At 58.0% G+C, this 115,343-nt stretch carries 107 protein-coding genes, 1 tRNA gene and 1 other RNA gene (1 of these 109 running past the window's edge); 52 read left to right on the forward strand and 57 right to left on the reverse strand.

Translation table 11 applies throughout. The annotated features are described in order from the left end of the window. Positions 1-266 precede the first annotated feature (266 nt). The 7 genes from B2A78_RS09755 to B2A78_RS09785 all read right to left on the reverse strand — a co-directional run bounded on the left by B2A78_RS09755 (position 267) and on the right by B2A78_RS09785 (position 10,101). Positions 267-512, reverse strand: a complete 246-nt coding sequence (locus B2A78_RS09755) for a formate dehydrogenase subunit delta (protein WP_077729810.1) — start codon at positions 510-512, stop codon at positions 267-269. 44 nt (positions 513-556) lie between these two features. Further along, positions 557-1,387, reverse strand: a complete 831-nt coding sequence (gene fdhD, locus B2A78_RS09760) for a formate dehydrogenase accessory sulfurtransferase FdhD (protein WP_077729811.1) — start codon at positions 1,385-1,387, stop codon at positions 557-559. A 9-nt stretch (positions 1,388-1,396) separates the two neighbouring features. Further along, positions 1,397-4,243, reverse strand: coding sequence for a formate dehydrogenase subunit alpha (gene fdhF, locus B2A78_RS09765; RefSeq protein ID WP_077729812.1), 2,847 nt, complete (start codon positions 4,241-4,243; stop codon positions 1,397-1,399). A 72-nt stretch (positions 4,244-4,315) separates the two neighbouring features. Then, positions 4,316-5,866 carry an NADH-quinone oxidoreductase subunit NuoF gene (locus tag B2A78_RS09770; protein ID WP_077729813.1) on the reverse strand — a complete coding sequence of 517 codons (1,551 nt, stop codon included), beginning with the start codon at positions 5,864-5,866 and terminating at the stop codon, positions 4,316-4,318. Next, entirely contained in the window at positions 5,863-6,342 is a 480-nt protein-coding gene (locus tag B2A78_RS09775; RefSeq protein WP_077729814.1) for a formate dehydrogenase subunit gamma, read from the reverse strand. Before B2A78_RS09775 ends, B2A78_RS09770 begins: the two co-directional genes overlap by 4 nt. A gap of 537 nt (positions 6,343-6,879) precedes the next feature. After that, positions 6,880-7,155 (reverse strand): hypothetical protein, encoded by a 276-nt coding sequence (locus tag B2A78_RS09780; RefSeq protein ID WP_077729815.1) that lies wholly within the window; start codon positions 7,153-7,155, stop codon positions 6,880-6,882. Positions 7,156-8,673: 1,518 nt separating this feature from the next. Then, positions 8,674-10,101 carry a hypothetical protein gene (locus B2A78_RS09785; protein WP_077729816.1) on the reverse strand — a complete coding sequence of 476 codons (1,428 nt, stop codon included), beginning with the start codon at positions 10,099-10,101 and terminating at the stop codon, positions 8,674-8,676. Positions 10,102-10,400: 299 nt separating this feature from the next. Here B2A78_RS09785 and trmB point away from each other — a divergent pair, with 299 nt between their 5' ends. Beyond that, positions 10,401-11,018, forward strand: a complete 618-nt coding sequence (gene trmB, locus B2A78_RS09790; RefSeq protein WP_240502469.1) for a tRNA (guanosine(46)-N7)-methyltransferase TrmB — start codon at positions 10,401-10,403, stop codon at positions 11,016-11,018. Here trmB and B2A78_RS09795 read toward each other — a convergent pair. The 5 genes from B2A78_RS09795 to B2A78_RS09815 all read right to left on the reverse strand — a co-directional run bounded on the left by B2A78_RS09795 (position 11,015) and on the right by B2A78_RS09815 (position 15,601). After that, on the reverse strand, positions 11,015-13,000 hold the full coding sequence (locus B2A78_RS09795) for a dynamin family protein (protein WP_077729818.1): 1,986 nt from the start codon (positions 12,998-13,000) through the stop codon (positions 11,015-11,017). The two genes, trmB and B2A78_RS09795, sit on opposite strands and share 4 nt — an antisense overlap. A gap of 82 nt (positions 13,001-13,082) precedes the next feature. Beyond that, positions 13,083-13,382 carry a DUF167 family protein gene (locus B2A78_RS09800; protein WP_077729819.1) on the reverse strand — a complete coding sequence of 100 codons (300 nt, stop codon included), beginning with the start codon at positions 13,380-13,382 and terminating at the stop codon, positions 13,083-13,085. Between the two features lies 1 nt (position 13,383). Next, the gene (locus B2A78_RS09805; protein WP_077729820.1) at positions 13,384-13,959 is read right to left on the reverse strand and encodes a YggT family protein; all 576 of its coding nucleotides are present in this window, start codon (positions 13,957-13,959) and stop codon (positions 13,384-13,386) included. A 2-nt stretch (positions 13,960-13,961) separates the two neighbouring features. Further along, a complete protein-coding gene (gene proC, locus B2A78_RS09810; protein ID WP_077729821.1) occupies positions 13,962-14,786 on the reverse strand; it encodes a pyrroline-5-carboxylate reductase in 825 nt (274 codons plus the stop codon). 89 nt (positions 14,787-14,875) lie between these two features. After that, complete coding sequence (locus tag B2A78_RS09815) at positions 14,876-15,601, reverse strand: YggS family pyridoxal phosphate-dependent enzyme (RefSeq protein ID WP_077729822.1); 726 nt, start codon at positions 15,599-15,601, stop codon at positions 14,876-14,878. 88 nt (positions 15,602-15,689) lie between these two features. Between B2A78_RS09815 and B2A78_RS09820 the strand changes: the two genes are divergently transcribed. Both B2A78_RS09820 and B2A78_RS09825 read left to right on the forward strand, forming a co-directional pair. Further along, positions 15,690-16,724: a type IV pilus twitching motility protein PilT gene (locus B2A78_RS09820; RefSeq protein ID WP_077729823.1), complete on the forward strand. Its 1,035-nt coding sequence runs from the start codon at positions 15,690-15,692 to the stop codon at positions 16,722-16,724. Positions 16,725-16,741: 17 nt separating this feature from the next. Then, entirely contained in the window at positions 16,742-17,863 is a 1,122-nt protein-coding gene (locus B2A78_RS09825) for a PilT/PilU family type 4a pilus ATPase (protein WP_077729824.1), read from the forward strand. A gap of 80 nt (positions 17,864-17,943) precedes the next feature. Here the strand turns inward: B2A78_RS09825 and miaA are convergent, their stop codons facing one another. Next, positions 17,944-18,852 (reverse strand): tRNA (adenosine(37)-N6)-dimethylallyltransferase MiaA, encoded by a 909-nt coding sequence (gene miaA, locus B2A78_RS09830; protein WP_240502473.1) that lies wholly within the window; start codon positions 18,850-18,852, stop codon positions 17,944-17,946. Between the two features lie 26 nt (positions 18,853-18,878). Then, positions 18,879-20,666 (reverse strand): DNA mismatch repair endonuclease MutL, encoded by a 1,788-nt coding sequence (gene mutL / locus B2A78_RS09835; protein ID WP_077729826.1) that lies wholly within the window; start codon positions 20,664-20,666, stop codon positions 18,879-18,881. On the opposite strand from mutL, the gene B2A78_RS26025 reads away from it, so the two are divergent. Continuing rightward, positions 20,659-20,829: a hypothetical protein gene (locus B2A78_RS26025; RefSeq protein ID WP_168175385.1), complete on the forward strand. Its 171-nt coding sequence runs from the start codon at positions 20,659-20,661 to the stop codon at positions 20,827-20,829. The genes mutL and B2A78_RS26025 overlap by 8 nt on opposite strands. Here the strand turns inward: B2A78_RS26025 and B2A78_RS09840 are convergent. The 3 genes from B2A78_RS09840 to B2A78_RS09850 all read right to left on the reverse strand — a co-directional run bounded on the left by B2A78_RS09840 (position 20,816) and on the right by B2A78_RS09850 (position 24,158). Beyond that, a complete protein-coding gene (locus B2A78_RS09840) occupies positions 20,816-22,147 on the reverse strand; it encodes an N-acetylmuramoyl-L-alanine amidase (protein ID WP_077729941.1) in 1,332 nt (443 codons plus the stop codon). The genes B2A78_RS26025 and B2A78_RS09840 overlap by 14 nt on opposite strands. A 71-nt stretch (positions 22,148-22,218) precedes the next feature. Next, positions 22,219-22,674 carry a tRNA (adenosine(37)-N6)-threonylcarbamoyltransferase complex ATPase subunit type 1 TsaE gene (gene tsaE / locus B2A78_RS09845; protein WP_077729827.1) on the reverse strand — a complete coding sequence of 152 codons (456 nt, stop codon included), beginning with the start codon at positions 22,672-22,674 and terminating at the stop codon, positions 22,219-22,221. Continuing rightward, entirely contained in the window at positions 22,671-24,158 is a 1,488-nt protein-coding gene (locus B2A78_RS09850; protein WP_077729828.1) for a bifunctional ADP-dependent NAD(P)H-hydrate dehydratase/NAD(P)H-hydrate epimerase, read from the reverse strand. The genes tsaE and B2A78_RS09850 overlap by 4 nt, the downstream gene beginning before the upstream one ends. 77 nt (positions 24,159-24,235) lie before the next feature. Between B2A78_RS09850 and queG the strand changes: the two genes are divergently transcribed. Then, on the forward strand, positions 24,236-25,345 hold the full coding sequence (gene queG, locus B2A78_RS09855; protein WP_077729829.1) for a tRNA epoxyqueuosine(34) reductase QueG: 1,110 nt from the start codon (positions 24,236-24,238) through the stop codon (positions 25,343-25,345). A gap of 146 nt (positions 25,346-25,491) precedes the next feature. Here queG and B2A78_RS09860 read toward each other — a convergent pair whose 3' ends face one another. After that, positions 25,492-26,433: a hypothetical protein gene (locus B2A78_RS09860; protein ID WP_077729830.1), complete on the reverse strand. Its 942-nt coding sequence runs from the start codon at positions 26,431-26,433 to the stop codon at positions 25,492-25,494. A 203-nt stretch (positions 26,434-26,636) separates the two neighbouring features. Here B2A78_RS09860 and B2A78_RS09865 point away from each other — a divergent pair, with 203 nt between their 5' ends. The 10 genes from B2A78_RS09865 (at position 26,637) to B2A78_RS09910 (ending at position 38,443) form a co-directional block, all read left to right on the forward strand. Further along, on the forward strand, positions 26,637-27,023 hold the full coding sequence (locus tag B2A78_RS09865) for a hypothetical protein (RefSeq protein ID WP_077729831.1): 387 nt from the start codon (positions 26,637-26,639) through the stop codon (positions 27,021-27,023). A gap of 120 nt (positions 27,024-27,143) precedes the next feature. Then, a complete protein-coding gene (locus tag B2A78_RS09870) occupies positions 27,144-27,785 on the forward strand; it encodes a DUF2760 domain-containing protein (protein ID WP_077729832.1) in 642 nt (213 codons plus the stop codon). Continuing rightward, a complete protein-coding gene (locus tag B2A78_RS09875; protein ID WP_077729833.1) occupies positions 27,782-29,770 on the forward strand; it encodes an Hsp70 family protein in 1,989 nt (662 codons plus the stop codon). Before B2A78_RS09870 ends, B2A78_RS09875 begins: the two co-directional genes overlap by 4 nt. A 44-nt stretch (positions 29,771-29,814) precedes the next feature. After that, positions 29,815-32,607, forward strand: coding sequence for an Hsp70 family protein (locus B2A78_RS09880; protein ID WP_077729834.1), 2,793 nt, complete (start codon positions 29,815-29,817; stop codon positions 32,605-32,607). A 189-nt stretch (positions 32,608-32,796) separates the two neighbouring features. Next, entirely contained in the window at positions 32,797-33,261 is a 465-nt protein-coding gene (locus tag B2A78_RS09885) for a hypothetical protein (RefSeq protein ID WP_086135050.1), read from the forward strand. A 143-nt stretch (positions 33,262-33,404) separates the two neighbouring features. Beyond that, positions 33,405-33,701, forward strand: a complete 297-nt coding sequence (locus B2A78_RS09890) for a PepSY domain-containing protein (RefSeq protein ID WP_133718289.1) — start codon at positions 33,405-33,407, stop codon at positions 33,699-33,701. 115 nt (positions 33,702-33,816) lie between these two features. After that, the gene (locus tag B2A78_RS09895; RefSeq protein ID WP_077729836.1) at positions 33,817-34,500 is read left to right on the forward strand and encodes a response regulator transcription factor; all 684 of its coding nucleotides are present in this window, start codon (positions 33,817-33,819) and stop codon (positions 34,498-34,500) included. Then, positions 34,497-35,867 carry an ATP-binding protein gene (locus B2A78_RS09900; protein ID WP_077729837.1) on the forward strand — a complete coding sequence of 457 codons (1,371 nt, stop codon included), beginning with the start codon at positions 34,497-34,499 and terminating at the stop codon, positions 35,865-35,867. The genes B2A78_RS09895 and B2A78_RS09900 overlap by 4 nt, the downstream gene beginning before the upstream one ends. 192 nt (positions 35,868-36,059) lie before the next feature. Beyond that, a complete protein-coding gene (locus B2A78_RS09905) occupies positions 36,060-37,277 on the forward strand; it encodes a toxic anion resistance protein (RefSeq protein WP_077729943.1) in 1,218 nt (405 codons plus the stop codon). Positions 37,278-38,242: 965 nt separating this feature from the next. After that, entirely contained in the window at positions 38,243-38,443 is a 201-nt protein-coding gene (locus B2A78_RS09910) for a hypothetical protein (protein ID WP_077729838.1), read from the forward strand. On the opposite strand, the gene B2A78_RS09915 is transcribed toward B2A78_RS09910, so the two are convergent. Further along, on the reverse strand, positions 38,409-39,524 hold the full coding sequence (locus B2A78_RS09915; protein WP_077729839.1) for a glycerophosphodiester phosphodiesterase: 1,116 nt from the start codon (positions 39,522-39,524) through the stop codon (positions 38,409-38,411). The two genes, B2A78_RS09910 and B2A78_RS09915, sit on opposite strands and share 35 nt — an antisense overlap. Positions 39,525-39,576: 52 nt before the next feature. Further along, positions 39,577-40,908, reverse strand: a complete 1,332-nt coding sequence (locus B2A78_RS09920; RefSeq protein WP_168175386.1) for a SpoIIE family protein phosphatase — start codon at positions 40,906-40,908, stop codon at positions 39,577-39,579. 240 nt (positions 40,909-41,148) lie between these two features. Between B2A78_RS09920 and B2A78_RS09925 the strand changes: the two genes are divergently transcribed. The 13 genes from B2A78_RS09925 (at position 41,149) to B2A78_RS09985 (ending at position 53,068) form a co-directional block, all read left to right on the forward strand. After that, positions 41,149-42,144, forward strand: coding sequence for a PspC domain-containing protein (locus B2A78_RS09925; RefSeq protein ID WP_168175387.1), 996 nt, complete (start codon positions 41,149-41,151; stop codon positions 42,142-42,144). Positions 42,145-42,348: 204 nt separating this feature from the next. Further along, positions 42,349-43,605: a serine hydroxymethyltransferase gene (glyA, locus tag B2A78_RS09930; protein WP_077729841.1), complete on the forward strand. Its 1,257-nt coding sequence runs from the start codon at positions 42,349-42,351 to the stop codon at positions 43,603-43,605. A gap of 67 nt (positions 43,606-43,672) precedes the next feature. Beyond that, positions 43,673-44,182, forward strand: coding sequence for a transcriptional regulator NrdR (gene nrdR / locus B2A78_RS09935; RefSeq protein ID WP_077729842.1), 510 nt, complete (start codon positions 43,673-43,675; stop codon positions 44,180-44,182). 4 nt (positions 44,183-44,186) lie between these two features. Then, positions 44,187-45,299, forward strand: coding sequence for a bifunctional diaminohydroxyphosphoribosylaminopyrimidine deaminase/5-amino-6-(5-phosphoribosylamino)uracil reductase RibD (ribD, locus tag B2A78_RS09940; protein WP_077729843.1), 1,113 nt, complete (start codon positions 44,187-44,189; stop codon positions 45,297-45,299). A 29-nt stretch (positions 45,300-45,328) separates the two neighbouring features. Beyond that, positions 45,329-45,985 (forward strand): riboflavin synthase, encoded by a 657-nt coding sequence (locus tag B2A78_RS09945; RefSeq protein WP_077729945.1) that lies wholly within the window; start codon positions 45,329-45,331, stop codon positions 45,983-45,985. A gap of 2 nt (positions 45,986-45,987) precedes the next feature. Continuing rightward, positions 45,988-47,091, forward strand: a complete 1,104-nt coding sequence (gene ribBA, locus B2A78_RS09950) for a bifunctional 3,4-dihydroxy-2-butanone-4-phosphate synthase/GTP cyclohydrolase II (protein ID WP_205780727.1) — start codon at positions 45,988-45,990, stop codon at positions 47,089-47,091. A gap of 19 nt (positions 47,092-47,110) precedes the next feature. Continuing rightward, entirely contained in the window at positions 47,111-47,590 is a 480-nt protein-coding gene (gene ribE, locus B2A78_RS09955) for a 6,7-dimethyl-8-ribityllumazine synthase (RefSeq protein ID WP_077729844.1), read from the forward strand. A 14-nt stretch (positions 47,591-47,604) separates the two neighbouring features. After that, entirely contained in the window at positions 47,605-48,183 is a 579-nt protein-coding gene (nusB, locus tag B2A78_RS09960; protein ID WP_240502474.1) for a transcription antitermination factor NusB, read from the forward strand. A 36-nt stretch (positions 48,184-48,219) separates the two neighbouring features. After that, positions 48,220-49,182, forward strand: a complete 963-nt coding sequence (thiL, locus tag B2A78_RS09965) for a thiamine-phosphate kinase (protein WP_077729846.1) — start codon at positions 48,220-48,222, stop codon at positions 49,180-49,182. After that, entirely contained in the window at positions 49,175-49,687 is a 513-nt protein-coding gene (locus B2A78_RS09970) for a phosphatidylglycerophosphatase A (RefSeq protein ID WP_240502470.1), read from the forward strand. Before thiL ends, B2A78_RS09970 begins: the two co-directional genes overlap by 8 nt. 83 nt (positions 49,688-49,770) lie before the next feature. After that, positions 49,771-49,847: transfer RNA gene (locus tag B2A78_RS09975), tRNA-Met, on the forward strand. Between the two features lie 276 nt (positions 49,848-50,123). Next, on the forward strand, positions 50,124-52,235 hold the full coding sequence (locus B2A78_RS09980) for an EAL domain-containing protein (protein ID WP_077729847.1): 2,112 nt from the start codon (positions 50,124-50,126) through the stop codon (positions 52,233-52,235). A gap of 209 nt (positions 52,236-52,444) precedes the next feature. Further along, entirely contained in the window at positions 52,445-53,068 is a 624-nt protein-coding gene (locus B2A78_RS09985; RefSeq protein ID WP_205780728.1) for a urate hydroxylase PuuD, read from the forward strand. Between the two features lie 105 nt (positions 53,069-53,173). Here the strand turns inward: B2A78_RS09985 and B2A78_RS09990 are convergent, their stop codons facing one another. From B2A78_RS09990 to B2A78_RS10010, 5 genes are all read right to left on the reverse strand, one after another. After that, entirely contained in the window at positions 53,174-53,473 is a 300-nt protein-coding gene (locus tag B2A78_RS09990; RefSeq protein WP_077729848.1) for a hypothetical protein, read from the reverse strand. A 176-nt stretch (positions 53,474-53,649) separates the two neighbouring features. Then, positions 53,650-54,411 (reverse strand): slipin family protein, encoded by a 762-nt coding sequence (locus B2A78_RS09995; RefSeq protein WP_077729849.1) that lies wholly within the window; start codon positions 54,409-54,411, stop codon positions 53,650-53,652. Next, on the reverse strand, positions 54,408-55,799 hold the full coding sequence (locus B2A78_RS10000; protein WP_077729850.1) for a nodulation protein NfeD: 1,392 nt from the start codon (positions 55,797-55,799) through the stop codon (positions 54,408-54,410). The genes B2A78_RS09995 and B2A78_RS10000 overlap by 4 nt, the downstream gene beginning before the upstream one ends. 333 nt (positions 55,800-56,132) lie before the next feature. Next, entirely contained in the window at positions 56,133-56,780 is a 648-nt protein-coding gene (locus B2A78_RS10005) for a carbonic anhydrase (RefSeq protein WP_077729851.1), read from the reverse strand. A 128-nt stretch (positions 56,781-56,908) separates the two neighbouring features. Next, complete coding sequence (locus tag B2A78_RS10010) at positions 56,909-58,291, reverse strand: OpgC domain-containing protein (RefSeq protein ID WP_077729852.1); 1,383 nt, start codon at positions 58,289-58,291, stop codon at positions 56,909-56,911. Positions 58,292-58,436: 145 nt separating this feature from the next. Here B2A78_RS10010 and B2A78_RS10015 point away from each other — a divergent pair, with 145 nt between their 5' ends. Together B2A78_RS10015 and B2A78_RS10020 are read left to right on the forward strand one after the other, a co-directional pair. Continuing rightward, on the forward strand, positions 58,437-59,108 hold the full coding sequence (locus B2A78_RS10015) for a response regulator (protein ID WP_077729853.1): 672 nt from the start codon (positions 58,437-58,439) through the stop codon (positions 59,106-59,108). Further along, a complete protein-coding gene (locus B2A78_RS10020; protein WP_077729854.1) occupies positions 59,101-60,486 on the forward strand; it encodes a sensor histidine kinase in 1,386 nt (461 codons plus the stop codon). The genes B2A78_RS10015 and B2A78_RS10020 overlap by 8 nt, the downstream gene beginning before the upstream one ends. A gap of 50 nt (positions 60,487-60,536) precedes the next feature. On the opposite strand, the gene B2A78_RS10025 is transcribed toward B2A78_RS10020, so the two are convergent. Beyond that, on the reverse strand, positions 60,537-61,541 hold the full coding sequence (locus B2A78_RS10025) for a cation transporter (protein ID WP_077729855.1): 1,005 nt from the start codon (positions 61,539-61,541) through the stop codon (positions 60,537-60,539). 328 nt (positions 61,542-61,869) lie between these two features. On the opposite strand from B2A78_RS10025, the gene B2A78_RS10030 reads away from it, so the two are divergent. Together B2A78_RS10030 and B2A78_RS10035 are read left to right on the forward strand one after the other, a co-directional pair. Continuing rightward, entirely contained in the window at positions 61,870-62,238 is a 369-nt protein-coding gene (locus B2A78_RS10030) for a hypothetical protein (RefSeq protein ID WP_077729856.1), read from the forward strand. Between the two features lie 215 nt (positions 62,239-62,453). Then, positions 62,454-62,780, forward strand: a complete 327-nt coding sequence (locus B2A78_RS10035) for a BON domain-containing protein (RefSeq protein WP_077729857.1) — start codon at positions 62,454-62,456, stop codon at positions 62,778-62,780. A gap of 156 nt (positions 62,781-62,936) precedes the next feature. On the opposite strand, the gene B2A78_RS10040 is transcribed toward B2A78_RS10035, so the two are convergent. Next, a complete protein-coding gene (locus B2A78_RS10040; RefSeq protein ID WP_133718271.1) occupies positions 62,937-63,308 on the reverse strand; it encodes a hypothetical protein in 372 nt (123 codons plus the stop codon). Between the two features lie 420 nt (positions 63,309-63,728). On the opposite strand from B2A78_RS10040, the gene B2A78_RS10045 reads away from it, so the two are divergent. Continuing rightward, complete coding sequence (locus B2A78_RS10045; RefSeq protein WP_077729859.1) at positions 63,729-65,684, forward strand: serine/threonine protein kinase; 1,956 nt, start codon at positions 63,729-63,731, stop codon at positions 65,682-65,684. Positions 65,685-65,724: 40 nt separating this feature from the next. Here the strand turns inward: B2A78_RS10045 and B2A78_RS10050 are convergent, their stop codons facing one another. Next, positions 65,725-66,105 (reverse strand): hypothetical protein, encoded by a 381-nt coding sequence (locus tag B2A78_RS10050; protein ID WP_077729860.1) that lies wholly within the window; start codon positions 66,103-66,105, stop codon positions 65,725-65,727. 227 nt (positions 66,106-66,332) lie between these two features. Further along, positions 66,333-66,524 carry a hypothetical protein gene (locus tag B2A78_RS10055; RefSeq protein WP_139841135.1) on the reverse strand — a complete coding sequence of 64 codons (192 nt, stop codon included), beginning with the start codon at positions 66,522-66,524 and terminating at the stop codon, positions 66,333-66,335. Positions 66,525-66,642: 118 nt separating this feature from the next. Here B2A78_RS10055 and B2A78_RS10060 point away from each other — a divergent pair, with 118 nt between their 5' ends. Continuing rightward, positions 66,643-68,148: a phenylacetate--CoA ligase family protein gene (locus B2A78_RS10060; RefSeq protein ID WP_205780729.1), complete on the forward strand. Its 1,506-nt coding sequence runs from the start codon at positions 66,643-66,645 to the stop codon at positions 68,146-68,148. Positions 68,149-68,505: 357 nt separating this feature from the next. On the opposite strand, the gene B2A78_RS10065 is transcribed toward B2A78_RS10060, so the two are convergent. Together B2A78_RS10065 and B2A78_RS10070 are read right to left on the reverse strand one after the other, a co-directional pair. Then, complete coding sequence (locus B2A78_RS10065) at positions 68,506-69,768, reverse strand: ribonucleotide-diphosphate reductase subunit beta (RefSeq protein ID WP_077729862.1); 1,263 nt, start codon at positions 69,766-69,768, stop codon at positions 68,506-68,508. 177 nt (positions 69,769-69,945) lie between these two features. Further along, a complete protein-coding gene (locus tag B2A78_RS10070) occupies positions 69,946-70,167 on the reverse strand; it encodes a hypothetical protein (RefSeq protein ID WP_077729863.1) in 222 nt (73 codons plus the stop codon). Positions 70,168-70,382: 215 nt separating this feature from the next. Here B2A78_RS10070 and B2A78_RS10075 point away from each other — a divergent pair, with 215 nt between their 5' ends. Beyond that, a complete protein-coding gene (locus tag B2A78_RS10075; protein ID WP_077729864.1) occupies positions 70,383-70,703 on the forward strand; it encodes a PilZ domain-containing protein in 321 nt (106 codons plus the stop codon). 129 nt (positions 70,704-70,832) lie between these two features. On the opposite strand, the gene B2A78_RS10080 is transcribed toward B2A78_RS10075, so the two are convergent. Then, the gene (locus B2A78_RS10080) at positions 70,833-71,285 is read right to left on the reverse strand and encodes a hypothetical protein (protein ID WP_077729865.1); all 453 of its coding nucleotides are present in this window, start codon (positions 71,283-71,285) and stop codon (positions 70,833-70,835) included. 122 nt (positions 71,286-71,407) lie between these two features. On the opposite strand from B2A78_RS10080, the gene B2A78_RS10085 reads away from it, so the two are divergent. After that, positions 71,408-72,187 carry a ceramidase domain-containing protein gene (locus B2A78_RS10085; protein ID WP_077729866.1) on the forward strand — a complete coding sequence of 260 codons (780 nt, stop codon included), beginning with the start codon at positions 71,408-71,410 and terminating at the stop codon, positions 72,185-72,187. A gap of 99 nt (positions 72,188-72,286) precedes the next feature. Here the strand turns inward: B2A78_RS10085 and mgtE are convergent, their stop codons facing one another. The 3 genes from mgtE to B2A78_RS10105 form a co-directional block, all read right to left on the reverse strand. Further along, positions 72,287-73,573: a magnesium transporter gene (gene mgtE, locus B2A78_RS10090; protein ID WP_077729867.1), complete on the reverse strand. Its 1,287-nt coding sequence runs from the start codon at positions 73,571-73,573 to the stop codon at positions 72,287-72,289. A gap of 593 nt (positions 73,574-74,166) precedes the next feature. Next, positions 74,167-75,528, reverse strand: coding sequence for an ATP-binding protein (locus tag B2A78_RS10095; RefSeq protein ID WP_077729868.1), 1,362 nt, complete (start codon positions 75,526-75,528; stop codon positions 74,167-74,169). Positions 75,529-75,973: 445 nt separating this feature from the next. Continuing rightward, on the reverse strand, positions 75,974-78,895 hold the full coding sequence (locus tag B2A78_RS10105; protein WP_077729869.1) for a ribonucleoside-diphosphate reductase subunit alpha: 2,922 nt from the start codon (positions 78,893-78,895) through the stop codon (positions 75,974-75,976). A gap of 250 nt (positions 78,896-79,145) precedes the next feature. On the opposite strand from B2A78_RS10105, the gene B2A78_RS10110 reads away from it, so the two are divergent. Further along, positions 79,146-80,288: an AI-2E family transporter gene (locus tag B2A78_RS10110; protein ID WP_077729870.1), complete on the forward strand. Its 1,143-nt coding sequence runs from the start codon at positions 79,146-79,148 to the stop codon at positions 80,286-80,288. A gap of 411 nt (positions 80,289-80,699) precedes the next feature. On the opposite strand, the gene rlmE is transcribed toward B2A78_RS10110, so the two are convergent. Then, complete coding sequence (rlmE, locus tag B2A78_RS10115; protein ID WP_240502477.1) at positions 80,700-81,323, reverse strand: 23S rRNA (uridine(2552)-2'-O)-methyltransferase RlmE; 624 nt, start codon at positions 81,321-81,323, stop codon at positions 80,700-80,702. Between the two features lie 45 nt (positions 81,324-81,368). On the opposite strand from rlmE, the gene yhbY reads away from it, so the two are divergent. After that, a complete protein-coding gene (gene yhbY / locus B2A78_RS10120; protein ID WP_240502471.1) occupies positions 81,369-81,641 on the forward strand; it encodes a ribosome assembly RNA-binding protein YhbY in 273 nt (90 codons plus the stop codon). On the opposite strand, the gene greA is transcribed toward yhbY, so the two are convergent. From greA to B2A78_RS10155, 7 genes are all read right to left on the reverse strand, one after another. Continuing rightward, positions 81,642-82,118: a transcription elongation factor GreA gene (greA, locus tag B2A78_RS10125; protein WP_077729873.1), complete on the reverse strand. Its 477-nt coding sequence runs from the start codon at positions 82,116-82,118 to the stop codon at positions 81,642-81,644. 19 nt (positions 82,119-82,137) lie between these two features. Next, positions 82,138-85,362: a carbamoyl-phosphate synthase large subunit gene (gene carB / locus B2A78_RS10130; protein ID WP_077729874.1), complete on the reverse strand. Its 3,225-nt coding sequence runs from the start codon at positions 85,360-85,362 to the stop codon at positions 82,138-82,140. 60 nt (positions 85,363-85,422) lie between these two features. Beyond that, positions 85,423-86,583 (reverse strand): glutamine-hydrolyzing carbamoyl-phosphate synthase small subunit, encoded by a 1,161-nt coding sequence (gene carA / locus B2A78_RS10135; protein WP_077729875.1) that lies wholly within the window; start codon positions 86,581-86,583, stop codon positions 85,423-85,425. A gap of 163 nt (positions 86,584-86,746) precedes the next feature. Further along, on the reverse strand, positions 86,747-86,983 hold the full coding sequence (locus tag B2A78_RS10140; RefSeq protein WP_077729876.1) for a CDGSH iron-sulfur domain-containing protein: 237 nt from the start codon (positions 86,981-86,983) through the stop codon (positions 86,747-86,749). Between the two features lie 188 nt (positions 86,984-87,171). Then, on the reverse strand, positions 87,172-88,242 hold the full coding sequence (locus B2A78_RS10145) for a homoserine O-succinyltransferase (protein WP_077729877.1): 1,071 nt from the start codon (positions 88,240-88,242) through the stop codon (positions 87,172-87,174). A 33-nt stretch (positions 88,243-88,275) separates the two neighbouring features. Further along, positions 88,276-89,115 (reverse strand): ATPase, encoded by an 840-nt coding sequence (locus B2A78_RS10150; protein ID WP_077729878.1) that lies wholly within the window; start codon positions 89,113-89,115, stop codon positions 88,276-88,278. Positions 89,116-89,146: 31 nt separating this feature from the next. Then, complete coding sequence (locus B2A78_RS10155) at positions 89,147-89,542, reverse strand: group II truncated hemoglobin (RefSeq protein ID WP_077729879.1); 396 nt, start codon at positions 89,540-89,542, stop codon at positions 89,147-89,149. Between the two features lie 377 nt (positions 89,543-89,919). On the opposite strand from B2A78_RS10155, the gene B2A78_RS10160 reads away from it, so the two are divergent. Beyond that, positions 89,920-90,585, forward strand: coding sequence for a helix-turn-helix domain-containing protein (locus B2A78_RS10160; RefSeq protein ID WP_240502472.1), 666 nt, complete (start codon positions 89,920-89,922; stop codon positions 90,583-90,585). A gap of 184 nt (positions 90,586-90,769) precedes the next feature. Here B2A78_RS10160 and B2A78_RS10165 read toward each other — a convergent pair whose 3' ends face one another. The 4 genes from B2A78_RS10165 to smpB form a co-directional block, all read right to left on the reverse strand. Beyond that, a complete protein-coding gene (locus B2A78_RS10165; protein WP_077729881.1) occupies positions 90,770-91,216 on the reverse strand; it encodes a plastocyanin/azurin family copper-binding protein in 447 nt (148 codons plus the stop codon). Positions 91,217-91,419: 203 nt separating this feature from the next. Beyond that, positions 91,420-92,505, reverse strand: coding sequence for an AI-2E family transporter (locus B2A78_RS10170; protein WP_077729882.1), 1,086 nt, complete (start codon positions 92,503-92,505; stop codon positions 91,420-91,422). Positions 92,506-92,552: 47 nt separating this feature from the next. After that, positions 92,553-93,806: a D-alanyl-D-alanine carboxypeptidase gene (locus tag B2A78_RS10175; RefSeq protein ID WP_077729883.1), complete on the reverse strand. Its 1,254-nt coding sequence runs from the start codon at positions 93,804-93,806 to the stop codon at positions 92,553-92,555. Positions 93,807-93,922: 116 nt separating this feature from the next. Further along, positions 93,923-94,402, reverse strand: coding sequence for an SsrA-binding protein SmpB (gene smpB / locus B2A78_RS10180; protein ID WP_077729884.1), 480 nt, complete (start codon positions 94,400-94,402; stop codon positions 93,923-93,925). 107 nt (positions 94,403-94,509) lie between these two features. On the opposite strand from smpB, the gene B2A78_RS10185 reads away from it, so the two are divergent. After that, complete coding sequence (locus B2A78_RS10185; RefSeq protein WP_077729885.1) at positions 94,510-95,862, forward strand: sodium-dependent transporter; 1,353 nt, start codon at positions 94,510-94,512, stop codon at positions 95,860-95,862. Positions 95,863-95,893: 31 nt separating this feature from the next. Beyond that, positions 95,894-96,163: an RnfH family protein gene (locus B2A78_RS10190; RefSeq protein WP_077729886.1), complete on the forward strand. Its 270-nt coding sequence runs from the start codon at positions 95,894-95,896 to the stop codon at positions 96,161-96,163. A gap of 29 nt (positions 96,164-96,192) precedes the next feature. On the opposite strand, the gene bamE is transcribed toward B2A78_RS10190, so the two are convergent. Further along, a complete protein-coding gene (gene bamE, locus B2A78_RS10195; protein WP_077729950.1) occupies positions 96,193-96,645 on the reverse strand; it encodes an outer membrane protein assembly factor BamE in 453 nt (150 codons plus the stop codon). Between the two features lie 78 nt (positions 96,646-96,723). Here bamE and fur point away from each other — a divergent pair, with 78 nt between their 5' ends. The 3 genes from fur (at position 96,724) to lolD (ending at position 99,182) form a co-directional block, all read left to right on the forward strand. Further along, positions 96,724-97,155 (forward strand): ferric iron uptake transcriptional regulator, encoded by a 432-nt coding sequence (gene fur / locus B2A78_RS10200; RefSeq protein ID WP_077729887.1) that lies wholly within the window; start codon positions 96,724-96,726, stop codon positions 97,153-97,155. 64 nt (positions 97,156-97,219) lie between these two features. Then, complete coding sequence (locus B2A78_RS10205) at positions 97,220-98,467, forward strand: lipoprotein-releasing ABC transporter permease subunit (RefSeq protein WP_077729888.1); 1,248 nt, start codon at positions 97,220-97,222, stop codon at positions 98,465-98,467. Then, positions 98,460-99,182 (forward strand): lipoprotein-releasing ABC transporter ATP-binding protein LolD, encoded by a 723-nt coding sequence (gene lolD, locus B2A78_RS10210; RefSeq protein ID WP_077729889.1) that lies wholly within the window; start codon positions 98,460-98,462, stop codon positions 99,180-99,182. Before B2A78_RS10205 ends, lolD begins: the two co-directional genes overlap by 8 nt. On the opposite strand, the gene B2A78_RS10215 is transcribed toward lolD, so the two are convergent. Then, on the reverse strand, positions 99,179-99,820 hold the full coding sequence (locus B2A78_RS10215; protein ID WP_077729890.1) for a DUF2062 domain-containing protein: 642 nt from the start codon (positions 99,818-99,820) through the stop codon (positions 99,179-99,181). The genes lolD and B2A78_RS10215 overlap by 4 nt on opposite strands. Before the next feature lie 75 nt (positions 99,821-99,895). On the opposite strand from B2A78_RS10215, the gene B2A78_RS10220 reads away from it, so the two are divergent. Next, positions 99,896-102,292: a DNA internalization-related competence protein ComEC/Rec2 gene (locus tag B2A78_RS10220; RefSeq protein ID WP_143735138.1), complete on the forward strand. Its 2,397-nt coding sequence runs from the start codon at positions 99,896-99,898 to the stop codon at positions 102,290-102,292. Here the strand turns inward: B2A78_RS10220 and cysN are convergent. Beyond that, the gene (cysN, locus tag B2A78_RS10225) at positions 102,260-103,912 is read right to left on the reverse strand and encodes a sulfate adenylyltransferase subunit CysN (RefSeq protein WP_077729891.1); all 1,653 of its coding nucleotides are present in this window, start codon (positions 103,910-103,912) and stop codon (positions 102,260-102,262) included. The genes B2A78_RS10220 and cysN overlap by 33 nt on opposite strands. 77 nt (positions 103,913-103,989) lie before the next feature. After that, the gene (cysD, locus tag B2A78_RS10230) at positions 103,990-104,898 is read right to left on the reverse strand and encodes a sulfate adenylyltransferase subunit CysD (protein ID WP_077729892.1); all 909 of its coding nucleotides are present in this window, start codon (positions 104,896-104,898) and stop codon (positions 103,990-103,992) included. A gap of 177 nt (positions 104,899-105,075) precedes the next feature. Here cysD and B2A78_RS10235 point away from each other — a divergent pair, with 177 nt between their 5' ends. From B2A78_RS10235 to B2A78_RS10255, 5 genes are all read left to right on the forward strand, one after another. Beyond that, positions 105,076-106,185 carry a multicopper oxidase domain-containing protein gene (locus B2A78_RS10235; protein ID WP_077729952.1) on the forward strand — a complete coding sequence of 370 codons (1,110 nt, stop codon included), beginning with the start codon at positions 105,076-105,078 and terminating at the stop codon, positions 106,183-106,185. A gap of 129 nt (positions 106,186-106,314) precedes the next feature. After that, a complete protein-coding gene (locus B2A78_RS10240) occupies positions 106,315-106,785 on the forward strand; it encodes a hypothetical protein (RefSeq protein WP_077729893.1) in 471 nt (156 codons plus the stop codon). Positions 106,786-107,075: 290 nt separating this feature from the next. Next, positions 107,076-107,434: a transfer-messenger RNA gene (gene ssrA / locus B2A78_RS10245) on the forward strand. A 365-nt stretch (positions 107,435-107,799) separates the two neighbouring features. After that, positions 107,800-108,396 (forward strand): DUF6088 family protein, encoded by a 597-nt coding sequence (locus B2A78_RS10250; RefSeq protein WP_077729894.1) that lies wholly within the window; start codon positions 107,800-107,802, stop codon positions 108,394-108,396. Continuing rightward, on the forward strand, positions 108,389-109,408 hold the full coding sequence (locus B2A78_RS10255) for a nucleotidyl transferase AbiEii/AbiGii toxin family protein (protein ID WP_077729895.1): 1,020 nt from the start codon (positions 108,389-108,391) through the stop codon (positions 109,406-109,408). The genes B2A78_RS10250 and B2A78_RS10255 overlap by 8 nt, the downstream gene beginning before the upstream one ends. Positions 109,409-109,410: 2 nt before the next feature. On the opposite strand, the gene B2A78_RS10260 is transcribed toward B2A78_RS10255, so the two are convergent. Genes B2A78_RS10260 through B2A78_RS10270 form a run of 3 tightly spaced genes read right to left on the reverse strand, consistent with a single transcriptional unit; the run spans position 109,411 to position 111,700 of the window. Beyond that, complete coding sequence (locus tag B2A78_RS10260) at positions 109,411-109,851, reverse strand: LacI family transcriptional regulator (protein WP_077729896.1); 441 nt, start codon at positions 109,849-109,851, stop codon at positions 109,411-109,413. Then, positions 109,848-111,203: a recombinase family protein gene (locus tag B2A78_RS10265; RefSeq protein WP_077729897.1), complete on the reverse strand. Its 1,356-nt coding sequence runs from the start codon at positions 111,201-111,203 to the stop codon at positions 109,848-109,850. The genes B2A78_RS10260 and B2A78_RS10265 overlap by 4 nt, the downstream gene beginning before the upstream one ends. Continuing rightward, a complete protein-coding gene (locus tag B2A78_RS10270) occupies positions 111,200-111,700 on the reverse strand; it encodes a DUF2924 domain-containing protein (RefSeq protein WP_077729898.1) in 501 nt (166 codons plus the stop codon). The genes B2A78_RS10265 and B2A78_RS10270 overlap by 4 nt, the downstream gene beginning before the upstream one ends. Before the next feature lie 35 nt (positions 111,701-111,735). Between B2A78_RS10270 and B2A78_RS26295 the strand changes: the two genes are divergently transcribed. After that, positions 111,736-111,897: a hypothetical protein gene (locus B2A78_RS26295; RefSeq protein WP_205780730.1), complete on the forward strand. Its 162-nt coding sequence runs from the start codon at positions 111,736-111,738 to the stop codon at positions 111,895-111,897. A gap of 143 nt (positions 111,898-112,040) precedes the next feature. Here B2A78_RS26295 and B2A78_RS10280 read toward each other — a convergent pair whose 3' ends face one another. The 3 genes from B2A78_RS10280 to B2A78_RS10290 are packed head-to-tail and all read right to left on the reverse strand — an operon-like array spanning position 112,041 to position 114,489. Then, a complete protein-coding gene (locus B2A78_RS10280; protein ID WP_077729900.1) occupies positions 112,041-113,255 on the reverse strand; it encodes a hypothetical protein in 1,215 nt (404 codons plus the stop codon). A gap of 17 nt (positions 113,256-113,272) precedes the next feature. Further along, on the reverse strand, positions 113,273-114,184 hold the full coding sequence (locus tag B2A78_RS10285; protein WP_077729901.1) for an ImmA/IrrE family metallo-endopeptidase: 912 nt from the start codon (positions 114,182-114,184) through the stop codon (positions 113,273-113,275). Beyond that, positions 114,181-114,489, reverse strand: a complete 309-nt coding sequence (locus B2A78_RS10290) for a helix-turn-helix transcriptional regulator (RefSeq protein ID WP_205780731.1) — start codon at positions 114,487-114,489, stop codon at positions 114,181-114,183. The genes B2A78_RS10285 and B2A78_RS10290 overlap by 4 nt, the downstream gene beginning before the upstream one ends. 198 nt (positions 114,490-114,687) lie before the next feature. On the opposite strand from B2A78_RS10290, the gene B2A78_RS10295 reads away from it, so the two are divergent. Next, positions 114,688-115,343, forward strand: partial view of a hypothetical protein gene (locus B2A78_RS10295; protein WP_143735139.1) — the 5' portion only. Its footprint extends 568 nt past the window's final position; the window shows 656 of its 1,224 coding nt (coding positions 1-656); the start codon lies at positions 114,688-114,690; its stop codon lies beyond the right edge, outside the window.

The raw sequence follows: 115,343 nt of genomic DNA on the forward strand, positions 1-115,343 counted from the left end.
AAGGGCTTTGTCGGAAGGGCAGCTCTGGCGCTCCCAGAGATGCCGTTTGCGATTGGAAGGGACCGACTAAAGGTCCGTTTGCGATTGGAAGGGTCGCGACTAAAGCGACCGTTTGCGATTGGGAAGGGATTGCCGACCTACGTTCTTCCCGCCCCACACGAATCCGTACACCGGGATGAAAAACGCTCTAAGCGTGTAAACCGGCTTGGACGGCGGCCCGAAATGCCAGAAAAGCATTTACAGGCCTGATTAACAATCGGCTAGCTTCAGCCGTCGCCGGATTCCTTCAGCGATACGGTTTCATCCGCCAGTTCGGCGACAGCTGCTCGCGGCAATTCACTCAGACCGATCCCGCCTTCCCGATGGTGAGCGATGATGGCCTTACGCATTCTAGGGTCCCAGAATCTCCGGATGTGATCGGCGATGCCATGTATCGCAACGGATCGGTCCGGCTCGGCATTAAAAAAATTGCCGATGTCATTGGCCATTTTTACCAGATTTTCGATATTCATGATCTTCTTGTTTGAGAGGTTGAAGGCTTGGCGGCGTTAAGCGCTCAGGCCTTGCTGTGCAGCAGGCGTTGCGGATTTGCGTAAACCACATGCTTGTCGCCACGGGCAAATCCGACCAGCGTGACCCCCGCATCTTCGGCCAAGCGCACCGCGAGTCCGGTAGGCGCTGAGATCGCGGCCAGAAAACCGATGCCGACGGACGCGCATTTCTGCACCATCTCATAACTGGCCCGGCTGGTTACCACCACGAAGCCACTGCCGAAATCGACACCTTGCCGCGCCAGCGCGCCGATAAGCTTGTCCAGCGCATTATGTCGGCCGATATCCTCGCGAACCCACTGTATGCCTTGTCCCGGCACGGCCCAAGCCGCCGCGTGTACCGCCCCGGTGATACGGTTTAACCTTTGATGCTCCGAGAGTTCGGCGAGCACCCGAATCAATTCCGGCGCCGACACTTGCACACCCTGCCCTACCGGACCCGGCCGGCGCATGGCCTGTTGGAGCGTGCGCGCACCGCAAAGCCCGCAGCCGGTCCGTCCGGCGAGATTGCGCCCTTTCTCCGCGGCACCCGCGCAACGCGCCTCCGGAATGCGTAGGCGCACCTCGATTCCCTCGGAACGCTGGTAAACCTTTATCGACTCCACCTCGCCCGGCGACGCGACGATAGCCTCAGTAAGGCTGAACCCCAGAGCGAAATCCTCCAGATCCAAAGGCGTCGCCAGCATGACGGCATGCGATTCGCCGTTATACATCAAGGCAATCGGAGCTTCCTCGGCGATACAGTCGTCCTGATTGGCATGTTTATCGCCATGCCAGCGCTCAACCGGACTGACTCGATAACTGGGCCACCCCAATTCGGAGGCGAGAACGGCCATCTCGCAGTCTCAACCGGTGGCCGATGTACGTTGCTCGAGCAACGCCAACTGTTCCTCCGAGAACTCCTGGTACCGGCGCTGCCATTCCGAGGGGCCGGAAACTTTGGTGACTTGCACCGCCGTCACCTTGTACTCAGGGCAATTGGTCGCCCAGTCGGAATTGTCTGTAGTAATGACATTGGCGCCCGATTCCGGAAAGTGGAAAGTGGTATACACTACGCCCGGCTGCACCCGTTCGGTGAGGGTGGCTCTCAGTACGGTTTCGCCCGAACGGCTCTTGATGCCTACCCAGTCGCCGTCCTTGATACCGCGTTGTTCCGCATCGTGCGGATGGATTTCCAGACGATCCTCCGAATGCCAGACCGAATTCATGGTGCGGCGGGTCTGCGCACCCACGTTATATTGGGACAGGATGCGGCCGGTAGTAAGGATCAGCGGATAACGGCTGCTGGTCCGTTCCTGGGTCGGCACGTATTCCGTCAGCATGAAGCGTCCTTTGCCGCGCACGAACTGGTCAATGTGCATGGTCGGCGTACCGATCGGTGCTTTCTCGTTGCACGGCCATTGCACGCTGCCCAGTTCGTCGAGCTTGGCGAAGCTGACGCCCGTGAAAGTCGGCACCAGCCGCGCGATCTCGTCCATAATCTCGGACGGGTGCGAATAGTTCATGGGGTAACCCAAGGCATTCGACAGCAACTGGGTTACTTCCCAGTCCTCGTAGCCGGCCAAAGGCGGCATGACTTTCCTGACTGGGGAAATACGCCGTTCGGCATTGGTGAAAGTGCCGTTCTTTTCCAGGAACGACGCGCCCGGCAGAAACACGTGGGCGAACTTCGCAGTTTCGTTCAAGAATAAGTCCTGCACCACCACGCATTCCATGGCCCGGAGGGCGGCATGGACATGCTGGGTATCCGGATCGGACTGCGCGATATCTTCACCCTCGCAATACAGCCCCTTGAAGCTTCCGTCCAGCGCGGCGCCGAACATATTGGGGATGCGCAAGCCCGGCTCGGATTCCAGGGTTACGCCCCACGCCGATTCGAACTGGGCGCGGGTTTCGAAATCGGAAACGTGGCGATAGCCGGGGAATTCGTGCGGGAACGAACCCATGTCGCAGGAACCCTGCACGTTGTTCTGGCCGCGCAAGGGGTTCACGCCCACGCCTTCCCGTCCGATATTGCCGGTCGCCATGGCCAAATTGGCGATGCCGATCACTGTGGTGGAACCCTGGCTGTGTTCGGTAACGCCGAGGCCGTAGTAAATCGCGGCATTGCCGCCGGTGGCGTAGAGCCTCGCCGCGGCGCGCACCGTCGCTGGCGGAACGCCGGTCACCGATTCGCTCGCTTCAGGCGAGTTGCGCTCTTCGCTGACGAAGGACTTCCACTTCTCGTAAGAGGCCGTTTCGCAGCGCTCCAGTGCGAAAGCGTCGTTTGAAAGGCCTTCAGTAACAATCACGTGGGCCAAGGCGTTGATCAGCGCCACATTGGTACCGGGGCGCAGTTTCAGATGGTAATCGGCCTTCACATGCGCGGATCTCACCAGATCGATGTCGCGCGGGTCCGCCACGATCAGCTTGGCGCCTTCGCGGATACGGCGCTTCATCATCGAGCCGAACACCGGATGGCCATCGGTGGGATTGGCGCCTATCACCATGATGACGTCGGCCTTCATGACCGAATCGAAAGTCTGGGTCCCGGCCGACTCGCCCAAGGTCTGCTTGAGGCCATAGCCGGTGGGCGAGTGGCAGACCCGGGCGCAGGTGTCGACGTTATTGTTGCCGAAAGCCGCGCGCACCAGCTTCTGCACCAGGTAGGTCTCCTCATTGGTGCAACGGCTGGAAGTCAAGGCGCCCACGGAATAGCGACCGTACTGGGCCTGAATACGCTTGAACTCGGATGCGGCATAGTTTATCGCTTCTTCCCAGGATACGACCTGCCATGGATCGTTGATGCTTTTCCGAATCATGGGCGTCGTAATGCGATCCTTGTGGGTCGCATAGCCGAAGGCGAAACGTCCCTTGACGCAGGAATGGCCGTGATTGGCGTGACCATCCTGGTTGGGCACCATGCGCACCACCTCGGCTCCCTTCATTTCCGCCTTGAACGAGCAACCCACGCCGCAATAGGCGCAGGTGGTGACAATGCTGTGTTCCGGCTGGCCCTTCTCGATTACGGACTTTTCCATCAGCGTCGCAGTCGGACACGCCTGTACACAGGCCCCGCAAGAAACGCATTCGGACTCCATGAAGGCCTGGTTCTGCCCGGGCGAAACCTTGGAGTCGAAGCCCCGGCCGTCCAGGGTCAAGGCGAAGGTACCCTGCACTTCTTCGCAGGCACGCACGCAACGGGAGCAGACGATGCACTTGGCCGGATCGAAGGCAAAATAGGGGTTGCTGGTGTCCTTTTCGGCCTTCAGATGGTTCTCGCCCTCGTAGCCATAACGCACTTCCCTGAGGCCCACCGCGCCGGCCATATCCTGCAATTCGCAATTGCCATTGGCGGAGCAGGTGAGGCAATCCAGCGGATGGTCCGAAATGTACAGCTCCATCACCCCGCGGCGGACTTTGGCCAATCGCTCGTTCTGGGTGCAGACCTTCATGCCTTCCGCCACCGGCGTGGTGCAGGACGCGGGCAGCCCTCGTCCGCCCTCGATTTGCACCAGGCATAAGCGGCAGGAACCGAAAGGTTCCAGGCTATCCGTGGCGCACAGTTTCGGGATCTGGATGCCGATGCTGGCCGCCGCTCTGAGAACCGATGTGCCCTCGGGCACGGTCACGCTGAAGCCGTCAATTTCCAAGGTGACCAGCTTGTCGGATTGGCTTGGGGGGGTGCCGAAGTCGTTATCACGTAGTGCCATGGGATGACTCCTGAGTCGTAAGATGCGCAATGCGCACCGCAAAGCATTCGGGGCGGGCGACGCACCCTATTTCTAAGCAGCTTTGTCTGCCGTGGAAATGCCGAAATCCTCGGGAAAATGGTTGAGAGCGCTCAACACCGGGTACGGCGTCATGCCGCCCAACGCACAAAGCGATCCATTGAGGAGGGTATCGGAAAGATCCCGGAGGAGCGCTAGGTTTTTCTCCCGGTCTACGCCTTCAATGATCTTGTCGATTACTTCTATGCCGCGAGTCGACCCGATTCGGCAGGGCGTACACTTGCCGCAGGACTCGATCGCGCAGAATTCCATGCCGTAGCGGGCCATCTTGGCCATGTCGACGGTGTCGTCGAAGGCCACCACGCCGCCGTGGCCGAGCACCGCCCAAATGGCGGAAAACGCTTCGTAGTCCAGCGGCGTATCGAACTGGGATTCCGGCAGGTACGCGCCCAAAGGCCCGCCGACCTGTACCGCGCGAATCGGCCTTCCGGTGGCGGAACCGCCGCCATAGTCGTAAAGGATTTCCCGTAAGGTGATACCGAAAGCCTTCTCGATCAACCCCGGATGCTTGATGTTGCCCGCCAATTGAATCGGCAGCGTGCCGCGCGAGCGGCCCATGCCGAAATCACGGTAGTATTCGCCGCCCTTGTCGAGAATGATCGGCACCGAAGCCAGCGAAATGACGTTGTTGATGACGGTCGGCCGTCCGAACAGCCCTTCGATGGCCGGCAGCGGCGGCTTGAAGCGGACCAGTCCCCGCTTGCCTTCGAGGCTCTCGAGAAGCGAGGTTTCCTCGCCGCACACATATGCTCCGGCGCCCAAACGAACTTCCAGATCGAAGCTCTTGCCGCTGCCCAGAATGTCTTTTCCGAGGTAACCGGACCGATACGCAGTGTCGATGGCCTCGTTCAGCGCACGATGGGCATGGGGATATTCGACGCGCAGATAAATGTAACCCTGGGTTGCACCCACCGCGAGCCCGGCGATGGTCATGCCCTCGATCAGAACTAACGGGTCCCCTTCCATGATCATGCGGTCGGAGAAAGTGCCCGAGTCGCCCTCGTCGGCGTTGCAGACGATGTATTTTATGTCCGATGCCGTATTCAACACCGTGCGCCATTTGATGCCGGTCGGAAAAGCCGCACCGCCGCGTCCGCGTAGCCCCGAGGTGGTGACCTCGTCAACGATGGCAGAGGGCTCCATGTCCAAAGCGCGGCGTAGGCCGCGAAAGCCCTGATGACCCAGATAGTCGTCCAGGCTGACCGGATCGGTGATCCCGACGCGGGCAAAGGTCAGCCTTTCCTGATTCTTGAAATAAGGAATGGCATCGGTCGGCCCAAGGCAAAGGGAATGCGAACCGCCCTGAAGAAAACCCGCCTCGAATAAGGAAGGCACGTCGCCGATACGCACGGGCCCATAGGCTATCCGGCCTTCCTCGGTAGCCACTTCTACCAGGGGCTCCAGCCAATACATGCCACGGGAGCCGTTACGAACCAAATCGATAGCGATATTTCGTTTGGCCGCTTCGGCCCGAATGGCGGCGGCGACCTGCTCGGCGCCGAGGGAAAGCGCGCTGGAGTCTCGAGAAACGTAAACGGTCGTCATTGCGCATCAACCTGCATATTTTCAATAATCTCGTCGAACGTCTCGGACGTCACGCGTCCGTATACGTCTTTATCGATCATGATCGATGGCGAACACGCGCAGTTGCCGAGACAATATACGGGCTCCAGGCTGAAAGCCCCGTCGCCGGTCGTTTCGTGGTAATCGATATTCAGCCGCTGCTTGGCATGAGTTTCCAGTGCCTCGGAACCCATCGCTTGGCAGGATTCGGCCCGGCACAGATAGATGGTGCGCTTGCCCGGCGGCGTGCTACGGAAATAGTGGTAAAAGCTGATGACGCCGTGCACTTCGGCGCGCGAAAGGTTCAGTTCCCCTGCGATCAGCGGGATGCTGTCCGGTGGCACATACCCTAATGCGTCTTGAATGCCGTGCAGAATCGGCAACAATGCACCAGGTTTATCCTTATCACAGCGGATAATTTCCTGCACGTGTTCCCGATCCCATTCGTGTTCTGTCATTTGCCCCTCGCTCAACTACCTCTAAGAATGGGTGGAAATCGCACAAACTTCGATAATCGCCATTCCCTCTCACTACTTAGAAAGTAAAGTAATTTATGCATCTATATGCACATTTTAAAGGCTCGTTGTCGCTTTGCAATATCTTTCTTGACTAAATTGCTAAGCTTTTCAGCAAAGCAACAACCTCGTTGGCGGTCATGAAACGCGATCAGGACAGAGGAAGGCGTTTGGATTAAGGTCGCGGGTACTCACCCGAGCGCTGTTCGTATCGGAACGCGCAGTGCAGCCCGAGTAATATGGCTACATGGAGAAGGCGCGGTATCGGTGAGACCGATTCGACCGATGCAGTCGAGTTGCGGCTTAGTATTGAATTACGATTACTACCCCTGGTGACACGGACATCGAAATTAAGCCGATTATGACCTTGGTCTTTTACCGACCGGTTCGGCACAAAGCGAGGTTCCGCGAGTGTGGAGGATCTGATTGAAACAAGACGGCCGGGGTCCAGGTGCCCCGGCCGTCTTATCGCCCCGAAGCTCAGCGCTTCTTGCTTACTTTCTCGTTATACGCGGTGATTTCCTCGGCATCGAGCTTGTCATCCTTGTTCGTGTCAGCCATGTTGAATATCTCCTCCGGGACCCCATTGGCCAGGGCGTCTTTCTTGGTTAGCGATCTCTCAGTTGACTGTTCCTCGGGCTGGGGAGTGGTGGCGCCGGGCACCGCGGGGTCGCCCGCGTCGCGGAACGCGTAGGCCGTACCGAAGGATAGCGAAACAACAGCGGCCAGAAGGCTCAACGTAGATTTTGTAGCCATGGATACACTCCTTTTGATGGTTAGAGGCAGTATGGTCGGAGCCACAACGACACCTCCAAGCAAGACCAGGGCCAATGCAACAACTTTATGATTATTGGAAATAATATGGCGAACTTCGGATATTCTTCACGAAAACCGTCGTTCTGCGACTACAGTCACAGAGCGATTGTGGATGGACACAAGATTCAACTCGGGTGCCTGTGGGAACAATGAAAGCGGGCGCGTCGAAAGGCCTTCAAAAGGCCGGGGGATTGTAAAAAAGCCGCCGGAAACGAGGGGAGCCGCCTCATAAAGCCTCCTCTGTACCAGGTGTCGAACATCGCAGAACTACGTCCGACTCTTGGCCCAGTTGGAACTGGGAGTTATGCTCGAAAGTTGACGGGCCGGCAAAATTTGACCATTACTCGGAACTGGTCGAGCGCACAAAATCGGCCCTGCGCCCCCGCGCGAGGGGAATACCTGTTGCCAATTCTCCGCTGCCGTTGGGAACCGGGGTTCCTAAAAGTATGACTACGCAATCGGCATGGAACGACCGGTTTCCCCCATTGCCGATGGATTTCCCTCGGCTGCGGCTTGAGCACCGGTTGGCGGTTCGCGCTGAAACCGCCCCCCCGACAGCGGACGTCGTGCAGTGGCGTCATTTCCACAAACGAGGCGCCTCCATCCACCACCGGCCCCACAGCTAAAGTCTCTGGTGATCAGCGGCAGTTCTTTTCGATCAACGCCGCGGTAACTCGGGTCTCGCACCCGTACCTTGCATTTATGGATTTCCTATCCATGTCGGCCATGCCCTCCCAATTAGATCTGGCATAGGTTTTGCTGGTTATCGCTTAGGCCAAGTCGACAAGCCTAAATTCTCTACCCTCGATAACTTTGGGAGACACTTATGAAAGTACGGCAACTACTTAGGACAGCACACCCTATTTTCTTGGCTCTACCCTTGTTGCTGATGGGATGCGAGCGATCCGAGCAACAACCCAGCATGCCGCCAAAGGAGTTAACCGCTCCGACTCCGGCCCCAGATTCCGATCTGCCTAAACCGAACCAAACGGAAGTGGTGCCCGTCACGCCGCCCCCATCGCCAGAAAGCAATACGACACCTTAAACGAGAAGCTTTCTCGTCCGCTCACTGGAAACAATGCGAACAAGCCCGGATGATTGCGAGCAGGAAACGGTCGACGACTGCTCGCAATCGTTCGGATACTTACAAGCGACCGTAGCGATTCAGCCTGCCGCCGGCGGGGGAATTCAAACGCTTCCGCCCCAGTGGCGCTATGCCACCGCTACCGCTCACTGAAGGCTTCTCATCCACAGGCGCACGTTATCCACAGATGTGCCTTTCGTGACAGAACGTTGGAATTAGCACCGGACGCGCAAAAAGCGACGTGGCCATCAACGATTGCTGCATCTCAAACGTCCATCCCGGACCATTTTACCACTGCAAGATGAGCTGTTCGGTAGACTGCATGCGAATAGTAGAACTGAGGCTGCTTTCAGTTGGCTGTCGGACACAAACACTTATTCCAGGTTTACGTCCGGAATCACACAACTGACCCGACCGACGCTGTCATTCGCAAGTCCCGCAGGAATTTGCAAAAAGGTTCGAGTCGTGTTCGGTTCGATCGTTCCCGATAATACGGCTTTTAGAGGCTCCAAAAGCTCCAGATCCTTGGAATACTGAAGACAAACCACTTCGATTCCGCTGATTCGCCGTTCACTGCCGTTCTTGATAGAAAAATCGAACAACATCGTTTTGTCTGCTGGATCTAAAGTCCAGCTAAAATCCGTCAGCTCGATCGCGCGTAGGATTTCGTATTTCGCACGCGTGTCGGAACCGGTCGGGGGCTGCACGGATTCTTCCTTGGTGAGTTCGGGCGATGAACCATCCGGCGGCGTGATCCCTTCGCCGATGCTAGTCGACGTACTCTCCCGAAGCAGGGCTTTTTCATCCAAGCTCGCCGATTCGGTCTGCCGGCGAGCTTCGTCTTGCGCGACACGTCCGTGCCGATGCTCGGCAAACCGTGTACCCAGCTGCCAAGCCGCGGTCGCAAGCAATATGGTCAGGAGCAAAGAAGCAAGCACGTGAGCGTAACGGCGGAACCATGGCTTTTGAGACCCACCCTCACGGCACTCCGCCGGCGCGGTAGCCGTTTCCTCCTCATATTCGGTTTCGCCGCGCTTCTTTGGGCTTGGGCTTATCGGGCCAGCCCCGTAACCGACCGCATCCCAAATCGCCTTTTCCTCGGGCACAATTCTGCCGGCGAACGGCGGCTTCAACTCCTTCGCACGGGCTGACGTGCCGCGCGCGTCACTTTTACTTTTGTGTTCGTTCAAAGCATGCCGAAATGCGAGGCATGCTTCGCCAAGGTGTCTCAGAACGTCTTTGATGAATTTTTCGTACAATACTAGGCGCACTTTTTGATGAATCGGAACCTCGATCCGATCGAGAACCGCTGACAACGCATCCAATATCGCGACGGGGCTCCAGGGTGTGGCCGGTAATGAATCAAGCGCTCGGCCGACTACCTCGGCATAAGTTTCATCGAGACGACGAATACTTTGACCGTGTTGGAGTTCGACGTCCCGAACCCTGCGGGCCAGATGCTCGTCCACCGCAAATGTCCGCCGATAGCCTGGTATTTGGCCGGTCTGCCATGCACGGTCACCGGCGTCCGCGCTAGAGTTCTGCTTGCCGGCATCCTGTTGATCCGAAAAACGCGCAAACGAACCCAGCAATTCCTGGCTAAGACTTTCCGAAACGACCTCTTGATCAAGGTGAAGAGTTGTCCACACGTCGGCAAGATGATCCTGTAATGTCGAATCGAAGCTTTCGATGTTTTGAACAGCCGTCGCTAGATTCAAATCGTCCAACATGTAGCGAAAGCGATCTTGAATGACGCCTACGAATGTCGACCGATAAAGTTCGATTAATACCGGAAAATCCATCGTATTTTTTGGTCCGTCAAGCATGGATACCATTTTATAATTCTCACCTATTTATGCGGCGGAACAGGAGCATGAGTCGAGGCCGGCTCCGCTAAAATAGTCGGTCGAGTTCTTCCATCTTTTCGGTTCCGCACTTCCGAACAAATTCGAAATCAGGCATCCTGCCCATGAACGACAGCCTAAACGCGTCCGTTAATTCCGGCTCGAACAACTCGGTCCAAGACAGTGATTCGCACCACCGTTCCATCCGCAGCTTCACTCTCCGCCAAGGTCGATTCACCGTAGCGCAACGGAGAGCCATGGAGGCTCTTTGGCCCATCTATGGACTAAATGTCGCCGATACGCCCCCCGATTTCGAGGCGATTTTCGGCCGGGGCGCGCCTCTGGTCGTCGAAATCGGCTTCGGTAACGGCGAAACTCTGGCACAACTCGCCGGCAACCAGCCGCAGACCAACTTCATAGGCGTAGAAGTCCACCGACCTGGCGTCGCGCAGTTGCTGGCGCGCCTAAACGAACGCGAACTAAATAATGTGCGTATTTTTTGCGCCGACGCTGTCGACATCCTGACAAATCAGATCGCTGACGGAAGCCTTTCGGGCGTGAACTTGTTTTTCCCGGATCCGTGGCCCAAAAAGCGCCACCACAAGCGCCGACTGGTCAACCCGGAATTTATCAGCCTCGTAGCGCGGAAGCTCAAGTACGGTGGCTATTTTCATGCCGCCACGGACTGGGAAGATTATGCTCAGCACATGCTGGACGTGCTCGAACATTGCGATCGTCTTGAAAACACCGCAGGCGGGAGCAAGTTTTCCCCTCGCCCGACGCACAGAGCGTTGACCAAATTCGAACGCCGCGGACAAGAGCTCGGACACGGCGTATGGGATTTGATTTTTATCCGGCGAGCAGACGATCTTTAGCCGGCCACTGCTTCCGCGGGTTGGAACGGCTCTTCCTCCGCCTCGACCTCTGGCTGTACGTCATCCAGCTGCATCGCTTGCCGTATGGCCAGGAGTTCATCGTATTGCCGACGGAGCGGCTCCAAAGCCTGGGTGAGCGCGGCGATCTCCTGATCCAAGGAGTGACTGGATTCGTTGATCTTGCGCAATACGTCCAGCTTGCTTTCGATTACGCGTTTATGATCCCGAATTTGATGGATAAGCGGCGTAAGGGCCATGCCGGACCAACCCACCGCATCCTTGTGTGCGTGCAGAAAAAGCTCTCGGGCGCGGGCGACAACCGTTGTATAAAGCTTTACCACAACCATGCTCTGCTCCATCAAGGTTGACGAAGCACTGTCTCTGAAAGCCTCCCCTTCCTTGAATACCCGCTCCAGTTCGGCCTGATATTTCTTGAGCGAGAGCGACGGCGCCTTGAGATCGGCAAAGCCATATTCCTCCTGGAATTTTCCGTATATCCCTTTCACCAGTTTTCGACTTTCCTCAGAGATCGACACGGCTTTGACAAGCACGCCGTTCAACTCCTCGAGCACTCCCGCCATGACCGATTTCATCCCGATCGTCGTCAGACTTCCGGCCATCTGCCGCCGAGTTCGCTTGATAATCTCATCGATGCTTTCCGGCGCCAGGGACTCGACCAAAGCCTTGGCCTGCACCGCGAACACCCGTCGGCTCGCCTGAAATTGGTTTACGCTGGCCAAATAAGCATTTTGCTGGTCTCGGGTCTCGGTCATCAGCTGCTTGATCTTGTCCCGATTATTGACATCGACATTGCGGAGATCGTTGATCTGGCGCTCGGCATCCGCTATATGGGCCTGCAGTACACCGGTCGATTCGGTAACCAAATGGCCGATCCTCTCGGTGACCGACGTCATCAGCAGATTCTGCCTCTCCTTTACCACTTTTTCGGCCAAGAAACTCTCAAAAAGATGGAGACGGCTTTTTTCCAGGAGTTCTTGGTCGCCCTTCACTTTGGCAAGCAAAGCCTGTTTGGCGGTCAAGGGAAAAATCGAGCTCGCGTCGACTTCCAAAGTTCTGGCAACTGAGTCGATTTGGGCGCGAATCGATTTCTCGATGACGTCGTCTCCGTGCAAATCCCCCCACATCGAATCGATCTTGTTCATGACCACCGCCAGACCGCTTCTTTTCTGCTGGCCCTGGCGGGAACCCCGAACATGGTTGCACCACATATCCAGATCGCTCTTGGTAACCCCGGTATCCGCTGCAAGTACGAAGATAACCGCTTGAGCGCTGGGCAGCATGTGCAAGGTCAACTCGGGTTCCGCCCCGAGTGCGTTGAGACCGGGTGTGTCCAGAATGGTAAGGCCTTCCTTTAAGAGGTAATGCGGAAAACTGATCAATGCGTGACGCCAGCACGGAATCTCGACGGTCTCCGGCGCCACCACCTGTCCCGGATGAAGATCTTCGTTGTACAGACCGAGCTGCTTCGCTTCTTCGAGCGGCACACGCTTGGTTGCGGTCAGCTCTTGAAATGCTTCCTGCATTTGCACCGGCGAGGTGCAATCCAATTCGATCTGCATCCAACTCTGCGGGTGTCGCTTGTATTCGCTGAGCGATGCCTGGTTCAGACGGCTCTCGATCGCCAAGAGTCGGATATAGGCACCGCCTTCGGGGTCGTAAAAGATCTCCGTCGGACACATGGTTGTTCTTCCGGGAGATGATGGCAAAAGCCGAACACCGGTATCCGAGAAAAACAAAGCGTTAATGAGCTCGGTCTTGCCTCGCGAAAATTCGGCGGCGAAGGCAAGCACAATACGATCCGCGCGCAAGCTGTCGAGCATGCCCAGAAGAGTTTCATTTACGGCATCGCTGTTCAATTCATGCTGATCAAGCCAGGAACGATATCGCTCAACCGCCTGGCTCAGTTGCTCACGCCACTGGCCGTAGCCTCGCAGCTTGTCTTCTAAATGAATGATGCTCATCTCCGACTCTCGACCCGATCGTCTAGTGGAATAAAGTGCAATTCTGGGGACAGTTGGGATGAAGTTTAGACCAATTCAAAATTCAGTCCATTTTCGAGAGCTCTGCCCACCATGCCGGCCAGCGTTTTGGAGAGCAGATTTTGAACCGCTTATCCCGGCCGGTTTCACCGGCCAGCAAAACCACATCGCGTTTGGCGACGCCGAAAACGTCTGCCAGGAAGTCGATTAGATAACGGTTTGCTTTGCCGTCGACAGGCGGCGCTTTGATGCGGATCTTGAGCCGATCGCCATGCAAACCCGCAATCTCGTCCTTACCGGCGCGAGGTTGTACGTGGACGTTCAGCACCAGTGCCTGGCCGTCCCAGGTATACCAATCGCTCAAGTCAGTTCAGCAGATTCGTGAGTTGCTGCAGCGGGGGCAGCACAAGCATTTTGGCGAGTTGTATGCCGATCAAGGGGATCAACGGCGAGAGATCGATACCCCCTATCGGCGGCAAAAGCCGACGGCTGAAGCGAAGCAGCGGCTCGGTAAGGCTGTAAAGGAGGGAAACCGCGGGGTTATAGCTCCCTGGACTGACCCAACTCAGGACCGCACGGATGATGATGGCGAAAAAATAGACATTGAACAGCAAATCCAAGAGCTGCACGACAGCCCACAGACTCAATGCCGCAAATGTGATCCGCGTATCCTGAAGCACGAATATCAGATAGCCGCTCAGCATTTGCAGCCCCAGCATCAAGACGAGCGAAGCCGTGTCGACGCGGCCGACGGACGGAATAAAGCGGCGGAACATGCGAAGCGGCGGGTGCGTGATCTTGATCAAGAACTGGGAAATCGGATTGTAGTAATCCGCATCGACCCACTGAAACAAGAACCGCAGCAGTATCGCGAATATATAAAGGCTGAAGAGCGTATCGATCAGAAAAACAGCGGGATTCACCAGAAAATCCGGAGACATCGTCAACCTCCCAGTTGCTTGGACAATTCTGCCGCCCGCGCATTTGCCGCCTTCATGGCGTCAAGCACGAGGCTACGAAGGCTTCCGCACTCGAATATCTCTATTGCCTTTTCCGTAGTACCGCCGGGCGAGGTAACCCTTCTTCTCAATTCCGCCGGACCGTCTTCGGATTCTATGGCGATGCGCGCCGCACCAAGCGCCGTCTGCTGGGTAAGAAGCCGCGCCGTAGCTTTGTCCATTCCCATTTCGGTCGCCGCATCCTCCATGGCCTCCATGAACAGAAAAAAGTAAGCGGGTCCGCTTCCGGAAAGCGCCGTCACCAAATCCAGGAGCTCTTCCTTTTCTACCCACACTGCGATGCCGACGGCACGGACTATCGCTTCCGCCACACTTCTATGTTCGGCGCTCGCTCGATCGTTCGCGTGCAATGCGGTAGCCCCCGTTTTCACGAGCGCCGGAGTATTGGGCATACAGCGCACGATGCTCGCGCCGCCACCCAGCCAGTGGTCCAGGGCGGCCTCGCGAACACCCGCGGCGATGCTGATCATCAGGGGGCCGCGTTGCCGCACGGGGCCGGCAATTTCTCGAGCCACCTGTTCAAGAATCTGCGGTTTAACGGCCAGCAACACGGTCTGGGAGCGCTCGACCAAGGATTTGTTATCTTCGAACGTATGGACGCCGAAACGGCTGGCCAAATCCTTCAGCTTCGCGGTGTCGACGTCCGACACGAAAATATTGTCCGCCGGATAGCCATCCGAAACGAGACCGCCGATCAGGCTGCTCGCCATATTTCCGGCGCCGATAAACCCTAAAGTTTGCTTTTTCATTTGAAATCATCTCCGAACCAACGGACGTATTCTAACCGAGACACGGCCCCAAAAACGTCCCGTTCGCCGTATAAGCCGACAAGTGTCCCTCAGCCGTCCGAAACGCTCCCGGCATCGAGCACGGCCATGTCACGGCCTGGCCTCGGCCCGAACAGCGCCGTGCCGATACGTACCATGGTCGAACCTTCCATGACCGCCGCTTCGAGGTCGTCGGACATCCCCATGGACAGCGTATCGAGCCCAAGGTGGCCCAAGCGTTCCGCGGCTTGCCGCAAGCTCCGGAACGATGCGCGCTGAAGGTCGATCGTGTCCGTCGGGGCCGGAATGGCCATAAGCCCGCGGACGCGAAGCCTAGGCAGTTCCGCGATCGCTTCGACCAACCCGTCGAGCTCCTCCGGGGCAACGCCCGATTTCGTCGCTTCTCCGCTGACGTTGACTTGAATGCAGATGTTGAGCGGCGGCAGCTCTTCGGGACGCTGATCGCTCAGGCGCTCCGCGATCTTGAAACGGTCGACGCTATGTACCCAGGAAAAACGAGCCGCGATCGACCTGGTTTTGTTGGATTGAATGGGTCCGATGAAATGCCAGCCGATATCGTAATGCGCCAACTTATCTTGCTTGGCCAGAGCCTCTTGAACGTAGTTCTCCCCGAACTCCCGCTGACCGCAGTAATAAGCGGCGGCAATCGCCTCTGCAGGCTGAGTCTTGCTTACGGCGATCAGCCGAACCGAACCCCGGCATCGACCGGCTGCCGTCTCCGCGAGTCGAATTCGCTCGCGTACGGCGTCCAGGCGCTGTTGTATTTGACTCCTCATGTTGCTGATACGTTTGTCTATACTTGCCCGGAGGGTAAGGGTATCTACCGACCAACGCTTACACAAGAGCCATTACAGAAGAGAATCCATGGATATCGCCGAACTGCTCGCTTTCTCCGTCAAGAACAATGCATCCGACCTGCATTTGTCCGCCGGACTTCCGCCGATGATCCGCGTGGATGGCGACATACGCCGCATCAATGTGCCGGCGCTCGACCACAAAGAGGTGCACGCGCTGATCTACGACATCATGAACGACAAGCAGCGGCGCGATTACGAGGAGTTTCTGGAGACCGACTTTTCGTTCGAGCTCCCCGGCGTCGCGCGATTTCGTGTCAACTCGTTCAACCAGGACCGGGGCGCGGCGGCGGTATTTCGAACCATTCCGTCCAAGGTTTTGACATTGGAGGAACTGGGTTGCCCCAAATTTTTCCAGGACGTCACCATGCACCCTCGCGGCCTGATCGTGGTCACCGGGCCCACCGGCTCGGGCAAATCGACCACCCTCGCCGCGATGATCGACCACATCAACTCGAACCAGTACTCTCATATCCTGACGATTGAAGACCCCATCGAGTTCGTGCACTCCAGCAAAAAATCGTTGATCAACCAACGCGAAGTTCACCGGGATACTTTGGGTTTCAACGAAGCCTTGCGCTCGGCTCTGCGCGAAGACCCCGACGTGATTCTGGTCGGCGAAATGCGCGACCTGGAAACCATCCGCCTCGCGTTGACCGCCGCCGAAACCGGTCACTTGGTTTTCGGTACCCTGCACACCAACTCGGCTGCCAAGACCATAGACCGCGTCATCGACGTTTTCCCGGCCGCCGAAAAAGGCATTATTCGGTCGATGCTGTCCGAATCCCTGCAGGCCGTGATCTCCCAGACTCTGCTCAAGAAAAATGGCGGCGGACGCACGGCGGCCTGGGAGATCATGGTGGGCACGCCGGCGATCCGCAACCTCATCCGCGAAGACAAGGTCGCACAGATGTACTCGGCCATCCAGACCGGTCGCAAGGACGGCATGCAAACGCTCGACCAGCACTTGCAGGAACTGGTCGAAAAAGGCGTCGTGGCGCGTGCCGCCGCTCGGGTCAGAGCCGTCAATAAAGCCGCATTCTAAAGCCGGAGAACAAGCTCGTGGACTTCGAATCCTTGCTCATGCTGATGACGCAGAAAAAAGCGTCCGACCTCTTCATCACCACCAATAAAGAACCGTGCATGAAGATCGACGGCGTCATTCAGCCGATATCGAACGCCAAGCTGAGCAAAGAGCAGGCGCGGCAGATCGTTATCGGGATCATGAACCAACGCCAGCGCGACGAATTCGAGAATACCAAGGAGTGCAATTTCGCGATTTCAGCGCCCGGCCTAGGTCGCTTCCGCGTCAGCGCCTTCATTCAAAGAGACACCGCCGGAATGGTGTTACGGCGGATCGAAACGAACATTCCGACGGTCGATGATCTGAATCTGCCGCCGATCCTCAATGAATTATCGATGACCAAACGCGGCTTGATCCTGTTCGTCGGTGCGACCGGAACGGGAAAATCCACATCGCTGGCGGCCATCATCAAACATCGGAACGAGCATTCGAGCGGGCATATCATCACGATCGAAGACCCGCTGGAATATGTGCATCCGCATGCCGGCTGCATCGTCACCCAGCGCGAGGTCGGGATCGATACCGAATCCTACGAGGTGGCGCTCAAGAATACGCTGCGGCAGGCACCCGACGTTATTCTGATCGGGGAAATCCGGACCCGCGAGACGATGCAGCATGCCATCACCTTTGCCGAGACGGGCCATCTCTGCCTTAGCACGCTGCACGCCAACAACGCCAATCAGGCGTTGGACCGAATCCTTCACTTTTTTCCTGAAGAGATGCACCCGCAGCTATTCATGGATCTATCCCTCAACCTCCGGGGCATCATCGCTCAACAGCTCATTCGCAGGGCCGATGGCAAGGGACGATATCCGGCGGTGGAAATTCTCTTGAACACCCCGCTCGCTTCAGATCTCATCCGAAAAGGCGAGGTACATAAGCTGAAGGAACTGATGAAACATTCACGGGAACAGGGTATGCAAACCTTCGATCAAGCCTTGTACGATCTGTACAAGGCCGGAAAGATCACGTACGAGGATGCCCTACATGCCGCGGATTCGAAAAACGAAGTCAGACTGATGATCAAGCTGGGCGAGGAAGGCAACCTCGAGAAATATGCGGGCCGGAATGACACCATGTCCATCGCGGACGACAATTGACCTCCTCGTAAAAACTCCACGCCCTTTACCTGCGTTCTGATCAGTACGCGAGACGGATGCGACGCTCGTCCTTCCCCGCTCTACCGCTTCAGGCGGGCCGTCACGTCTCGCAATACGGACTCCACCAACCTCTCGTCCTCGCTGGCATACCGTAGCGCATCCCTCTCACGCCTCAGCCAGGTGAACTGCCGCTTGGCGAATTGGCGGGTGGCGATGATACCGCGCTCGATCATGGTACCGCGGTCGTATTCGCCCTCGAGATAAGCCCAGACCTGTCGATAGCCGACGGCGCGAATGGAGGGCAGATCGGCGTGGAGATCGTCCCGTTCGTGCAAGGCGCGGACTTCGTCGATAAATCCGCCTTCGATCATGGTCAAGAAGCGCTGGCGAATCCGTTCATGCAGGGCCTCGCGGCTTGCCGGTGCGACGATGAGTTTGATCAGATCGAACGGCAAAGGCGGCGATCGGGTCTCGGCGCACAGCACGGACAGCGGAACCCCGGTCGCGTGGTATACCTCCAGGGCCCGCTGGATGCGCTGGGGATCGTTGGGATGAATGCGAAGCGCAGCTTCCGGGTCGATTCGACCGAGTTCCTCGTGCAGTTTCGCCCAGCCGACCCTCGCCGCTTCCTCGTCGATCTGCCGCCGAATCTCGGGATCGGCAGCGGGCAGACTCGAAAGCCCGTAAAACAAGGCGTTGAAGTACAGCATCGTGCCGCCGGCGAGAATCGGCAGCTTGCCGCGGCTTATTATGTCCTGCATCGCCGCGAGCGCCTCGTCCCGAAAACGCCCGGTGGAATAGGATTCGGCTGGATCAAGAATGTCGATCAGATGGTGCGGAATGCCTGCCCTTTCCTCCAAGCTCGGCTTGGCGGTGCCGATGTCCATGCCCCGGTAAACCAGTGCGGAATCGACGCTGATCACTTCTCCGTCCAGCGTCTTGGCCAATTCGATGGCCAGCCGCGTTTTGCCTGAGGCGGTCGGCCCCATCAGGGCGATAGCGGGTGGTAATTCAGTCACTGGCCGCGCATGAACAAGCGGTTCAGATCCTTGAGGCTTAGCTCGACCCAGGTCGGGCGCCCGTGGTTGCACTGGCCGCTGCGCTCCGTCGCTTCCATGTCGCGGAGCAGCGTGTTCATTTCCGGCACGGTCAGCTTGCGGTTGGCCCTGATCGATCCGTGGCAGGCCATGGTCGCCAGAACCTCGTTCATGGACTGCTCGATCCGGACGCTCCGTCCATGCTGGTTGAGATCGGCCAACACATCGCGCACCAGGCGCTCGCCATCCGCATCCGCCAGCAAGGCCGGCACCGCTCGCAACATGAGCGTATCCGGGCCGCTTCGGCGAAGTTCGATGCCCAGGGTTTCGAATACAGCGGACGCCTCCTCCGCCAAGTCGGCTTCGGCTGCGGTAACCTGAATTCGGATAGGCAGCAGCAAGGGCTGCATCGGAACCGATCCCGCGCAGACCTGCTCCTTCAGCTTTTCATAGGTGATGCGTTCGTGGGCGGCGTGAGCGTCCACCACGATCAGCCCGTTGCGGCTCTCGGCCAGAATGAAAGCGCCATGAAGATGCGCCACCGCAAAACCGAGTGGCGGAGTCGTTTGCTCATCTGGCTCCGGTTCCTGCGGCGCTTCCGGCTTAGGAGCCGGAGCGGAATAAAGATCGGCATAACTTTGAATCGCCTCGGCCACTTGCAACGGCAGCGTAGCTTGGCGGTGCGGTTTAGAAAACTCGGGTGCCGAAACTGCACGCGCCGGCCTGTCTTCCGGATGGGGCACCGCCTCGGCCTCGACAGCCCGCGGCTTGATCTCGGCCAAAGCCCGGTGCAACGCGCGAAACAGAAAATCGTGCACCGTCCGGGAATCGCGGAAACGCACTTCGAGTTTGGCGGGATGAGCATTGACATCGACCAACGTCGGGTCCAGCTCCAGATACAGCACGTACACCGGCTGGCGCCCGTGGTAAAGCACGTCCTGATAAGCTTGCTTCACGGCATAGCTCACCAGCTTGTCCCGGACCAAACGCCCGTTGACGTAGAAGAACTGCATGTCGGCCTGGCTGCGGGAGAACGTCGGAAACCCCACCCACCCGGAAAGCCTGAGACCCGCCGCCGAAAACTCCACCGCCAGCGCGTTTTCCAGAAACGCCTCACCGAGCACCAAGGCCAGGCGTCGCTCGATTTCGGCCTGGGTTTCCGCCGGCCGCAAGCTCAATACCGTCCGCTCGTCGTGCTTCAAGGAAAATCCCACTTCAAACCGGCTCAGCGCCATACGCTTGATCAGTGTTTCGATATGGGAGAACTCGGTCTTTTCCGACCGGAGAAACTTCCGGCGCGCCGGCGTGTTGTAGAAGAGATCGCGAACCTCCACCGTCGTGCCTTCGGGATGGGCCGCCGGCTGCACGTCGAAATCGGTTTCCGTCCCGTCCGCGGTGACACGCCAGGCGCAACGCTCGCCGCGTATCCGCGAGGTCAGCGTCAAGCGCGCCACCGAACTGATGCTGGGCAAAGCTTCGCCCCGGAATCCCATGCTGGAGACCCGCTCCAGATCCTCCAGACTGGCGATTTTGCTGGTGGCGTGCCTGGACAGGGCGAGCGGCAATTCCTCTCTATCGATGCCGCAGCCGTCGTCGCGGATGCGCATCATGCGCAATCCGCCCTGTTCCACGTCGATGGCTACCGAGCGCGCGGCGGCGTCAAAGGCATTTTCGACCAATTCTTTCACCACCGAGGCGGGGCGCTCGACCACCTCCCCGGCGGCGATTTGGTTTATGAGTTGCGGAGGGAGAATGCGGATGGGCATGGCAGATGGAATCGGCGATCGAGAAAACGGTTTGGCGGTTAGACAGAACCGCGGGAGCAAGGATTCAATACCTTGCTATTCTCGGGAAAATACAGAAATTATGAAAGACGGGGATAAAGGTGCTTTTGCCGACCTTCGGCGCAAGCGTTCTATTTTCGAATGACCGGCTTCTTGCCGTCGGATTCGGCCACGCTCTCCAGAGCATCGGCCATGCGCAGATCGACCGGAACCATCGGCCGAATTTCGGCGAAATAATTGCGGATGCCGTCGAATATGGCGCGAGCCACCTGATCCTGATGGCTCGAATTGCGCAGATTACGCTCTTCGTCCGGATTGGATATGAACGCCGTCTCCACCAGTATCGAGGGAACGTCCGGCGACTTGAGCACCGCAAAACCGGCTTTTTGCACGTCTCGGTGATGTAGATGGAAATCCTTTCTTAGCTCTCCCAATACCTTTGCGGCCGCGCGGTTGCTGGCGTCTAGCGTGGCGGTTTGCGACAGATCGAGCAGCACCGAGGCCAGCAATTTGTCTTTTCCCCCGAGCTGAACGCCGCCCACCAAAGCGGCGTTTTCCCGGTCCGCCAGCCAGCGCGCCGCTTCGCTGGAAGCGCCGTGATCCGACAGAATGAATACGGAAGACCCCTTTACGTCATTGGCGACGTAGGCGTCCGCGTGCAGGGAAATAAACAAATCCGCCTTCGCCTTGCGGGCGAGTTCCGCCCGTTCGCGCAAATCGACGAACTGATCGCTCTTGCGCACCATGACCGCCCGCATGCCCGGTTCGGCTCGGATCAGCCGTTCGAGCTTGCGGGCGATAGCCAGCACCACGTCTTTTTCATAGGTTCCGTTGGGACCAATCGCCCCGGTATCTTTGCCGCCGTGGCCGGCGTCGATGACGATCACCCGCTCCTTGGCCAGCGCCGGCTTCAGGAAACGGACCGGCCTCGCTTCGCCCGGCGAGCTTCCGGCCTTGGCCGCGACCGGCTTGGGAGCCGCTTTCGGCGCCGCAGCAATCTTAGTCGGTTTTGCCGATTTGACCGGCTCCTTGGAAGCCGCCTTGTCTCCCGCCGGTGCGGCCGAAACCGGGGGCGTCAGTTCGAGCACCAGGCGCGAGCTTCCCTTGAGACGGGTGACGTAAGACTTGTATCCGGCCGGGCGTTTAAGATCGAGCAAAATCCTGGGGCTGTCCTTGGCCTTGCCCGAAACCGGAATGAGCTTCGCGATCAGGGGATGGGACGCCGGGGGTTGTCCGAGTTTTCCGGACAGGGAAATATTTTCGAAGTCGATTTGCAGCTGATTCGGCTTGCTTCCGCGGGAGATTCGGTATTTGGGCGGCGCCGAGAAATCGAAAACCAGCCGTGAACTCTGCGCGGCGGACTCAAGCTTCACCGAGTTCATCTGCACGGGCGCGCCGAAAACCAGCGGCGCGTAGCCGCAAAACGTGAACACCAGCCATGTGATTAGAGTTTTTTTTTCCATGAACGAAGCCGCCATGCGTGAAAGCCCCCGGAAAACATAGTCCGAGCTGCGGAAAACCGCAAGGAAATAGGCTACTCGGCTTGCAGCCTGGCCAATACGGCTACACCGGAGTCGGTGCCGGCCGTTATCTCCGCGATGCGCCCCGTACCCGATATTTCCAGGCGGATCTCGAGATCCGCCTCGGGCAATAGCCCCGCGCCGCGCTCCGGCCATTCGATGAAGCAAACCGCGTTCGGCCGTAGATAGTCCCGGAACCCCATCCACTCCAACTCTTCCGGATCGTTCAGCCGGTACAAATCGAAATGGTAAACGATCCGCTCCTCGATCGGGTATTCTTCGACCAGCGTGAAAGTCGGGCTTTTCACCGGCCCCGAAAAGCCAGCTGCCCGGAGCCAGCCGCGCACGAAGGTGGTTTTGCCGGCGCCGAGGTTTCCGAGCAGGAAGACGAGCCCGTTCGACGACATGGCTCGATAGACGCGCTCGGCGAATGCGAGCGTTTCCGCCTCGTCCCTAAGAGTCACTTTCATAAATTGACGAGCCGGCGCAAAGGATCCATCAAATCGCAGGCCAAGAGTCCCCTTTCGCCGGCCTTCGCCGCCTCGTCGCCCGCCGCGGCATGCAATTGCACGCCCAAGGCCGCCGCCCCGAAAAGATCCAGACGTTGCGCCAGCAATCCCGCGATAACGCCGGTCAGCACGTCGCCCATGCCGCCGCTGGCCATGCCGGGATTGCCGGCGGTACAGACATAGGGCAATCCGTCCGGACCGCAGACCAGGCTGCCGGAACCTTTCAATACGGCTACGCCGCCGAACTTCGCCTGAAGGTCCCGAACGGCGCTGAATCGATCTTTCTGTATGTCCGCGGAAGACGAGTCGAGCAGCCGCGCCGCTTCCCCCGGATGGGGCGTGATGGTCCAGTTGTCCCGTTTGCGGGGGCTTTCCGCCAGAAGATTGAGCGCGTCGGCATCCGCCACGACCGGCAAATCGGTTTCCAACACCGTGCCGAGCAGCGCCTTCGCCCATTCCGAACGGCCCAGGCCAGGCCCGATAGCAACGACCGTGGCCCGCTCCAAGGGTATCCGCAAGTCCTCGGTGGTTTCGACGCCGTGGCACATCAGCTCCGGCCGGGTCAGGTTGAGCGAGTCGGCATGGGACTTCCGCGTGGCGATGCTAATCAACCCCGCTCCAACCCGAGCCGCGGCCTCGGCGGCCATGCGGGCGGCACCGCTGTAACCGCAATCGCCGCCGACCACCAGCACGTGGCCGAAATGGCCCTTATGGGCATAACGCGGACGCGCCGGCAAGCCGCGTTCCCACGGCGGCAGCAGCATGGCCGAAGGTTCGACGGAATATCGCACTTCCGGCGGTGTGCCCAGATCGGCAAAGACGATCTCGCCTGTGTATTCCGGACCTTCGCCGGTAAAGAGCCCCTGCTTGAGACCGATGAACGTCACGGTCAAATCGGCCTTGACGGCAACGCCCAGAGCGGAACCGGTATCGGCATGAAGCCCGGACGGAATATCCAGCGCCATCACCCGACCGGAGAACCGGTTGACGGCCCTGATCACGTCCGCGTAAAGTCCGTCGACCTTCCGATCCAACCCGGTGCCCAAAAGTCCGTCGACCAGCACTTCCGCACCCTCGAAATCGGCCGGGATAAAATCCAATATTTCGCCGCCCGTCGCTCGATAATCCTGGTAAGCCGCCAGGGCATCCCCCTTGAGATTCGCGGGCGGCGAAACCGGATAAACCCGCACGTCCATCCCCGCCTCGTGCGCCAAGCGGGCGACCACATAAGCGTCTCCCCCGTTGTTGCCGCCGCCGCAAATCGCCGACAGCGTGCGCGCTCCCGGCCAGCGTTCGTGCAAAGCGGCAAAGGCCGATGCGCCGGCGCGGCGCATCAACTCGATGCCGGGAATGCCCACCGTTTCGATGGCATAACGGTCCATGGCGCGCACGTCCTCCGCGCGATAAAGATCCTTCGGGAAACTTCGGCTGTATCGTTCGCTCATAACCCAGTAAGCTGTACCCAAACTACGCTCGTTCCGTTTACATTCTGGCTCAAACTCCGCACCGCCTCCACACTTCTGTGACTTCGTCCGCTCGCGATTACTCCGCTCTCGCCGCCAAAATCAAGACCTGGGGCAAAGAACTCGGCTTTCAGCAGGTCGGAATAGCCGATACCGACCTTTCTGCGGCCGAACAGCAGCTTCAAGAATGGATAGACGAGGGATTCCACGGAGAAATGGACTACATGGCGCGGCATGGCACCAAGCGCAGCCGTCCGGAAGAGCTGGTTCCCGGTACGCTCCGGCTCATCAGCGTACGCATGGATTATCTCCCGGAGAATCGAACCACGGTTAGGGAGCGGCTGGACGACCAGACCGCCGCGTTCATCTCCCGCTACGCCCTCGGCCGCGATTACCACAAGGTGCTCCGCAAGCGCTTACAGCAATTGGCCGAGCGCATCGCAGTCGAAATCGGCCCCTTCGGTTATAGGGTCTTCGTCGACAGCGCGCCGGTGCTGGAAAAGGCGCTCGCCGCCAAAGCCGGGCTCGGCTGGATCGGCAAGCACACCAATTTGATCAACCGCAAAGCAGGCTCGATGTTCTTCCTGGGGGAGATTTACACCGATCTCCCCTTGCCCATCGATGCCGAAACGACCAATCACTGCGGGAGCTGCACCGCCTGCATGGAGGTCTGCCCCACCCAAGCGATCGTTGCGCCTTATCGCCTTGACGCCCGGCGCTGCATCTCCTATCTGACCATCGAGTTGCGCGGACCGATTCCCGAAGAATTTCGCACCGCCATCGGCAACCGCATCTACGGCTGTGACGACTGCCAGCTCGTATGCCCGTGGAACCGCTATGCGCGGCTGACCGAGGAAGCGGATTTCATGCCGCGCCACGGTCTCGATACCGCCGGGCTGATCGACCTTTTCCGCTGGGATGAAGCGACGTTTCTACATAAGACCGAAGGCTCTGCCATACGCCGCATCGGTTACGAACGCTGGATCAGGAATATCGCCGTGGCCTTGGGTAACGCTGAAACGTCTACTAAAATCGTCGACGCGTTACGAGCGCGGATAGACGACCCGTTGCCTTTGATCAGGGAGCACGTGCGCTGGGCGCTTGCACGGCACTGCTCCAACGAGCGACAGCCGCACCGTGCGGGAGCCCAAGCGTCTTCTACGTCCTAAAGAAGCTCTGATTAAGAGCGTATCCCAGTAGGCCGTTCGCCCTGAGCCCTTCGACTCGGCTCAGGACAGGCTTGTCGAACGCTCTCCTGAGCCTGCCCTGAGCCTGTCGAAGGGGCATGAACGGAATCCACTTGCTCAGAGCTTCCTTAACGCCGCGTTTTCTTAGTGGCGGGAGCCGATGCTTTGACAAAGGCGGGACCCTTGATGCGAAGCTGGTCGGACAATTGCTTCAGAGTATCGTTGAGCGCGGCGCGGGTCGCCTGACCCAGGGCGCTCGCTGCAAACGCGGATTCCCCGCCCCCGACGCCGAACAAAGAGAAACCGCTGGTGGCGGATTCGGAGGTGAAGGAGCCGTGGGAAGTAATCGTTCCCACCATGCGGCCGCTGCTAGGCTCGACCACTTGCAGGTCCATGCCCACCGCCCCGGTTCGCCGGGCCTTGGTGTTTTCCCAAGTCGGATTGGCGGCAGATACGGCAGCACCGGCGATGCCCGCGGCGGGTGTCCCCGAAACGGCGCCCGCGATGCCGAGCACTGTTCCTGCCCAGCCGAGCGATCCACCTTTGCGCTCGTCGTTGGCTTCGGCAACCTCGTTGAATTCCGTGATCGTACCCTTGATCACGAACGGCCCGACCTCGCCGGGATTCAGCAGCTTTGCGGGATTGCTTTCGTTCTTGCGGTAATGTTCGTAGTCGACGACCACGATGTTCCCTACGTTGCCGAGGGCACTGATTAATTGCGCGGCGACGCCTTGCCCGACGCGATCGCTCATACCTTGATGGTCGGGCGTGTAAGCCCCCGGTGCCGTAGGTGCGGCCCCTCCGAGAATACCCCAGCCGAAGGGTCCCCAGCCGTAGCGGGCCCCGGTCGGAGCCTGTGTCACGCCGCCCCCCGAACCGGTTCCGACACTCAAAGGCTCCACCGTGACGACGTACATGGGTTGAGAACCGTCGAACGGAATCCGCACCACTTCCACCTGCGTCGAAACCGGCGCCACGTGCGTGGCCTGCACCGACGATTTATCCACCGTCGCCGCGCAGCTCACGAGAAATGGAACCGCTGCCCCCACTAACCAAGACTTTAGTTTCATTATTCTTCTCCGGTTATTTTCGTTTGTTGTCGTCCCACGCCGAAAGTCCGGCGTAAACCCACGCCGTTGAAGGTTAGCACACTGCACTACCGCGTCCCAAAGCTGCCGCGCCAAGCCGATGCGGCGGATTCGGCGTTCCGCCCTCCCTCGACATAGCGTAAAATCCGGTGCATTCGTCTCCAACTCGTAAGGAGTTAACGCCCATGAACTTTTTTTTTCGCGTGCTGCTCGCCGCAATCGCTTTGTCCGCCCTGCAAACCGTCCGGGCGGAAGACGAATGGCAGGGCACCACCCTTTCGGACCAGACTCTGGAGAAAGTCAACCTGGCTTTAGTCGCATACCAGACCTGCGTCAACAGCGAAACCCGTGCGCGGGTCGGCGAGCAGGCGGATTCGCGTGCACTCACCGATCGCGTTTTGAAAACGTGCGAAGAGAAGCTGTCGAAGGTCAAGGCGGCGTTCGATAGCGAAAAAGTACCCGGCACGATCTCCGAACGATATATGCGCAGCCGCCGTACTCAGGCCGCACGTCAGGTCCTGCGCACATTGATGGGTGCTCAGGCGGCTCAAGCCGCGACCGGGCAGCCCTAATACGATCGTCCTACCCCGCGCTTAGTTTTCGGCCGGCTGTCCCGCCGATGCCGGCGGCTGTATTTGCCGCACCAACCGCGCCTGCGTCCCAGGGCACCACTCAACGCAAAGAGGATCCGAATGCAATTCGACCCAACTCTCATTCCGACCACGCTCGACGCCGTACACATCGGACTTGCAGCCCTCGTGGTCATTCTGCTGATTCTGCAGATCCTTCTGCTGTCCGTAGCCGTCATCGCTTTGATGCGCCGTGGGCGGCGGGCAGCCGAACCAGTCGTTGCGCCGGTCCCCGCCGGACCGGCCCCCGTTCCGGTCAGGGAGGCACCCAAACCCTTGGAAGTCGTCAAACCGGAACGGCCGGAGCCGGTGGTTGTCAAAGAAGCCACACCGGATGCGGCCCTACAGCTTCTCGGACTTTTGCAGAAAGAAGCCCGTTTTATCGACTTCGTTCAGGAGAACGTCGGCGCCTATTCCGACGCCGAGATCGGCGCGGCGGCTCGAGTCGTACACGAGGGATGCCGCAAAGTATTGAGCCAGCATTTCGAGCTTGAACCGGTGCGCAAAGAGCAGGAGAACTCCCGCGTTACTCTGCCCAAAGGCTTCGACGCTTCAAGCGTAAGGCCCACGGGCAACATCGTCGGCGATCCGCCGTTCACCGGCACATTGATACACCGCGGCTGGCGCGCTACGGCCGTCAGACTGCCCAAGATCGCCGAAGGACATGACGTACGCATCATCGCCCAAGCAGAGGTGGAATTGTGAGCGAAACCCAGTATTCCGTCGGCATCGACCTCGGCACGACCAACAGCGTCGTGTCCTATGTCGATCTCAGCCAGTGCGACGGCGAAAAAGCGCCGATCGAGGTTTTGGATATCCCGCAATTGACGTCGCCCGGTACGGTCGGCGAAAAAAGGCAGTTGCCTTCGTTTCTTTACCAGGCTCACGAGGCCGAGCTCGCACCGAGCGACATCGTGTTGCCCTGGAACGAACATCCGGAAGCCATCGTCGGTGACCTGGCAAGGCAACTCGGCGGCAAAACGCCCATCCGGCTGGTAAGCAGCGCCAAGAGCTGGCTATCTCACAGCGGCGTCGATTGCCGCGCGCCAATTCTGCCCGTTCAGTCACCGGAGGAAGTAAAGCGCGTTTCGCCTCTTCAAGCGTCGATCGAATATCTCCGCCACATGCGTGACGCATGGAACGACCGCTATCCCGACGCGCCCCTGAGCGAGCAGGAACTGGTGATCACCGTACCGGCGTCCTTTGATCCGGCGGCTCGGGAACTGACCGTGGAAGCCGCCCACGCCGTGGGCCTGCGCCAGGCCATTCTGCTCGAGGAGCCGCAGTCGGCGCTGTACAGCTGGATTCAGACCAGCGAAGGAAAATGGCGCGAGCAGGTCAAGCCGGGCGACATCATTCTCGTCGTGGACGTAGGCGGCGGTACCACCGATTTGTCGCTGATCGCCGTGACCGAGGAGGAAGGCAATCTGATCCTCAACCGCGTCGCCATCGGCGATCACATTCTCCTCGGCGGGGACAACATGGACCTCGCCTTGGCTTATGTCTTGAAAATGAAGCTCGAAGCCGAGGGCAAACGGCTGGAACCTTGGCAGATCCAGGCACTCATGCACGGCTGCCGGGACGCCAAGGAATCCTTGCTGTCCGACTCGGATACCGACGAAGTCGCCGTCGTCGTCCCCAGCCGCGGTTCGTCGCTCATCGGCGGCACGCTGCGTACCAGCCTGACCCGCGACGAGGTCGGACGTACCCTGGTCGAAGGCTTCTTTCCGAAGGTGCAAATCACAGACCGTCCTGCCGTTCAGGCTCGCACCGGTCTGACCACCCTGGGCCTTCCGTATGCCAAGGACGCACGGATCACCTGTCATCTCGCCGCCTTCCTGAGCCGACAGATCGGCGCGACCGGCGAATTGCAGGGATTCAACCTCCCTGCCGATGCCCAGTTCCTGCATCCGACCGCGCTGCTCCTCAACGGGGGTGTATTCAAGTCCGAGGCGCTCGAAAAGCGCTTGCTCGATGTACTCAATAGCTGGCTTCAGGCCGACGACGCACCGCATGCCCGACTGCTGCACGGCGCCGACCTGGATCTAGCCGTGGCCCGTGGTGCCGCTTATTACGGCTATGTCCGCAAAGGTCGTGGGGTCCGCATCCGCGGCGGCACCGGTGCTGCCTATTACGTGGGCGTCGAGAGCGCCATGCCCGCCGTACCGGGCTTCGCCCCGCCGATCGAGGCCCTGTGCATCGCGCCTTTCGGCATGGAGGAAGGTACCGAGGCGGATCTGCCGCCTTACGAGTTCGGATTGGTCGTGGGCGAGCCAGTGCGCTTCCGTTTCTTCGCGTCCAACGTCCGCCGCGACGACGTGGTCGGCACGCGCCTCGACTACTGGTCGGAAGACGAAATGGAAGAACTGGACGAAATCGAGGTCACCTTGCCGGCAGAAGAGTACCAGGCGGGCGATGTGGTCCCGGTTCATTTGGCCGCCAGGGTCACCGAAGTGGGCACGCTGCAACTGGAAGCGGTCGCTAAGGACGGCGACAAACGCTGGAACGTCGAATTCGATGTCCGTGCAGGCGAAAAGCCCTTGCCGTCGGATGAAAATGTCGCACCGGAGGAACCGATCTTAGGCAATCTCTCCGAGCGGGCGACCGAAACCGCATCCGACGAAGCAGCTTCGGAAGCACCTGGCGACGACGCTTCGGCCAAAAAAAGTTTTTGGTCTTTCAATAAATAATCCTGCAAACCGCAGGGGCAATGCCCCTGCGGCCATCCTCACCCATGCCCGCATCATCAAGCCAGACGCCTCGCTATCTTGTCGGCATCGATCTCGGCACGACCCACACCGTGGTCGCCCATGCAGACCTCACCAAAGGTACTCCGGCCGAAATCGAGCTTTTTCAAATCGACCAATTGGTTGCGCCGGGCGAAGTGGCGGCTGAACCGCTGCTGCCGTCTGTTCGCTATCACGCATCGCCGGACGAACTGACCGTAGCGGACGTGCGATTGCCCTGGCCTTCTTCGGAGCCGGAGTCGGCTTATCGTCCGATCATCGGCAAGCTGGCGCGGATCTTGGGCTCGAAAAGCCAGGGACGTTTCGTGACCAGTGCCAAGAGCTGGCTGTCCCATGCCGCCGCGGACCGGACCGCCGCTATCCTCCCCTGGGGCGCGCCGGAGGAGATTCCGAAAATCTCTCCGGTCGAAGCCAGCGCGAGCTACCTCCGCCACGTGCGTTCGGCCTGGAATCATCACCATCCCGAGGCGCCACTGGAAGAGCAGGAGATCGTGGTGACCGTACCGGCCTCATTCGACGAGGCCGCACGCACTCTAACGCTCGAAGCCACCCGGCTGGCCGGATTCGCGACAGTGCGCCTGCTCGAAGAGCCGCAAGCGGTCTGTTACGACTGGCTCTGGAACCACCGCCAGTCCTTACGTCAGCAGCTCGGCGGCGTGCGCTTGCTGCTGGTCTGCGACGTCGGCGGCGGCACCACGGACCTGACCTTGATCAAGGTCGAGCCAGGCGAGGACGAACCCAAGCTCACCCGTATCGCCGTCGGCAATCATCTGATGCTGGGCGGGGATAACATCGATCTCACCTTGGCTCATCTTGCGGAACGCCGCCTGGTGGGCGAGGATCGAAAGCTGTCTGCGGCCGAGCTTTCCCAACTGGTCGAACAATGCCGGTTAGCCAAGGAACGGCTGCTGGCTCCCGATGCGCCGGAAGCCGCGACCGTAACACTACTCGGCACGGGAGCCCGGCTCATCGGAGGCGCGCGCTCGGTCGAGCTGACCCGAAGCGAGGTCCATGGCATCGCTCTCGACGGTTTTTTCCCGATGGTGAGCCTCGCCGATCATCCCGACCGAAAACGCAGCGGCGTCGTCGAATTCGGCCTGCCCTACGCCGCCGATCCCGCGATCAGCAAGCATCTGGCTGCTTTTCTGATTCACCACTTCGAAACTGCGCGAGAGGCCCTCGGATCGGACTCCGCCGACCCCATTCCCGATGCCGTTCTTCTCAACGGTGGCGTGTTCCGCAGCTCGACCATAGCCCAGCGTCTCGTAGAACTTGTGACGTTCTGGGGAAAACAACGCCCCGTCCTGCTCAAAAACGACCGTCCCGATCTGGCAGTAGCCTACGGCGCGGTAGCCTACGGACTCGCGCGGCGCGGCCATGCCGTTCAGCGCATAGGCGGCGGCTCGGCGCGCAGCTATTTTCTGGTGGTAGAAACCGGCCGGGACGAGATCCCCAAGGGTATCTGCATTCTGCCGCGGGGGACCGACGAGGGCCGGGAGATCGTGTTGACCGACCGCACCTTCCTGCTCAGGCTAGGACAACCGGTGCGTTTCAACCTGGCCTCAACCAGCGAGGACCGGCGTTTCCAGCCGGGAGACCTTGCCGAAATCGACGGAGACCGTTTCGTTCACTTGCCGCCCCTCGCTGCTGTCTTGGAGCGGGAAAGCGCACAAGGGCGAACGGAGCAAGCCGTGCAGATCGCCGCATCCCTAACCGAGGTCGGCACTCTCGATTTGCACTGCGTAGCAGCCGACGATCCCGACCGGCGATGGAGGATCGAGTTCCAATTGCGGCAGGCCGTCCCGCAGACGGTTTTGCCCGAAGCCCGGCACTACCCGCGCCTCGATGAAGCCGTCGAGAAAGTCCGCCTGGTGTTTGGGAAAAAAGCGAAAGCGGCCGACACCAAGCTGGTCAAAGGATTGCGCGGCGAACTTGAAAAGATTCTCGGACCGCGAGCGGATTGGGACACCGCCTTATTACGCGATTTGTTCGGCGCCCTGCTGGAAGGCCTGCCTCATCGGCGGCGATCGGCCGAGCACGAGCGCCTGTGGTTCAGCCTGACCGGATATTGCCTCCGTCCCGGATTCGGCTATCCCTTGGACGATTGGCGGGTTGAACAGGTCTTCGCGATTTACGGGCAAGGTCTGCAATTCGTCAACGAAATCCAGAACTGGACTGAATGGTGGACGTTCTGGCGCCGCCTGGCTGGCGGCTTGAACGAAAAGGCGCAGCTTTCGATATTCAAGGATGTGGCCGACTTCATCAATCCGGAAACCGCCAAGCGCGGCAATCTCCCTGCCCTCGCCAAAAAGCGCAGCTATGAGGACATGGTGAGACTTGCGGCCGTACTGGAACGGCTCCCCGTATCCCAAAAGGCCGAATTGGGAAGCTGGCTTCTCCAGCGCCTGTCCAAGCCCAGCGAACCCGCCGAAAGCTGGTGGGCGCTAGGCCGCGTCGGTGCTCGCGTACCGTTCCACGGCAGCGTGCATAACGTGGTTTCCCGCGTCACGGCCGGGGAATGGCTGGCCCAGATCCTGAGCCGCGACTTCAAAAAAGAGCCGCATGCCGGCTTCGCCGCCGCTCTCATCGCGAGACTCAGCGGTGACCGGGAGCGTGACATCGATCCGGCGCTGAGGCAACGCGTCATCGAGCGGCTGAGAGTCGGCAAAGCGCCGGACTCCTGGATTGGCATGGTGTCCGAAGTAAAAGAACTTTCCGAAGCCGACGAAAAACGCATCTTCGGCGAGGCATTGCCCCCCGGCCTGAAGCTGATTGCCTGATGCGGCGAAGTCCGTAGGATGCGCTGAACGAAGGGAAGCGCATCGTTAGCGATAAGCTGCCGGAGCCATAAAGCCGCCCATTCCCATTCAGCTTCCGTTCAGGAACAGAAGACTATCTTCATCCTGCCGGCAAATCTCACGGGTTTGAATCCGGCGCCAGTTTCGAGTTTTTGAACGGGGGATCAAGTCATGAGACCGCTGAATAAAATCATAGCCCTAAGCACAATCGCCTTACTCGCCTTTGCATCGGGCGCGCGCGCCGACCGCGACCATTGGGGCCACGGCCATCATCGCGGCCACCACGATCATGGGTATCGTCACCATGGTCACTACGATCATGGACATCATCACCACGGCCATGATCATCACCGCCCGAGAGTGATTCACCATTACTACGAGCCTGCGCCACGTTATTACCGGCCGCCGCGCGTGGTACATCGCCATATTCACCATTACCAGCCGCCGCGAGTCGTCTATCACGACGATTACCCTTCCTATTACGGCCGTAGCAGCGGTTTGTCCGGAGCCATACCGATCGTCGCGGGTGGCGTCCTCGGCGGCATGGTTGGAGAACAAGTCGGCTACGGCAATCATGGCGCCATCATCGCCGGCTCGGTAGCCGGAGCCGTCTTGGGACACGAGATCGGCCACTGATCCAGGAACATCATTGACCCGTGGCTTGGTAGAGCCCGTTGTCGGTCTGGAAACGACAGTGTTATTCTGCGCTCACCTCAGTGCCGGGCGGCATTTTGCGGCCCGGCTCATACTTCGGAAACGCCCTAGTCGCATCGAGCCGCGTGATAAACAAACGCTTTTTGTCCTTCACCCTGGGCTGTTCGCTGCTGATGGCATTTCCGTCCTATTCACAGCCGCCGTTCGGTCCGGAGGGTTTGATGACGCCGTTCATCGCGCGCCAGCCTCAGTTCGGGCCCGGCATAAGCCTAGACGAGGCTGTTCAGCGCATCCGGCGTGAAACCGGCGGTCGCATACTGGCTGCCGATACCATCAGAAATAACGGCACGATCACTTATCGCATCAAAGTGCTCATGCCGGACGGCCGCGTGCGCGTCTTCCATGTCGACGCCAACCGATGAGACACCAAAGGCGCCAGTCCGGAATGATCGCTGCGGTTGGCTCCCGTGCCGAAACTCCGCTGCCACGAGTGATGTCGGCTAAGTCCCTCAAACAAGCTGCGTTCAAGCGAGTTTCATGCGCCTACTGATCGTCGAAGATGAAACCGAGCTCCGCTCTCAGCTGAAGTCGCGCTTGCAAGCCCTCGGTTACGCTGTCGACACCGCGGCCGACGGCAAGGAAGCAGTTTTTATGGGAAACGAATATCCGTTCGATCTGGCTATCGTCGATTTAGGGCTGCCGCTGGTGTCCGGCATCGACGTCATCAGACATTGGCGCGCCGACGGCATCAACTTTCCGATTCTGATCCTCACCGCGCGCGACCGCTGGCAAGACAAGGTGGAAGGGCTGGACGCCGGAGCCGACGATTACCTGAGCAAACCCTTCCATTTCGAAGAACTGCTCGCCCGGACCAAGGCGCTGTTGAGGCGGTCCGCCGGCATCGCGCAATCCCTGCTGCGGTGCGGCCCTATCGTGCTCGATACCGGAGCACAGAGCGTACGTGTCGACGGCCAGCCGGTGGAGTTGACCGCGCAGGAATACAAGGTTCTCGAATATCTGATGCTGAATACCGGCAAGGTCATCTCCAAAACGGCCCTAACCGAACACATCTACGACCAGGAATTCGATCTGGACAGCAACGTGATCGAAGTCTTCATCGCCAGGCTGCGTCGGAAACTCGATCCCCAGAACGTCCATCGCCCCATAGAGACGCTCCGCGGACGCGGCTACCGGTTTACCCTGGAACGCACGCCCGGATGACCTATTCCCTTCGGACGAGGGGACTGCTCGTCGCCAGTGTGGTGCTGATCGCCTTTCTCAGCGCAACCGGGCTGGTCCTCGACAAGGCCTTCCGCGACAGCGCAAAGGCGGCCATGCGCGACAGGCTGCAAGGGTTTGTCTATACCCTTCTGGCCGGCTCGGAACTCGATGCCCGAGGCGTCATGAAGGGCCCCGAAAACCTGCATGAGCCTCGCTTCAATCAAACCGGGTCCGGGCTTTACGCCGACATCCGTCGAGGCAACCGCAAGCCGGATTGGCGATCCCCCTCCGCAGCGGGTATTGAAATTCCCTCGACACTCACACCCCAGACCGGCACTGCCACATTCAGCAGCGCCGTATTGGAAGACGGCACGCCGGTTTATGTGCTCAGTTTCAGCGTACTGTGGGAGGAAGAGGGGCGCAGAAGACCGGTTCGCTGCGTGTTTCGCGTGGCCGAGACCCTGGACGGATTCTACGCAGAAGTCAATCAATTCCGGCGCAGTCTCTGGAGCTGGCTCGGAGCCGCGGCGCTAGTGCTGCTACTGGTGCAAGGCGCTATTCTCCGCTGGGCGTTCTCGCCGCTCCGCCGGGTCGCGGCCGACCTTTCGGCCATCGAGGCGGGCCATGCCGACAAACTCGTTGGCCAGTATCCGGAAGAACTGCGCGGACTGACCGACAACCTCAATGCTCTGTTGGAGAATGCACAGTCCCACCTTGCCCGGTATCGGGATGCGCTGGGCGATCTCGCGCACAGCCTGAAAACCCCGCTCGCCGTGTTGCGCGGCGCCATCGAAAAACAGAATTCGGACGCCGACAGCGAAATCGGCGCGGTAGCCCAGGAACAGATCGACCGCATGACTCGAATTATCGAGTACCAACTGAAGCGAGCCGCCGCCTCCGGGCGAACCCACCTGACTCCGCCGGTCAGTGTCGCGGAAAAGTCCCGCCAAGTCGCGGCCGCACTGGCCAAGGTCTATGCCGAAAAACAGGTCGACTGCCGAATCATGGTCGAGGACGACGTCGTCTTTCACGGCGACGAGGGCGATTTGCTCGAGATCCTTGGGAACCTACTCGACAATGCCTTCAAGTGGTGTCGAAGCCGAGTCGAACTGAGCGCCCGGACGGTTTTGGAACCGCTGGGAACGAGCTCGCATCTCGAATTGCGGGTGGACGACGACGGCCCCGGAATTGCCGAAGATGTGGCCGAGCGCGTTACCCGCCGCGGTGAGCGCACCGATACCTCGGTGCCGGGACACGGCCTGGGCCTCGCCATCGTGGATTCCATCGTGCGGACCTATCTCGGCCAGCTCGTGATCGAGCGAAGCCCGCTCGGGGGGGCAGCAATCCTGATTCGGAATGTCGGCTAACATGGTCCGCATCGAATAGTTCGATAAATTGTCTCGAATTCGATCTAATGAAAGGGTTATCCGGGCGCTCCCCGGATGACCGTTTGCGATTGGAAGGGCGGCTTCGGCGCTCCCGAAGACGCCGTTTGCGATTGGAATGTGAATTCGCCTTTTACTCACTACTTTTTACCGTATTTTCATCCGGAGAAAACCATGGCCGAAGCCACTTCGAACGACACTCTGACCTTGACTCCGCCCCAGCCGGTCCCCGAAATCGACGAGGAACAGGCGACCAGCATGGTTAAACTGGATCAGGAAACCATTTCCAAATTGGACGAGAAAATTGCGGAATTCCTGCACACCGTCCTAGCCGCCGATGTGAACGACGCCGAATTCCGGGAACGGCTATCCGGCGTACACAACATGGGCAATCGCGAGATCAGGGCCGCGGCAACGGTTTCGAACCGGCTTCTGGAACGCCCGGTACGGGCCATGAAATCCGGAGTGTATGACGAGTCTTCGAGCATCTCGAAATCGCTTCAGGAACTGCGCGCGACCGTGGAGCAGCTCGACCCTTCGCGTCAGGGCGACCTCCTGGCCCCGCGGAAACTCCTCGGAATCATTCCGCTCGGCAACAAGCTCAAAAATTACTTCGAAAGCTATCAATCCGCGCAAACGCATCTGAACGCCATCATCCAGGCGCTCTACAATGGCCAGGACGAGCTCCGCAAAGACAATGCCGCTTTGGAGCAGGAAAAAATTCATGCCTGGGAAGTCATGCAAAGGCTCGAGCAATACATCTATGTGGGGAAAAAACTTGACGAGGCCATTGAACGCCGCCTACCGGAAATCGAGGCGCAAGATCCCGAGAAAGCGCGCGTCGTCCGCGAGGAGATGCTTTTTTATACGCGCCAGAAAGTTCAGGATCTGCTGACCCAGATGGCGGTGACGATCCAGGGTTATTTATCGATGGACATGATTCGCAAGAACAACCTGGAGCTGATCAAAGGCGTCGACCGAGCCACGTCGACGACCATATCGGCACTGCGAACCGCGGTCATCGTGGCGCAAGCGCTGACCGATCAAAAGCTGGTGCTGGATCAGATTTCAGCCTTGAACACCACCACCGGCAATCTCATCGCCTCCACGTCGCGCCTCCTGAAACAGCAAGCGGCCCGTACTCACGAACAAGCCGCCAGTTCGGCGGTATCCCTGGATCAGCTGAAACAGGCGTTCGAGAATATCTACGAGACCATGGATGCGATAGCGACATACAAGACTCAGGCGCTCGGCAATATGAAGGAGACCGTCAAGCTTCTAACGCACGAAGTCGATAAAGCCAAGACCTATCTCGACCGGGTTCGGAGCGAACAGCAAGCCGAGGTCATCAAAGAATTCGAATTGGACGAATCGGACGAGATTCGGCTCTAAAGCGAGCCCGACAGCGGAAGAGCGTCTCGCTTTTACAACCAGATTCTGCTCCGGCAGAACACGGCGAATCCAGAACGAGGTGGGTAAGCAAGAGACTTGGACTCCAAAGCCTGTTAGGAACTCCGTTAGCCAATTGCATTATCGAGGCTAGGGAACCCTGTTGAGTCAACCGATATCTTGGCCTAGATGATTGATTCTTCGAAGTATCCGTGAAAGCTCGTAACAGGTTCGTTGGCCGGCGCCAGTTCCGCTGAGGTGGCATGATGCCCCTAAACACAATACGAAGAACTGCGCCAGATGCATCACGACGCCGGCCGCTCGTCGGTCGCAATGTCGTAAGCTTCGCGTTATCGACAATTCCGACCGACTAGCCAACGAGGCGGCATCGGATGGTCATGCGAGGGGGAATGGCGCGGAGCAATAAAGCATCATCCCCGACAGACCGTTTCACCTTCTGCTCGTTCGTATTCGAACTGTCAATCCCTTTCCATTCGGCTCGGCTGCGTCGGAATAGTTTGAGTGCTCGGTGTCTCCTGTTTCTGGCACTCGTTTTCACTCCCGTTCGCGTCCCGCCGGTGGGCTTCTAACGGCTCATTCCATCCCTTTCGGACCGGATAAACGCGCCGACGCCCAATGACTTTGATACACCCGTTCTGCATATAAGTTCTTCCTGTTGTCTTTTCCTAACACGAGGCTATCGTTTCTATTTGACAAACTAATGACGCAACGGGTTCTTTGGTGTCCCGCAAGATCCGGTAGCGCGCCATTCGACCTCGGAAGATTCCCAAACTGTAGAAAAAATCGGTCACATGCGCGCTAGAATCACCTTCAAGGGGCAAAACACCTACAAACTGCCACTCTTAAGCTAGAATACGGAATCTCCTTAGCCGCCCTGGCTCATCGAACGTCGATGACTTCACTTATCCACTTATCTTCTGCGACGACTCAAATAGGAGACCTACCCTATGAACAAACATGTCGGACACGACCATCTTTCCGGTAACCGTTTCCAGATCGTCGGCTTGGATCCGGCGGCAAACACGGTAGCGATACAATACGATCCCAACGCTTGGATGCCGAATGCCGAACCCAATCAACAGATGACATGGACCGAATTCGTCAGTCATCTGATCAACGGCCATTTTGAAATCTATCGCGGGACTTGATCCCTTTGTTTTTCTTGCCTGCACGCGCGGCGACTGCCGTATCGGGAAACTCCGAAAATACGCCATCGACGCCTAAGCTATAAAACTGGTGGTACTCCTTCAGCGGATCGCCGCCATAGTCGCTTGCCAGATAGCGAGACTCGTCGCGAAACGTCCAGGCGTGAACGAACAGGCCGACACTGTGCGCATCCCGAACGACAGCGGTCGGGTACCCCAATTTCTCACCGTAATCATTCTCCGACGCGCCGACTTCGCCGGGATCGGCAAGACCGATCAAATAACGTTTCCATGGTCCGATTCCGTCGGCATAGGTTTTGATTTCCATTAGCCCCTCCGGAGTCAAAAGGTCCGCATAGGTACGGGGATCGCCGCCTGCGGTGAAATCGTACGGCTTGCCGGGTATCGGGCCGCCACCCGGCGCAACACCATCCCCATCGATGAGCTGCACGAGCCGGACCTCCGTCATCTTCCTCAAGGCTTTCAAATTGTCCGTCTCGAAGGACTGGATCACTACAGGAGCCGCTCTTCCGTTCAGTCCGTGTCGCTTCAGCATCTCGACCAGTTTCTCCTCCAGCGGCAGGCCGACCGAGCGATGGTAAGTGGGGTGCTTGGTTTCCGGATAAATGCCGATGACCCGTCCGCTCCGTTCACTTGCTCGTTTTGCCAATTCAACCACTTCCTGGAAGGTCGGGATTTCGAAGCGGTCGTTGAACTGCTGCGGGCGGAACGGAAGACGTTGCCTGGCGCGCAATGTCTTAATTTCGGCAAGCGTGAAATCGTCGGCAAACCAGCCCTCCGCCTGTCTCCCGTCGATGATCTTGGAAGTGCGGCGGGCGGCGAACTCGGGATGCTCGGCAACATCGGTGGTTTCGCTGATGTTTAGCTCGTGACGCACGATCAACATCCCATCCTTGGTGGACACCAGATCGGGCTCGATAAAGTCCGCGCCTTGCTCGATCGCGAGCTCATACGCTGCAAGCGTATGTTCCGGCAAATAGCCGCTAGCGCCACGGTGGGCGATGACGACGGGCGGTGCTCCGCTTAAGGTCGGAAAGCTTGAGTGAGGCGTACAACCGGTCATGATCAGAATGCAGCAGACGCTAAATCCAAACCCATTGGTTCGGAGATTCTGCCTATTCCATGCACACTTGAAAACGGGATTTTTCGAACGCGATATCGCCGATTTCGACAGCCAACAAACATACATCGTCTTCGAACTCTCCATGGAGAGACGGGCCACGAACACCGTTGAGCAGTTCCTGAACCAGTACCTCGCCCGATTGGCTCATGGTCGCTGCCGCTAACTCCAGCAAACGCTCCTGGCCGAGGATGTCGTCGTCCTCCCCCCGGATTTCGAACAGTCCGTCGGTGAAGAGCAGCACGGCATCCCGCGCCTTCAATTCGGCGCTACCGGTACGATAAGTCACGTCGGGTCTCACGCCGAGTACGCCGCCATTGCTCGATTGCGCGCAATCCAGGTGCACTGCGCGTCCGGATCCCCGACGTAGGTGGATGGGGCAAGGATGTCCGGCATTGGCGTATCGGAGCTGGCCGCCTCCGATATCGATCACCAACGAAAAAGCCGAGACAAACGTCGACAGATTGCTGCACTTCAAAATCTCGCAAAGACTTCGGTTCAGCGACGTCAGTAACCTGCCCGGATCGCTGGCCGCCTCGCGATGATTCTGTATCAACGCCCCCATCATCGCCATCACCAAGGCTGCCTGCACACCGTGCCCCATAACATCAGCGATCAGAATGGCGATAGCATCGTCGGCGATCGGAAAAACCTCGAAAAAATCGCCGCTTACCAGACCGAGGGGGGCATAGTGGCTGAAAATGCGTACAACACTTGAGTCCGGCGCGACCTCGGGAGGAATGGTCGGCACCGTCCGCGGCAACATGGCCAGCTGTACCTCGCGGGCCATGCGCAAGTCTTCCGTCAACTGCTGATTGCGTCGGCTGATTTCGGCCTGCTTTTGCTCCAATTGCACGATGCTTTGCATCAACAGCCGGGTCTGGAGGCGGACCAAGGTTTGCACCGAAATAAGCCCCAGGAACGTGCATCTATCGTCGACCAACAGCACGTCCTGATTGAAGCTTTCGCCGGTCCGCGAAAACACGCGCTGAAGCACGTCCGCCCAAAGCTGGTTGATGTTGATCAACAAAGGCTGTGCGACCAGATGATCGCGGACCGGCGCCGTTCCGAACAGCGAGAACCCGTATTGAGAGCCGAGACACATGCCGATTTCGTGGCGCGCGCACAGGCCGATCACGCGTTTCCTGTCGAGGACGGCCATGAAGCTGACGTCAGCCTGCCGGAACTTCTCCTGGACGCGAGCCAGAGGCTCGTTCTGCTGAACGCAGGTTCTGTGATCCACCAAGTTTTCCCAGTCGACGCTCGCCATCTCGGAAATCGATTCGGTGAGGCCAATCGGGTTCTGTCCTGTTTCTAAATCGTTCATTGCTAGGATTTCCGCACTTTGGCGTTCCAACTCGTTACCCGCTATCTTACCGGAATCGGGATGTGCCATTGTGCTGAATGCGCCGGCTTAGTCCGTACGGCTTTTCCGACCGCGGCGTTTCGGATTTCGAAACTTTCCCGCCCTTTTTCGTTCGAAGTGTCAACTTCTCGTTTAGAATCTAGACCCATGCCGAACACTGGCTATCCGGATACAGCAAATCCGTTCCAATCGCTCCGAAAAATGAGTTCCAGACCCAAACTCCAACGCAACCGTCAGCGGCGCAGGCTGGGCGGCGTATGCGCAGGGATCGCGGATTATTTAGGCGTAGACGTCACGCTGGTGCGTTTTCTCTTCGTCCTATCCGTGTTCTTTTCGTTCAGCCTGACGATGTGGATTTATCTGGCGCTTTGGGCTCTGTTGCCGGCCGGAACCGAGGCGCCGATGCCGGACGTGTCCTGGCGTCTGTCCCGGGAACTCAGACGGGTCGAGAAACTGGTCCGCAAGGCCCATCGCCGGTTGCCGGCGCCAATCGCCGACGAGGTTCAGGAAACCTTCGACGTAATCAAGATCATCGCGCCCTATTTCGAACATACCGGTCTTGCGCCGAGAACGATCGATTCGCTAAGGGAGCAGGCGTTGCTGCGTTTTCCGGCCATCCTGAAACAAATGCTGCCCTTCCCCGTAAACCTGCCTCCTTTCAAACGCGCACACATGGAACTGGCGGAACTGAAGGATGAGCTTCAACGCGCCTCGAACGAATTGATCGATCAGGAGATACACCTCACCGTGGGCGATGCCGACATGATTTCGCCGCACGTAAGGTTATGGAAGGAACGGCTCGCGCCTCTCAGAGAAATACTGCGCGAACGTGCGAGTGAAAGCACCTTGCGCACGCTGCAACAAATCGAAGAAAAATTGGCGTTCCTCATGGATAGGACCGATAGCGGCGGCGATGTGTTCGATTTAACGCCTTTCGAGGTGCGCAAGATCGCTTTCGATTATCTGCCGGATACCGTCAACCAATATCTGCAACTTCCGCCGGCCTTGGCGCGCTCGCAACAGTTGAGCAGCGGCAAGACCGCCGAGGAATCGCTCAACGACCAACTGAACTTGCTTGATCGCGCCCTGCACGATCTTGCGAAAAGCCTGTTTGAAAAGGACGCCCAAGGGTTGCTGGTGCACGGACGATTCCTCAAGGAAAAATTCGCCGAGCAATCCTTCCGGCTGCCGGATTGAATGCAGCAGCGGCCAAAACGCTCCGGAACCAAAGGTGTGTATGGCCCACGCCGGCCCCGCCAGTACCGAATTACTGCTGCCATGCCGCCAACTCGAGGTGATCCATCGTCGAATAATTTTTTGTATGACAAAGCGAGTTTGTCCCCGTGGCCGTTGCGTTACAATATGCCATTCATCTAACCACCAGCCTGTAGGTTCGCTTTTATGTTTAGCAAGGGTATGGAAATCGCGGGATTCGACGACGAACTGTGGTCTGCCATTGAAAAAGAAGAAAGAAGACAAGAAGACCATATCGAGCTGATTGCTTCCGAAAACTACGCCAGTCCCCGTGTGTTGCAAGCACAAGGCACCGTGCTCACCAATAAGTATGCCGAGGGTTATCCCGGCAAACGGTACTACGGCGGCTGCGAGTATGTGGATATCGTCGAGAGTCTGGCTATCGAACGCGCAAAGGAACTGTTCGGTGCCGATTTCGCCAACGTCCAGCCTCACTCCGGCTCGCAGGCCAATGCGGCGGTCTATATGGCCCTGCTCGAACCCGGCGACACCATACTCGGCATGAGCTTGGCCCACGGCGGCCACCTGACCCACGGCGCCAAGGTCAATTTCTCCGGCAAGATTTACAACGCCATCCAGTACGGTCTCAATCCGGCGACCGGCCATATCGATTATGAACAGGTCGAAACCCTGGCCAAGGAGCACCGGCCGAAGATGATCGTTGCCGGTTTCTCGGCCTACTCGCGCGTTGTCGACTGGCAGCGCTTCCGCGACATCGCCGATTCGGTCGGCGCCTTTCTGGTCGTGGACATGGCGCATGTCGCGGGACTGGTCGCGGCCGGTGTCTACCCGAGCCCGGTACAAATCGCCGACGTCACCACGACGACCACCCACAAGACCCTCCGCGGCCCGCGCGGCGGCTTGATTCTGGCGAAATCCAATCCGGATATCGAAAAGAAACTGAACTCACTGGTTTTCCCCGGCATTCAAGGCGGACCTTTGATGCATGTGATCGCGGCGAAAGCCGTCGCCTTGAAGGAAGCCGCACAGCCGGAATTCAAGCAATACCAGGCGAACGTCGTCGAAAATGCGCGCGCCATGGCGCAACGCTTCATCGACCGCGGGTACAAAATCGTCTCCGGCGGCACCGACAACCATTTGTTCCTTGTGGACCTAATCGAGAAGGGACTTACCGGCAAACTGGCGGACGAAACATTGGGACGAGCCAACATTACCGTAAACAAGAATGCCGTTCCGAACGATCCCCAGTCACCGTTCGTCACCAGCGGCATTCGCGTCGGCACTCCGGCTGTCACCACCCGCGGTTTCACCAAGCTCGATTGCGAAACGCTGGCCGGATGGATGTGCGACGTACTCGACGAGCCGCAGAACGAATCGGTCATCGAGCGAGTAAAAGAGGACGTGCTCCAGCTTTGCCGCAGATATCCCGTCTACGCGGATTGAGCGTTTTTTCTCGGAGCGACGCGGATTTCTTACCGGGCTGCGCCGTTCCGCTTTCAAAAAAACAATAATGCGCTGTCCATTTTGCGGTGCTCAAGACACCCGAGTAATCGACTCTCGCTTGTCACAAGAAGGCGATCAGGTACGTCGGCGCCGCGAATGCACTGAATGCAGGGAACGCTTCACGACCTACGAAACTGCGGAGCTGAATATGCCTCGGGTGATCAAGGCCAACGGCAGCCGTGAACCGTTCCGCGAAGAAAAACTTCGCGCCGGCATTCTTCGCTCCCTCGAAAAGCGACCGGTGGGGAGCGACCGGATTGAGGCGGCCATCAATCGCATCAAAAAGAAGCTATTGGCCCGCGGCGAGCGCGAAGTCTCATCGCGACTGATCGGCGAAAGCGTGATGCAAGAACTCAGCGGGCTTGACCATGTCGCTTATGTTCGGTTTGCCTCGGTGTACCGCAGCTTCGAGGACGTGAACGAGTTTCGCGAGGTCATCGATCGTCTCGAGAAACAGCCGAATCCGGATGAAAAGAAGGATCAGCCGGACTTGTTCGGCGACGATTCGGAGCCATAGCCCGATGGAGCTATCTACGGTTTTTGCCCGCGAAGATGCGGAATTCATGTCTCGTGCGCTGCATCTAGCCGAACGGGGTTTATACACGACCGATCCCAATCCGCGCGTCGGTTGCGTCATCGTCAAAGACGGCCAAATCGTCGGCGAGGGCTGGCATCGACAAGCGGGCGGCCCTCACGCCGAAGTCGAGGCGCTCCGGCAAAGCGGCGCGCGGGCGCACGGCGCGACTGCCTACGTCAGCCTGGAGCCGTGCTGCCATCACGGCAAAACGCCGCCTTGTACGGACGCTCTGATTTCGGCCGGGATCGCCCGCGTGGTCGCGGCCATGAAAGATCCGAATCCACGGGTTGCGGGCGAGGGTCTGAAAACACTCAGAGACGCCGGCGTGGACGTCGCCTGCGGGCTTTTGGAAAACGCGGCTACGGCACTGAATCCCGGTTTCTGCAAACGCATGAAAACCGGCCGGCCTTATATCCGCAGCAAACTGGCCATGAGCCTGGACGGTCGCACCGCCCTGCCCTCCGGCGAAAGCAAATGGATTACCGGCGAGGACGCTCGCCGCGACGCCCATCGTTTGCGGGCCAGAAGCTCCGCCATCGTGACCGGAATCGGCACGGCGCTGCAAGACGACCCGGAACTGACGGCACGCTTGCCGGAAACGGCGGGAGAGATTTTGCAGCCGGTCCGTGTCGTCCTCGACTCCCGGCTGCGCATGGCCGCGAACATGCATCTCGCCGGCGGGGGGAACCGCGCGGTGGTCTTGACGACCGTGTCGGACGAGGAACGAACTCAGACCTTATCGGACAGCTTCGACATCGAAACCCTGCCCGCAACGCTTGACGGGCGACTGGACTTGACGGCGGTCGTCGACTGGCTCGGACACCATCAATTCAACGAAGTTCTGGTGGAAGCCGGCCCGACTCTGAACGGCGCCTTGCTCCGGGAAAACCTGGTCGACGAATGGGTGATATATCTCGCGCCGGTGGTTTTGGGCGATAAGGCGCGCGGACTATTCCACTTGCCGGATTTGACCCGGATGGCCGAGCGGTTCGAGCTGACGATTAGCGACGTGCGGCAGGTCGGGCGCGACCTCAGGCTGACCTTGCTCAGGCAGTAGCGTTTTTTTGAATCACCAACGAGCTCTTTATGTTCACCGGCATTATCCAAGCAATCGGAACAATAACCCGCATCGAGCCTAAAGGCGGCGATTGCCGCTTGACGGTCGCTACGGGCAAACTGCCTTTCGCCGATGTCCAATTGGGCGACAGCATCGCGGTCAACGGCGTGTGCTTGACGGCAATCGAACTCGGAGACCGGTTTTTCGCCGCCGATGTCTCGCGCGAAACCCTGTCGCGCACCACATTGGGTGAAGCCAAAGCCGGAACCCATGTCAATCTGGAACTCGCCCTGCTCCCTACCACCCGCCTCGGAGGGCATCTCGTCAGCGGCCATGTGGATGGCGTGGGCACGGTGGTCGACGAGCGCGCCGAAGCCCGCTCGGTGCGGTTTACCATCGAAACGCCGGCCGGTTTGGCGAAATACATCGCCGAGAAAGGCTCGATTTGCGTAGACGGGATCAGCCTGACGGTGAACGAAGTGAACGGCAATCGATTCGGTATCAACATCGTTCCCCATACCTTGGCCGAGACCACTTTGGGCGAAACTGGCGTGGGGCAGCGGGTGAACCTCGAAGTGGACATCCTGGCCCGTTATCTGGAGCGCCTTCTGCTCGGCGATCGCGCCGCCGAAAGCGGGCCGGCCATCACCGAAGAACTTCTCAAGAATACCGGCTTTATCTCCTGAACATGAACAGCATCGAAGAAATCATCGAGGACATCCGCCTCGGCAAAATGGTCGTCATCATGGATGACGAGGACCGCGAAAACGAGGGTGATCTTGTCATGGCAGCCGTGCACACACGTCCCCAGGACATCAATTTTATGGCGCGTTACGGCCGCGGACTGATCTGCCTGACGTTGACCCGCGAACGCTGCCAGCAGCTGCGCTTGCCCTTGATGGTGAACGAGAACAAGACGCCGCATTCCACGAATTTCACTGTATCCATCGAAGCCGCAAGCGGTGTCACCACCGGGATTTCGGCCGCGGACCGCGCCCGCACCATTCTTTGTGCTGTAGCGCCGGACGCCAAGCCGGACGATTTGGTGCAGCCGGGTCATGTTTTTCCGCTGATGGCGCAACCGGGAGGGGTGCTCAATCGCGCCGGACACACCGAGGCCGGCTGCGACTTCGCTCGGCTGGCAGGGCTCGAGCCCGCCGCGGTGATCGTGGAGATCCTCAACGAAGACGGCTCCATGGCCCGTGGCCCCGATTTGGAGAAATTCGCGCAAGAGCATGGACTCAAGATCGGAACGATCGCCGATTTGATTCATTACCGGATTCAGAACGAAAAGACCGTGGAGCGGATCTGCTCCTGCGATTTTCCGACGGAATTCGGTCAATTCCGTTTGCACGCCTATCAGGATCAAGTCGACAAGCGCCTGCATCTGGCGCTGACCATGGGAAAAGTTGCTGGCGACGAGCCGATACTGGTCCGGGTGCACGGACGCAATCTCCTTAGCGATCTTTTCGGTGCCAGACGGAACGACAGCGGACTGCCCCTGCGCAATGCCATGAAACGTATTGCCGACGAAGGGCGCGGAGTGTTGGTGGTTATCCGCAAGGAGGAGGACGACAAGTTTCTGGTCGAACGCATACACCAGTATCAGATGGAAGATAACGGCATCGAAATGGCTGTCGACGAGCCGAAGACCGACGATTGGCGCACCACCGGAACGGGTGCGCAAATCCTGGCCGATTTGGGTGTGCACAAGCTCCGCGTATTGGGCGCGCCGAAAAAATACCTTGGCTTATCCGGCTACGGGCTGGAAGTCGTCGAATACGTTTCCTGAGAATATAGAGAGAACATCGATGTCCGATATCAAAACCTACGAAGGCCAACTCTTGGTCCAGGGCGCCCGCTTCTGCATCGTGGCGTCACGCTTCAACAGCTTCATCGTCGACCATCTGGTTGCCGGCGCGGTGGATGCCCTTTTGCGGCACGGCGCGAAAAAAGAGGATATCCATCTGGTCAAGACGCCCGGGGCCTACGAACTGCCGCTGGCGGTGCAGAAAGCGGCAGCCTCGAAGCGCTACGATGCCATCGTGGCCGTCGGCGCTGTCATTCGCGGCTCAACGCCTCATTTCGACTATGTGGCCGGCGAATGCGTGAAGGGCATCAGCAGCATCTCGCTCAAGCATGAAATTCCGGTCGCCTTCGGCGTCCTCACGGTGGATACCATAGAACAGGCCATCGAACGGGCCGGAACCAAGGCCGGCAACAAAGGCGCCGAGGCAGCGTTATCCGCGGTCGAGATGGTCAACTTATTGAACCAGATAGGTTCGGCATGAGTAATGCGCGAACCATGGCGCGCCGCTGCGCGGTACAGGCCGTTTATCAATGGCAGTTGAGCGACGCCGATCTGTCGGCGATCGAAGCCCAGTTCCTGGGTGAATTGAAGGAGGCAAAGGTCCTTTTCAGACGATATAAGAGCGGATACGACCTGACCGATCACGAACAAAATCTGCTCGAAGAATCGCTCGAGAAATACTGCCGCCAGAGGGAAACGGAAGATCAGCAGCCCGAAAGGCCGCCGCTCGACGAGCTGATCGAGCATTGCTGCGCACCCGAAATCAACGCCCGTTATTTTAAGGAACTGCTGCATGGCGTGCCCGAACACCTTCACACGATCGATTCGGCGCTGGGCGAATTCGCCGATCGCCCGGTTGCCGAAATCGACCCAGTGGAGCGGGCCATCCTTAGGATCAGCGCATATGAGCTGCTGTTCCGCCTGGAAATACCGTACCGGGTGGTGCTCAACGAAGGCATCGATCTCGCCAAGCACTTCGGAGCCACGGAAAGCCATAAGTACATCAACGGCATCTTGGATCGCTTAGCCCGTAAGCACCGCACGGCGGAAATACAAACGCGGCATAAAACCTAGCAGTTGCCGCACTACCCTTCTACTTTGCACAATGCCATGGCCTTAGGTGAGTTCGAACTGATTCGCCGTTTTTTCACCGATCAAACCGTCAAGCATCCGTCCACGATTTTGGGCGTCGGCGACGATTGCGCTTTACTGCGCGTCGAGGAAGGCGAGGATCTGGCTGTAACCGCCGATACGCTGGTGGAAGGAGTCCATTTCCTGTCCGATGTCGATCCGGAAAGCCTGGGCCACAAGGTACTGGCCGTTAATCTCAGCGATCTCGCCGCGATGGGAGCGAAGCCCAAGTGGGTGGTGCTCGCGCTTACCCTTCCCCATGCCGACGCCGCTTGGCTGCAAAGTTTCGCAAAGGGTTTTTTCGCTTTGGCCGAGCGCTACGGCGTCGAATTGATCGGCGGAGATACCACCCGCGGCCCTTTGACGATTACCGTACAAGCCCTTGGCCTCACGCCGCGAGACAGCGCTCTTCGACGTTCCGGCGCGCGTCCCGGCGACCTGATTTATTTGACCGGCGAATTGGGCGCCGCAGGGCTGGGACTCAAGATGCGTCAGGGCCGAACCGGTATCGAAGACCAAACGGCCATTGCCCATCTGGAAAGACCGGAACCCCGCGTCGATATCGGCTTGAAGCTGCGCGGCTTGGCTAACAGCGGTATCGACGTGTCCGACGGACTTGCCGCCGATCTCGGACATATCTTGGAAGCTAGCGGCGTAGGCGCGACGCTAGCCTGGGAACGGTTGCCATTACCGGACGGGGTACGCCGTTATATCGAGGAAACGGGCGACTGGCGGATGCCGTTATCGGCGGGCGACGATTACGAACTTTGTTTCACCGTTCCGCCGGGAAATCGGGAGAAGTTGGAGCGCTGCCTAACGACAGGCGGTTTTCCGTTCGCCCTGATTGGCCAAATCGAGCCGCAAACCGGCCTGAGACTCTTCAAAGACGGCAGGTCCATCGAGCTTTCCCAAGACGGATATCAGCACTTTTCCAGTGATTAATCAGACAATAAAAACAAGGTCCCATCGCCTCATCAAACCGGCGGAGATTTTCGGTAATCCCGCGTGCTTCCTGGCATTCGGCTTCGGTTCCGGTCTTGCGCCGGTCGCACCGGGAACCTTCGGAACGCTGGTCGCCGTTCCGATCTACTTGCTGGCAGCCAATCTAAGCACCCCGTTTTATGCACTCACCGTAATCGTCTTGTTGATCGCCGGCGTTTATATCTGCGGGCGGTGCGAGCAACAGCTCAACGTGCAGGATCATCCGGGCATCGTGTGGGACGAGATTACCGGCTTTCTCATCACCATGATGTTCGCGCCGGCCTCCTGGGAATGGGTGCTCGCCGGCTTCCTGGCCTTTCGTCTTTTCGACATCTGGAAACCCTGGCCGATCGCCATGCTCGACCGTAGCGTTCACGGCGGACTCGGAATAATGCTCGATGATGGATTGGCCGGTATTTACGCAGCCATTTGCTTAATATTGTTACGAACGGGATTCGGAATCTGAAGATCCGAAGAGCCTGTTTCGTTACCCAAAGTAAACGTTGGATTGCATCGAGGAAGCATTTACGGTATAGTACTCTGAATTGACGCGGGGTGGAGCAGTCTGGTAGCTCGTCGGGCTCATAACCCGAAGGTCGTAGGTTCAAATCCTGCCCCCGCTACCAACAATTTGAGGGCTTACAGATCAACATCTGTAGGCTTTTTTCGTTTCTGGCGATCCCGTTGATACGCAGAAACCGAGCCGTCTCTTTTCCTCCTGCCGAACGTCTGATTAACGCCCGAGTTGCCAACCGGGTTTGCCCGCTCCGCCTGGATCGCGACATAAAGCCGCACGATCCGATGTTCTTCTGAGCAAGCACGCTTTGTGTGCCGAACTGTGGTTATGTCCTGAGCGATAAACTAAGCTTGGTTCACCAGTCCCAGCACAATAACAAATCATAATGGCTCACTTCCTCTACTTTGGAGAAGACGCCTCCCTGGCGCTTCTCGTACAGGCACGTCTAACGAAACTTGGTCATCGCGTCGATATCGCCGCAAGCTGCGACGAGGCTCTGGAAACGCTGGCTAGGGAACAGTACGACCTCGTGATTCTCGATCAATTTATTCCTGGGAAGGACGGACTGACCACCCTTCGTGAAATACTGGCCTTGCCGTTCGTCCCCGGCGTCATCGTGATTTGTAGAGAGCACGCCTTTGATGTCGCTGTCGAGGCTCTTCGGCTTGGCGCCACGGATTATGTCGTAAAGGACGAGCACGAGGCATTCTTCGATCTTTTGCCGTCTGTCATTCAAAAGGTTCTCGACCGAGAACGCTTGCTCCGCGCCCAGAAAGAATCGGAAAACCGGGATCGAATTGCCGAGATGTTGTTTCATAACGTCACCGAGGGTGTCCTGATCACCGATTCCGAAACGCGCATTATCGCGATCAATCCCGCATTCAGCTCGATCACCGGTTACGCGCCCGAGGAGGTCGTCGGCAATACGCCGGCTATTCTGAGCTCAGGCAGACACGACAAGGCATTTTATAGGAGCATGTGGGAGGCTATCGATCTGACCGGACAATGGAAGGGCGAGATCTGGAACAAGCGGAAGAATCAGGACATTTATCCTCAATGGCTCACCATCAATGTCGTACGAGACGAGAACGGCCGGTTGTTGAACTACATCGCGACCATATCGGACATCACCGAACGCAAGAAGATCGAAGATCGTCTCCGCAATCTCACTCATTACGACACGCTGACAGGGCTTCCCAATCGCGAACTGTTCAATAAACGACTGAATGAAGCCATCAATCGGACCAGGCAAAACAATACCGGCCTCGCACTGCTGTTCGTCGACCTCGACCGGTTCAAAACCGTCAACGATTCCCTGGGTCATAACGCCGGCGACGAATTGCTGCGGCAGGTCGCCGCGCGCATCAAGCAGTCGGTCAGAGAGAGCGACGTGACGGCGCGCTTGGGAAGCGATGAATTCACGGTCATTCTGGAGAACATCACGGAGCCGCAAAAGGCGCAAATCGTTGCACAAAAGATTATCCATGCGCTGAACAAGCCGATTAACCTGAAACGTCATCAAGTTTTCATTTCGCCTAGTATCGGAATCGCGTTCTACCCGTCGGACGCTACCGAGATGGAAGAATTGGTCAAGAATGCCGACCGCGCCATGTACACGGCTAAGTGCGAGGGACGCAACAACTTCAAATTTTATTCGCCCGGCATGAATGCCGCGGCCCTGGAACGACTCACACTGGAAACCCAACTGCGGTTGGCTTTGGAGAAGAACCAGTTCGTCCTGAGCTATCAGCCGCAAATCAATCTTCAAACCGGAAGCGTCATCGGAGTCGAGGCCCTGATTCGGTGGAACCACCCCGAGTTTGGGCTTGTACCGCCGGATCAGTTCATACCCTTGCTCGAGGAAACCAATCTGATCCTGCCGGTCGGCGAATGGGTCTTGCGGGCCGGGTGCCGGCAACTCGGCGAATGGCACAAACTGGGGCTGTATCCGTTACGCCTGGCCGTCAATATTTCCGTCCGGCAATATCGTCTCGATCATCTTGTTCCGTTACTCGATGCCATCATTGCTGAAACACAAGTCGACCCGAGCTGCCTGGAACTGGAAATTACCGAGAGCATCATGATCGAAAACCTCGACGCCACACTGCAAATCTTCGAGGCGTTCCGAAACCGAGGCATCCGGATTTCGATCGACGACTTCGGTACCGGCTATTCCTCTTTAAGCTACTTACAGCGATTGCCGATCGACGCACTGAAGATCGATCGCTCGTTCATCCAGAACATTCATACCTCAGCGAGCGACAGGACGATCACCAAAGCCATCATCTCAATGGCGCACAGCTTGGGAATCAAGGTTATTGCCGAGGGCATCGAAAATGCGCGCCACTTGCACTTTCTAAGAGAACAACGCTGCGAAGAAGGACAAGGTTATTTCATTCAACGAGCCATGCCCGCCCATGAGTTGACTGACTGGTTGCTGAGCCGTGCGCCATGTCGGCAAAGCATCCATGATACGGAAACTGTTACGACCGAATAAGCCAGGACGCTAGCCGCCCGCCTGACACGTTTTCTCGCCTGGTGTAGCGTTCGCGGAGGAAGGCGCTACGCGTCGCAAATATCGTCGTCCCCTATATCGGCCACGCCGCCGAATTCCATTTGATTGCCGCCCGAGAGAAGAATACCCTGTTGAGCCCGCGCACACTTTGCACGGTCTAGTCAACACTAACAAAAAAGAGGAAAACGACAATGCAAAATGTCATGCTTCAGGTGATCAACGCACTTGCGAAATTCGGATTGGACAAACTGGAAAGGGCTCTGATCTTCGGCGCCGTGCTGGTCGTGGCTCTGGCGTTCGCCACCGGCACCGTTCAGATGTCGCAAGTCTGGTTTGCGTTTCTGTTTCGCTGGCTGCATGTGCTTTCGGGCGTCATGTGGATCGGTCTGCTGTGGTACTTCAACTTTGTCCAAATCCCGTCCATGCCCAAGATCCCGGACGAACAAAAGCCAGCGATCGGCAAGGTCATCGCACCGGCCGCTCTGTTCTGGTTCCGCTGGGCTGCCTTGTCGACCGTAGTCACCGGACTGATCCTGGCGATCCTGAACGGCTACGTCATCCAGGCCCTGCTGTTGGGCTACTTCAAGGGCGGACAGGCTACCTATATCGGTCTCGGTATGTGGCTTGGCCTGATCATGGCCTACAACGTGTGGAACATCATTTGGCCGAATCAGAAGAAGGCGCTGGGGCTGGTCGAAGCCACGGATGACGAGAAAAAGACGGCCGCGCGGACAGCGATGCTGGCCAGCCGCTTCAACACCATGTCCTCGATCCCGATGCTTTACTTCATGGTCGCCGCCCAAAACCTGGCGTAGGGGGTTCATCGAAATCAAAAAGGGATTCCGGTTTAAGCTCGGAATCCCTTTTTCCGTGTATCGAACCTAGAATCGGTTGCTCGGTAGCTACCGAAAAATGACCGATTACGATTCCCGAACATTGGCTTTCAACAGGACGAACTTGTAAACCAACACGGCACATAATGCGCCCACCAAAATCCAGGAGTGACCGATCAGGAACGCCGACATTCCGGTTTTCGCCGCTCCTCTGAGTGAGGACAGGTACGGTTTGGAAACCAAGATCATCCACGCCCAGGCCGGCACCTGGTAAGCGATGGCTCCCGCGACACCCCAGTGCAGCGACTTCAATCCCAACCGCTCTGCGGTCCGGTAATACCAATAAATGATGCCTATGGTGAGCAATATGGAAATGAATAGCGGCATATCAGCATAACCTCGCTTGACTGGTAGGAATCGACGCGACCGAGCCGCGGCCTGGGCAGCAAGGCTGCCCGCAATCGGATTATCCTACCTGTGGTATCGCCGCGAAAGAGCGGCGATTGCCGTTCCTTTCTCTCGCCACGCTGGCCTGCACCTGGTGCGGCCTAGCGCTAAACCGATCAGGATGTCGTGCTTTGCCCGCTTCTGAAGGCACTGATGATTTCCATCGGCAACGGAAACACAATGGTTGAAGATCTGTCGCCCGCAACCTCGGTCAGGGTCTGGAGATAGCGTAGTTCGATGGCTCTGGGGGCCTGCGCCAATGTCCGAGCCGCTTCGACCAGGCGTTGCGAAGCCTGAAACTCGCCTTCGGCGTGTATCACTTTGGCGCGGCGTTCCCGCTCCGCCTCCGCCTGTCGCGCAATGGCTCGAACCATGCTCTCATCCAAGTCGACATGCTTGATCTCCACATTGGATACTTTGATGCCCCAGGCATCCGTCTGCTGATCGAGGACGCCCTGTATGTCGATGTTCAATTTCTCGCGTTCCGCCAGCATCTCGTCCAGTTCGTGCTGGCCGAGCACCGAACGCAAGGTTGTCTGCGCGAGCTGACTGGTCGCTTCGTAATAGTTGGCCACCTGAATGATCGCGTTGGCCGGATCGATCACCCGAAAAAAGACGATCGCATTCACCTTGACCGAAACATTGTCCCGCGAAATCACATCCTGGGTCGGAACGTCCATCACGATGGTCCGGAGATCTACCTTGACCATCTGCTGAATGATCGGAATGACGATGAACAGTCCCGGTCCCTTGACCTTGTAGAATCGGCCCAGCAGAAAGATGACGCCTCGCTCGTATTCGCGCAGCACTTTGATCGCCGCGAACAGAAACATCAGTACGATGACGGCGAGAAAAACGACGAAATAGGTGGTGATCATGGCTCTAGCTCCTTTCGTTCTTCTAATGGCGCGACGTTGAGAATTAATCCGTCCATTCCTTTTACGCGAACGCGTTGACCCTTGTGCACCGCAATCCCGGTTCGCGCCGTCCAGATTTCGCTTCGGACATGGATTCTGCCCAATTCCTGGAAGTCCTCCAGGGCGGTCCCCACCGCACCGATCAGCTCTTCGCGCCCGGTGACGACGGCCTTGTGCCGCGACCGCAAGATCAGGCCTACCGCAACGCCGAAGAACATCAGGCTGGCCAGGGCGAATGCCGCAATCACGGCCCAACTGAGGCCGACGCCGGGCATTCGTTCGGTGTCGATCAGGATTACGCTGCCGATGATGAACGCCGCGATGCCGCCTAGCCCGAGCGCCCCGAAACTCGGCGCGAACGCTTCGGCGATCATCAGACCGATGCCGACGATGATCAGGGCGAGACCGGCATAATTGACCGGCAGGACCTGAAAGGCATACATCGCCAGCAGGAGGGAAATGACGCCGACCGTGCCCGGTACGATGGATCCGGGGTTGTAAAATTCGAGAATGAGTCCGTACACCCCGATCATCATCAGGATGTATGCAACATTGGGATTGGTGATGACGGCGAGAAGACGGCTGCGCCAATCGGGATCGATCGCTTCCACGGCGGCCCCGGTCAAATCGAGCGTTACGGAGCGGCCCAACACGTCGACCTGCCGTCCGTGCAATTTCGCCAGCAAAGTAGGAACATCGGACGCGACGATGTCGATGACGTGCATCTTAAGCGCTTCCTCGGCGGTAAGACTGACCCCTTCGCGCACCGATTTCTCGGCCCAGTCGGCGTTTCGGCCCCGAAGCTGAGCAAGACCGCGCAGATAGGCCACCGCGTCATTGATTATCTTCTTGGACATGGCGTCGCCGGAGTCGCGCGGCGCTTTCGGCTCATCCTTATCGTTCGGCCCGGGCTTGCCTTCGTTTCCTCCCGGTGCGCCGATGGCGACCGGCGTCGCGGCGCCCAGATTGGTGGCGGGTGCCATCGCAGCAACATGGCTGGCATAAAGAATATAAGTCCCTGCGCTGGCCGCCCGGGCTCCGCTTGGGGCGACGTAGGACACTATCGGAAAGGGCGAAGCCAGAATCATTCGGATGATGTCGCGCATCGCCGTGTCGAGGCCGCCCGGCGTATCCATCCGAATGATTGCCAGGCTCGCATTTCGAGCTTCGGCATCCTTCAGCGCACGGTCGATATAATCGCTGGTCGCAGGCCCCACAGGACCATCTATCGTCAATTGCGCAACCACCTTCGGCGGCGGAGCCGGACGTTCGGACGGCTGCTCGGCTCCACCCGCGATCTCCGCCGTGAGCCACAACCCGATAAAGATGACGATGATATTTCGCAGCATCCGTTCTCCGCGACTCCCGGTGAATGTGTTTGACCTTTCCGAGGCGGAGCTCGCCGGCAAGCCTCCGGTTCCGATTGATTCTTCTCTTTCTCGGACTCTCTTATACCGCTAACGGTTCTCGGGCGGCAAATCTCTTCTCGCGCGACGCTTCAGGTGTATGGGAACTACGCAGACGCAAAAACCGGATGCGCGCCGAAAGCCTATCTCGGTCGGCCGTTCGCCCTGAGCCCTTCGACTTGGTTCAGGACAGGCCCTTCGACGGTGCTCAGGACAGGCTTGTCGAAGGGTTTGGGGACCTACCAGAATAGGCTCTAAGCGCGCCGACTGGAAGGGTCAACCCTCGGGCAGATCCGTGTACTGGTAAATCGGATGAATCAGCGTTTCGGGCGGAAGCCGGATGAGTTCTTTGATGATTCCATCTTTCAGGCCATATACACACCCGTGCAGTACCGGGCGTTGATGGCGTTTCCATGCATGCTGGATTACCGAGGTGTGCGCGAGCGTCTGAACCTGTTCGATGACGTTGAGCTCCACCAATCTCTCCGCCCGCGCTTCTTCGGTCTCCAGCGCATTGATCTCGGACTGGTGCAAACGGTACACGTCCTTGATATGCATCAGCCATTTGTTGACGATCAGCAGTTCCGAGCGTTGCGGGCTGAGCGCCGCCCGGATGCCGCCGCAGTTGTAATGCCCGCATACGATCACGTGGCTCACCTTGAGCACGTCGACCGCATACTGGATCACGCTGAGACTATTGAAGTCGGTGGTAATGACCTGATTGGCGATGTTCCGGTGTACGAAAATCTCGCCGGGCTGAGCATTGACGATGATTTCCGCCGGAACCCGGCTATCGGAACACCCGATCCACAAAAAATCCGGTGTCTGAGCGTTAGCCAACCGCGAAAAGTATTCCGGCTCCCGGATCGTTTTTTCTTCGGCCCATGCTTTGTTTTCCAATAATAGTTTCTCGAACGGTCTCATAGTTGCCTCTTCAAATGTTCGTTAATCGGCGTTTGACGGTGCCGGTCCAGATACCGACGCTGCACGCATTGGACCGGCCTGCGGCCAAATGCGTCACGCACTCGCGACGTACTCATCGCCCGAGCTTGCTACTTGAAATTCTCTTGAGTGCCCACTGCCTCGTTTACATGACCATGCACATGATCTTGCACTAAGATCCCTCCGGCCCCTCGCATGGCCACCATGGAATAGTGAGCGTCCGAATTCCTTTGAGAAAGAGACAAAGGCACCGCTGCCACAAAAGCTACGAGAACCATTACCGGAGTTTGCTTCAATCGGCTCGGCCGTACCGCAAAAACCGGAAAGAGCGAGTCGCTCGCTCCATCATCGTGCCAAGCGGCCGACAAGGAACTCCGCCCGCTCTGAACTTTCCATGGGCTAGACTTCAACCACGCCATCGTGCGGGCGGTAAGCAAGAGCAACGCGCAGCCGCCCAAATTGACCGCCGTAAGCGCCGCGACCTCGTGACCGAATTGGTCCAAGAACATACCGCCGACATAGGAAAGCGCCATCGTTACGATGAATATCGGCAGCGACTGCTGACCCATTTCGATAATGGGCCGGACGGCCTTCGAATTCAGCCAATGTTCCCGGTTCCGCAGGAATGTCGTGACGAGATAGGCCAAGGCCATGAAATACACCCACCGTAACGGCCCGAGATGGGTCTTGTCCAGCCAGGGCAGCAAACCGGCGTGGAGTTGAATCAGGAACTCGGTCGGCCGGAGCGCCGGCTCGGGACTCAGCGGCAAAGACAGAATCACGAACGCCACACAGATTGCCGCCAGCCATATCTTGTGTCCGGGAGGTTTAATCCAGCCGGATCCGAAGGCGAAGCCGGTGAAAAAAATCAGCTGCCAGCCGAACGGATTGAAAAACCAGGGGCGATCGCTGTGCAGGTCCGCCGAAAGCTCCAGTCCGTATCGCCACATGGCGAGGTAAACACCGATAGGGAAGGCGAAGGCCAGCGCTATATGAATGCGGGACAGCGTCCACACCACCGGTATCCACAACATGACCACCAGATACATCGGCAGAATATCGAAATAATTCGGAACATACCGTAGGGAAATCAATCCCAGAAGGGCCTCCTGAGTATCATCGAAAAAATATCGAATATTGAGACGGTGGATATAATCCGGCTCTTCGAAAACCGCGTTGCCCAGCACGCAAACAGCCGCCAAAAGCATGAACAGAGCAAGGTGGGCGCCGTAGATTTGCCCACAGCGGTAAAACACCCGAACGCTGCCCAACCATAAACCGGACGTGCGGAAACTGCGGCCATAAGCGATGGCCGCTGCATAGCCGGAGAGAAACACGAAGACCTCGGCCGCATCGCTCAAGCCGAAACGAGACGGGGTATAAAGCAGCAGCTCGTTGGCGGGGATGTGATTGATAAAGATAATCAGCAAGGCAAGGCCGCGAAAAAAATCGAGCTTAAGGTTTCGCTGTTTGTGTAAGCTTTGTCCGGTCATCGGGATCTTAATCTGTCGACGAAAATATGCACCGGGTCCACGCTGACTTAGACACTCACCCCATAGCGCTCTCGGCGCGGGCGCCCTAACGCTCCATTCTATAATCCGAAGCTTTCACAAACCTTTCATAACGCTTGTTTGACTTATGAAGATTCTACTCGTGGAGGATGATACCGTTCTGGCCGACGGCCTCACGCACGTGCTCGGTCAATCGGGCTACGCGGTCACCGGTGCGGCTTCGGGAGCTTATGCCGAATCCGCACTGCTCACCCAAAGCTTCGATTTGGTCATTCTGGACCTGGGACTGCCCGACATGGAGGGCTGCGAACTATTGCGAAGGTTGCGAGCGCGGAAAAATCCCGTTCCCGTCTTGGTCCTGACCGCACGAGATGCCCTGAATGACCGAATCAAGGGTCTCGAATGGGGCGCGGACGACTACATGGTCAAGCCTTTCGACCTCCGAGAGTTGGAGGCAAGAATTCACGCTCTGATACGTCGCCGTTATGGAGGATTCGGCGATCTCACGGTCGGCCGATTGACGCTGGACACCCTGAATCGCCAAGTGCTGGTGGACGATGCACCCATCATTCTGTCCGCGCGAGAATACGGAGTGCTCGAGGCGCTGTTGATCCAGGCCGGGCGGGTGGTCAGCAAGGACCGTATCGCCCAGCGCCTGTCGGCGGGAAACGAAGAACTGGGAGACAACGCCATCGAAGTCTATATTCACAGGCTGCGCAAACGGATGGAGGCATTCGGCGTGAGAATCCGGACTGTGCGCGGCCTAGGCTATTTACTCGAAAAAGACACCGATGGCTAAAGTCCAGAGCCTCCGAACCCAGTTTCTGCTGCGCTTGGCGCTCCCTCTCGCCCTGTTCGTGGTGCTGGACGCCATAGCCTCCTATTACATCGCGTTTCATTACGCCAATGCGGCCTATGACCGCTGGCTGCTCGACTCGGCACGCTCGCTGGCGCAGGAAGTCAAGGCCCAGAAAGGCAAGGTGACCTTCGAACTGCCACCCACCGCATTGGAGATTTTCCAGTGGGACGAGGTGGATCAAACCTTCTTCAAAATCGAATCGTCCCGCCACGGATTCATGGCCGGGGACAAACGAGTTCCACCTCCGCCCGACTTGGCTTCGGTCCGCGATCAGCCGGTGTATTTCGACAGTATGATTCAAAACCACAGCGTCCGGGTGGTTTCCATGCTCGCCACGCCCAAGGACAGTTCCGAGGAAGTCTTGGTCCAGGTTGCCGAGACGATAAGGAAAAGACGCAGCATGATGACCGACATTCTCCTGGCCGAGCTGGTACCCCAATTTTTGCTGGTTTTTGGCGCGGGGCTGTACATCTGGATAGGCATCAACCGGGGCCTGCATCCGCTAAACACATTGACGCGCGAAATCGCCCAACGCTCGCCGCGCGACCTCGCGCCGATCCCGGATACCGGCGTACCTCTCGAAGTGCTCACGCTGACCCATACCATCAACGATCTACTCGCGAGGCTCTCCACGGCAATCACTGCCCAGCAGCGCTTCATCGCCAATGCCGCGCACCAGCTGCGAACCCCGTTGGCCGGCCTGAAAGTCCAGGCGGAGCGTGCTCTGCGGGAAACCGAGCTGGCGACGATGCGCCCCGCCCTCGCGCAAATCCGAAACTGCGCCGACCGGGCATCGCGGTTGAGCACGCAGCTCCTGGTGCTGGCGCGCTCGGAAACGGCTCTGGGCGGCCCTCGCCCCGGTTCGCGGGCGGACCTCCGCGCCATCGCAAGGGATGCCTGTATGGATTGGGTGCCGAGAGCGCTGCAACGCGATATGGATCTGAGCTTCGAAGGACCGCAGGCTCCGGTGTACGTGCAAGGCGAGGAAACCCTGCTCCGCGAATTGCTCAACAATCTCCTGGACAACGCCATCCGCTACGGACGCGATCATGGCCAAATTACGGTACGGCTCGCGGCGGATAGCCATCCATGCCTCATCGTGGAAGATGATGGGCCGGGCATTCCGGATTCCGAGGCGGACAGGATTTTTGAGAGGTTTTATCGCCCCCCGGGCAGTCCCGGCGACGGCTGCGGGCTCGGGCTTGCGATCGTCAAAGAAATTGCCGAGCAGCATGACGCGCGGGTCCGGCTGTCACGTTCCGATCACGGCGGAGCGCGGATCGAAGTTCTCTTTCAAGACCGAGAACCGTTTTTTTGAGCTGAGAAACTCTTCCGGCGAACCGACTGGCAAAGCCTACCTTCGGCCGGTTACTCGCTATGGAGGTAGAGCACCGTGGAATTTAGCAAATAAATCGCAAAGAGCCCGAGGCTGATCCAGCCCACTGTTTTGAAGACACGCGTCGCCGGTCGATAGAGAATGCCCACGATCGCGAGGCCAGTCATGATTACGGCCGACATCGCCGACGCGCCGTGGATGGCCGATACGTTGGATAACAAAGGCCCTGGGTGGTAAAACAGATCGTCGATCGCAATAATCAAAATGTTGAAAAGATTGCTCCCCAGGAGATTGGCGATCGCCATGTCGAGTGCCCCGAGCCGCAAAGCACCCAGAGTAACCGTGAGTTCGGGCATCGAGGTGACTATCGGGACCAGCAGCGTGCCGACGAATGACGTGTGCCACCCCATGGCCGTCGCGAGCTTGGTCGCGATGAACGGCATCCATACGCCGGCGGCGACTACGACCACCACGGCCCCACCATAACTCACGATCGCGCGGCGCAGCGAGATGCCGGCATAACGATCGGTAACCTCTTCCGCGAACTCGATCACCTGCTGCTTTTCGTAATGAAAAATCGAACGCACGGCGATCAAATACATCAGAACGATAACAGGCATATAAACGCCTACATGCCCTATGGCCCAACCGTTTCGCTGTCCGAGGAGAACGTTGAACCCCACCAGGCCGATCATGACCACTCCAAAACCCGCGGAGAGAATATGGCCCTGGCCGGCGCGGCGATAAATCGATTCTTTACGGTGGAGGAAATCGACCACGACCAGAATCATCAGATTTAAAACGCAAGCACCGAGCACATTACCCACGGCGATGTTCGGCGCCGATGCGAGCGTGACCGAGCTTAACCCGGTAATCAACTCGGGCAACGATGTCGCGGTGGCAAGCATGACCAGTCCCACCCAGTTTCCCGAGAGGCCGGTCTTGTCAGCAATGACATCGCCGTATAACGAAAGCTTCGTTCCGGCATAAGCGATCAAGAGGAAGCAAGCGGCAAATTCCGCCCAAATACTGAACATTATTGGATATTGATTGTGTTTCGTGACAAGTCGCAGGGTTCGCCCGCTCCATCGCCGCATAGGGTTGCCGCATGATCCCCCTCTGCGGACGGGACGGAGGCAAAAGTTGGCGCGTAGTTTAACGTCTTTTCACGAGACCTCCGATTAACCGCATTTCACCGGGCCGTGGGGCGAAATCGGAGTATGGGTGTTTGCATGTTTACATGAGCTCGGCACCTTCCCCTCGTAATAGTCCATAGAGACCGAGACCGGCGTTCGTGCTATTAGTAATTTTCATTCGATGTTGTCGGGCAGCTTCCGAATAAGGATGCGAAACAGGAGGGAATCCATGCGCCACAAAATCTCGATCGCCCTGGCGGCAGCCGTATCGAGTCTGCTATTTGTCGCGAATCCGGTCTGGGCGGCTAAGAAATCTCTGGACAAGGCGACTGTCGTCGCGGGGACCGAAGCCGATCGCGATAAGTCCTACCCCGGCTGGGAGGGTTTCCAACCATTCGGGGAAAAACAAAAAGAAGGCGGAACCGGTCAGCCGGAGACGGGACAGCAACCCCAAGGCGAAGGCCAGCAGCCCCAACCCGGGATGGAGCAACGGCAGCCCGAAGGCGAGCAAGGTACGGGCAGTCCCGGCGGGGCAACGGGCGGAGACAGCGGCACGGAAGGCGGAGAAGGCGGCTCCGAAGACGGGCAAAACCAATAGATTTTCACATCGGGTTTGCGGCCGACGCTAAACAGAAGCGCCTTTCGAGCGCCAACGCGAATCCAGCACGAAAACCCCGATCTCGCTCAGATGACGGAGGAAACGAGACGCTCTAGGGACGGCTGGCTAAGAGCGTCTCATGCTTCAAGTACGACTGGATTGAACGAGCATTTGGGCTTGGCTACTGCCGTAGATCGAAACCAGGCAAGGAAAAAATGAAACGGCGATATTTCCTGGTGTCCATTGCGGTGCTCGTCCTGACCGGCTGCGCCAATTCGGAAGGCAAGAAGACGGAGTTCGGCGCCAATGCCGACGACGTTACTATTGCGAGCAGGGTCAAGGCAGCGCTTTTACAGGACATTTATGTCGGCGGTCTCGGCATCCAGGTGCAAGCCCATCAGGGGCATGTGCAACTCGGCGGTTTCGTTCCCGACGAGGATCAACGCCGGCATGCCGAGGCGATCACGCGCGGAATCCGAGGCGTCAAGTCGGTCGAGAACAACATCCGCGTCAGACAGAAACGCGACGAGCCGCGGTTTTAGGAAACCCCGTCGTGGAGCTGAGACTTGGCGTCAGGCTTCTCGGGAGACTGTTTGTTCTTTTCGGTTCGTTCGTCGTCGCCTTTCTTATCGGCTCGGTTTGATTTCGCGTTGCCGCACCTGCCGGCGCGAGGAATGTTCCCTTGTTCGGCCCGGTCCTTATCGCCGCTCTCGCCAGAAATGAATTCGGTCGGGCGACATTCCGTATCGCGAGTAGCGTCTTGCGTCGTGCCCATACGGGAACGGATATCCGCTAAAACTCGAATAATCGCGAAAAATGGGGACTCCGGGATAAGTCCATAACGGAAAATAGACCGGCTGAGGATATTGGCAATACTGAGCGGCCTCGGCGTCCACCATAGCCGCGCGTGCCGATTGCCATGCCGCCAGGGCTTCCAGCTCGCGAACCCGGACCAAGCGTTCTTCACGCGCTTCCGCCGCTTTCCGAGCCGCCTCGGCCGCCTGCTGCTCTTTCCATTCCTCCAATCGCGCAATCGCCTCGGGGTCGGGTTTGGTGACCTTGATATGCATCCGACGGCAACTCCTCGAAGCCGGTTCATCGGTATATAACAACCCGGCATCGGTTCGGCATTTGTAGATCTCCGCCGAATGCACCGGTCGAAACCACAAGACCGCGATGCTCGCGAGAAGGCAGAACAAAAGGCACCTGATCGGACTCGATTTCCCTGAGCTGACGGCGACTCCCTTCCGCACGCCTTCGTTCTCTGCCCCTGTCGCTAAATCGCCCATTACGCGCTTAGTGACCATATCGCTACTTCCGTACGATTCGGGCAACGTCAAGCAATTAGACCCGCGTTCCGCCCCTTCCGTTCTTGGATAAGAGCCGACCGTGGCGCCGATCGGTTCGGCGCGATCGTCGCCGTCCGTTTGTCCCTTAGCCGATGACGAACTACATTAATGTGAGCTTCGTTCAATACACACGATCGACCAATGCGCGGTAACGATAACGCCGATTTCGACGATTACACGGTGCTGAAACTCCAGCTCGATGCTGCGCAAGGTTCGCAGGAATCCACAGCCGATTACAGACTCACCGATCATTACTCCTTGTGCGGCACAGTGGGCCAGGGGGGCGTGGGGCGGGTGCTGCTCGGTTTCGACGAGCGCATTGGGCGTCAGGTGGCCATCAAGGAAATGCTCGCGTCGAACGAAGCCGTCGACCCCACCATCAGGCTCCGTTTTCTCCGCGAGGCCCAAATCACGGGACGCCTGGAGCATCCGGGCATCGTTCCGGTCTACGACATGGGAACCACTTCCCAAGGTGCTCCTTATTACGTGATGCGCCTCGTACGGGGGCAGACCCTGGCCGAAGCGCTTTCCGCATGCAATTCGGAACAGCCCGAACAGGCGCTTGCAAAACGTCTGCAATTGCTCGACCGGCTCATCGATGTCTGCGAGGCTATGGCCTACGCCCATTCGAAAGGCGTGGTGCACCGGGATCTCAAACCCGGCAACATCGTGCTGGGACAATTCGGCGAAACCATCATCCTGGACTGGGGTCTCGCCAAGATCGGCATCGAAGCCGATGTCTTCCGCCGGGCCGTACCGGCCGCATCCGAAGAGGCCGGATCCGACGACCTCACTCAAGTCGGCGAAATCCTCGGGACACCCGCTTATATGGCGCCCGAACAAGTGGATCAGCGTTATGGCGAAGTGGACGCGCGAACCGACGTATTCGCCCTCGGCTGCATTCTGTATCACATCTTGGTCGGACGGGCGCCGCTCAAAGGCAGCCTCTCGTCCATCGTCGAGCAGCTCAAGTCCAAAGCGCCGCTGCCCTCCTCGCGCAAAGGTCCGGTTCCCGCACCGGCCGAGCTTACCGCCATTTGCGACAAGGCCCTCGCGAAGGACAAGCTTTGCCGCTTCCGGGACGCCGCCGAATTGACCGACGAGCTGCGCGCTTTCCGCGATGGACGATTGGTCAGCGCGTACGCTTATTCGCGCGGCGAGTTGCTGCGCCGTTTCGTCGCCCGCAACAAGGCAGCGCTTTCCGCTGGACTTGCGGTCGTCATGGCCGTCGCGATCGGTGCGGGGCTGGCGGTCCATTTTGCCATGGATGCCCGGAAAGAGCGGGAAGTGGCCGTCGCCGAGCGACGAATGGCGATCCATGCCCGCGAGCGCGCGGAAACGGCGCTGGCCGACGTCACCCGCATATCCAACGAAAACCTGACCGCCGCCGATCAGATCGCGGAAGACATAGCGAATGCCATAGGCTCGATACGAAGCGGGATGGAACGGCTCGCGGACGCCGCGGGCAACGTAGGCGACCGCAAGGCCATGACTCCGATTCTGACATCCCTGCTGACCCGGTATCCCGACGCCGAGCTTTTTGCCGCCACGATCGCCCCCGGCACGATCACCGCCGTGGCGCCGGCGAAATACGCTGAAGCCATCGGCGCCGATACCTCCCGGCTCGAACACAATCGTCTGGCGCTGGAATTGACCGAACCCATACTGAGCCGCGTCTACGAGGCGCCCGAAGGTTTCGACGCCGTAACCCTCGTCGTACCCATAAAGCGCGGCAAGACCATACCGGGTTTTCTGTCCGCCCGTTTCAAGGCCGCCGAGTTCCTGGGAAAACTATTGCCCGCCGGACTCCAAACCCAGGAGAGAGCGGTGTGGATCATTCAGGACGACGGTTTCATCCTTTACGACACCGATACCGACGAAATCGGGGAAAACCTGTTCCGCGAAGAACGGTTCGACAAAATTCCCGAATTGCGCCAGCTCGCGAGACAGATTGCGGATCAGGAAGCCGGCATCGGCTATTACCACGGCCCGACCCATGGAAGCGGCCGAGAATCCAATCGCATTGCCGCCTGGCAAACGGTTCGGCCTACAAAAAACCGCGCGTGGAAGGTCGTAGTGCTGGAGCAGTGGGGATAAAACGGCCGAAAAGCTCACGTTGGCGCGGTCGGCCGGAAACTCACGGCTTGACCTCGACAGCATACGGCTGAAATCCCCAGCACCCGTCCCGGCTCTTCGCCTTGACCGTGATCCGAACCTTACCTGGCTCGGTAAGGGGCTGCGGCGGGACGGCCTTGACTCGCCAGTCGCCGCTTCTCAGGCGTTCGAGTACCGGCGTAACCGGTTGGCCGTTGATTTCGACCGTAAGAGTATCGCTGTCGGTATTGTCCGACGCGACGAAAGCGAACTCGGCAAGCGCGGCAACGGCGCCGGTCGGATTCGGTTCGAAGAATTTCGGCTCGGCGCACCCGCTGCTTCCGCCGCCCCCGCCACCGTAAGCCCAGACGCTTCCGCTCGCGATAGCGATCAACAAAACCGCCGTCTTAATCAAGCCGTGCATATTGCCTCCTTTGGGCAAGCCGGAATCGGAACAACCGCCCTGTCGACTGAAACAGATCGGCGGAATGGCGTCAAGACATCTTTGTCGGCAACGGTTTAGCGGTGAGTTTTAGGAAATTTGTAGGTCGGCAATCCGTTGCCGACACACTGGGTCGCCGAGAGCATTGTCGGCAAAGGTTTGCCGACCTACTTGCATAGTGAGGACGCCACACCAAGCCGGAAAACGCCCTATGGTTTGTCCGGCAAGTTCATCACCATCTTGTGCTCGGCCACCTGCCGCGAATCGAGGAAATCGCGCATCGCGAGGGCCACGGTGCGGATAAGCTCCTCCTTGTGCGGATAGTGATCGATCTGCTCCTGGACCCACTCGTCCAATGCGACTTCTAACGTAGATTGCTGAAAAACCCAAACTTTGCTCATCGACTTCAAATCCAAATAAGCACACCTCGGCACGCCCGCGAAGTTTCGATGGCGGTGGCGCCCAGGGTGGCCGGAGATCATAATTTAAAGCACCACATTTTAATCGGCGCGACGAACCGTGTTGACCCATCGCACTTCCGAAATTCAAAACCGGCTTCACCACTTTCTATTTAGGTCGCTCGACGAACTGATGGCCGACCGGCTTGCCATGGATGCTGAATCCGTCGTATTGGACCTTTTCCACCGAACGGCGAGCCGTGTTCCGGCTTACCGAACATTTCTCGGCGCCCATGGCATAGCGCCGGAGACCGTCGGATCTTTTGATGCCTTTCGGCAGCTTCCCCTGATCGACAAGCCCAATTACATGCATGTCTACCCACTGCCGGAGCGCTGCCGCAACGGCCGCTTGGCGGAGTGCGACCGGGTGGCGGTTTCCTCGGGTTCGACCGGAAAACCCACGTTCTGGCCCAGATCGATCATCGACGAGCTCGATATCGCGCTTCGTTTCGAGCAGATATTTCACGACAGTTTCTGGGCGCACGAACGCAGCACGCTGGCCGTGGTTTGCTTCGCCCTCGGGAACTGGGTCGGCGGACTGTACACCACGTCCTGCGCCTGGCATCTCGCAGCCAAAGGGTATCCCCTGATGGTGGCGACGCCCGGCAACAAAAAGGACGAAATCTTCCGGGTGATCCAGGAACTCTCGCCGAGTTTCGAACAAACCGTGCTCCTCGGCTATCCGCCGTTCATCAAAGATGTCATCGATGCGGGTCTTGCCGCCGGAATCGAATGGCCGCGCTATCGGGTGAAAATGGTCTTCGCCGGCGAAGTGTTCAGCGAGGAATGGCGGAACCTGGTAGGCGAGCGGGTCGGCTCGAAAGCGCCCTGCTACGATTCGGCCTCGCTCTATGGCACGGCGGATGCCGGGGTTTTGGGCAACGAAACGCCGCTGAGCATCGCCGTCCGCCGCTTTCTGGCGGACCGCCCCGAGGCGGCCAGGGAGCTCTTCGGCGAATCGCGCCTGCCTACGCTGGTTCAGTACGACCCGATCAGCCGGTTGTTCGAGGTCCACGAGGAAACCCTGGTGGTTTCGGGCGACAACGGAGTGCCGCTGATCCGCTATCACATCGCCGATAAAGGCGGAGTTGTCGGTTACGGTGAGATGCGCGATTTTCTGCGAGATTGGGGAGCGGGCCCGCTGGCCGAATACGGTTTGGACGAAACCTTTCCCTGTAGACCCCTGCCCTTCGTTTATGTATTCGGACGCGCGGATTTCACCGTGTCTTTCTACGGTGCCAATATCTATCCGGAAAACGTGACGGTCGGCCTGGAACAGCCGCATATCATGGCTTGGGCGACGGGCAAATTCGTCCTGGAAACGAAGGAATCGGCAGACGGGGACAAATACCTGAGCGTGACCGCCGAACTTCTGCCCGGCGCCACGGCGGACGATCAGAAATGCCGGACGCTTGCGGAATCCGTCAAAGCGCAGTTGTTGCGGCTCAACAGCGAATTCGCCAACTACACGCCGCCGGAAAAACAACTCCCCAAAGTTACGCTACGGCCGTTCGAGGATCCCGAGTACTTCCCGGCTGGCGCCAAGCACCGGTATACCCGGCGATGAGGCCTTAGCTTGCCCGGCTTTACACGGGAAGACTACGATGCCGGGGACTCTCCGTCGGTAGAGGAAGCTTGCTCCGGTCGGCCAGCGAGACAGCGCAGCACGATCGATAAGCGCTGCACTGTCGCCAACCGGACAGGGAAGCCTGATGGCCTATAGAGCGCTTTTCACCGCGGTTTAGCGGCGAGGATCGGGAGTTTGTAGGTCGGCAATCCTTTGCCGACAAACCCGCTGCGTCGGGAAGGGTCGCGACTAAAGCGACCGTTTGCGATTGGGAAAGGATGCCGACCTACTGCACCTTCGGGCGCCACGCCAAACCGGAAAAATGCTATAGAGCGTAGTTCCGGGAAGAGACCGAGATCAATCCCAGCTCAGAACGCCGCCGGTCTGATATTCCGTTACCCGGGTCTCGAAGAAGTTCTTCTCCTTCTTGAGATCCAGGATTTCGCTCATCCAAGGGAATGGATTGCCAGCGCCGGGGTACTGCTCCGGCAAACCGATCTGGGCGCAGCGTCGGTTGGCGATGAACTCCAGATAATCCTTGAACATGCCGGCATTCAGCCCCAATACGCCACGCGGCATGGTGTCGTAGGCATATTGCGTCTCTATCTCCACCGCCTCGCGAATCATGCGGATGATTTCATCCTGAAAGTCTTTGCGCCAGAGATGCGGATTCTCGATCTTGATTTGGTTGATGACATCGATGCCGAAGTTCATGTGCATCGATTCGTCCCGCAAGATGTATTGAAACTGCTCGGCGGTGCCCGTCATTTTGTTGCGTCGCCCCATCGAAAGGATTTGGGTAAAGCCGACGTAGAAGAAGATCCCTTCGAAAATCACGTAGAAGGCGATGAGATCGCGAAGCAGGCGCTGATCGTCTTCGGGCGTTCCGGTCCGGAATGCGGGATCGCCCAGAGACTGGGTGAACGGCAAGGCCCACTCCGCCTTGCGCGCCACGGCCGGCAATTCACGGTACATGTTGAACACCTCTCCCTCGTCCATGCCGAGAGACTCGACGACATACTGGTAGGCATGAGTGTGCAGAGCCTCTTCGAAAGCCTGGCGCAGCAGATATTGGCGGCACTCCGGATTGGTAATGTGCCGGTATACCGCCAAAACCAGATTGTTGGCCACCAGGGAATCGGCGGTGGAAAAGAATCCGAGATTTCGCTTGATGATGGTGCGCTCGTCTTCGGTCAGTCCGTCGATACTCTTCCAAAGCGCAATGTCCGCGTTCATGTTGATTTCCTGCGGCATCCAGTGATTGGCGCAGGCATCCAGATATTTCTGCCAGGCCCAACGGTACTTGAACGGCACGAGCTGATTCAGGTCGGCGCGGCAATTGATAATCTGCTTGTCATCGACCTGGATGCGCCGGGCCCCCATTTCGATGCTCTCAAGGCCAGTCGCACCGGTACGAGAGTCGCTGCCCGCAGCAATCCCCTGGTCCGCTTCGTATCGCGTTTCAGCAAAAAAATCCTGAAATTCGGGACTGACCTTGCCGGTATCGCGCGCTGCGGCTAGTTCCCCTCCCCATTCCGCCAGCCGGGGCGCATTCGGATTAGTTTCAGCTTTGACGGATTTGCCGGTAACGCCAGCGAGGGGATCTTCCCAATTCAACATGCTTTTTTCCTCTTTTCGGCCCGTGAGTGTTCAGGAGAAATATCTATGCAACTCTCGATCGTTGAGCGGTTGCCAACCTAAGCGACTATATATTGTGCACAAAAACATTATAGACACAATATGTAGGCTATAACTTTTGCCGGCAAGCCTCTCCCGCGTTTTTTGGGCCGAACCGCGCTACCACTGCACGGTAAAGGACATGGTGTTGATGTTCTTCCTGAACACTTCCAGCGCAAAGGGCTGCGCCAGTTTGTAAAGGTCCAAGATGGAATAATCGAGCCCCGGCCGTGCTCCGCTCTTGAATAACGACTCTTCGATGTTCTTGGCCATGATCAGCATCAGATCGTCAAGGTTTTCAGGGGAAACCGGTTTAATATCGCGCAAAAGTTTTTCGGCCATGATCCGAGCTCCTTTGGTTGCTGCGTCGCATCTCGATCGACTGATTCTCTTCCGAGTCCAAGTCGACTCTCGATTTGTGGTATTTATTCTACTCCTTAGACAGTTCGGATGTGGGTTGCCTCCGAACCGGGGATGTGCAAACCGTTCTCGTCAAGCTCTGACAAATGTGATGAAATTTCGACGTTGGGGTTATCTAATAACAAAGGCTGGACACGATGAATAAAAAGACCGACTCCCCCGAAGATCGACGGGTCGCACCGCGTTCGATTTCTTCCGTTCGCACTTATCTCATCCCCCCTGCCGGCAATCCATCACGCGGAATCACCAAAAACCTGAGCCGTTCCGGCATTTTTCTGCAGATGCCCACGCACACAGAGGCATCCGTGGGAAAACCCGCCATGGTCGTTTTTGCCGTCGAAAGAGGAAAAATCGTGCGGTTGCTCCGGTATTCGGTCATCGTCAAACGTGAATCTCAACAAGGATATGGGCTCGAATTCGGGCGGGCGTTATGGTCCACCGCGGTATTCCGCCGTTAATAGGCTGTGTTTACACTGCACGGGATATGGACGGTCTATCGGCCGGCGTACGCCCGAGTGAATCCGGCCAAGAGTTTATCAATCGAGGTTGCCACCTCGCCCTTGACCGGGCGAGGCGCAAAAAGCAGGTTAACGCAATAGCTCGAGTGCCTTCTCGGCCGCTTCTTGTTTAGCCTTGCGTTTTACGACCTGAGCAGCGTCCCGGGTCGATTTGGGTGCATTTTTGACTTGGCTTTTGATCGCCTTGGCCTGATCCACACCGTCCTCGACAGCCTTGACGCCTTGTTTGGCTTGTGCCGGGACAGCATCCTTCAGCTGCCCCTCGGCAGATTCCTTGGCAGTGTCTAGGGCTTGCTCTCCTATCGCAGCAGACGCTTTATCGATGCTTTCCCTCAGGTTTTTGGCTTTCTCTATGCTCTCGGCCGCCACGTGCACTCGCTCGCGCGTACCGCGCTGAACCACCGTTTTGGCAGTATCTTTCAAGAGTTGTTTGGTGGCGCTTTCGATACCAGCCTCGGTAGCGGTTGTCGTGCCGCTCTCCCCTAAAAGCATGACCAGCAACCCCAGCGTTATTGTTTTCATAGGATGTCTCCTCATGTCTGAACACGGACGCCCAAGGCCATCCGTCGGCTAATAGTATGCAGACCGGCCGGCTGTGTATAGCATGGAGTGCGTCAACGCTCGCATTCCTTTAGCTTCATCGCATGAAAACAGAACGCCACAGAACCCCAAAACTGGCTTTACTGCTCGGCATTATCGCGCTCGCGGTCATCGGCATGTTTTTGGTTCCCGCCGTCCCGCAAGACCCGGCCTATCACGAGTTCGCCGACCGCAGCCGGTGGTTCGGCATGCCGCATTTCTGGAATGTCGCGACCAATCTCCTCTTCCTCCTGGTCGGTCTGGCTGCGCTTCGGGAACTCGTCCGGGGAGTGCCGGATCGAACGCTCCCGGAGCTCCGGGCAAGCTATTTCGCCTTCTTCATCGGTATCGCACTGATCGGCCCCGGCTCGGCGTATTACCATCTCGATCCAAACAATACGACACTGGTCTGGGACCGTCTGCCCATGACCGTCGCCTTCATGGCTTTCGTCTCCATCATCGTCGGCGAATATATTTCCCGCCAGGCGGGGCAAAAACTGTTATGGCCGCTGATTCTCGTCGGTATTGCCTCCATCATCTATTGGCACGTGACCGAACAATCCGGACAAGGGGACCTACGCCCTTACGGCCTCGTCCAATTTCTACCCATGCTGCTGATTCCGCTGATACTGCTGTTGTTCTCGCCTTCGTTCACGGGAAGCGGGTATATCTGGGCATTGCTCGGGTTCTATTTGGTCGCCAAACTGGCGGAGCTGCTGGATGAGACGATCTTTCAGGTGATGTACCCGATCAGCGGGCATGCGCTCAAACATGTTTTGGCGGCGATAGGGGCTTATTGTTTCTTGCTGGGGCTGAGAAAAAGAAAGCCGATCCGACACGAATGAGCTTTGGCGGAGCAATCCGCCGCCCCCCCGGCAGGGTAAACCGGTTACTCGCGGATAAACGTCAATCGTGTTTCCGCCCGCCCCCCATTCGCGCCGCCATCAAAACTCCATGACGACCTTTGCGATCAGGAAATATAAGACCAAGCCGAGAGTATCGACCAGCGTCGTCACAACAGGAGCGCTCACTACCGCCGGATCGATACCGAACCGTCGCGCCAACAGCGGCATTCCGGCACCTACCAGAGTTGCGAGGACACAGATGGCGATCAGGGTCAGGGAAACTGTCGTAGCCAGCCCCGATTCGAACAGCAGCAACACGGGCACATAGGCGAGCAAAGCCACGGCAGTGCCGAGCAGAATGCCGATCCGAGTCTCGCGGAATACCACGCGCCCGACTCCCACCCCGTTGACATCGCCTGTAGCCATGGCACGGATCACGGTAGTCGCCGATTGGGCTCCACAATTGCCCCCAATACCGACGAGAAGGGGTATGAACACCGAGAGACTGATCGTCTGCTCCAGCAGTGATTCGAAAGCGGTGATTACGTTGACCGTCAGGGCGCCGGCCAAGGCAAGCAGCAACAGCCAGACAAAGCGGGCGCGGGCCAGATCCAACAAGGTGATCGAAAAATAGGGACGATCCACCGGCTCGCTACCACCGGCCCGAGCAAAGTCCTCCTCCTGTTCGAGCTGAACGACGTCCATGGCGTCATCCACCGTAATCAAGCCGAGCAAATGCCGAGCATCGTCGACTACCGGCAGCGCCAACAGATCCGCCGCCTGAATCAGACTGGCCACCTGCTCCTGGTCTGTCTCAGGCGCTACCGTGGGTACCGGCGCCAGCATGACGTCCTCCACCTGCTGGCCCGGGTCGGCCAGCACCAGAGCACTAAGCATTGCCAATCCCACCAGCCGCTCGCCGCTGTCGAGGACCGGCAGCACGTTCACGGTACTGACCGCACGGCCCTCGCGGTGGATTAAGGTCAACGCGTCCCGTACCGAAAACTCCGGCCGAAGCGGCAAATACTCCGGATTCATGATGCGGCCCGCGCTCTCCACGGGGAAGGCGAGCAATTTGTGAGTCAGGCGCCTTTCGCGGGGACTGAGGCGGGCCAGCAGAGCCTGGCCTACCGGCTCAGGCAAGGTATCCAGCAGGCGGACTCGGTCATCCGGATCGAGATCCTCGAGCAATCGATTGACTTGATGATCGCGCAGAAACGCCAGCACCTCCTTCTGCAGCGGCGCTTCGAACTGTTCAAAAACAGCCCGCGCCACTTCCGGCGGATAATGCGACAGTGCCTCCGCCCGCTGCGGCGGTTCCAGCCGCCGTAACGCCTTGACAGCATCGAGCGTGTATTTCGGCATTTCACCGCCTTGATGACTCATCACGTCCTAGATTGTTGGATGCCGAAGGAATTTCAGCTCGACCATGTGCCAAACTCGGGATTCTCGTGTGTCACGCTGTCCTTTGCAGGCTATTCCATGCGCCTACTTCTTTGGACAACCGGCATGGCCGGTATCGTTCAGAGCTCTTCCGTAATATGGTATTTATCTTTTTCGAGTTCGAAAGAATAAGGTTTCGCTATTAAGGTGTCGCTGCCGCGACAGATTGATTTGACTGTGGGTGCTCGGACCCACGGCCGAGGTCCTTTCTTTTGCGCCGCCAAAAGAAAGGACCCAAAGAAAAAGCGGCCCGACGACTTGCCGCTTCGCGGTGCCCTGCGCGTCGCAGGCCCGGTCGGGGCTCGGCAGAAGGGATTTCCTATCCCTCTGCCGAGTGGACGCATCCCTGCGTCCACCCTTCGGGCCATTCCCGCCCGCGTCTGCGATGCTCGGCTACGTCGACGGGATACAAATCGTGTATGTCGCACGCCGATAATGTGTGCAGTCAGACAGTATCAGAGCACTATTGGGTAATACTTATACCGAATTGTGCCTCGTGCAAGCACGCACTCATAGATATAATTGGTATAAATATTTCATTTCCTTTCTCCATTTCTGGAAAAAGTAATCCCCCGCGGAATCATAGACTGCCGGTATCCAGTGGAGACACGAGCTGGAACATGCATATATTGCTTCTCTCTAGATCGCGCTTCTTCTCCATACAACTCGATCCCATTTGCTTCAGCCTGCATTCTCACGTAACCGCGTAGCATTTTTTCGCGATATGAATACAAGCCAGGCCGATTTCCGGAAATTAAAACTGAACCGCAAGAAGCATTTTTCAGATTTCTAATTCTGGCACTGTATTTACCGTTATCAAGCCGCAGCTTATCGGTGTACTGATCCATTATTTTGCCGTAAGAAGAATACATATCTTTTAAATAACGGAGCAACATATCCGAATCCGCTGTTGACCAGAGAACTTCCTCATAATCACCTGATGGTTGATTTACCGCTAACTCATATGGACGTTTTAGCTCTGCGGAAATACTATGTATTGCGTCCCTAATTGCAGGAAGATAATGCTCCCACGTTACTTTTTCAACTTCTTTTGCCTCATCATAAACCCGCCATAGCATTTTCTCCGTTATTAGATGTACATAATAAGGGTATCCGTCACTCACTTGTGCAATACGAATGTAAACATCTCTGTCCACATCGATACCAAATGTTCGTGCTGCATGGAGCACAATTTCCCATCGAGCCTCCCAAGGCAATTTAGGGAGTTCAATCGTCTGTAACTGTCGATAGGCAGACTGATGTGCGCCAAGCAATTCTTCTAGAGTTTTTCCGACACCCGTAAAAATAAATTTGAGCGGTATTTTTTTGTCACCAAGTTGTTTAATTAAATCTGCAAAAAGGTTTCTCTCTTCTGCAGAGCTAATCCGATCAAATTCATCCAATACAACAATTGGTTTTTCAGAGTGAAGGTACGAGACCTCTCTAAGTAACTCTACGGCCTCAGGCAATGTTCGAATCTGCTCACGAATATTCAAGCGTGTTTCATTTTGATTCTTTTCGATCTTAAAGAAACGCAGATCAATTGATTTCTTGACTTGTCTTGTTATCGAACGGAAACGACTTATATTTGCGGCCTGCATTGCGATATCGGCGACAACTGAGAGTAAAGTCGCATCGGGAGAGCACGAAACATCGATATAATCAGCCTCTGGGCTTTGATATTGATTTGCAGCTATCGCCGCAAGAGAAGACTTTCCGACCCCTCGATCTCCATAAATGAATATGTGTCTACCTGGAGCATATAAAGCCTTATCGATTTGATCAAGCTCTTCTCCGCGCCCAAAGAGATGTTCAATACTCTGAATCGGCTGAGATGGAAACACCACTGTATTTAACTTTTCTCCAAACTCATGACGATTAAACGTGGAAATCGACATATTTATTGCCTTCGATATTGAGTTCAGAAATGGCAAATGTGGAATTCATTTACTTGGGAAAACTGATCTTGAAATTCCCTTCCCCGTTTGCCGCGCCGAGCACCGGAGCTTTCGGCGGGAATAGCCCGGGAGGGGCGCGGAAAGGATTCCGCGCGTTGCCGGAGGGCCATGGATGGCCCTTCCGGCAACCCCCGACGAAAGCGAGGAGCGGAGGAGACAAGCGGCAATCGGGTGTCCTTTCTTTTGGCTCCTTTTCTTTGGACAAGCAAAGAAAAGTGCCTCGGCCGTGGGTCCGAGCACCCACAGTCAAATGAACCCTCGCGAAGCGAAACCTTTTATTCGGTGGGTTACGGCCAAAGGCCTAACCCACCCTACCATACCCTCACCCTAACCCCCTCCCAGAGGGAGAGGGAACTGAAAGGTCCCACAGTAGAGAGGAAGTAAATTACTGACACGCCTCACATTCCGGATCATCAATCGAACACATCTTCACCCCCGAAGCCGCCGCCTCGGCATAGGCGGCTTCCGCCGGGTGGTGCTTCGTTCCGGGAATCGCATCGTCGATGGGGTCGGTCTTCACGGCGTTGAGCTTGCCGTCGAAGGCGGTGCTCTTCTCCACGTGGGTGGCGCCCATGGTGCGGAGGTAGTAGGTGGTCTTGAGGCCGCGAATCCAGGCCAGTTTGTACAGGTTGTCGAGCTTCTTGCCGGAGGGCTCGGCCATGTACAGGTTGAGGGATTGCGCCTGGTCGATCCATTTTTGCCGGCGCGAGGCGGCTTCGACCAGCCAGCGCGGATCGACTTCGAAGGCGGTGGCGTAGATCTGTTTGAGCTGGTCCGGTATGCGCTCGATCTTTTGCAGGCTGCCGTCGTAGTACTTGAGGTCATTGATCATGACCGCATCCCACAGGTCGAGCTTCTTGAGATCGTTCACCAGATACGGATTGACCACGGTGAACTCGCCGGAAAGGTTCGATTTGACGAACAGGTTCTGATAGGTCGGCTCGATCGACTGCGACACGCCGCAGATGTTGGAGATGGTCGCCGTCGGGGCGATGGCCATGGTGTTGCTGTTGCGCATGCCGACCGCTTTCACCCGCTCGCGGAGCGCGTCCCAGTCCAGCGTAAAGCTGCGGTCTTGTTGCAGATAACCGCCCCTGCCCTGTTCGACCAGAGCCATGGAATCGTAGGGCAGGATGCCCTGGCTCCACAGCGAGCCTTCGAAGCTGGAATATCGACCGCGCTCTTCGGCGAGATCGGTGGACGCCTTGATGGCGTAGTAGCTCACCAGTTCCATGCTCCGGTCGGCGAAGCTTACGGCTTCGTCTGACGCATAGGGGATACGCAGCTTGTACAGCGTCTCCTGGAAGCCCATGATGCCCAGCCCCACCGGCCGATGGCGCAGGTTCGAGCGGCGCGCCTGGGGAACGCTGTAGTAGTTGATGTCGATGACGTTGTCCAGCATGCGCATGGCGGTGGAGATCGTTTTCTCCAGCTTCTGCGCGTCGAGAACGCCGTCCTCGGTGACGTGATTCGACAGGTTCACGCTGCCCAGGTTGCACACGGCGATTTCGTTGTCGTTGGTGTGCAGGGTGATCTCGGTGCAGAGATTGGAGCTGTGAACCACGCCCATGTGCCGGTTGGTATAGCGCAGGTTGCACGGATCCTTGAAGGCGACCCAGGGATGTCCCGTTTCAAACAGCATGGACAGCATCTTGCGCCAAAGCTGCGTCGCCGGAAGCCGCTTGTACAGCGTGATTTCGCCGCGGTCCACCTTGGCTTCGTACTCCAAATAGCGCTTCTCGAAGGCTTCGCCGGTGAGGTCGTGCAGATCCGGCGTGTCGCTGGGAGTGAACAGCGTCCAGTCGCCCTCTTCCGCCACCCGCTTCATGAACAGATCGGGCACCCAGTTGGCGGTGTTCATGTCGTGGGTACGGCGGCGATCGTCGCCGGTGTTCTTGCGGAGTTCCAGGAACTCCTCGATATCCAGGTGCCAGGTTTCCAGATAGGCGCACATGGCGCCCTTGCGCTTTCCGCCCTGATTGACGGCGACGGCCGTGTCGTTGGCCACCTTGAGGAAAGGAACGACGCCCTGGGATTTGCCGTTGGTGCCTTTGATATGGGACCCCATGGCGCGAACCCGGGTCCAGTCGTTCCCCAGGCCGCCGGCATATTTCGACAGAAGGGCGTCGTCCTTGATGGCACCGAAGATGCCGTCCAGATCATCCGGCACGGTGGTGAGATAGCACGAGGAGAGCTGCGGGCGCAGTGTGCCGGAGTTGAACAAGGTGGGCGTGGAACTCATGAAATCGAAGCTGGAAAGCAGGTTGTAGAACTCGATGGCTTTCGCTTCACGATCGATTTCGCTGATGGCGAGCCCCATCGCGACGCGCATGAAGAACGCCTGGGGCAGCTCGAAACGGACGCCTTTGGCGTGAATGAAGTAACGATCGTACAGCGTTTGCAGGCCCAGATACGTGAACTGAAGATCGCGTTCGGGTTTGAGCGCCGCGCCGAGGCGCTGTAAGTCGAATCGGGTCAGCTCGGGCGACAAGAGCTCGAGTTCGGCGCCGCGCTTCACGTAATCCGCGAAATATTCCGCGTAGCGGTCCGCCATTTCGTCTTGAGTGGCTTCGAAAAAGCCGTGGCCGAGGAAACTCAGCGCCTCGCTGCGCAGGCTGTCCAGCAGCAACCGGGCGGCCACGTAAGAGTAATTCGGCTCCTGTTCGATCCGGGCGCGCGCCGCCATCATGAGCGCCGGGGCCACGTCTTTCTCGGGCACGCCATCGAACAGGTTGCGCTGCGTTTCTTCGAGAATCCAGGCTCCATCCACGTCGGCGAGATCGCGGCAGGCCTCTTCGACGATCTTTTGCAGGCGCGCCATGTCCAATGGCTTTTGGCTGCCGTCGGGCAGGGTCACGTGAATGACCGGCGCTTGGGCTTCTTCTTGCTCCGCGGCTTTCTGCGCCCGAAGCCGCGCCCTGTCCTCGCGATACAACACGTAAGCGCGGGCGATCTTGTGATGCCCCCCACGCATCAAGCCCAGTTCGACCTGATCCTGAATGTCTTCGATATGAATGGTGCCGCCGGAAGGATTCCGCCGGAACAGGGCATTGACCACCTGGCCGGTCAGCTCCTCGACGGTCTCGTGGATGCGGCGGCTAGCGGCGGCGGTATTACCTTCGACGGCCAAAAATGCTTTGGTAATGGCGACGCTGATCTTGCCGGCGTCGAAAATAGTCACCTTGCCGTTGCGCCGGATGACGCGCATCTCGCCGGGAGCGGTTGCGCGCAGATCGGCGGAAACAGTTGGCAGATCCAAGGGAATCGCGGTCGGCTGATTGGTACGGGCTGCGGATTCGGTTTCCATAGATGCGTGTCCTCCGAGGATGGCTGTATGTATTACGACATACACTATAGAATGTGGTCCGCCATATCGTCAAGCACAACATCCTGTGGTTTACTCTGTTGAGGGCCTGTGGATAAATTGTGCAAGAAAAGCGTTAAAATGCATTGAAATCAAGATACTTGGCGCACGTCCATTATTCGTCCAACGGGTTTGTTGTACTATTTGTCCGCCAATACACAACAACAATTCATAACAAGGGCAACTTCTCACCATGCAAAGCGTGCGGGAATGGTTGAGTGACTGGGTCAAGCGAGTGCTGCCGAACTCGCAGGCCGTCTCTTTCGCAATTCTTTTGATCGTCGGTTTCGTGCTGGTGATCAGTTTGGGGCAGATGCTCATGCCGGTATTCGCGGCAGGCGTCATTGCCTATCTGCTGGAAGGCCTAGTCGCGATCGGCGTGCGGAAAAAGCTGCCCCGCCTTGCCGCAGTCATCATCGTCTACGTACTTTTCCTCGCTTTTCTATTGTTTTTGTTCGTCGCACTCCTGCCGCTCCTTTATCAGCAAACCGTGCAACTCATAGAGCAGCTGCCGGCTTGGATGAACCGCGGACAAATGCTGGTGATGCAGCTGCCGCAGCAGTATCCGAACTTCATTACCGAGGAACAGATCTACGAATTGACCGGCGTGGTACGGAGAGAACTCCTCGCCTGGGGCCAATCCATGCTGACTTATTCGTACGCGTCCTTGGTCAGCGCCATCACTTTGATCGTCTATCTGATCCTGGTGCCGTTGCTGGTGTTTTTCTTCCTTAAAGACAAGGACTACATCCTCGGTTGGTTTAGCCAATACATGCCCCGCGACCGCAATCTTTCTACCCGTGTGTGGCGCGAGGTAGACATGCAAATCGGAAATTACGTACGCGGAAAGTTCTTCGAGGTCACGGTGCTGCTCGCCGTCAGCTATGCGGTGTTCTCGCTGATGGGGCTCAATTACTCGCTGCTGCTCGCGGTGCTGATGGGGCTCTCGGTGATCATTCCCTACGTCGGCGCGACATTGGTAACGTTTCCGGTGATGATCGTGGCTTTCTTCCAGTGGGGACTCACCGACGATTTTTGGTATTTGCTGCTGGCTTACGGCATCATTCAGGCCCTGGACGGGGTCGTATTAGTACCGCTGCTGTTTTCCGAAGTGGTCAACCTGCACCCGGTGGCCATCATCGTCGCCATCTTGTTTTTCGGCGGGTTCTGGGGATTCTGGGGCGTGTTTTTCGCCATTCCCTTGGCGACATTGGTCAAGGCGGTACTGGCGGCTTGGCCGCGATTGGGGGAAGAGGAAATTCCGCCGGAAGACGCCGCCCCGGCTCAGTTGGTAAAACCACCCAAAACCATACCCTTGAGCCGGGAGCAGGTTTAAACCCGCATTTCTCACCCTCCTTCGTAGCGACGGCGTCGAAACGCCGCTGTGGCGCGCCGCACGGACTGAGCGACGGCGGAGGCGTAGCCGACACTACGTCGAGCCGCCGTGCCAAGGCTATAGGATGTGCCGACCAAGGAAGGGTTGCGACTAAAGCAACCGTTTGCGATTGGGTGCATCGCTCGCGAACGATGCCTGTCCTGAGCCCAGTCGAAGGGCGGTTCGTTCTTCACAGCATCCTACGGCCTCTGTTTGCAATTGGGACGGCGTCCGTAGTAGGAAGGGTCGCTTCGGCGCTCCCGAAGCGACCGTTTGCGATTGGAAGGGGCCGACTAAAGGCCCGTTTGCGATTGGAAGGTCGCGACTAAAGCGACGTTTGCGATTGGAGGAGAGTGAGAAATGCGGGTTAATCTACGATTTTCTCGACTTGGCCACCAAATAGACTTCGGGGCTTCGATCCCGCGAAGCTTTGGGTTTTCGCACCGACACCTTGCCGAACATCTGGCGGGATTTCCGCACGAAGTCGTCGAAGTCGGGTCCTTGGAACAGCTTGGCCACGAAGCTCCCGCCGGGCTTGAGGAGCTGTTCGGCGGTATCGAGAGCCAATTCGGCGAGATACATCGCTCTTGCCTGATCCACAACGCGCGCGCCGCTCATGTTGGGCGCCATATCGGATAAAATCAGGTCGACCGGCCGGCCCTCCAGTTTCGCCTGCAACTGCTCCAATACGGATTCTTCCCGAAAATCGCCCTGAATTGCGGTCACACCCGGAATCGCTTCCATCGGCAGAAGATCAAGCGCTATAATTTCGCCGCTTTTTCCGATCCGCTCAGCTGCGTACTGGGACCAACCGCCCGGCGCGGCTCCCAAGTCCAGCACCACCATGCCCGGCTTGAACAAGTGCTCCCGCTCGTCCAATTCTTTCAGCTTAAACACCGCCCGTGAGCGGTAGCCAAGCGCTTGGGCTTGTTTTACATATTCGTCGGAAAAGTGTTCGGCCAGCCAACGACGGCTGCTTCGACTACGCGGCATAATCTAATGTACGGCCAAATTGAATCCCAGTTCCCGAGGAAATCCGAGTTGAAATCTGATTATAAGAAATTCTTGCGTGCCAAGGCCCATTCCCTGAAACCCGTCGTCATCACCGGCCAGGCGGGAATCACACCCGCCGTATTGAACGAGATCGGTTTAGCCTTGGACCATCATGAATTGATCAAGGTGCGGGTGAACGCCGCCGACCGAGAAGAACGCCGCGAGATGACCGCCCAGATCTGCGGAGAACTGGGCGCCGAATTGATTCAATCGATCGGCCATATCATCACGCTTTATCGGCAAAATCCTGACAAGAAATAATTAAATATATTTGACCGAGCAAACTTCGAATTCCCTTACGCCACCCGGCGCCTGTACCGTCGCGACATCGCCCTCCCGCTTGCCGATCAGCGCCCGGGCGATGGGCGAGGTGATGGAGATCAGTCCTTCCTTGATATTGGCTTCATCCTCGCCGACGATTTGGTAAGTCACCGAATCGCCGCTGCCCATGTCTTCAAGCTCGACCGTGGCCCCAAAAACCACCTTGCCCCCGGCATTGAGCGTCGTCACATCGATGATTTGAGCGTGCGCCAACTTGGCCTCGATTTCCTTGATCCGGCCTTCGGTAAATCCCTGTTGCTCGCGCGCCGCGTGATATTCCGCGTTTTCCTTCAAATCGCCGTGCGACCGAGCCTCGGCGATGGCTTCGATAATCCTCGGGCGCATGACTGTCTTAAGGTGGTTAAGCTCTTCGCGCAGCTTTTCTGCCCCACGGGCGGTCAGTGGAACTTTATTCATAGTTGCGTTTCCTCAAAAGTCACACTTTGCAGAATTCCTGGTGCAAATCCTGTAGGCGATTGACATCGCCGGCATCCAGTTCGCTAAGGGCGGAACAGGTGGCACGGGCACCGGAAATAGTAGTCGTGTAGGTAATCTGCTGTTGCAGTGCCTGGCGCCGAATGGTGAATGAATCGGCAATGGCTTTCTTGCCTTCGGTCGTGTTGATGATGAACTGGAGTTCGTCGTTCTTGATCATATCCACGATATGCGGACGCCCCTCGTAAACCTTGTTCACGGTGATGCAAGGTATGCCGGCGTCTTCGAGCACTCTCGCCGATCCGCGCGTGGCCACTAATCGGAAACCTTTGGCCAGAAGATCTCGGGCTATCGGGATGACCTTGGACTTGTCGCTCTCCCTCACACTGATCAGCACATTGCCGCTGTGGGCCAGTTTTACGCTGGCGGCGCGCTGCGCTTTGGCGTAAGCCTCGCCGAACGTGACTCCCACGCCCATCACTTCGCCGGTGGACTTCATTTCCGGGCCGAGCAGCGGGTCCACGCCGGGGAATTTGATGAAGGGAAACACCGCCTCTTTGACCGAGTAATACTCGGGGATGCGTTCCTCAAAGATGCCTTGTTCGTCCAGACTTTTTCCCACCATACAGCGGGCCGCGATCTTGGCCAGCGGATAGCCGGTGGCCTTGGATACGAACGGAACGGTGCGCGAAGCGCGCGGATTGACTTCCAGAATGAAAATTTCTTCGCCCTTGATGGCGAACTGGGTGTTCATGAGCCCCACAACGCCCAGGGCCTCGGCAAGCTGACGAACCTGTTCGCGCACCCGAGTCTGAAGCTCGGGGCTCAAATCATACGGCGGAATCGAGCACGCCGAATCGCCGGAATGCACGCCCGCCTGCTCGATGTGCTGCATCAGTCCGCCGATCAGGACTCGTTTTCCGTCGCATATCGCGTCGACGTCCATTTCGATGGCATCGTCCAGGAACCGGTCCAACAGCACCGGCGACTCGTTGGAAACGCTCACCGCCTCGCGCATGTAGCGCCCCAGGTCCTCGTCGTTGAACACGATTTCCATGGCCCGCCCGCCTAATACATAAGACGGCCGCACCACCAGCGGATAGCCGATTTCGTTCGCGCAGCGCATGGCTTCGTCCAGGGAACGCGCGGTACGGTTGGGCGGCTGTTTGAGATTTAGGCGATCGACCAGCTTTTGGAAACGCTCCCGGTCCTCCGCCAGATCGATGGAATCGGGCGAGGTGCCGATAATGGGCGCATCGGCCGCCTCCAGCGCCCGCGCCAGCTTCAGCGGCGTCTGGCCACCGTACTGGACGATGACCCCGGCTGGTTTTTCCAGATCAATGATCTCCAGCACGTCTTCCAGCGTGAGCGGTTCGAAATAGAGCCGGTCGGACGTGTCGAAGTCGGTGGAGACCGTTTCCGGGTTGCAGTTGATCATGATGGTTTCGTAACCATCTTCACGCAGCGCCATCGCGGCGTGCACGCAGCAGTAGTCGAATTCGATGCCCTGGCCGATTCGATTGGGTCCGCCGCCCAAAACGATGATTTTCTTCCGCTCGGTAGGATTCGCCTCGCATTCTTCCTCATAAGTGGAATAAAGGTAGGCCGTTGCCGTGGCGAACTCCGCCGCACAAGAGTCGATGCGCTTGTAAACCGGACGGATGCCATGCTTGTGGCGCACGGCCCGGACTTCCGACTCGGCGCTGCCCAACAGCGCCGCGAGACGCGAATCGGCGAACCCTTTGCGTTTTAAAGCGAACAGTTCTTCCGAAGACAGCGTGGCCAAGGTGCGCTTCGCCAGTCCCATTTCTTCCTGCACCAACTCCTCGATCTGGGCCAGGAACCACGGGTCGACGCGGCAATGGGCATGCACCTCGTCCAACATCCATCCCGCCCGGAAAGCGTCGGCGATATAGAAGATGCGCTCGGGTCCGGGATGGCGAAGCTCCCGAAGAAGAATATTGCCGGCATCCTCGGCGGAAACGTCGAGCTTTCCGACCAGACCGTCCACGCCGGTTTCCAGGCTGCGCAGGGCTTTTTGCAGAGACTCCTGGAAGGTGCGGCCTATGGCCATGGCCTCGCCGACCGACTTCATTTGGGTCGTCAGCCGATCGTCCGCCTGCGGAAACTTTTCGAACGCGAACCGGGGCACCTTGGTGACCACGTAATCGATGGTCGGCTCGAACGAGGCCGGCGTCGCGCCTCCGGTGATCTCGTTCCTGAGTTCGTCCAGCGTATAGCCGACCGCCAGTTTGGCGGCAACCTTGGCGATCGGGAATCCGGTCGCCTTGGACGCCAGGGCCGAGGAACGGCTCACGCGGGGATTCATCTCGATGACGATCATACGCCCGTCCTTGGGGTTAATCGCGAACTGTACATTGGAACCGCCGGTGTCGACCCCGATCTCGCGCAGCACCGCGATGGAGGCGTCGCGCATGATCTGGTATTCCTTGTCCGTCAGGGTCTGCGCCGGGGCGACGGTGATGGAGTCGCCGGTATGGACTCCCATGGGATCCAGATTCTCGATGGAGCAGATGATGATGCAGTTGTCCTTGCGGTCGCGCACCACTTCCATCTCGAACTCTTTCCAGCCCAGCACCGATTCCTCGATGAGAAGCTCGTGGGTGGGCGAAAGTTCCAGGCCGCGTTCGCAAATTTCGACGAATTCCTGTCGGTTGTAGGCGATGCCGCCGCCCGAACCGCCCAGCGTGAATGAAGGACGGATGATGGCCGGAAAGCCGATTTCGTCCAGACAGGCGAGCGCTTCTTCCAGGCTGTGGGCAACGCCGGAACGGGCCGAGCCCAGACCGATCTTGGTCATGGCCTGCTTGAATTTTTCCCGGTCTTCGGCCTTGTCGATGGCTTCCTTGGAGGCTCCGATCATCTGTACGCCGAATTTCTCCAGCACCCCGTTACGGTCCAGATCGAGCGCGCAATTCAGCGCGGTCTGTCCGCCCATGGTCGGCAACAGCGCGTCCGGCCGCTCCTTCTCGATGATTTTGGCGACGGTCTGCCAGTCTATAGGCTCGATGTAGGTGGCATCGGCCATCTCCGGATCGGTCATGATGGTGGCCGGGTTGGAGTTGACCAGGATCACCCGGTAGCGCTCTTCCTTTAGTGCCTTGCACGCCTGTGCGCCGGAATAGTCGAACTCGCAGGCCTGCCCGATGACGATGGGACCGGCGCCGAGTAAAAGGATGGACTGAATGTCGGTTCTTTTAGGCATGAAGCGTTGTATCGTTGATCTATGTCTGAGCGAAAACCGTTCCGGACTGTGCGAATAAACTCAACCTGCGGGTACCGTGCGTGCGGACCGGCCGTCCTGGCGACAGGCCATGCTTTCGATAAAGCGGTCGAACAACGGCGTCAGGTCGTGCGGTCCGGGACTGGCCTCGGGATGGCCTTGAAAACTGAAGGCCGGGCGATCGGTCAGCTCGATGCCCTGCAGGCTGCCGTCGAAGAGCGAGCGGTAGATCGGTCGTACGTTTCGCGGCAGGCTGCCTTCGTCCACAGCAAAGCCGTGATTTTGGCTCGTGATCAATACGCGACCGGTATCCAGTTCCTGAACGGGGTGGTTGGCGCCGTGGTGACCGAACTTCATCTTCATCGTCCTCGCGCCGCTTGCCAAAGCTAACAACTGATGGCCGAGACATATACCGAATACCGGAATTTGGATGTCCAGAAACTCCCGGATTGCTTGGATGGCGTAATCGCAGGGCTCGGGATCGCCCGGTCCGTTCGATAAGAAGATTCCGTCCGGGTTCAATGCCAGAACCTCACGGGCCGATGCCGTGGCCGGAACTACCGTCAAGCGGCAACCCCTGTCGGCGAGAAGGCGAAGAATATTGCGTTTGACGCCGAAATCATATGCGACCACATGGAAGCGATTCTGATCGAGTTCGCCGTATCCCTGCCCGAGCTGCCAGGACGTTTCCAACCACGCATAGCTTTGTCGTGCGGTGACCTCCTTGGCCAGGTCCATGCCTTGCAGCCCCGGAAATTCCCGCGCTTTGGCGACGGCATAATCCGGGTCGATCTCTTTGCCGGCGATAAGGCAACCGCGCTGGGCTCCCTTGTCGCGAAGAGTGCGGGTCAGTTTCCGGGTGTCGATTCCGGCAATGCCAACCACCCTATTTTCTTTCAGATACTCCGGGAGCCCCTTGTCGGCCCGCCAATTGCTCAAGCGCGTCGGCACGTCGCGAACAACCAGTCCGCTGGCGTAGACGCCCCCCGACTCCACGTCTTCACGGTTGATGCCGACGTTACCGATGTGCGGATACGTGAGCGTTACGATTTGGCGGGCATAGGACGGGTCCGTCAGGATTTCCTGGTAGCCGGTTATGGACGTGTTGAAAACCACTTCACCGACGGAACAATCTTCTGCTCCGATGGATATACCCCGAAAAACGGTGCCGTCTTCCAAGGCCAGCAATGCGAGCGTGTTCAATTTGTGTCACCTTAGACATGCAAAACGGGAGGGACCATATGGTCCGTCCCGTTGCTGTTATTCGTGGATATCGCTAATTTAACGGGGATTTTACGAAAAATGGGCATCTGCTGTCTATGAGGGTCAGTCAACCGTCCGGTCGACGCCCCGCCCTTCGGAGTCTTCACAATCGGCTGTGGGTTCCGTCGCACATGGGTTGCTTATCGGTATGCTTGCAGCCGCAGAGCCAGACTTTCTTTGCCTCGGCAAGTTCGAAAACTACTGGCGAAAACTCCGTTCCCTTATGGGAACCATCGCAAAACGGTTGCTTGGCGGATCGCCCGCAGGCACACCACCAGTATTTACCCGGCGCTAGATCCATGGCGTACGGGGCCTTCTGAGGGATGGTCGGTTCGGACATGGCTATCTCCTGTTCTCGTTCTAAGGGCAAAGAAGGTGACATAAATAGGCCTGATCTGTCATCAGTCTGGATAATCCATGATCAGTTTTCGAGCGGCCGGAGTTCGCCGTACGTGCGCCCCATCGTCCCGAGTTTCGGAGATACGACTCGGAACGACTAATCGCGGTTCCGCACAGAGCCACGCCGAATCATATTCTTAGCCCCAGAGGATTATCGGGATCGATATGGTCCATAAACGGTTTACGGCGGTCCTGATCGGTGACTTGGTAAATACACCCCAACCAATTGTTGAACACCGCTTTCGCAGTATCCCGCCAAGTGTTGTCCAAATGCCGGATCACCTCCTCTTCGGGAAACTCCGGAGGCGTTTTGCCAAGGCGCCGGGCGCTTCGGAGATGTTGACCGTATTCGTTAAGTACACCGCCCACGTCCAAATTGAAATAATGTTCCGGAAACGGCGGATAATCCTCGCGTTCTCCGTGGTAGTGGCGCATCACTTCGCGCTTGTACTCCTTCAGCAGGCTGATCGTGTCGTACTCCGGATGCCCTTGGAAATAGACTACGCGGAACAGGTCCGGGCTCACCGCGAGATGGACGCCCGCCTCCTCGCTTTCAACCAGAACTTTAAGCCCGGCAGCTTCCATATCTTCCCGAAAAATTTCATTGTAACGGGAGTGAGGCACGTCGAAACGGGTATTGATGTCGGCAACCAAAGGATGGCGCCGCTCGACCACTCGGTGGGAATAGACTCCCCAACGCTTGAAGCCCAAATGAGTGCGCTCTACGCCGTGGCAATACTGAAACAGCGCATGGGTCGCAAGACACGAACATAAAATGGACGTGACGTTCTGCTTCGCCCAGTCGAACACTTCGGTCAACGGTTGCCAGAACGCCTCCTCAGGAAGATGCGGATGAGTGACGTTCGCGCCGCTCACGATCAGCCCGTCGAGCCCATCGCGCTTGATTTGCCCGAAGGTCTCGTAATAGCGGTCGATATGGTTTTGCGCCTGTTCGCTCCGCTGTATGCCTTCGATCGTGAACGGATGCATGTGAAACTGCACGATCGGATTGGCGGCCCCAACCAGGCGAAAAAATTGCCGCTCGGTCGCCTCCAGAGCCGAATCCGGCATCATATTGAGAAGCCCGATATGCATTTCTCGGATGTCCTGATGGCGAGCGCGCTCGACCGAGAGGATTTCCTGCCCCTCCTCCCTCAAGCGCCTGAACGTGGGCAATTCGGTGTGCGCTACCAAAGACATGTCTTCAAGCTCTCCGAAACTGAATTAACGCGATCAGCGCGCCAAGGCGTCCATGATGAGACGAATGAAATCGTCCTCACCTCGAACGTTCGCAATCTCATTGGCATCGACGGTGTAGCCGTATTCGTCGGCGATGGCCTGGTAATTGGGCAAGCGCGCGCGGAACAGCCGGGGAAACACCCAGGAAACGAATTCGTCCGGCGGGATATCCTCGATGGCCGAATAGGCTTTTTCCGCCATGAATTCGGCGAGTTGCCGGTCCAGAAACTCTTCCCGATAGTACAGCGGCTTGGGATCGCGTTGAGCGCGCTCGATTAGAAGATGCTCCAATTCCGGAGTGGTCTTGATATACAGAATAATCGTGTGCTCGGCGAGAATCCTGATGGTTTCCGGATCTTCCAGTTCGCAGACGCTGCCGCCCGCGTCATTGATGAAATGCTTGTAGCCGTAGATAGAGTCGACCTTTTCGATAAATTCCGGCACGTCGCGCATGGCGGCGATTTCGGCCTGCCGGTGCAGGGCCTGACGACGCTTGAACTCGGCCGGAGTGAGTCCGCCCTTCGCCGGATCGCCGATTTTCCCGAGGAACGTCGAAACCGGCGCCAAGTTGTCTACGGTGATGTTGCTGCGGATATAAATCGAATCGGAACGCAGCAAATCGCGCAAGAACGGCACGTCCATGGCTTGCCGCTTGATATTGTCGAGAATCGGCTCGTCCAGATACCGGGTGCCGATTCGATAGTCGCCGGAGTAATGGAACCACGTCTTCTTGGGCAAACTATTGGCCAGCGTCGTTTTGCCGACGCCGGACATGCCCAGCAGCGTGATGCGTTTGGTCTCCCAGTCCAAGAACGCCTTGGGGCTCATTCTCATGGTATGTTCCGTGTCAGTGTGTAATGAGCGGTTACTCGCCCCGGTTGATCATGTGAGTCGCAGTCTGCGCGAATGCCCGGGCCAGAGACTCGCGCAAAGCGGGGTCCAGGGGCATATCGTCGAGAGCCTTATACATACAAAGCAGCCATTGATCCCGTTCCTTCGTGCCGATAGAAAACGGAAAATGCCGCATCCGAAGGCGCGGATGCCCGAACTCCTCCTGAAAAAGATCGGGACCTCCCAGCCAACCGGACAGAAACTTGAACAGCTTGTCTTTCGAACCGGCCAAATCCGCAGGATGCATCGCTCGAATATCGAGAGCTTCCGGCATTACATCCATGTACCCGTAAAATCTTTCCACCAGTTCCCGAACGGCGCTCTCGCCGCCGACGAGTTGGTACGGGGTCATTACGTCGGGGGGATTCATCATAATTCCGATACGTCAAAAATCGCGCGAATTTTAACAGGTTCGGTTCCTGAGCGGTTTAACTCGATCGGGCGGTCTCCCCAATTTGAGATGATATGTTTAATATAAAACACCGCGAGCGAATCAACCGCGCTAGCGATACACGCTGGTTATCCGCTTGATGACTTGACGCAAGGCCATCGCCTCGCGATTATGGGCGCTCATGCGATGGAATACGCGGCTTGAGCAACTATTAGCATCCGCCTCCGACTTGTTACCAATCGTCAAAAACTGCAAACGGTTTATCCCGGCTGATTATCCGTCCAATCGAACTCGTGACCACAACACCTTCGCTCGACCTTAAGACGAAACTGCAAGTTACCTGTCAAAATTGCAGTTTGACTTCATTGTGCATTCCTCGGGGATTAGCCCAGGAGGATATCGAACGCATCAGCCGCATCGTCGCTCGTAAGAAAACCTTACAACGAGGCGAGCATCTCTTCCGCGAGGGCGACAAGTTCCGCGGGGTCATCGCGATCAAGGGAGGAACGGCCAAGACCGTCATTTACGACGCGCAAGGCTACGAATACATCACCGGCTTGCTGTTACCGGGGGAACTATTAGGTTTCGACGCACTGGCCACGAATCACCACAAGTGCTCTGCAATCGCGCTCGAAACCTTGAGCTACTGCGAACTTCCCGCCAATCAACTCGACCAATTGTGCCACGAAGTACCGAATTTGCTGCGGGAACTTTTCCGCCATGCCAGCGCCAAGCTGGACGAGGAAACGGATCAAGTAATTGTCAACAAGCGCGCGGCAGAAGACCGGGTTGCCATGTTTATCCTGAATCTGTCCGACCGCCTTCGAAAACGCGGCTTTTCGCCGGTGGACTTCAATCTCACCCTTACTCGTCAGGAAATAGGCAATTTTTTGGGATTAGCACTCGAGACGGTCAGCCGTACCTTGCGGAATCTAGAAGATGCCGGGCTGATTACGGTCCGCCATAAACATATCCGTATACTGGATCTAGAGGCATTGAGAGCCACATATACCCACCGCTGATTCAGCCTAACCGCATTTTCAACAAGCCCGAATAATTCGGATCTTCGCGGGACGGCAATGTCCCTAGCGTCACGGGATACCGGCCGGCAACCCATAGAGAAATATCGCCTCACAAGACCTAAACGAAAAAAGGCGCGCAGAGCTGAACTCGGCGCGCCTTTAAATAGAGACTGAAAAAGGATAATTATTTCTTCTCAGACTCTTTGAATTTCGTTAGAAGACCTTTCGCAGGCTTCGCTTCTTTAACGGTATCGGCAACCTGAAGGTATTTTTCTACCGTAGCGTCCAGATCAGCCGGTTGGCCCACTACCATCACGGCGCCCATGCGAGCACCCCAGTGCGGCGGACATTTGAAGACGTACAGACCCTCTTTCTCGACGGCATAGTCGTAATCGGCGCCCATAGCGGACAGCATTTTCGGAGCCCCTTCCGGCCACATGCCTTCTACGCTCTCCACGAAATGGGTCGCCATATTGCGGAACGAAATAACATCGCCAACTTTAGCGTGAATAAACTCGGGCGCGAATTTCACACCTTGGCCTTTTACTTCGATCGTCTCCGCGTTAACGGCGGCCGATGCCAGCATCGCCACACCCGCCACAGCAAGCATCGCTTTCTTAGCAAAAATCATTACATAACCTCCAACACTACTGTTTTTCGTTCTCACGGATACCAGGCAAATCGGACAACAAACCCTGTTTTGCCAAAGCCGTTTTCCTGAACTGATCCGATATATCACCGTACACCGCGGCGCAGGATGATACACCAATTTGGCTTAATTAGCTATGAATGATATTTAAGCCTGCGCATCGAAAACCGTATTTCCACGGCTCATCAGCCGAACTGTCCGGAATTTCCCTCAGAAGAGTCGTCGCCGTACAGATCGCTCATTTTATAAAAGCCATGAATATGCCGAATCATCACCATGATTACCGAAGCAACGGGCAATGCGAGCAACACCCCTAGGAAACCAAACAGCTGACCGCCTGCCAGAACAGCAAAAATGACCGCGACGGGATGCAGTCCGATCTTATTTCCTATCAGCCACGGGGTTAACCAAACGCCCTCAAGCATTTGGCCTACGCCGAATACAGCCAAAACCGGGACGATCGACCACAAATCTCCGAATTGTGCTAACGCCGCTATCGATGCAGCCACCACGCCGGAGATGGAACCCGCATACGGTATGAAACTGATCAGCCCGGAAAACATGCCGATAAGAAGCGCCAAGTCCAATCCGGCCAGCCATAATCCGATACTGTAAATCGTGCCCAGAGCGGCCATGACCGCAAACTGACCTCGAAACACGGCACTCAACACTTCATCCGATTCTTCCGCCAGTATGACGACAACCGGCGCCCAGCGACGGGGCAAGAGATCGTGGACACGGGCGACTATGTCATCCCAGTCCCTCAGCAGATAAAAGATGACCACCGGAATCAGCACCAGATTCATCAGCCACGAGATGACTACGGCGCCGGAATGCGACAAAGAGGACAGCACAGTGGTCGCCACCCCTCCCGCCTGCTGCCAATGCCCGCTCAAAACCCCGGCCACCTGTTCCAGATCGACAAACTTGATGCGGACTCCTAAATGTTTTTGCACCCAAGGGACAACGGACGTTTTAAACCAGCGGGTGTATGCGGGGAGATTATCGATGAACCGGCTGATCTGCTCCTCTAACATTGGGATGATCAGCAGAAGCACTAGACCGATAACTAAAACAATGACTGCAAACACGACGATGACGGCATTTTGACGTTTTAGTCCGAGCGCTTCCAAACGGTCGGCAAGGGGATCGCTCAGGTAGGCTATCAGCGCGCCGGCCACAAAAGGCGTCAAAATGGGCATCAATAAATAAATCAGCCAGCCGACTGCGAGAATGCCGGCTACTGCCATGCATTTGTTCAAATTAGCCATCCCCGCCCTGTTAACGTTTCACGAATATGACAAGCACCGGCGTCGACTCACCTAGACGAACGCCCCGAAACGCATTCTATGCGTTTACGTTTGAGCGCCTGACAGGCCGCGGTTGCGTCCTCCTTCGTCATTCCGTTGAAAATGGCCAGATAGAGCTTTTTTCTGCCCTGTGAGCGCGCGGTCACCGTTGCACGTGCATGACGAAGCGGATATGGAGCGAGCTTCAAAGCCTTCGACAGCCGCTGTTCCGCCGGCTTTTCGGCGGAAAATGTGCCCACACGAATGTGCCAGGCCTGCTTTCCACGATTGGTGCCCGATTTCTCGCGTCCATCTCCTTCATCGGCGGAGCGCCTGTTGCCTCCCGCTAACTTGACGTTTTTCTTTCCGCCCGACTTCTCGACCGACCGTTCAGGCAATTTTGGACGCGAGAGTAAAGCAGGCGGTTCCGGTTGGTCAAAGGAGGCCGTACGCACCTCGTATTCCAATCCGTTGAGCTGCGCAAAGCCGTAGTCGAGTATATCCTGCATATGGGCATCCCTCGCCGAAGCGCTGGTTCCGCCAAAAACCACCCCTATCAGCCGTTGACCGCCTCGCCGCGCCGATGCAACGAGGTTAAAACCGGACGCATTGACGAACCCGGTCTTGATCCCGTCCGTTCCCGGATAGTTTTTCAGGAGATGGTTGTGATTATGAAAGCTACGGCCCTCGAACTGGAACTGGGTCGTAGAGAAGTAGGGATAGTACTGGGGAAAATGTTTGTACAGGGACTTCCCGAGCCGGAACTGGTCCCAAGCCGTCGTGACTTGATTGGGATCGGGCAAGCCGGACGCATTCCGGTAGACGGTGCGCTCCATGCCCAGCTCGCGAGCTTTCTCGGTCATCAGCTGCGCGAATGCGGACTCGGAACCGGCCATTCCTTCGGCGATCACCGCCGCCGCGTCATTTGCGGACCGGGTTACCAAAGCCAATATGCCTTGCTCGACCGTGATCGTATCGCCTGATTTCAACCCCAATCGCGACGGGGGACGAAGAACCGCAAACCGGGACGCCCGAAATAGGGTATCGGAAGAAAGGCGTCCGTTAGCCAAAGCTTCGAAGACCAGATAAAGCGTCATCATCTTGGTGAGCGATGCCGGATGCCTCAACTCGTCGGCATTCCGCTCGAACAGTGGACGCTCGGATTCGACTTCCACCACCAGCGCCGCATAAGGACCGGCCTCCGCTCGATGAGCGAAGGAAAAGCCAGTCGCCAAGACCAATAAAGCCAAGACCAAGAGGTGATTGTGCTCAATCCAATGCATCGTTATCGTCAAATTCTTCTGAATGCGTGATTTTTGCCAAATCTGCAAGGGGCAGCCGGAAATTCACTCCTGAGGCAACCCGCTGGGCAGGAGAGGCCAGATCCAAAAATTCAGTCTCAGCGCTGCTTCAATACGCGCTGCTTCTCGCGCTGCCAGTCCCTTTCCTTTTCGGCGGCACGCTTATCGTGCTGCTTCTTACCTCTCGCTAAACCGATTTCCAGCTTGGCACGTCCGCTTTTCCAATACAGCGCGAGCGGAATTAAAGTATAACCTTTGCGTTCCACATGACCGATGAGCTTGCTCAATTCTCGACGATGCAGGAGCAGCTTCCGGGTTCGGATGGGATCGGGTGTGACATGGGTGGAGGCAGAAGCCAGCGGAGAAATATGTGCTCCGAGCAGCCAGGCTTCGCCGTTTTTCAGCGTGACATAACTCTCCTTCAGCTGTGCTCTTCCCGCACGCAAGCTTTTCACCTCCCACCCTTGCAGGGCTAGTCCCGCCTCGTAGCGCTCCTCGATGAAATACTCGTGCGTGGCTTGCCGGTTGAGAGCGATGGTGCCACTTCCGGCTGTATCCTTGTTTTTCTTTGCGGCCATGTACTTAAAACTAAATTGCCTGACTCGATGGAAAAATCTTGTTATTTTACCCCAACCTCGGGTTGCCCGGACCTTCGATTGGCTCAGCATAATAATTCGGAGAACACATGACCGATCAACGTTTTCTGCACAACCAATGGTCATCGCGCTTGGCGTTCGTTCTGGCTGCAAGCGGTTCGGCCATAGGCCTCGGGAATATCTGGAAGTTTCCCTATCTGGCCGGCGAAAACGGAGGCGGAGCGTTCGTCGCGGTTTACCTCTTATGCGTCGCTGCCATCGGTATTCCGATCATGATCGCAGAGACCATGCTGGGGCGCCGCGGTCGGCAAAATCCCATCAATACCATGTTGTCGCTGGCACAGGAAGCGAAAGCCGGTCCTGCCTGGCACTATGCCGGTTGGCTCGGCGTGTTGTCGGGCTTCCTGATTCTGTCCTATTACTCGGTCATCGCCGGCTGGTCGATGGTCTACATCTTGAAGATGAACAGCGGCTACATGAGCCATATCAGCGCCGAAACCGCCGCACGGGTATTCGACGACCTCAAAAGCGCTCCGGAAATTCAGTTTATCTGGCACACTGTCTTCATGGCCGCCACGATGCTCATCGTCAGCCGCGGCGTCAGCGGCGGACTGGAGCGAGCGACGCGCTTCATGATGCCGGGCTTGTTCATCATGCTCATACTCCTGGACGGTTATGCGATGAGTTCCGACGGATTCGGCCAGGGAATGTCGTTCCTGTTCAAGCCGGATTTCAGCCGCATCAACGGCGAGAGCGTGCTGGTCGCGATGGGGCAGGCCTTTTTCTCTCTCGGATTGGGCATGGGCGCAATCATGATCTACGGCTCATATCTCCCTGATCATGTTTCGATTTCGCGGTCTACCATTTTTGTCGCCTCCGCGGACACCCTAGTGGCTTTATTGGCGGGTGTTGCCATTTTTCCAATCGTATTCGCCAACCACTTGGAGCCGACCATGGGCCCCGGCCTGATTTTTCAGACGCTGCCCATCGCCTTCGGTCAAATGCCCGGCGGTTCACTGTTCGGGGTGTTGTTTTTCGTTCTCGTATTTTTTGCGGCGATTACTTCCGCGATTGCCTTGATCGAACCCGCCGTGGCCTGGCTGTCCGAAAACCAGGCGATGAGCCGCGAGAAGGCCTGTCTTTGGAGCGGACTAGGCTGCTGGCTACTTGGGCTCGGAACCGTATTTTCGTTCAATCTATGGTCCGGAAATACCTGGTTCGGCAAGAATTTCTTCGAGCTCGTGGATTTTCTCACGGCCAATATCATGTTGCCCCTTGGCGGCATCTTGGTTGCCTTATTTGCCGGCTGGATCATGAGGCGCGAGACCTCGGAAACGGAGCTCGAAATGGGGTCGGCTTATAACTATTGGCGTTTTACTATTCGCTACGTTTCTCCCTTGGCTGTCGCCCTCGTCACCCTTAGCGCCGTCGGCGTGATTTGATTCGGTAAAGATCGGACAAGCAGCAAAAGAAATGAAAGTCGAAGTCGCTTACGCGAAACCGGATGTACAGGTCATTCTCACCGTGAACGTACCGGAAAATGCGACAGCGGAAACCGCCATCGCCGCATCAGGTATCCTGGACCGTTTCCCGGAGATCGACCTGACAAAGGACAAGATTGGAATTTTCAGCAAGGTCTGCTCCATCGACCAACCGATAAAGCCGGGCGACCGAGTGGAGATTTATCGCCCCTTGATCGCCGACCCCAAAGAAGCTCGGCGCGCGCGGGCAGCGAAGAAGTAGAACCGCGGACCGAGACTCCTCGCACTCTACTAATCGCCTTTTCGGAACAAACCCGTGATCTTTTCCCACAAGCTTTTCTCGCGCTCGATCTTCGGGATATCGATCGTCACATCCTTGCCGGGTTCAATCTCGGGAAGGTTGCCCGGTCGGAAGTCACCCTGAAGCCCGATCAATTCATCCTTGTCGAAAACCAGGGTAATCCGCTTCTGCATCCGTTGCTTGCCACCGGGCTCGTTGGAATAGATATAGTCCCAGCGATCGTCGTGGAAAGGATCGACGACCAGTGGCGTACCCATGATGAATGCCACTTGCCGCTTGGCCATACCGGGCCGAAGTTGATCCACCATTTGCTGAGAAACGATATTGCCCTGATGGATGTCGAGCCGGTACACCCCAGGTAGGGACTCTTTAAGCTTTTCGGTGGAACAGCCGGCTAAAAACAGAGTCAGGCAGTAGGTTATTACGATGAAACGCTTCGGCATGTTATGATTGCGGAGAATCGGACCCAACGTCCAATCATACTCGATCGACAGAGTTAAAACACTGCGTAGGTTGCCGCTTTGGAAAGTCAAGACATACGAAACGCCGGGCTTAAAGTGACTCTCCCGCGCGTCAAGATTCTAGAGATGCTGGAGAACCGTAGCGGATCGGATCGACACCTGACAGCGGAAGAAGTCTACAAGTCGCTGCTCAGCGAGGGTGAAGAAATTGGCTTGGCCACAGTTTACCGAGTCCTGACCCAATTCGAGGCGGCGGGCTTGGTCAAACGCCATCATTTCGAAGGCGGAAACTCGATCTTCGAGCTAAACCGCGGCGAGCATCACGATCACATCGTATGCGTCAAGTGCGGCCGAGTCGAAGAATTCAGCGACGAGTTCATCGAGCGCCGCCAAAACGAAATAGCAAACGAGAAGCATTTTAAGCTGACGGATCATTCGCTCTGTCTCTACGGCATCTGCATGGATTGCCAAAAGGGCCAATCGCCTCTCTGATTCCCGACAACCTTCTTTTTCCCCATGAAGCTCACTTTTTGCGGAGCCCGGTCGATATCGGCGCATGTTTAAGCCACTGATCTTTTTCATCGGTCTGCGCTATACGCGGGCTAAGCGGCGCACGCGCTTCATTTCGTTCATTACCTTCACTTCGGTTCTGGGCATCGCCTTGGGCGTCACCGCCTTGATTACAGTACTGTCAGTGATGAACGGATTCGAAGCGGAACTTCGCGAACGCATACTGGGCATGACTTCGCATGCCTCCATCTCCGGCTTGGATGGCCAACTGCGGAACTGGCGCTCGCTTGAACCCCCGCTCGAACAAGACTCCCGTATTCTAGGCTGGGCACCTTATATCGAAGGTCAAGCCATGCTCAACTCGGACCGCCGAGTTAGCGGCGTGATGCTGCGCGGCATCATGACCGACTACGAACCGCGCGTGTCCGAGGTCGCCAACCGCATCGTGGAAGGCCACCTCGAAGCGCTCAAACCCGGCGAATTCGGCATTATTCTCGGTTCTGAGCTGGCTGATTATCTGGGTGTCCTCACCGGCGACAAGGTGACCGTCATCACCCCGCAACTTACGGCAACACCCGCCGGCATTCTGCCGCGCCTCAAGCGCTTTACGGTGGTCGGAGTTTTCCAGGTCGGGATGTATGAGTACGACCGGAATCTGGCGCTGATTCAGCTGGAAGACGCCGCCAAGCTGTTTCGCCTCGATGACGCCATATCGGGGCTTAGACTCAAGCTGGACGACGTATTTTACGCGCAGCGAGTGGCGCGGGACCTTGGCCCCAAACTCGATGGGCGTTATCAGATTGCCGACTGGACGCAGTCGCACAGCAACTTCTTCAAAGCCATACAAACCGAAAAGCGGGTAATGTTCATCATTCTCCTGCTCATCGTCGCGGTCGCCGCTTTCAACATCGTCTCCACACTAGTTATGGTGGTCACCGACAAGCGTTCGGATATCGCGATCCTCCGAACCCAGGGCATGACTCCACTCGAAGTCATGGGAATATTTATCGTGCTCGGTACGGTCATCGGTACGTTCGGCACCTTGCTGGGCGGTGTCGGCGGAGTCTTATTGGCGTGGAATGTGGAAACCATCGTACCGGCGATCGAGCGGTTGTTCGGCGTTCATTTCCTGTCGGCCGACGTTTACTACATCAGCGAGCTGCCGTCGAAACTGATCTGGTCCGACGTGTACCGGATTACCGGCATGGCCTTCCTGCTTTCCATCCTGGCGACGATCTATCCGGCCTGGCAGGCATCTCGCATCAAGCCCGCCGAGGAACTCCGTTATGAATAAGCCGGTGCTGCAGTGCCGCGATCTGCACAAGCGTTATGCCCAAGGCAATCTGAGCGTCGATGTGTTGCAGGGCATAACGCTTTCCGTCGAACCGGGACAGCAGGTCGCCATTATGGGAGCGTCCGGCTCGGGCAAAAGCACGCTTTTGCACTTACTCGGGGGTCTAGACGCGCCAACCCGAGGGCAAGTCCAACTGGACGGCGTGGACCTGGGAACACTGAACGAACGCAAGCTCGCCCAACTGCGTAACCGGGTGCTTGGATTCGTCTATCAATTCCACCACCTGCTGGGTGAATTCACGGTACTGGAAAACGTCGCCATGCCGCTTTTGATCGCGAAGCTGCCGATACATGAAGCAAGAAAGCGCGCGGCTTCGATGTTGGAGCGGGTCGGACTCGGCAAACGCCTGGAGCATAAACCCGGAGAATTATCGGGCGGCGAACGCCAGCGCGCAGCCGTCGCCCGCGCGCTGGTCACGAAACCAAAGTGCGTTTTGGCTGACGAACCGACCGGAAATCTGGATCGAAAAACCGCGGAACAGGTGTATCAACTCATGCTGGAGCTGAACCAAGAAAACGGGGTGAGTTTCCTAGTCGTCACTCACGATCCGTCTTTGGCTCAGCGGATGGACACGATATTGCATTTGGAAGACGGACGGATCGTCAAGCCGGAAAACCTATCCGAACCCGTCCGCCTAAAGCAGCATTACGATTAGCCTGCTTTCTTCGCGACAGGCTTCGCTGCTCCGATCAATCGATCGTTCTGATGCTTGTGCCGGTGTTCCAGGAACTTCTTGTACGACGCGTAGCTTTCCCGGACCATAATGGCCGTACTCAATTCCGCATTGCGGAACTTTCTCAATTCCACCTGATGTCGCACGGATCGCCGCCACATGAAAAGTATGCCGAAATAGCCTAGGACGGCCCCGAGGTGCATCAGAATGGCGCAACCAATCAGCAAGGGTGCCCCTAACTCCAATGCTTTTTCTATGGTGAACAGTTCCGAGAACTGATCGAAGTCGAAAGCTGCTTGTCCCATAACAAGCGCGCCTACCTTGTAGGCGAAGTAATACATCGGCACCCAGGTCAGCGGATTGGTAATCCAGACCAAGGCCACGGCGATAGGTAAATTGGCATTGAAATAGATCGCCAAAACCGCGGCGATGATTTGTTGCCAGGGCAATGGCGGGGTATACATGGCCCATAGCCCTATGGCAAAAGCCCGTGATACCGACCGACGGTTCAGATGCCATAAATTCGGCGAGTGAAGCTTATCCCCCAAAAACTCCAGCGATTTAATTTCCTTTACTTTTTTCGGGTCCGGCAAGTAGCGCTTAAAAAACTTTTTAGGCATAGCCCTTAACTGGGATGATTGTGAACTATTTTTTTAGGTAAAAGGCGCGCTATTGTACGGATTTGAAATTCAAAGTTGAATGAAATTCTCCATCCACAAACCCGCAGCCCGCTGGTTCTTCCGCTAGCCATCGGCTTTGTCGGCGGGGTCAGCGCTGTCCAGCAACTTCCGTCTTTGCCCGGTGCCTGGGCTTTCGTCCTCTTGAGCTCCGCTTTCGGTCTAGCCGTTTATTATAAGCTGCGTTTTCCGGCAGCATTTGCGTTCGGCATCCTCTGGGCGCTTGCCTTTGCCGCAATTCGACTCGACCAAGGTCTTCCGACTGCAACTGAGAGACAAACGGCCGTCGTCGAAGGCGTCGTTCGTACCATTCCCCAGCCCGTGGACCACGGTTTCCGTTTCGACTTCGATATTGAACAAACTCTACAGCCCGACGACCTAAGTTTGCCGTCACGCGTTCGCCTGAGCTGGTATGACCGCGGAGTTTCGCCAAAAGCGGGCGAACGCTGGCAGCTCAGAGTAAAGCTCAAGCCGCCGCATGGAATGCTGAACCCGGGAAGTCTCGACTACGAACAATGGCTGTTTGCCCAGGGAATCCGCGCGGTCGGTTACGTCGCGAAGTCTCCGGACAATCGGCGGCTCGATGCGGGAGACAACCGGTATTCATTCGAAATTTGGAGGCAGGCCCTTTACGATAGCCTTTCGGCAACACTGAACGACGAACCCGCAGCCGGAATCATCAAGGCTCTGGTCATGGGAGTCGACGATGACATTACGCCCATTCAATGGGACGTGCTTCGGCGCACGGGCACGACTCACCTGGTTGCGATTTCCGGCTCGCATATCGGTTTAGTCGCAGGATTTGTCTTTTTCGTCATACGCCGAATGTGGTCGAGGTTGGGCATCATGCGCTGGTCGCCGCCGACTGTTGCGGCCGTTTGTGCTTTTGCGGCCGCCCTCTTCTACTCGGCGCTGGCGAACTTCGCGATTCCCACTCAACGCGCCATGATTATGATCGGCATCGTCATGGGCGCCGTCATCGGCCAGCGGCATCTCAATAGTTTTCATGTCCTCGCGACGGCCTTGCTGGCCGTGGTGCTTTACGATCCGTTGGCGGTTCTTTCGGCGGGATTCTGGCTTTCCTTCACAGCTGTCGCTCTAATCCTTTTCGCTGTTTCATACAGAAGAGGCGAAATCGGCGGTTGGCGGGCCATGATGCGGGTGAACTGGGCCACCTCGCTAGGCCTTGCACCCCTGCTGTTGTTATTCTTTCAGCAGGTTTCGATCATTTCTCCAATTGCCAACTTGTTTGCCGTCCCCGTGATCGGCTTGCTGCTGATTCCGGTTTGCCTGACCGGCGCACTGCTGTTACCGATACTGCCGGTGGCGGGCGAAGCGCTGCTGATCCTGGCATCACGCCTGCTTGAATGGACGTGGCCTTTTCTCCAATGGATTGCCGAACAGCCGGTGGCTCAGTGGACCCATGCCGGACCGCCGTTCTGGACCATTCCGCTGGCATTGAGCGGCTTCGTGCTGCTGCTATCCCCCAAGGGCATTCCGGCGCGCTGGCTCGGTCTCGTTCTGGCCGTTCCGGCCGTGACCGCGCAGCCCGATAGGCCGCCTCAAGCGGGCTTCCTGCTTACCCTGCTCGATGTGGGCCAGGGACTCGGCGTTGCCGTCGAGACTAGCGAACACCTCATGATCTTCGACACCGGAGCCCGGTTCGGGAGCCGGTTCGATATCGGCTCCGCCGTCATCGAGCCTTATCTCCGCCATCGCGGGATCGAGCGCATCGACGCCTTGATCGTAAGTCACGGCGACAACGACCACATCGGCGGCGCGCCGTCGCTGCTCAGACGATTTGTGGTCGGGCGGACTTATACCAGCGTGCCGGAAAAGTTATCGGAATTTTCGACTGAAACCTGCAAAGCCGAACAGTCTTGGGAATGGGACGGCGTCAAATTCGAGATGCTCGCGCCCATCGAAAAAAGCGAGCGCGAGAACGACAATTCCTGCGTATTGAAAATCAGCGGGCCCGGCGGCAGCGCACTATTGACCGGCGACATCGAAAAAACCGGTGAACGCCTATTGGTTGACCGTTACGGGCATCTTTTAGCCAGCGACATTCTGGTCGTCCCCCATCATGGCAGTAAAACCTCTTCAAGCTCCGCCTTTTTGGCTGCCGTGAAGCCTCGTTACGCTCTCATTCCCGCAGGCTATCTGAACCGATACGGGTTTCCTCATCGGGCGGTGCTGCAACGCTACGGAAACATGAACATACCGGTACTGAATACCGCCGAGACAGGCGCACTTACCGTGCTCGTAGGCAACCGGAAGGATGATCTAAAACTGGAAAGCTACCGCAGGGAAAACGGCCGATACTGGAATGCCCATTCCGCGGCGATGGCGGAATGGGCGGAAACGGAAAATCAAGTCAGACGATCAGAACTCGAGGACCTGAGTTTCCTTCAATAACGCAAGCACTTCGTCCGCTTCCATTTCATCGGCCGAAACATGGAGCGCGCTCAAACCGTCGCCACTCGGGCTTGCTTCGCAAGGACAGATGCAGATCAGTCCGGCATGGTTGATCTGCTCTGCAATGGCTTGAACCTGTACGCCCAGCGCCTCGTTATCCAAAACGGTGCTGGCATGCCCGACATCGAAGAGCTTCCGTTCGAGTTCATACGCCACATCGTGCCGGCGTTCGCCGGTAATCCATAGCGTCACCGCCTTTTGTCCGAAACGCGCGCTCCGCTCTTCAACCGTCACCCGCCGTAAACCGGATTCGCCGTCCGCCTGACTTAGGATCATGCCGGCGCCGACGGTAACGTTGGTCAGGCGATCGATGACGATGAACGATCCGGTGCCCTTGCAAACCTTGTAAGGATCGAACGCGATCGGCCCGCTCAGGGAGACCTCGCACAAGCCGATTTCGTTCAGCTTGAGCTGGTCCGCCGGAAGCTGCTCCAAGGTATTGATATCGACGCGGTGATGGATCTGAGAAACCGAGCCGTTGACCACCTTGGTCATCTGCTTCAGATAATACTGGCGGCCCGGAACCAAAGGCGCCTCGGTCATCCACACGATATGGGCCTTGAAACGGGTGCCGAGCATCGGCAAGTCATCGGAACGGACCAGCATGTCGCCGCGGCTCACGTCGATTTCATCCGTAAGCGTGATCGTAACGGCTTGAGGCGGAAATGCTTCTTCCAGTTCTCCGTCGTAAGTCACGATGGACTTGATGCGGCTGGTCTTCTTGGACGGCAGCACCGTAATCGGATCGCCTTTGCGAAAAACCCCCGCGGCCACGGTGCCACTGTAACCGCGGAAATCCAAATTCGGTCGATTGACGTACTGCACCGGAAAGCGCGGATTCGTAAAATTCTGGTCCTTGGCGATCTCGATGGTGTCCAAAAGCTCCATCAGCGCCTGCCCCTGATACCAGGGCATTTCCTCGCTACGGCTGACGACGTTGTCCCCCTTCAAAGCCGACAGCGGGATAAAGCGGACATCGTGAATATCCAGTTTTTCGATGAACGCCAGATAGTCGCTGCGTATACGCTCGAATACATCGGAGCTGTAGCCGACTAGATCCATCTTATTGATGGCTACGACCACGTGCCTGATGCCCAGCAGGGACACGATAAAGCTGTGACGCTTGGTCTGCGTCATCACGCCGTGGCGCGCATCGACCAGAATGATGGCCAAATCGCAGGTGGACGCTCCGGTCGCCATGTTGCGGGTGTACTGCTCGTGCCCCGGCGTGTCGGCGATGATGTATTTCCGCTTCGCCGTGGAGAAATACCGGTAGGCCACATCGATGGTGATGCCCTGCTCCCGCTCGGCCTGGAGCCCGTCGACCAGCAGCGCCAAGTCGATATCGCCGCCGGTGGTACCCGATTTGACGCTGTCCTTCTTGATCGCCGCCAGCTGGTCCTCGTAAATCATTTTCGAATCGTGCAGCAGGCGCCCGATCAGGGTGCTCTTGCCGTCGTCGACATTGCCGCAGGTCAAGAAGCGCAATAATTCCTTGCGCTCGTGCTGAGCGAGATAGGCGTGGATATCGGAACTGATGAGCTCGGACTGATGAGACATAGACTAATTCACTGGATGAATGGGTCAGACGCAGACGCCAACGTTGAATGCACGCTCGGCACCTTCCATAGCGAAAATCAGAAATAACCCTCTTTTTTCTTCTCTTCCATCGACCCCGCTTGATCGTGATCGATGACACGCCCTTGGCGCTCCGACGTCTTGGTCAGCAGCATCTCCTGGATGATGTCGGGCAAGGTGGCGGCGGTCGATTCGACGGCGCCGGTCAAGGGATAGCAACCCAGGGTACGGAAGCGGACCATCTTCATGATCGGCTTTTCGCCGGGTGCCAGCGGCATGCGATCGTCGTCCACCATGATCCATATCCCGTCGCGCTCGACCACCGGCCGCTCTTTGGCGAAATACAACGGGACGATCGGAATGTTCTCCAGATAGATGTACTGCCAGACATCCAGCTCGGTCCAGTTCGAAAGCGGAAACACCCGGATGCTCTCGCCCTTGTTGATCTTGCCGTTGTAGAGATTCCAAAGCTCCGGGCGCTGATTTTTCGGGTCCCAACGATGGTTTCGGTCGCGGAAGGAATAAACGCGTTCTTTCGCCCTCGACTTCTCCTCGTCCCGGCGCGCTCCGCCGAATGCCGCATCGAACTGGTATTTGTTCAAGGCTTGCTTGAGAGCCTCGGTTTTCATGACATCCGTGTGCTTCTTGCTGCCGTGGGTGAACGGACCGATGCCCTGCTCCACACCCTCCAGGTTGACGTGAACGATGAGATCCAGCCCCAGATCGTGGGCGCGGCGATCGCGAAACTCGATCATCTCCCGGAATTTCCAGGTCGTATCGACATGCATGAGCGGAAAAGGCGGTTTGCCGGGAAAAAACGCCTTCATCGCGAGATGCAGCATGACTGCGGAATCCTTGCCAATCGAATAGAGCATTACGGGACGCTCAAACTCGGCAGCCACCTCGCGGATGATGTGGATACTTTCGGCTTCCAGCTGCTTGAGATGGGTAAGTGTATGTTCGTTCATGGAAAAGAGTGTTGATCCCGAAACCCGGAAAGAGATTCATCCCATTGTTTATGGCGCTCAATACTACCATAAAAGCCTTTGGCCACTTCCGGGGAACAAATACTGGCATCCTATAATGATATTGATTATCATTTTCTCACGCTTTTTCGATCGATTCCCCGTCCCAGGTTTATCGCCGTGATCCAGATCCGAATCCTCCTTTCACACTTGGCGGTTCTACTGTTGTTCTCCGAAGCCGTGACGGCCAATTCGACGCGAACCTACTACATCGCCGCCGAAGAAATCTTGTGGGACTACGCCCCCTCCTATCCCGTCAATCCCATGCATGGCGCAGAATTCAACGAGGACGAGAAAGTCTTCGTCGAAGGGAATAACGCCGATCGGATCGGCCGACAGTATTACAAAGCGCGTTATATCGAGTACGCCGACGCCAGCTTTACCCAAATCAAGGAACGTCCGCCCGAGTGGCGGCACTTAGGGATACTAGGGCCTGTAATTCGCGCCAACGTCGGCGACACCATCAAAGTGGTGCTGAGGAATAAACTGGCAAACATGCCGATTTCACTCCATCCGCACGGCGTGCTTTACCGGAAGGACAGCGAAGGCACTCATTACGCGGACGGCACATCCGGAGATGACCGCAAAGACGATACGGTCGAACCGGGCGAAACCCACACCTACCTCTGGCAAGTACCCGAACGTTCGGGTCCGGGCCCCGAGGACCCGAGTTCGATCGTGTGGCTTTACCATTCCCATGTCAACGAGGTGGTCGACACGAATACCGGCCTGGTAGGACCCATCATCATTTCCCGCCGAGGCGTTCTGCAGAACAACGGTAAACTGAAAGGCATCGACCGCGAATTCGTCGTGCTGTTCACCGTGTTCGACGAAAACAAGAGTTTCTTTCTGGACAAGAACATCAGCACCTTCGCACCGGCTGCCACGGACGAGAAAGATGACGAAAGCTTCGTCGAAAGCAACTTGATGCACAGCATGAACGGCTACGTCTATCACAACCTTCCGGGAATGACGATGAAAGAAGGCGAAACCGTGCGCTGGTATCAACTGTCCCTCGGAACCGAAGTCGATCTCCATACCCCGCATTGGCACGGCAATACGCTCACCGAGACCGGGCGCCGCGTAGATGTCGTGAATCTGCTTCCGGGAACCCACGTCACCGTCGATATGAAACCCGACAATCCCGGCGTCTGGATGTATCACTGCCACGTCAATGACCACATCGACGCGGGCATGATGGCCAGTTATACGGTCACGCGCCGAAAGTGACAATCAGGTCGCGCCTGCGGAATTCCGCAGGTCGAACCGACCGCACGATTGCACTATTGCCTTGCGATGCCAAAAGAGAGATGCTTCGAACCGTATGAAACCTGCCGAATAACACTTTCGGAGTGCCATATGGACCAGCAGATGCATAACTTCGAGCAAGTTAAAGATGTGCTCGACTACGGTATTCAACTACACAGCCAACTGACAGAACTTTACGATTCGCTGAACCAACAAAACGATCAGGCTCGGGTAAAAATGCTTTTGGATTACCTCAGCCGCCACGAAAAAAATCGGGAACAGGCGATGCAGCGGTTCGAAGATGGATCGCGCAAGAGCATCCTCAATTTCTGGCTCCAATATTCTCCAGGCTCCAACGTCGAACAACTGCTAAAGAATTGCGCCGTTAGGCCCAATATGTCCGTCGATGACGTCATAAAGATCGCCATGGCCTTCGACAACGCGCTGATCGAACTCTATAAAGGAGCGGCAATCATCGTCGACGATCCGCATGCCAAAGAAGTGTTCGCGAATCTCGCGGAGATGGAAGAACAAGAGAAACACCGCTTCGTCCGCGACGCGGAATGGATGGACGATCTCTGAAAGACTGAAAACCAGTTCTACTCACGGACTTGTCCGTGCTTAAGGCCGGAAACACCCTTCCGGCCTTAAGGAAGACTGCATCTCACGAGAGATGAGCGCATAGCGCCATGCCGCTTTAGCGTGATTGAAATTTGTCCCCTGCCGGTAGTCGCTAGCCTGCATTACCCGATCCCTTCAGCGTATCGCAACGTTCCGCCAAGAAAAGCTGTTTCGCACGATTATCGCGCCACGACTCAAACGCTGGTTGCTCGAAACTTTTTTGCCGTTATACTGTCTATCTTCCTGACCTAGGGGGCGACTTGGCTTCGACGAGGATCGCAAAACCCGAGGTGCATGCCGAGGTGCAGATAACCTCGTTAATCAATCTGCAACCAATATAGTTGCCAACGACGACAACTACGCTCTGGCCGCTTAATCCGGCCGGCCTCTGATCCGAAGCCCGCTTATAGGCGTCGGTTTTTGGGGGTAACCCAATTGTAAGCTCGCGATGAGGTCTGTCCGGGGCCGATTCGCTAAAACCTAACGGAACCGCCGGCCGTCTTCCCTGCCGCTCGGGTAGCGACCGGTTAAATCAATAGAGTCGGATAAGCATGTAGAGCCAAAGGCGGAGGATTCGCGGACGCGGGTTCAATTCCCGCCGCCTCCACCAATAACAAAACCCCAACCATTCTCGGTTGGGGTTTTTTCTTGCCTGATCGCGCCGGCTCCCGCGTGTTCGCGGGGACTCCTGCGGAAGCCTGCGGACTTCGGCATCCGGCCCATGGCCCCGTCCAGGGCCACCTTCCTCTCTCTCCCGGCCGTTGTTCTCTCCGGCCTCGCTCCGGGAAACTGGCCCGAAGTCCGCAAAGGCCGCAATCGCCACGCCTAAAAATCAACGAGTTACGCGCGGACGAATCAAGCGGTTGGATCGAAGCATCGCCCGACCAAAGGAAACCACACCGTTCATGCCGACGCCGAGGCGGTTTGAAAGATGTCAGAAACAGATATATACTTCTGACAAACGGAGACCGCCCCATGAGCCACCTCAGCGAAGCCATTCTGTCCGCCGCCCAGGCCCTCCCGGAGGGAGGCTTGATCTCGCCCAAGGAATTCCTGCATCTGGCGTCGAGGGCCGCGGTGGATCAGGCACTGGCCAGGCTGGCACGCGAGGGGAAGTTGCTGCGCGTCGGACGGGGGGCCTACGCCCTGCCGGTGGCCAGCCGCTTCGGTTCCCGCCCGCCCTCGACCGAGGCGGTCGTCGAAGCCATCGCGTCCACCCACGGTGAAGTCGTCGTGCCCAACGGCGCGGCGGAAGCCAATGCGCTGGGGCTGACCACGCAGGTGCCGACCCGGGAGATCTTTCTGACGTCGGGGCCCACGCGCAAGCTGCGCCTGGGTAACCGCACCGTCGAGCTCAAGCACGGCAGCCGCTGGCAGCTCGCGCTCGGCAAGCGCCCGGCCGGCAAGGCCATTCGCGCCCTGTCCTGGCTGGGACCCGAGCAGGCGCCCTCCGCCCTGCACATCCTGCATGCCCAACTGCCCACGGAAGAATGGGCCGCCTTGCAGGCCGCGCGGGCGGCCCTGCCGGGATGGATGGCCCGCGCCGTCAGCGAGATGAATGCGCATGGCTGAGTCCTGGTTCGCGCTCAGCCAGGCTGATCGGGTCGAGGCCGTGGAATACGCGGCGGCCCAGAGCGGCCGCCCGGCACACCTGCTGGAAAAAGACATCTGGGTGGTGTGGACGCTCTCGGCAATCTACGCCTCCCCCATCGCCGACACGCTGACGTTCAAGGGCGGCACGTCGCTTTCCAAGGTCTACAAGGTCATCGACCGCTTTTCGGAAGACATCGATCTGACCTACGACATCCGCGCCCTGGTGCCGGATCTGCTGCGCGAAGGCAATCCGATTCCGGCATCGATGAGCCAAGAGAAGAAGATCACTCGCGCGGTACGCGCACGGCTTCCCGAGTGGATCGAGCAGACGGTACGCCCGGTCATCGAAGACGCCTTGGCCGCGAGCGGCTTGCAGGCGGACTTGAGTCTCGCCGGCCAGGAGCGCGACAAGCTGATCATCGCCTATCCCGCCGTGAAGACCGGCACGGGCTATGTCTCCGCGACTGTCCAACTGGAGTTTGGGGCGCGGGCCACGGGCGAGCCGCATCAGTTCCATCCGGTGGCTTGCGACATCGCGCCGTGGATCGAGGGCGTGACCTTTCCGACGGCACGGCCCTTGGTCATGGCCGCCGAACGTACGTTCTGGGAGAAGGCCACGGCCGCACACGTCTACTGCCGTCAGGCACGCCTGCGCGGCGAACGCTATTCACGTCATTGGTACGACCTGGCGGCGCTGGCGCGAACCGAGCATTTCGACAAGGCGGCCGCCGATCGGCAACTGGCGCATCAGGTGGCCGAGCACAAGTCGATGTTCTTCGCCGAGAAGGATGCCAACGGCGGCAAGATCGACTACGTCGAGGCTGTGAGCGGCTCGATCAAGCTGGTACCGGAAGGCGCATCGCGCACGGCGTTGGCGCAGGATTTTGCGGCGATGCGTGAGGATGGCCTGCTGCTGTCGGATCAGCCGGAGTTCGATGCGATTCTGGAAACCTGCGCCGCCATCCAGGACAAGGTTAATCGGCTGGCGTGAGGTCAGCCACTTCCAAGCCCAATCCGCGCGCGCTGCTCATCCCACAACGCCGGCGGGTCCACCGCCAAGTCGAACAGGGTGATGTGATTCGGCAGCGTATCGTCCAGGATCGCGGCCACGATGTCCGGCGCCAGCGTGGTGAGGTTGACCATCCGGCTCACGTAGCTGTTGTCGATCCCCTCCCGCGCGGCGATCTCCTTCAGTGATTTCGCTTCCCCCGACTCGAGCATGGCCAGCCAGCGATGCCCCCTCGCCAGCGCCAACTGGAGCGGCGTCGGGGTTACGTCCCACGGCCGCACGGGAGCGGTTTCGCCGCTCGGCAGCGTGACCAGCTTGCGCCCGCTGCGGCGTTTGATCTGGATCGGCACGGACAGGGTCAACCTGCCGTCACTCGTCTGGAGGATGTCCGGCTCGCCGGTCTTCAGGATGCGGATGTCACTCATGCCAGCGCCTCCTCCGTCTGCTCGGCGGGCTCGGGACGCAGCTCCAGCACCAGACGCTCGATGCCGTTGGCGCGCAACCGCACCTCGAGGTCGTTGGGCGACACGATCACTTTCTCGACCAGCAGCCGGACGATTCGGCTCTGCTCCGCAGGAAACAGCTGATCCCAGATCGCGTCGAGCCGGGTCATGGCCACCGTGACCTGCGCCTCGTCCAGGGTCGGGTCGAGCTCGATCGCCTGCGGCAACACCTCGCCCAAGAGATCGGGCGCGCGCAGGATCGCGCGCAGCTGGTCGAGGACCGCCGATTCCAGTTCGGCGGCCGGTAGGCGCGGCAACCCGGACGCTCCCGCATGCTCCTTGCAGTCTCGTTGCGGAACGTAATAGCGATACCGGCGCCCGTTCTTCTTCGTGGTGTGCCAGGGCGACAGCGCCCGGCCATCGTTGCCGAACACGATGCCCTTGAGCAGATAGGGAACGGTCGCCCGCGTGGTGTTACCGCGGACCCGGCCGTTGGTGGCCAGGATGGCGTGAGCCCGGTCCCAAAGCTCCCGCTCGATGATCGGCGGATGCTCGGCCGGGTACCACTGCTCCTTGTGGCGCAGTTCACCGAGGTAGGTACGGTTGTTGAGCAGCTTGTACACCAGGCTCTTGTCGATCGGCTTGCCTTCCCTGACTTTGCCGTCCTGCGTGGTCCACGCCTTCGACGTCACGCCGTCCAGCCTCAACTCCTTGACCAGCATCGTGCTGGAGCCGAGTTCGACGAAACGTTGGAAGATGTGGCGGACCAGCTTGGCCTCGCTTTCGTTTGGGACCAGCCGGCGGTTCTCGACGTCGTAGCCAAGTGGCGGCACGCCGCCCATCCACATGCCCTTGCGCTTGCTGGCGGAGATCTTGTCGCGGATGCGCTCGCCGGTCACCTCCCGCTCGAACTGGGCGAAGGACAGGAGGATGTTCAGCATCAGCCGCCCCATCGACGTGGTGGTGTTGAACTGCTGCGTGACCGAGACGAAGGACACGCCATAGCGCTCGAACACATCCACCATCTTGGAGAAATCGGCGAGGCTGCGTGTCAGGCGATCGATCTTGTAGACCACCACGATGTCGATCTTGCCGGCCTCGATGTCGGCGAGTAGCCGACGCAGCGCCGGCCGGTCCATGTTGCCGCCCGAGAACGCGGGATCGTCGTAGTCGTCGGCGACCGGAATCCAGCCCTCGGCGCGTTGGCTGGCGATGTAGGCATGGCCCGCGTCGCGCTGTGCATCGATGGAGTTGTATTCCTGGTCCAGACCTTCGTCGGTGGACTTGCGCGTGTAGACGGCGCAGCGCATGCGACGCTTCAGAACTTCGCTCATCGCCGGCCTCCCTTCCTCGCGCCGGGCTTGGGATTGGCCGACGGCTTGAGGCCGAAGAACAGCGGACCGGACCACCGTGTGCCCGTGATCTCGCGGGCGATCATCGAAAGGCTGGCGAAGGTGCGGCCCTGGAATTCGTACTGACCATCGGCCATCGAGACCACCCTGTACTCGACACCCTTGTATTCCCGGGTCAGCACCGTGCCGGCCGCAGGGCGGTAATCGCGGTCGCGCTTCCTGACCTTGCCGGTTTCCACCAGATCGGCGATCCGCCGCTTGTTGCGATCCAGCAGGCAGGCGTTGGCTTTGCGGAATTCCGCTTCCTGCAGCCGGTACGCAATGCGTCGCTCAAGGAACTGGCGGTTGTGCGTGGGCGCGTCCTCACCGACCAGCTTTTTCCAGAGCACCTTGATCTCGGCCATCGGAAGCTCGGGCAATCGGGCGATTTGCCCCGCCACCGATGGCGGCGTTGAAAACGTCTCTTTCGGCGTACTCATTCTGACTCCGTAGTTGTCTTGTTGACGGGGTCTGAATGAACGCGCTGGTTGCCGGAAAAGCCAAGCTCAAACTCGCTCTCTGCGGCTATGTTTGCGGACTGCGCAGCACCGGCGTTGCGCAAGCGCACCAGCCCGTTTGCCAGCAGGGACGCAATTTCGCGCCGGCGCTGCTCCGGCGTCATCCGGTCGGGTGGTAGGTGGTTGAATCGATGCATCGGTAGCGGTCCTGTCTGTCCAACTCGCATGACGCGAAATTGTCCGGATGGACCGCCGCCGACACCATCAGGGAGTTTCGGAGGCGTGCGGACTGATGCGGGCTGTGGCGAAAAGTAGGTTCCTGTCAGTTCGATAAATGACGGGCGAGGATCGTCTTCACCAGCGAATCTCCGGGCTGAGCGCTGGCGATCATTTCCCGGATCTGCTCGTTGACGCGCTGGGCAGGGACGCCTGCGCCTGCCGCCGCCTGCGTGACTGCCGAATACGCATCGAGCACATCAGCCCCGGTGATGTCGTAGCCATATCCGAGGGAGATCCAGTGCAACGCGGCCAGGCCGGCGGCGAGCGCGAAGTCAGGCTGCTTCACGGCACAATCGCGGGCGGCGCGGGTCAAGGTGCGCGGATCGGTCGGGCTGCGTGTCGCCAGTTCAGCAGCCACGGTGAAGAGACCCGCGTCCTTGGCAGCGGCAAACCATTTGCCTTCGGCGCCGGGCGTGCTGGCAATCAGGTCGCGCAGGATCTCTTCCGGCAGCTTGTCGGGATACTTCTTGGCAATGGCACGAAACGTCGCCAGGTTCGTTGTGCCCTGATTCGCCTCCAAGGCATAGCGCCGGTAGGCTTCGTCGATCAACCCGGAGGACAACAGGAGGGCCTCGCAGGCTTGCGCGATCTGCCAACCCGGGTCATTGAGACCACGTGATTCCTCGGCGTAGCGGATCGCTTCCGCCTTCTTGCCCATCGCCGACAGTGCCTTCACACCCCAGCGCCGGTCGTGCCACCACTTGAAAGGCGCCTTGTCGAGCAACGCCAGCAGTTCCTGATGGCGGCCTGCCGCACACAGGGATGCCAGGCAGGCGCTCGTGCCCTTGAAGAATCCGTGGCCAGACGCCTTCGGGCTCCATACGCTTTCGACGACCGGCATGAACTCGTCGGCCCAGTGTGACGCCAGCTCCGGGGTCACGCACAGCTCGCCCCAGTAGTCGCCCAGTAGTTCGATGTAGGGCATTTCGTCGTCTTGCAGCGCCTGCCACAAACGCTCCAGCCAGCGTCGCCGCATCTGTGGCTCGACATCCGCTTTGACGATGATGGGCACCAGGGTGTCGATGGCCTTGTTGACGGCCGAACCCAGGGCGCCCGATGAGCTGTCCACTTGCTCCAGGGCTGGCGAGAGCTTTTCCAGCAGGGTGATGGCGCCCTCAGCTGCGAGAACAGGCTCCTTGCGTGCGACCTGCTTGATCTCCGCGATGGCTTCCTTGATCCGCTGCACCGGCGTGTCGGATCGCCAGCCGAACGCATGACGGCGAAAACGGGAGGTGAATTGCCACTTGTGGGCGCTCACGATCGATCCGCCATGGGCTACCGCACCGGATACTGGCCGTTGCGAATGAAACGATCGTAGGTGTCTTCCTCCGGCTCCTCGTCGTCCTGGCGCGCGCCCTGCCATTCGGCCTCGGGCAGCACCAGCAGGGTCAATGTGTAGTCGTATTGGGCAGCGACGCGGGTCATTTCGGTGATCGGCATGGTGGCAGGTTCACGGGCAAACCAGGACTGGGCACGCCCCGTCCGGCTGTCGGCCATGTCAAAGGCGTTGTAGCTGTGCGCCAGAGCATCGTGCGGCAGCTCGATGGTGTTCCTGCGGGTCGCGAAGTAGGCGCCAGACCTGAGCGCCGCCTTGTTCGACTTGGCCCACAGCATGTGGTCGTCGCGGCTGGCGACCAGCACTGCCCGCTTGGGCGCGATCTCGGTCCAGCGCAGAGCTGCCGCGGTCAACGAGACGCCGTAGCGGTCGGCGCAGTGACCCAGCAGATCGAAGCTGATCGGCTGCCCGTCGACCTGACGCCGAAAGTCGTCCAGCGGCATCAGCAGGGTCGACGCGAAAAGATCTGCCTCGGCCTCGATGTCCCGCTCGTCGTTGTCACCGGTCTCGATGTCGTCGTCACCGCACTCGAAACGATCCTGCTGATGGCGATGGAGGATGTAGTGACCGAACTCGTGCGCGATCGTGAAGCGCTTGCGTCCCTCCGATGGAGTGGCGCTGTTGTAGAGGATCAGCCACTTCGACCGCGTCTTGTTGGCCGCCAGGAGGCCGTCGAAGCCGTCCAGATCCTCCCCCCGGATCTTGTCGATCGGCGAGTCGGCGAAACACTGGCGCGAGTACTCCAGGGCGAGCTCATCGACCTTGACGGGAAACCGATCCGCCCCGAGAACCGTGTTGAGCATGGCCGAGATGCGGTTGGCCTCGGCCATGGGCTTCTTGGCCTCTGTCATTCATCTTCCCACGCGTCGAGAATCTTGCGGATCTTCTTCTTGTCCGGCTCGGACATGCTTTTGTACTTACGGAAGAAGGCCTCATCGAGCACTTCTTCGTCCGGCGTGGTCGCCGACTCGGTGAGCAGGAATTCTGTAGTCACCTCGAGTACGGCAGCGATCTTGCCGATCTTCTCAGCCGAGGGCTTCGGTTCGTCCTTGTTCTCCAGCTCCCAGATGTAGCTCTTGCTGGAGTCGGTCAGTTCGGCCAACTGCTCAAGGCTGAGCTTCTTCTGTTTCCGCAATGCGCGGATCTTGTCCCCCAAGGGCGATGGCACCGGTATCTCCTAATCGTTCTGCGTCAGGCCGAAGATGTTACCACTACGCCGAACGATTTCGTACCTGCTTGACAAACCCAGCATCAGTCCGAGACAATCCGAAACGTTCGGCACACCGAACGTTCGCGTCCTTGGTGGGATGTGGCGGCGCCGGGCATCGTCCGTTTGAAGAAGGAGAAGAAAGGCATGACCGCGTTCAACCCTCGTCACCTCGCCCGTCAGGTTCCGGCCACCACTTGGCAGGCGTATCTGTCCTCCCGTTCCATCGCCATCCCCGAATCTTTTGACTGGAACGCCGAGGAAAAGGCATTTTCCGATGCCCTGATCGCCCTCCTGGAGGAACTCGAACCGGATCAACAGGCACTGCTGCACGCGGAACTGCGCCATGCCCACGCCCTCGCGACCCAGAAAGGCATCGATGCGATCCTCAACGCCAGCGACAACGACGCGGCCATTCGGGAGGACTTCGGAAAACTGCGCAACCACGCCGAACGGGCCTTGTGGGTGCTGGTGAACTGGCCGAACACCTTCATGACGGCGGAGGCGCTGCTCCAATTCGATCTCGGCGTCGGCAAGCGGTCGTGGAAACGGCAAGCCATCAAGGTGACCGAGCCGGTGTCCCGAGAGGCTGCCGACATCGAGGGATTGCAGGCCGCCTTGTCCGAGGTGCTCTCGAAACGCAAGGGACCACGGCGCGCCTGCCATGTGGACGTCTGCGACCGTCACCTGGACGGCGGTGTGCAGATCAGCGTCTACGTGGAGGACGATCCCAACGATCTGGTGGAGTTCGTCGAGGAGGGCATGCGCCGCCGAACGACCCGCCCGGCGACCAATCTCGCGCT

Source organism: Methylocaldum sp. 14B (assembly GCF_002005105.1).
Lineage (GTDB): Bacteria > Pseudomonadota > Gammaproteobacteria > Methylococcales > Methylococcaceae > Methylocaldum.

Bases quoted from the DNA above. Each gene is read 5' to 3' on its own strand.
- B2A78_RS10205 (WP_077729888.1), top strand. From the start codon at position 97,220: ATGTTTAAGCCACTGATCTTTTTCATCGGTCTGCGCTATACGCGGGCT.
- B2A78_RS10170 (WP_077729882.1), bottom strand. From the start codon at position 92,505: ATGGCTAATTTGAACAAATGCATGGCAGTAGCCGGCATTCTCGCAGTC.
- B2A78_RS10270 (WP_077729898.1), bottom strand. From the start codon at position 111,700: ATGAGTACGCCGAAAGAGACGTTTTCAACGCCGCCATCGGTGGCGGGG.
- B2A78_RS10050 (WP_077729860.1), bottom strand. From the start codon at position 66,105: ATGCACGGCTTGATTAAGACGGCGGTTTTGTTGATCGCTATCGCGAGC.
- B2A78_RS09880 (WP_077729834.1), top strand. From the start codon at position 29,815: ATGCCCGCATCATCAAGCCAGACGCCTCGCTATCTTGTCGGCATCGAT.
- B2A78_RS09870 (WP_077729832.1), top strand. From the start codon at position 27,144: ATGCAATTCGACCCAACTCTCATTCCGACCACGCTCGACGCCGTACAC.
- B2A78_RS10250 (WP_077729894.1), top strand. From the start codon at position 107,800: ATGAGCCACCTCAGCGAAGCCATTCTGTCCGCCGCCCAGGCCCTCCCG.
- B2A78_RS10095 (WP_077729868.1), bottom strand. From the start codon at position 75,528: ATGTCGATTTCCACGTTTAATCGTCATGAGTTTGGAGAAAAGTTAAAT.
- B2A78_RS10080 (WP_077729865.1), bottom strand. From the start codon at position 71,285: ATGAAAACAATAACGCTGGGGTTGCTGGTCATGCTTTTAGGGGAGAGC.
- B2A78_RS10045 (WP_077729859.1), top strand. From the start codon at position 63,729: ATGCGCGGTAACGATAACGCCGATTTCGACGATTACACGGTGCTGAAA.
- B2A78_RS10070 (WP_077729863.1), bottom strand. From the start codon at position 70,167: ATGGCCGAAAAACTTTTGCGCGATATTAAACCGGTTTCCCCTGAAAAC.
- B2A78_RS09895 (WP_077729836.1), top strand. From the start codon at position 33,817: ATGCGCCTACTGATCGTCGAAGATGAAACCGAGCTCCGCTCTCAGCTG.
- greA (WP_077729873.1), bottom strand. From the start codon at position 82,118: ATGAATAAAGTTCCACTGACCGCCCGTGGGGCAGAAAAGCTGCGCGAA.
- B2A78_RS09780 (WP_077729815.1), bottom strand. From the start codon at position 7,155: ATGGCTACAAAATCTACGTTGAGCCTTCTGGCCGCTGTTGTTTCGCTA.
- proC (WP_077729821.1), bottom strand. From the start codon at position 14,786: ATGAAAAAGCAAACTTTAGGGTTTATCGGCGCCGGAAATATGGCGAGC.
- B2A78_RS09865 (WP_077729831.1), top strand. From the start codon at position 26,637: ATGAACTTTTTTTTTCGCGTGCTGCTCGCCGCAATCGCTTTGTCCGCC.
- B2A78_RS09985 (WP_205780728.1), top strand. From the start codon at position 52,445: ATGCAAAATGTCATGCTTCAGGTGATCAACGCACTTGCGAAATTCGGA.
- B2A78_RS09805 (WP_077729820.1), bottom strand. From the start codon at position 13,959: ATGTCTCCGGATTTTCTGGTGAATCCCGCTGTTTTTCTGATCGATACG.
- ribE (WP_077729844.1), top strand. From the start codon at position 47,111: ATGTCCGATATCAAAACCTACGAAGGCCAACTCTTGGTCCAGGGCGCC.
- B2A78_RS10075 (WP_077729864.1), top strand. From the start codon at position 70,383: ATGAATAAAAAGACCGACTCCCCCGAAGATCGACGGGTCGCACCGCGT.
- B2A78_RS09920 (WP_168175386.1), bottom strand. From the start codon at position 40,908: ATGAACGATTTAGAAACAGGACAGAACCCGATTGGCCTCACCGAATCG.
- miaA (WP_240502473.1), bottom strand. From the start codon at position 18,852: ATGGGGCCGACCGCCTCAGGCAAAACGCGGCTGGCCATCGAATTGGCC.
- cysN (WP_077729891.1), bottom strand. From the start codon at position 103,912: ATGTCTCATCAGTCCGAGCTCATCAGTTCCGATATCCACGCCTATCTC.
- B2A78_RS09945 (WP_077729945.1), top strand. From the start codon at position 45,329: ATGTTCACCGGCATTATCCAAGCAATCGGAACAATAACCCGCATCGAG.
- B2A78_RS10265 (WP_077729897.1), bottom strand. From the start codon at position 111,203: ATGAGCGAAGTTCTGAAGCGTCGCATGCGCTGCGCCGTCTACACGCGC.
- B2A78_RS10175 (WP_077729883.1), bottom strand. From the start codon at position 93,806: ATGCATTGGATTGAGCACAATCACCTCTTGGTCTTGGCTTTATTGGTC.
- B2A78_RS09980 (WP_077729847.1), top strand. From the start codon at position 50,124: ATGGCTCACTTCCTCTACTTTGGAGAAGACGCCTCCCTGGCGCTTCTC.
- B2A78_RS09860 (WP_077729830.1), bottom strand. From the start codon at position 26,433: ATGAAACTAAAGTCTTGGTTAGTGGGGGCAGCGGTTCCATTTCTCGTG.
- B2A78_RS09795 (WP_077729818.1), bottom strand. From the start codon at position 13,000: ATGAGCATCATTCATTTAGAAGACAAGCTGCGAGGCTACGGCCAGTGG.
- B2A78_RS10155 (WP_077729879.1), bottom strand. From the start codon at position 89,542: ATGAATCCCCCCGACGTAATGACCCCGTACCAACTCGTCGGCGGCGAG.
- B2A78_RS10010 (WP_077729852.1), bottom strand. From the start codon at position 58,291: ATGACCGGACAAAGCTTACACAAACAGCGAAACCTTAAGCTCGATTTT.
- ribBA (WP_205780727.1), top strand. From the start codon at position 45,988: ATGAACAGCATCGAAGAAATCATCGAGGACATCCGCCTCGGCAAAATG.
- B2A78_RS10240 (WP_077729893.1), top strand. From the start codon at position 106,315: ATGGACCAGCAGATGCATAACTTCGAGCAAGTTAAAGATGTGCTCGAC.
- B2A78_RS10110 (WP_077729870.1), top strand. From the start codon at position 79,146: ATGCAAAGCGTGCGGGAATGGTTGAGTGACTGGGTCAAGCGAGTGCTG.
- B2A78_RS09990 (WP_077729848.1), bottom strand. From the start codon at position 53,473: ATGCCGCTATTCATTTCCATATTGCTCACCATAGGCATCATTTATTGG.
- B2A78_RS09900 (WP_077729837.1), top strand. From the start codon at position 34,497: ATGACCTATTCCCTTCGGACGAGGGGACTGCTCGTCGCCAGTGTGGTG.
- B2A78_RS09755 (WP_077729810.1), bottom strand. From the start codon at position 512: ATGAATATCGAAAATCTGGTAAAAATGGCCAATGACATCGGCAATTTT.
- B2A78_RS10065 (WP_077729862.1), bottom strand. From the start codon at position 69,768: ATGTTGAATTGGGAAGATCCCCTCGCTGGCGTTACCGGCAAATCCGTC.
- B2A78_RS10020 (WP_077729854.1), top strand. From the start codon at position 59,101: ATGGCTAAAGTCCAGAGCCTCCGAACCCAGTTTCTGCTGCGCTTGGCG.
- bamE (WP_077729950.1), bottom strand. From the start codon at position 96,645: ATGCCGAAGCGTTTCATCGTAATAACCTACTGCCTGACTCTGTTTTTA.
- mutL (WP_077729826.1), bottom strand. From the start codon at position 20,666: ATGCCCATCCGCATTCTCCCTCCGCAACTCATAAACCAAATCGCCGCC.
- B2A78_RS10055 (WP_139841135.1), bottom strand. From the start codon at position 66,524: ATGAGCAAAGTTTGGGTTTTTCAGCAATCTACGTTAGAAGTCGCATTG.
- B2A78_RS09995 (WP_077729849.1), bottom strand. From the start codon at position 54,411: ATGATCACCACCTATTTCGTCGTTTTTCTCGCCGTCATCGTACTGATG.
- B2A78_RS09840 (WP_077729941.1), bottom strand. From the start codon at position 22,147: ATGGAAAAAAAAACTCTAATCACATGGCTGGTGTTCACGTTTTGCGGC.
- thiL (WP_077729846.1), top strand. From the start codon at position 48,220: ATGGCCTTAGGTGAGTTCGAACTGATTCGCCGTTTTTTCACCGATCAA.
- B2A78_RS10015 (WP_077729853.1), top strand. From the start codon at position 58,437: ATGAAGATTCTACTCGTGGAGGATGATACCGTTCTGGCCGACGGCCTC.
- B2A78_RS09905 (WP_077729943.1), top strand. From the start codon at position 36,060: ATGGCCGAAGCCACTTCGAACGACACTCTGACCTTGACTCCGCCCCAG.
- tsaE (WP_077729827.1), bottom strand. From the start codon at position 22,674: ATGAAAGTGACTCTTAGGGACGAGGCGGAAACGCTCGCATTCGCCGAG.
- B2A78_RS10185 (WP_077729885.1), top strand. From the start codon at position 94,510: ATGACCGATCAACGTTTTCTGCACAACCAATGGTCATCGCGCTTGGCG.
- B2A78_RS09785 (WP_077729816.1), bottom strand. From the start codon at position 10,101: ATGGATTTTCCGGTATTAATCGAACTTTATCGGTCGACATTCGTAGGC.
- cysD (WP_077729892.1), bottom strand. From the start codon at position 104,898: ATGAACGAACATACACTTACCCATCTCAAGCAGCTGGAAGCCGAAAGT.
- nrdR (WP_077729842.1), top strand. From the start codon at position 43,673: ATGCGCTGTCCATTTTGCGGTGCTCAAGACACCCGAGTAATCGACTCT.
- lolD (WP_077729889.1), top strand. From the start codon at position 98,460: ATGAATAAGCCGGTGCTGCAGTGCCGCGATCTGCACAAGCGTTATGCC.
- trmB (WP_240502469.1), top strand. From the start codon at position 10,401: ATGGAGGCTCTTTGGCCCATCTATGGACTAAATGTCGCCGATACGCCC.
- B2A78_RS09770 (WP_077729813.1), bottom strand. From the start codon at position 5,866: ATGACGACCGTTTACGTTTCTCGAGACTCCAGCGCGCTTTCCCTCGGC.
- B2A78_RS26295 (WP_205780730.1), top strand. From the start codon at position 111,736: ATGAACGCGCTGGTTGCCGGAAAAGCCAAGCTCAAACTCGCTCTCTGC.
- fdhD (WP_077729811.1), bottom strand. From the start codon at position 1,387: ATGGCCGTTCTCGCCTCCGAATTGGGGTGGCCCAGTTATCGAGTCAGT.
- B2A78_RS10150 (WP_077729878.1), bottom strand. From the start codon at position 89,115: ATGAGAATGAGCCCCAAGGCGTTCTTGGACTGGGAGACCAAACGCATC.
- fdhF (WP_077729812.1), bottom strand. From the start codon at position 4,243: ATGGCACTACGTGATAACGACTTCGGCACCCCCCCAAGCCAATCCGAC.
- mgtE (WP_077729867.1), bottom strand. From the start codon at position 73,573: ATGAGTCATCAAGGCGGTGAAATGCCGAAATACACGCTCGATGCTGTC.
- B2A78_RS10255 (WP_077729895.1), top strand. From the start codon at position 108,389: ATGGCTGAGTCCTGGTTCGCGCTCAGCCAGGCTGATCGGGTCGAGGCC.
- B2A78_RS10260 (WP_077729896.1), bottom strand. From the start codon at position 109,851: ATGAGTGACATCCGCATCCTGAAGACCGGCGAGCCGGACATCCTCCAG.
- B2A78_RS10105 (WP_077729869.1), bottom strand. From the start codon at position 78,895: ATGGAAACCGAATCCGCAGCCCGTACCAATCAGCCGACCGCGATTCCC.
- B2A78_RS09820 (WP_077729823.1), top strand. From the start codon at position 15,690: ATGGATATCGCCGAACTGCTCGCTTTCTCCGTCAAGAACAATGCATCC.
- B2A78_RS10030 (WP_077729856.1), top strand. From the start codon at position 61,870: ATGCGCCACAAAATCTCGATCGCCCTGGCGGCAGCCGTATCGAGTCTG.
- B2A78_RS09910 (WP_077729838.1), top strand. From the start codon at position 38,243: ATGAACAAACATGTCGGACACGACCATCTTTCCGGTAACCGTTTCCAG.
- B2A78_RS10005 (WP_077729851.1), bottom strand. From the start codon at position 56,780: ATGAGACCGTTCGAGAAACTATTATTGGAAAACAAAGCATGGGCCGAA.
- B2A78_RS10145 (WP_077729877.1), bottom strand. From the start codon at position 88,242: ATGTCTTTGGTAGCGCACACCGAATTGCCCACGTTCAGGCGCTTGAGG.
- B2A78_RS09885 (WP_086135050.1), top strand. From the start codon at position 32,797: ATGAGACCGCTGAATAAAATCATAGCCCTAAGCACAATCGCCTTACTC.
- B2A78_RS10190 (WP_077729886.1), top strand. From the start codon at position 95,894: ATGAAAGTCGAAGTCGCTTACGCGAAACCGGATGTACAGGTCATTCTC.
- B2A78_RS10000 (WP_077729850.1), bottom strand. From the start codon at position 55,799: ATGCTGCGAAATATCATCGTCATCTTTATCGGGTTGTGGCTCACGGCG.
- B2A78_RS09775 (WP_077729814.1), bottom strand. From the start codon at position 6,342: ATGACAGAACACGAATGGGATCGGGAACACGTGCAGGAAATTATCCGC.
- B2A78_RS09915 (WP_077729839.1), bottom strand. From the start codon at position 39,524: ATGACCGGTTGTACGCCTCACTCAAGCTTTCCGACCTTAAGCGGAGCA.
- B2A78_RS26025 (WP_168175385.1), top strand. From the start codon at position 20,659: ATGGGCATGGCAGATGGAATCGGCGATCGAGAAAACGGTTTGGCGGTT.
- nusB (WP_240502474.1), top strand. From the start codon at position 47,605: ATGGCGCGCCGCTGCGCGGTACAGGCCGTTTATCAATGGCAGTTGAGC.
- B2A78_RS10140 (WP_077729876.1), bottom strand. From the start codon at position 86,983: ATGTCCGAACCGACCATCCCTCAGAAGGCCCCGTACGCCATGGATCTA.
- B2A78_RS10165 (WP_077729881.1), bottom strand. From the start codon at position 91,216: ATGATTTTTGCTAAGAAAGCGATGCTTGCTGTGGCGGGTGTGGCGATG.
- glyA (WP_077729841.1), top strand. From the start codon at position 42,349: ATGTTTAGCAAGGGTATGGAAATCGCGGGATTCGACGACGAACTGTGG.
- B2A78_RS10285 (WP_077729901.1), bottom strand. From the start codon at position 114,184: ATGACAGAGGCCAAGAAGCCCATGGCCGAGGCCAACCGCATCTCGGCC.
- B2A78_RS09815 (WP_077729822.1), bottom strand. From the start codon at position 15,601: ATGAGGAGTCAAATACAACAGCGCCTGGACGCCGTACGCGAGCGAATT.
- B2A78_RS09925 (WP_168175387.1), top strand. From the start codon at position 41,149: ATGAGTTCCAGACCCAAACTCCAACGCAACCGTCAGCGGCGCAGGCTG.
- B2A78_RS10215 (WP_077729890.1), bottom strand. From the start codon at position 99,820: ATGCCTAAAAAGTTTTTTAAGCGCTACTTGCCGGACCCGAAAAAAGTA.
- B2A78_RS10085 (WP_077729866.1), top strand. From the start codon at position 71,408: ATGAAAACAGAACGCCACAGAACCCCAAAACTGGCTTTACTGCTCGGC.
- B2A78_RS10025 (WP_077729855.1), bottom strand. From the start codon at position 61,541: ATGTTCAGTATTTGGGCGGAATTTGCCGCTTGCTTCCTCTTGATCGCT.
- ribD (WP_077729843.1), top strand. From the start codon at position 44,187: ATGGAGCTATCTACGGTTTTTGCCCGCGAAGATGCGGAATTCATGTCT.
- B2A78_RS09850 (WP_077729828.1), bottom strand. From the start codon at position 24,158: ATGAGCGAACGATACAGCCGAAGTTTCCCGAAGGATCTTTATCGCGCG.
- B2A78_RS10040 (WP_133718271.1), bottom strand. From the start codon at position 63,308: ATGCATATCAAGGTCACCAAACCCGACCCCGAGGCGATTGCGCGATTG.
- smpB (WP_077729884.1), bottom strand. From the start codon at position 94,402: ATGGCCGCAAAGAAAAACAAGGATACAGCCGGAAGTGGCACCATCGCT.
- carB (WP_077729874.1), bottom strand. From the start codon at position 85,362: ATGCCTAAAAGAACCGACATTCAGTCCATCCTTTTACTCGGCGCCGGT.
- B2A78_RS10035 (WP_077729857.1), top strand. From the start codon at position 62,454: ATGAAACGGCGATATTTCCTGGTGTCCATTGCGGTGCTCGTCCTGACC.